This is a genomic window from Vibrio sp. Vb0304 (assembly GCF_033338995.1).
Taxonomy (GTDB): domain Bacteria; phylum Pseudomonadota; class Gammaproteobacteria; order Enterobacterales; family Vibrionaceae; genus Vibrio; species Vibrio alginolyticus.
The window spans coordinates 1-115,343 of sequence record NZ_JAWOTT010000005.1 but is presented as its reverse complement, the minus strand read 5'-3'; the positions used below and the strand labels follow the sequence as shown (position 1 = coordinate 115,343).

The 115,343-nt window shown below is 43.8% G+C and carries 86 protein-coding genes; 43 read left to right on the top strand and 43 right to left on the bottom strand.

Annotation, left to right across the window (positions count from 1 at the left end; genetic code table 11):
* Window positions 1–14 precede the first annotated feature (14 nt).
* Together R7P35_RS09680 and R7P35_RS09675 are read right to left on the bottom strand one after the other, a co-directional pair.
* Window positions 15–713, bottom strand: coding sequence for an ABC transporter permease (locus tag R7P35_RS09680; RefSeq protein ID WP_042522953.1), 699 nt, complete (start codon window positions 711–713; stop codon window positions 15–17).
* Between the two features lie 6 nt (window positions 714–719).
* Entirely contained in the window at window positions 720–1,538 is an 819-nt protein-coding gene (locus R7P35_RS09675) for a substrate-binding domain-containing protein (RefSeq protein WP_213904925.1), read from the bottom strand.
* A 336-nt stretch (window positions 1,539–1,874) separates the two neighbouring features.
* Here R7P35_RS09675 and R7P35_RS09670 point away from each other — a divergent pair, with 336 nt between their 5' ends.
* The 3 genes from R7P35_RS09670 to R7P35_RS09660 all read left to right on the top strand — a co-directional run bounded on the left by R7P35_RS09670 (window position 1,875) and on the right by R7P35_RS09660 (window position 7,164).
* Entirely contained in the window at window positions 1,875–3,326 is a 1,452-nt protein-coding gene (locus R7P35_RS09670; protein WP_213904924.1) for a sigma-54-dependent transcriptional regulator, read from the top strand.
* On the top strand, window positions 3,316–5,355 hold the full coding sequence (locus R7P35_RS09665) for a cache domain-containing protein (RefSeq protein WP_213904923.1): 2,040 nt from the start codon (window positions 3,316–3,318) through the stop codon (window positions 5,353–5,355). The genes R7P35_RS09670 and R7P35_RS09665 overlap by 11 nt, the downstream gene beginning before the upstream one ends.
* 216 nt (window positions 5,356–5,571) lie before the next feature.
* Entirely contained in the window at window positions 5,572–7,164 is a 1,593-nt protein-coding gene (locus R7P35_RS09660) for an ABC-F family ATPase (RefSeq protein ID WP_025766654.1), read from the top strand.
* A gap of 240 nt (window positions 7,165–7,404) precedes the next feature.
* Here R7P35_RS09660 and R7P35_RS09655 read toward each other — a convergent pair whose 3' ends face one another.
* Window positions 7,405–8,229, bottom strand: coding sequence for a formate dehydrogenase accessory sulfurtransferase FdhD (locus tag R7P35_RS09655; protein ID WP_005377552.1), 825 nt, complete (start codon window positions 8,227–8,229; stop codon window positions 7,405–7,407).
* Between the two features lie 323 nt (window positions 8,230–8,552).
* Between R7P35_RS09655 and R7P35_RS09650 the strand changes: the two genes are divergently transcribed.
* The 13 genes from R7P35_RS09650 to R7P35_RS09590 all read left to right on the top strand — a co-directional run bounded on the left by R7P35_RS09650 (window position 8,553) and on the right by R7P35_RS09590 (window position 24,298).
* On the top strand, window positions 8,553–9,017 hold the full coding sequence (locus tag R7P35_RS09650) for a DUF3305 domain-containing protein (protein WP_005389514.1): 465 nt from the start codon (window positions 8,553–8,555) through the stop codon (window positions 9,015–9,017).
* Window positions 9,007–9,636, top strand: a complete 630-nt coding sequence (locus R7P35_RS09645) for a DUF3306 domain-containing protein (protein ID WP_238959007.1) — start codon at window positions 9,007–9,009, stop codon at window positions 9,634–9,636. Before R7P35_RS09650 ends, R7P35_RS09645 begins: the two co-directional genes overlap by 11 nt.
* A 308-nt stretch (window positions 9,637–9,944) precedes the next feature.
* A complete protein-coding gene (locus R7P35_RS09640; RefSeq protein ID WP_238959006.1) occupies window positions 9,945–11,606 on the top strand; it encodes a 4Fe-4S dicluster domain-containing protein in 1,662 nt (553 codons plus the stop codon).
* Between the two features lie 9 nt (window positions 11,607–11,615).
* On the top strand, window positions 11,616–12,242 hold the full coding sequence (locus tag R7P35_RS09635; RefSeq protein ID WP_158156463.1) for a molecular chaperone: 627 nt from the start codon (window positions 11,616–11,618) through the stop codon (window positions 12,240–12,242).
* Between the two features lie 73 nt (window positions 12,243–12,315).
* Window positions 12,316–12,516 carry a twin-arginine translocation signal domain-containing protein gene (locus R7P35_RS09630; protein WP_005377542.1) on the top strand — a complete coding sequence of 67 codons (201 nt, stop codon included), beginning with the start codon at window positions 12,316–12,318 and terminating at the stop codon, window positions 12,514–12,516.
* Window positions 12,517–12,526: 10 nt separating this feature from the next.
* Window positions 12,527–15,382, top strand: coding sequence for a formate dehydrogenase subunit alpha (locus tag R7P35_RS09625; protein WP_172563266.1), 2,856 nt, complete (start codon window positions 12,527–12,529; stop codon window positions 15,380–15,382).
* Window positions 15,383–15,393: 11 nt separating this feature from the next.
* Window positions 15,394–16,002, top strand: a complete 609-nt coding sequence (gene fdh3B, locus R7P35_RS09620; RefSeq protein ID WP_005377536.1) for a formate dehydrogenase FDH3 subunit beta — start codon at window positions 15,394–15,396, stop codon at window positions 16,000–16,002.
* Between the two features lie 14 nt (window positions 16,003–16,016).
* Window positions 16,017–17,069: a formate dehydrogenase subunit gamma gene (locus tag R7P35_RS09615; protein ID WP_005377534.1), complete on the top strand. Its 1,053-nt coding sequence runs from the start codon at window positions 16,017–16,019 to the stop codon at window positions 17,067–17,069.
* Complete coding sequence (locus tag R7P35_RS09610) at window positions 17,053–17,469, top strand: membrane protein (RefSeq protein ID WP_005377532.1); 417 nt, start codon at window positions 17,053–17,055, stop codon at window positions 17,467–17,469. Before R7P35_RS09615 ends, R7P35_RS09610 begins: the two co-directional genes overlap by 17 nt.
* 423 nt (window positions 17,470–17,892) lie before the next feature.
* Window positions 17,893–22,065, top strand: coding sequence for an RHS repeat-associated core domain-containing protein (locus R7P35_RS09605; protein ID WP_238959005.1), 4,173 nt, complete (start codon window positions 17,893–17,895; stop codon window positions 22,063–22,065).
* A gap of 11 nt (window positions 22,066–22,076) precedes the next feature.
* Complete coding sequence (locus R7P35_RS09600) at window positions 22,077–22,499, top strand: SMI1/KNR4 family protein (protein ID WP_053303068.1); 423 nt, start codon at window positions 22,077–22,079, stop codon at window positions 22,497–22,499.
* A gap of 117 nt (window positions 22,500–22,616) precedes the next feature.
* A complete protein-coding gene (locus tag R7P35_RS09595; protein WP_318092052.1) occupies window positions 22,617–22,745 on the top strand; it encodes a hypothetical protein in 129 nt (42 codons plus the stop codon).
* Window positions 22,746–23,077: 332 nt separating this feature from the next.
* Window positions 23,078–24,298, top strand: a complete 1,221-nt coding sequence (locus R7P35_RS09590) for an ammonium transporter (protein ID WP_238959004.1) — start codon at window positions 23,078–23,080, stop codon at window positions 24,296–24,298.
* Between the two features lie 32 nt (window positions 24,299–24,330).
* On the opposite strand, the gene R7P35_RS09585 is transcribed toward R7P35_RS09590, so the two are convergent.
* Window positions 24,331–24,504: a hypothetical protein gene (locus tag R7P35_RS09585; RefSeq protein WP_165401620.1), complete on the bottom strand. Its 174-nt coding sequence runs from the start codon at window positions 24,502–24,504 to the stop codon at window positions 24,331–24,333.
* 118 nt (window positions 24,505–24,622) lie between these two features.
* On the opposite strand from R7P35_RS09585, the gene cobB reads away from it, so the two are divergent.
* Window positions 24,623–25,354, top strand: coding sequence for a Sir2 family NAD+-dependent deacetylase (gene cobB, locus R7P35_RS09580; RefSeq protein WP_005377522.1), 732 nt, complete (start codon window positions 24,623–24,625; stop codon window positions 25,352–25,354).
* Window positions 25,355–25,442: 88 nt separating this feature from the next.
* Here cobB and R7P35_RS09575 read toward each other — a convergent pair whose 3' ends face one another.
* The 5 genes from R7P35_RS09575 to potA form a co-directional block, all read right to left on the bottom strand.
* A complete protein-coding gene (locus tag R7P35_RS09575; protein ID WP_025766646.1) occupies window positions 25,443–26,480 on the bottom strand; it encodes an extracellular solute-binding protein in 1,038 nt (345 codons plus the stop codon).
* Between the two features lie 249 nt (window positions 26,481–26,729).
* Window positions 26,730–27,761: an extracellular solute-binding protein gene (locus tag R7P35_RS09570; RefSeq protein WP_256895764.1), complete on the bottom strand. Its 1,032-nt coding sequence runs from the start codon at window positions 27,759–27,761 to the stop codon at window positions 26,730–26,732.
* A gap of 102 nt (window positions 27,762–27,863) precedes the next feature.
* Complete coding sequence (gene potC, locus R7P35_RS09565) at window positions 27,864–28,634, bottom strand: spermidine/putrescine ABC transporter permease PotC (protein ID WP_005389180.1); 771 nt, start codon at window positions 28,632–28,634, stop codon at window positions 27,864–27,866.
* Window positions 28,634–29,494: a spermidine/putrescine ABC transporter permease PotB gene (gene potB, locus R7P35_RS09560; RefSeq protein WP_005377512.1), complete on the bottom strand. Its 861-nt coding sequence runs from the start codon at window positions 29,492–29,494 to the stop codon at window positions 28,634–28,636. The genes potC and potB overlap by 1 nt, the downstream gene beginning before the upstream one ends.
* Window positions 29,475–30,590, bottom strand: a complete 1,116-nt coding sequence (gene potA / locus R7P35_RS09555; protein ID WP_017634901.1) for a spermidine/putrescine ABC transporter ATP-binding protein PotA — start codon at window positions 30,588–30,590, stop codon at window positions 29,475–29,477. The genes potB and potA overlap by 20 nt, the downstream gene beginning before the upstream one ends.
* A 400-nt stretch (window positions 30,591–30,990) precedes the next feature.
* Between potA and R7P35_RS09550 the strand changes: the two genes are divergently transcribed.
* From R7P35_RS09550 to ttcA, 4 genes are all read left to right on the top strand, one after another.
* On the top strand, window positions 30,991–31,788 hold the full coding sequence (locus tag R7P35_RS09550) for a hypothetical protein (RefSeq protein WP_005389175.1): 798 nt from the start codon (window positions 30,991–30,993) through the stop codon (window positions 31,786–31,788).
* A complete protein-coding gene (locus R7P35_RS09545) occupies window positions 31,781–32,617 on the top strand; it encodes a glucosaminidase domain-containing protein (RefSeq protein ID WP_042522974.1) in 837 nt (278 codons plus the stop codon). The genes R7P35_RS09550 and R7P35_RS09545 overlap by 8 nt, the downstream gene beginning before the upstream one ends.
* A gap of 13 nt (window positions 32,618–32,630) precedes the next feature.
* Complete coding sequence (locus R7P35_RS09540) at window positions 32,631–33,293, top strand: DUF2987 domain-containing protein (RefSeq protein WP_042522976.1); 663 nt, start codon at window positions 32,631–32,633, stop codon at window positions 33,291–33,293.
* A 198-nt stretch (window positions 33,294–33,491) separates the two neighbouring features.
* Window positions 33,492–34,385, top strand: a complete 894-nt coding sequence (ttcA, locus tag R7P35_RS09535) for a tRNA 2-thiocytidine(32) synthetase TtcA (protein ID WP_213904919.1) — start codon at window positions 33,492–33,494, stop codon at window positions 34,383–34,385.
* Window positions 34,386–34,525: 140 nt separating this feature from the next.
* On the opposite strand, the gene uspE is transcribed toward ttcA, so the two are convergent.
* The 10 genes from uspE to ccoN all read right to left on the bottom strand — a co-directional run bounded on the left by uspE (window position 34,526) and on the right by ccoN (window position 43,527).
* A complete protein-coding gene (uspE, locus tag R7P35_RS09530) occupies window positions 34,526–35,473 on the bottom strand; it encodes a universal stress protein UspE (RefSeq protein WP_005377500.1) in 948 nt (315 codons plus the stop codon).
* 180 nt (window positions 35,474–35,653) lie between these two features.
* Entirely contained in the window at window positions 35,654–36,400 is a 747-nt protein-coding gene (locus R7P35_RS09525; protein ID WP_005377497.1) for an FNR family transcription factor, read from the bottom strand.
* Window positions 36,401–36,490: 90 nt separating this feature from the next.
* A complete protein-coding gene (locus R7P35_RS09520; RefSeq protein ID WP_017634899.1) occupies window positions 36,491–37,171 on the bottom strand; it encodes a sulfite exporter TauE/SafE family protein in 681 nt (226 codons plus the stop codon).
* 8 nt (window positions 37,172–37,179) lie between these two features.
* Window positions 37,180–37,344 carry a cbb3-type cytochrome oxidase assembly protein CcoS gene (gene ccoS / locus R7P35_RS09515; protein ID WP_005377493.1) on the bottom strand — a complete coding sequence of 55 codons (165 nt, stop codon included), beginning with the start codon at window positions 37,342–37,344 and terminating at the stop codon, window positions 37,180–37,182.
* Window positions 37,345–37,359: 15 nt separating this feature from the next.
* Window positions 37,360–39,723 carry a heavy metal translocating P-type ATPase gene (locus R7P35_RS09510; RefSeq protein ID WP_042522977.1) on the bottom strand — a complete coding sequence of 788 codons (2,364 nt, stop codon included), beginning with the start codon at window positions 39,721–39,723 and terminating at the stop codon, window positions 37,360–37,362.
* A 4-nt stretch (window positions 39,724–39,727) separates the two neighbouring features.
* Window positions 39,728–40,204, bottom strand: a complete 477-nt coding sequence (locus R7P35_RS09505) for a FixH family protein (RefSeq protein ID WP_005377489.1) — start codon at window positions 40,202–40,204, stop codon at window positions 39,728–39,730.
* Between the two features lie 105 nt (window positions 40,205–40,309).
* Window positions 40,310–41,284, bottom strand: a complete 975-nt coding sequence (gene ccoP, locus R7P35_RS09500; RefSeq protein WP_005377487.1) for a cytochrome-c oxidase, cbb3-type subunit III — start codon at window positions 41,282–41,284, stop codon at window positions 40,310–40,312.
* Complete coding sequence (locus tag R7P35_RS09495; protein WP_005377485.1) at window positions 41,284–41,457, bottom strand: cbb3-type cytochrome oxidase subunit 3; 174 nt, start codon at window positions 41,455–41,457, stop codon at window positions 41,284–41,286. The genes ccoP and R7P35_RS09495 overlap by 1 nt, the downstream gene beginning before the upstream one ends.
* Before the next feature lie 9 nt (window positions 41,458–41,466).
* Complete coding sequence (gene ccoO, locus R7P35_RS09490) at window positions 41,467–42,087, bottom strand: cytochrome-c oxidase, cbb3-type subunit II (protein ID WP_005377475.1); 621 nt, start codon at window positions 42,085–42,087, stop codon at window positions 41,467–41,469.
* 12 nt (window positions 42,088–42,099) lie between these two features.
* Window positions 42,100–43,527, bottom strand: coding sequence for a cytochrome-c oxidase, cbb3-type subunit I (gene ccoN, locus R7P35_RS09485; protein WP_005396488.1), 1,428 nt, complete (start codon window positions 43,525–43,527; stop codon window positions 42,100–42,102).
* Between the two features lie 257 nt (window positions 43,528–43,784).
* Between ccoN and R7P35_RS09480 the strand changes: the two genes are divergently transcribed.
* The 3 genes from R7P35_RS09480 to R7P35_RS09470 all read left to right on the top strand — a co-directional run bounded on the left by R7P35_RS09480 (window position 43,785) and on the right by R7P35_RS09470 (window position 47,147).
* A complete protein-coding gene (locus tag R7P35_RS09480) occupies window positions 43,785–44,141 on the top strand; it encodes a hypothetical protein (RefSeq protein WP_005377473.1) in 357 nt (118 codons plus the stop codon).
* A gap of 113 nt (window positions 44,142–44,254) precedes the next feature.
* Window positions 44,255–45,436 carry an FIST signal transduction protein gene (locus R7P35_RS09475; RefSeq protein ID WP_025766636.1) on the top strand — a complete coding sequence of 394 codons (1,182 nt, stop codon included), beginning with the start codon at window positions 44,255–44,257 and terminating at the stop codon, window positions 45,434–45,436.
* The gene (locus tag R7P35_RS09470) at window positions 45,426–47,147 is read left to right on the top strand and encodes an ATP-binding protein (protein WP_025766635.1); all 1,722 of its coding nucleotides are present in this window, start codon (window positions 45,426–45,428) and stop codon (window positions 47,145–47,147) included. The genes R7P35_RS09475 and R7P35_RS09470 overlap by 11 nt, the downstream gene beginning before the upstream one ends.
* 620 nt (window positions 47,148–47,767) lie before the next feature.
* On the opposite strand, the gene R7P35_RS09465 is transcribed toward R7P35_RS09470, so the two are convergent.
* The 3 genes from R7P35_RS09465 to matP form a co-directional block, all read right to left on the bottom strand.
* Window positions 47,768–48,091, bottom strand: coding sequence for a hypothetical protein (locus tag R7P35_RS09465; protein ID WP_025766620.1), 324 nt, complete (start codon window positions 48,089–48,091; stop codon window positions 47,768–47,770).
* A 114-nt stretch (window positions 48,092–48,205) separates the two neighbouring features.
* The gene (locus tag R7P35_RS09460) at window positions 48,206–48,517 is read right to left on the bottom strand and encodes a DUF3634 family protein (RefSeq protein WP_005377468.1); all 312 of its coding nucleotides are present in this window, start codon (window positions 48,515–48,517) and stop codon (window positions 48,206–48,208) included.
* 15 nt (window positions 48,518–48,532) lie between these two features.
* Window positions 48,533–48,982 carry a macrodomain Ter protein MatP gene (gene matP, locus R7P35_RS09455; RefSeq protein ID WP_005396497.1) on the bottom strand — a complete coding sequence of 150 codons (450 nt, stop codon included), beginning with the start codon at window positions 48,980–48,982 and terminating at the stop codon, window positions 48,533–48,535.
* Between the two features lie 210 nt (window positions 48,983–49,192).
* Here matP and R7P35_RS09450 point away from each other — a divergent pair, with 210 nt between their 5' ends.
* Window positions 49,193–50,833, top strand: a complete 1,641-nt coding sequence (locus R7P35_RS09450; protein WP_005377458.1) for an AAA family ATPase — start codon at window positions 49,193–49,195, stop codon at window positions 50,831–50,833.
* A gap of 70 nt (window positions 50,834–50,903) precedes the next feature.
* Entirely contained in the window at window positions 50,904–51,422 is a 519-nt protein-coding gene (gene fabA, locus R7P35_RS09445) for a bifunctional 3-hydroxydecanoyl-ACP dehydratase/trans-2-decenoyl-ACP isomerase (protein ID WP_005390081.1), read from the top strand.
* Window positions 51,423–51,562: 140 nt separating this feature from the next.
* Here the strand turns inward: fabA and rmf are convergent, their stop codons facing one another.
* From rmf to R7P35_RS09375, 14 genes are all read right to left on the bottom strand, one after another.
* Window positions 51,563–51,736 (bottom strand): ribosome modulation factor, encoded by a 174-nt coding sequence (gene rmf / locus R7P35_RS09440; RefSeq protein WP_005377453.1) that lies wholly within the window; start codon window positions 51,734–51,736, stop codon window positions 51,563–51,565.
* A 181-nt stretch (window positions 51,737–51,917) separates the two neighbouring features.
* A complete protein-coding gene (locus R7P35_RS09435; protein ID WP_025766617.1) occupies window positions 51,918–53,651 on the bottom strand; it encodes a DUF3466 family protein in 1,734 nt (577 codons plus the stop codon).
* Window positions 53,652–53,658: 7 nt separating this feature from the next.
* Window positions 53,659–55,578 carry an ABC transporter ATP-binding protein gene (locus tag R7P35_RS09430; protein ID WP_005377449.1) on the bottom strand — a complete coding sequence of 640 codons (1,920 nt, stop codon included), beginning with the start codon at window positions 55,576–55,578 and terminating at the stop codon, window positions 53,659–53,661.
* Window positions 55,556–55,798 (bottom strand): glutaredoxin family protein, encoded by a 243-nt coding sequence (locus R7P35_RS09425; RefSeq protein WP_080276907.1) that lies wholly within the window; start codon window positions 55,796–55,798, stop codon window positions 55,556–55,558. The genes R7P35_RS09430 and R7P35_RS09425 overlap by 23 nt, the downstream gene beginning before the upstream one ends.
* Window positions 55,799–55,819: 21 nt before the next feature.
* Window positions 55,820–57,940: a bifunctional 23S rRNA (guanine(2069)-N(7))-methyltransferase RlmK/23S rRNA (guanine(2445)-N(2))-methyltransferase RlmL gene (rlmKL, locus tag R7P35_RS09420; RefSeq protein WP_025766615.1), complete on the bottom strand. Its 2,121-nt coding sequence runs from the start codon at window positions 57,938–57,940 to the stop codon at window positions 55,820–55,822.
* Between the two features lie 486 nt (window positions 57,941–58,426).
* Window positions 58,427–58,969 (bottom strand): cell division protein ZapC, encoded by a 543-nt coding sequence (locus tag R7P35_RS09415; RefSeq protein WP_005377444.1) that lies wholly within the window; start codon window positions 58,967–58,969, stop codon window positions 58,427–58,429.
* 168 nt (window positions 58,970–59,137) lie between these two features.
* Window positions 59,138–60,148: a quinone-dependent dihydroorotate dehydrogenase gene (pyrD, locus tag R7P35_RS09410; RefSeq protein WP_017634281.1), complete on the bottom strand. Its 1,011-nt coding sequence runs from the start codon at window positions 60,146–60,148 to the stop codon at window positions 59,138–59,140.
* A gap of 311 nt (window positions 60,149–60,459) precedes the next feature.
* Window positions 60,460–65,301 (bottom strand): NAD-glutamate dehydrogenase, encoded by a 4,842-nt coding sequence (locus R7P35_RS09405; RefSeq protein ID WP_025766614.1) that lies wholly within the window; start codon window positions 65,299–65,301, stop codon window positions 60,460–60,462.
* A gap of 201 nt (window positions 65,302–65,502) precedes the next feature.
* Window positions 65,503–65,721, bottom strand: a complete 219-nt coding sequence (locus R7P35_RS09400; protein ID WP_005377440.1) for a DUF2835 domain-containing protein — start codon at window positions 65,719–65,721, stop codon at window positions 65,503–65,505.
* 65 nt (window positions 65,722–65,786) lie between these two features.
* Entirely contained in the window at window positions 65,787–68,393 is a 2,607-nt protein-coding gene (gene pepN, locus R7P35_RS09395) for an aminopeptidase N (RefSeq protein ID WP_025766613.1), read from the bottom strand.
* A 226-nt stretch (window positions 68,394–68,619) separates the two neighbouring features.
* Window positions 68,620–69,285 (bottom strand): hypothetical protein, encoded by a 666-nt coding sequence (locus tag R7P35_RS09390; RefSeq protein WP_005377438.1) that lies wholly within the window; start codon window positions 69,283–69,285, stop codon window positions 68,620–68,622.
* Between the two features lie 194 nt (window positions 69,286–69,479).
* Window positions 69,480–71,486: a carboxy terminal-processing peptidase gene (gene prc / locus R7P35_RS09385; protein WP_025766612.1), complete on the bottom strand. Its 2,007-nt coding sequence runs from the start codon at window positions 71,484–71,486 to the stop codon at window positions 69,480–69,482.
* Window positions 71,487–71,503: 17 nt separating this feature from the next.
* The gene (gene proQ, locus R7P35_RS09380) at window positions 71,504–72,130 is read right to left on the bottom strand and encodes an RNA chaperone ProQ (protein WP_005377435.1); all 627 of its coding nucleotides are present in this window, start codon (window positions 72,128–72,130) and stop codon (window positions 71,504–71,506) included.
* Window positions 72,131–72,227: 97 nt separating this feature from the next.
* Window positions 72,228–72,701 carry a GAF domain-containing protein gene (locus R7P35_RS09375; protein ID WP_005377433.1) on the bottom strand — a complete coding sequence of 158 codons (474 nt, stop codon included), beginning with the start codon at window positions 72,699–72,701 and terminating at the stop codon, window positions 72,228–72,230.
* 92 nt (window positions 72,702–72,793) lie between these two features.
* On the opposite strand from R7P35_RS09375, the gene R7P35_RS09370 reads away from it, so the two are divergent.
* The 4 genes from R7P35_RS09370 (at window position 72,794) to rsmF (ending at window position 80,093) form a co-directional block, all read left to right on the top strand.
* Window positions 72,794–74,590: an ABC transporter ATP-binding protein gene (locus R7P35_RS09370; RefSeq protein ID WP_005377431.1), complete on the top strand. Its 1,797-nt coding sequence runs from the start codon at window positions 72,794–72,796 to the stop codon at window positions 74,588–74,590.
* Window positions 74,591–74,614: 24 nt separating this feature from the next.
* The gene (locus R7P35_RS09365; protein WP_025766611.1) at window positions 74,615–75,865 is read left to right on the top strand and encodes a paraquat-inducible protein A; all 1,251 of its coding nucleotides are present in this window, start codon (window positions 74,615–74,617) and stop codon (window positions 75,863–75,865) included.
* Window positions 75,858–78,506: an MlaD family protein gene (locus tag R7P35_RS09360; protein ID WP_017634276.1), complete on the top strand. Its 2,649-nt coding sequence runs from the start codon at window positions 75,858–75,860 to the stop codon at window positions 78,504–78,506. The genes R7P35_RS09365 and R7P35_RS09360 overlap by 8 nt, the downstream gene beginning before the upstream one ends.
* A gap of 150 nt (window positions 78,507–78,656) precedes the next feature.
* Window positions 78,657–80,093: a 16S rRNA (cytosine(1407)-C(5))-methyltransferase RsmF gene (gene rsmF / locus R7P35_RS09355; RefSeq protein WP_213904916.1), complete on the top strand. Its 1,437-nt coding sequence runs from the start codon at window positions 78,657–78,659 to the stop codon at window positions 80,091–80,093.
* A gap of 283 nt (window positions 80,094–80,376) precedes the next feature.
* Here the strand turns inward: rsmF and R7P35_RS09350 are convergent, their stop codons facing one another.
* Window positions 80,377–81,210: a S1 RNA-binding domain-containing protein gene (locus R7P35_RS09350; RefSeq protein ID WP_017633794.1), complete on the bottom strand. Its 834-nt coding sequence runs from the start codon at window positions 81,208–81,210 to the stop codon at window positions 80,377–80,379.
* Window positions 81,211–81,402: 192 nt separating this feature from the next.
* Between R7P35_RS09350 and R7P35_RS09345 the strand changes: the two genes are divergently transcribed.
* A complete protein-coding gene (locus R7P35_RS09345; protein WP_005377421.1) occupies window positions 81,403–82,755 on the top strand; it encodes a hypothetical protein in 1,353 nt (450 codons plus the stop codon).
* Between the two features lie 33 nt (window positions 82,756–82,788).
* Here the strand turns inward: R7P35_RS09345 and R7P35_RS09340 are convergent, their stop codons facing one another.
* A complete protein-coding gene (locus R7P35_RS09340; protein WP_005377418.1) occupies window positions 82,789–83,286 on the bottom strand; it encodes a DUF4442 domain-containing protein in 498 nt (165 codons plus the stop codon).
* 372 nt (window positions 83,287–83,658) lie between these two features.
* Here R7P35_RS09340 and R7P35_RS09335 point away from each other — a divergent pair, with 372 nt between their 5' ends.
* Window positions 83,659–84,717 carry a 3-deoxy-7-phosphoheptulonate synthase gene (locus R7P35_RS09335; protein WP_064368433.1) on the top strand — a complete coding sequence of 353 codons (1,059 nt, stop codon included), beginning with the start codon at window positions 83,659–83,661 and terminating at the stop codon, window positions 84,715–84,717.
* Window positions 84,718–84,738: 21 nt separating this feature from the next.
* The gene (locus tag R7P35_RS09330) at window positions 84,739–85,221 is read left to right on the top strand and encodes a YajQ family cyclic di-GMP-binding protein (RefSeq protein ID WP_213904915.1); all 483 of its coding nucleotides are present in this window, start codon (window positions 84,739–84,741) and stop codon (window positions 85,219–85,221) included.
* A gap of 102 nt (window positions 85,222–85,323) precedes the next feature.
* Here R7P35_RS09330 and R7P35_RS09325 read toward each other — a convergent pair whose 3' ends face one another.
* Window positions 85,324–86,244, bottom strand: coding sequence for a bifunctional precorrin-2 dehydrogenase/sirohydrochlorin ferrochelatase (locus R7P35_RS09325; protein WP_005390199.1), 921 nt, complete (start codon window positions 86,242–86,244; stop codon window positions 85,324–85,326).
* A 460-nt stretch (window positions 86,245–86,704) separates the two neighbouring features.
* Between R7P35_RS09325 and R7P35_RS09320 the strand changes: the two genes are divergently transcribed.
* The 5 genes from R7P35_RS09320 (at window position 86,705) to R7P35_RS09300 (ending at window position 91,941) form a co-directional block, all read left to right on the top strand.
* Window positions 86,705–87,733 (top strand): amino acid ABC transporter substrate-binding protein, encoded by a 1,029-nt coding sequence (locus R7P35_RS09320; protein WP_005377403.1) that lies wholly within the window; start codon window positions 86,705–86,707, stop codon window positions 87,731–87,733.
* A 218-nt stretch (window positions 87,734–87,951) separates the two neighbouring features.
* Window positions 87,952–89,157: an amino acid ABC transporter permease gene (locus R7P35_RS09315; RefSeq protein ID WP_169628961.1), complete on the top strand. Its 1,206-nt coding sequence runs from the start codon at window positions 87,952–87,954 to the stop codon at window positions 89,155–89,157.
* Window position 89,158: 1 nt separating this feature from the next.
* Entirely contained in the window at window positions 89,159–90,256 is a 1,098-nt protein-coding gene (locus R7P35_RS09310) for an amino acid ABC transporter permease (protein ID WP_138939226.1), read from the top strand.
* 23 nt (window positions 90,257–90,279) lie between these two features.
* Window positions 90,280–91,029: an amino acid ABC transporter ATP-binding protein gene (locus R7P35_RS09305; protein WP_005377400.1), complete on the top strand. Its 750-nt coding sequence runs from the start codon at window positions 90,280–90,282 to the stop codon at window positions 91,027–91,029.
* 249 nt (window positions 91,030–91,278) lie between these two features.
* Window positions 91,279–91,941 (top strand): Bax inhibitor-1/YccA family protein, encoded by a 663-nt coding sequence (locus R7P35_RS09300; protein ID WP_025766607.1) that lies wholly within the window; start codon window positions 91,279–91,281, stop codon window positions 91,939–91,941.
* A gap of 76 nt (window positions 91,942–92,017) precedes the next feature.
* Here the strand turns inward: R7P35_RS09300 and R7P35_RS09295 are convergent, their stop codons facing one another.
* Window positions 92,018–92,392 (bottom strand): chromosome partitioning protein ParB, encoded by a 375-nt coding sequence (locus R7P35_RS09295; protein WP_005377398.1) that lies wholly within the window; start codon window positions 92,390–92,392, stop codon window positions 92,018–92,020.
* A gap of 408 nt (window positions 92,393–92,800) precedes the next feature.
* Between R7P35_RS09295 and R7P35_RS09290 the strand changes: the two genes are divergently transcribed.
* Window positions 92,801–93,130: a TusE/DsrC/DsvC family sulfur relay protein gene (locus R7P35_RS09290; protein WP_005377396.1), complete on the top strand. Its 330-nt coding sequence runs from the start codon at window positions 92,801–92,803 to the stop codon at window positions 93,128–93,130.
* 2 nt (window positions 93,131–93,132) lie between these two features.
* Here R7P35_RS09290 and yccX read toward each other — a convergent pair whose 3' ends face one another.
* The gene (yccX, locus tag R7P35_RS09285; RefSeq protein WP_017634611.1) at window positions 93,133–93,405 is read right to left on the bottom strand and encodes an acylphosphatase; all 273 of its coding nucleotides are present in this window, start codon (window positions 93,403–93,405) and stop codon (window positions 93,133–93,135) included.
* 90 nt (window positions 93,406–93,495) lie between these two features.
* Here yccX and R7P35_RS09280 point away from each other — a divergent pair, with 90 nt between their 5' ends.
* Together R7P35_RS09280 and R7P35_RS09275 are read left to right on the top strand one after the other, a co-directional pair.
* Window positions 93,496–94,899: a methyl-accepting chemotaxis protein gene (locus R7P35_RS09280; protein WP_025766604.1), complete on the top strand. Its 1,404-nt coding sequence runs from the start codon at window positions 93,496–93,498 to the stop codon at window positions 94,897–94,899.
* Window positions 94,900–95,059: 160 nt separating this feature from the next.
* A complete protein-coding gene (locus R7P35_RS09275; RefSeq protein WP_042523010.1) occupies window positions 95,060–96,253 on the top strand; it encodes a class I SAM-dependent methyltransferase in 1,194 nt (397 codons plus the stop codon).
* A 53-nt stretch (window positions 96,254–96,306) separates the two neighbouring features.
* On the opposite strand, the gene R7P35_RS09270 is transcribed toward R7P35_RS09275, so the two are convergent.
* Window positions 96,307–102,291, bottom strand: a complete 5,985-nt coding sequence (locus tag R7P35_RS09270) for a Calx-beta domain-containing protein (RefSeq protein WP_318092004.1) — start codon at window positions 102,289–102,291, stop codon at window positions 96,307–96,309.
* A 389-nt stretch (window positions 102,292–102,680) separates the two neighbouring features.
* Here R7P35_RS09270 and R7P35_RS09265 point away from each other — a divergent pair, with 389 nt between their 5' ends.
* Both R7P35_RS09265 and R7P35_RS09260 read left to right on the top strand, forming a co-directional pair.
* A complete protein-coding gene (locus R7P35_RS09265) occupies window positions 102,681–103,994 on the top strand; it encodes a TolC family outer membrane protein (protein ID WP_021707835.1) in 1,314 nt (437 codons plus the stop codon).
* A 2-nt stretch (window positions 103,995–103,996) separates the two neighbouring features.
* Window positions 103,997–104,611 (top strand): OmpA family protein, encoded by a 615-nt coding sequence (locus R7P35_RS09260; RefSeq protein WP_005377363.1) that lies wholly within the window; start codon window positions 103,997–103,999, stop codon window positions 104,609–104,611.
* Between the two features lie 87 nt (window positions 104,612–104,698).
* Here R7P35_RS09260 and R7P35_RS09255 read toward each other — a convergent pair whose 3' ends face one another.
* Complete coding sequence (locus tag R7P35_RS09255; protein WP_318092002.1) at window positions 104,699–115,330, bottom strand: tandem-95 repeat protein; 10,632 nt, start codon at window positions 115,328–115,330, stop codon at window positions 104,699–104,701.
* Window positions 115,331–115,343: the final 13 nt, after the last annotated feature.

The window sequence follows — 115,343 nt, the reverse complement described above, 5'->3', positions numbered from 1 at the left end:
GTTTGCTTCATGTTTTATGTTCTGAGGTAGCCTTTGCCTCTCATGCTTGATAAGAAGAAGTTTAGTGCCAACGCTAAAGATAGTAATACAATTCCTAATGCAACTCCTTGCGCAAAAGCACCTTTGCTGCTTTCCATTGCGATAGCGGTCGGAATATTGCGCGTCACGCCCATAATGTTTCCGCCTACCATCATTGAGCAGCCCACCTCGGTTACGATACGTGAGAACCCGGCAATGATAGCTGCAAGTAGAGGAAAGCGGGTTTCCCAAATCATCGTAGCGGCCACGCGCGAAATGGAGACGCCTAGGGTGATGGCGGTTTCCACTGCACGACGGTCGCTAGATTGCAATGCACCATGCATCATCGATACCAAAACAGGGAAGCAGATCACCATTTGGCCGAAGATCATCGCCTTCTGAGTGAACAGCATTTGCCAGTCTCCCCAAGGGCCAGCGCGTGATAGCAACATATACAGCAAAAGGCCAATCACGACGGTAGGAACCGCTTGCAGCGTATTCACGATCGACAGCAAGAACCATTTGCCGCGAAAGTCGGTATACGCCAGTACAAAGGACATTAAAATAGCCGGCAATACCACTAAGGATATTGCCGTGATAGAAACACTAAAGGAGACCGCGACGATCTCCCATAGGTCTGCATCAAAATTCACCAATAAGCGAAGCGCTTCCAGTGTTGTATCAGCAAGATTCATATTGCGTTATTTGATCTCAGCATTCGCAACAAACAGTTGTTTACCGTTTAGGCGGAAACCATTGATAAGTTCCTGTCCGCGAGGGTTTACCAACCAATCACTGAATGCCTTCGCACCTTGGTAGTTAATCGTTGGGTAACGCTCAGGGTTAACAAGAATAACTTGGTACGGGTTAAACAGTTTTTCATCGCCTTGGAACAGAATTTCTAGATCCAATTTGTTTTGGTAAGCCAGCCATGTGCCGCGATCCGTCATGGTGTAGCCTTGCATTTCAGACGCCATGTTTAGAGTTGGGCCCATACCTTGACCTACGCTACGGTAGCCACCAAAGTTCGGTTCGATTTTAGTTTGAGCCCAAAAGCCCATTTCTTTTTTGTGCGTACCAGAATCATCGCCGCGAGAGATGAACGTTGCGTTTTTGTTTGCGATCTCTTTGAATACATCTAACACGCCTTCGTCATTTTTGATTGTTGCTGGGTCAGCTTTCGGGCCTACAATCACAAAGTCGTTGTACATCAGCTTGCGAGGCAAGACGCCGTAGCCTTTCTCAACAAATGCGCCTTCAGCTTTTGGTGCATGTGTCATCACCAAATCTACGTCACCGTTTTCGCCCATTTTTAAGGCTTTACCAGTACCTGCAGCAATAACATCGACTTTGTAGCCCGTGTCTTTTTCAAATTGTGGAAGCAGGTAATCAAGTAAACCTGAATGGTAAGTACTGGTTGTGGTTGCAAGGCGAACGTGTTCTCCGTCTTGAGCAGAAAACGCTGAGTAACTTACAAGCGTGATTGACGTTGCAGCCAGAGTTAGCGCAATTTTTTTCATTTTTATGTGTTCCTTTCCAATGATTCTTTGGAATCTCTCCAGGTTTTAGGGAGAAGCCTTTTTGGACGAGAGCGATTAGCGTAATACGCAAGTTGTCTTAGGGTGTTGGAATAAGCAAACATCAACATCCTGAGATCACTTAAAATGCGCCCCGTATCCACCCTTATAGCAAACAAGATGCCAACCTTTTACAAGCTTAAAGTGCTTGGTTTATGCACTAAATCATGGGGTTATTTGCATAAAAGTTTGCGTTGGTACAAAATGTCGCACTTTTTGTAGGGTATCTCTGTTTAAACTTGGTACACTCTGTCCCATCGAAATCCATCTGGGGTAAATATGTCTACTCAATCCCATCTTAGTACAAATCAACAATATAGCGCCTTTTCCGTACTGGTCGTCGATGATGAATTAGGCATGCAAGCCATCTTGAAAAAGGCATTGAGTAAGCTTTTTTCACATGTCGATACAGCTGGTAGCATCGAAGAAGCAGAACAACTGCGTAATTCTCGACATTATGATCTGATCTTACTGGATATTAATCTGCCAGGGCGTTCTGGAATTGAGTGGGAAGAAGCGTTTGAAGATGATGACAAACGTGCCGATGTGATTTTTATGACGGGTTATGCGGATTTAGAAATTGCCATTCGAGCGCTACAGCTCGGTGCTTCCGACTTTATCCTCAAACCATTCAACCTTGAGCAGATGTTAAAAGCGGTCAGTCGCTGTATGGATCGCCGTTTGAACGAACGCATGCAGTACGCCATGACACGCGATTACCAACGTCACAATACCTCAGAGATCATCGGCGGCTCAGAAAAAACGCGTCTGCTTAAGCAACTTATTAACCAATTTGCACCATCACGCGCTTCTGTTTTGGTGGAAGGTGAGTCGGGTACGGGTAAAGAACTAGTTGCACGAGGTATCCACCAGGCGAGTGGGCGAACGGGCCCGTTTGTGCCAATCAACTGCGGCGCGATTGCACCAGAGCTTTTAGAAAGTGAGTTGTTTGGTCATACATCGGGCGCGTTTACCGGTGCAAAAAAATCGCGTGAAGGTTTGTTCCGTGTTGCGAACGGTGGCACCTTATTTCTTGACGAAATCGGGGAGATGCCACTTGCAATGCAGGCATCATTATTACGTGTGTTAGAGCAGCGTACGATTCGCCCTGTCGGTTCAGAAAGAGAGATCAGTATTGATGTCCGTATCGTAGCGGCAACCAACCGAAACCTGCAAGAAGAGGTCAATCAAGGTAATTTCCGCAGTGACCTCTATTACCGTTTAAACGTTCTGAAAATTGAAGTGTGTCCGCTGCGAGAGCGCAAAACCGACTTATTTGAGTTGGTGCCATTTTTCAGCAATATGCTGACGCGCGAGCTCGGTATGCCTGCGCCAAAATGGGCGCACGAGGACATGGAAGCCATGAGTGAGTACGATTGGCCGGGAAACATTCGTGAGCTGAAAAACTTGATTGAGCGTTGTATCTTGCTTGGTAAACCACCTGCACACTATTGGCGAGAGCTGAATGGCGGACATTCACTGCCTAATGTATCGATTACTGTTTCTCACTCTACTGAGTTACCAACCTTTAGAGAAGGCAAAGAATTTACTGGCGAAGGCTATCCAAACAGCTGGACGTTAAAAGAAGTCGAGAAAGCACATATTAAACAAGTCGTTAATTTGCATGAAGGCAATAAGTCTGCCGCTGCTCGCGACTTGGGCGTAGCTCGCAAGACCTTAGAACGTAAATACAAAGAATGGGATTCTGAGGATGAGGAATATGCCGACTAACGGCCCACAGTACAAAGGATTGTCAAAATGGACGCACCGTTTTAAAACCATGGTGCGTTATCGCTTGTTATTCTTAACCTCTGCGCCGATTTTCCTCACATTGTTAGCTCTGATCGGCATTACCATTTATTGGTCTATTCATTACACGTGGCAAAATGCGCTGCTTGATGTCTCGGAACGTCTTGGTGTTGCAAATAACAGTGTAACGTTGTTACAGCAAAAGCAAGCCAATTACGTGCGGGCGTTTGCCGATTCGTACGATTTCCGTATTCGCATTAATAAAGGACTGCCACAAGGTGACCTGCAAAAGTGGGTCACAGAGCAGAAGAAAAGATATGCTTTAGATTTTCTCTCTTTCCAACGCGTTAATTCCATGGAAAACAAATTCCGCTTTATGGATCTCACCAAGCGCGAATCGTTTTTTGATGTACTCAATAAAGAAGAACTCGAACGCCTCGATCCTGAACTCGCCAAACGAGCAGAAGTGCCTATTCTTGCTGATGGTGACAGGGAGGCGCGTGGGTTAGTCAGTCGAACCGTGATTCCGGTATACAGCCAAGCGAACGATTTGATCGGCTTTCTTGATGGTGGTTTGCTCCTTAACAACAGCACAGTGCTGGTGGATCAAATCCGCGATCTCATTTACTTAAGTGATAATGACCGCCTTCGCCCTGTGGGTACGTTGACGGTATTTCTCGATGATTTGCGTGTGAGCACCAACGTTCCTCTAGACAGCGATCATAGACTAGGGCGCGCCATAGGCACTCGCGTGAGCGCAGAAGTGTATAACCAAGTACTTTCGAAGGGTGAACAGTGGGTTGACCGAGCATATGTGTATGACGCTTGGTATATTACGGCGTATCAACCGATCAAAGACCAATACGACAACGTCATTGGTATGCTTTATACCGGTTACCTAATGTGGCCATTCGTTAAAGCCTACATGACCAACATTGCCGAAATAAGCTTGATTACGGTTATGTTATTGCTGGTTTCTGGCGTGATGGTATATCGCGGTTCTTATGATCTGTTTCGACCGATCGAACGCATTCACAAAGTGGTGAAGCAGGTCCAACAAGGTAAAGAAAAACGGATTGGCCCGTTAGGATTAGATGCCGATCATGAACTTGCGCAGTTAGCCAGACAGTTTGATGATATGTTAGACGCGCTAGAAGAGCGCAAAATTGAACTGAAAAACTCCGCAGCTCAACTTGAATGCAAAGTTCAAGAGCGTACGGCAAGCCTGAGAGAAAAAACCCAAGATCTTGAGCTGCATATTCAATTGCTTAACCAAACTCGCGACAAACTCGTTGTTCATGAAAAACTGGCAGCATTGGGAGAACTCACCGCGGGGATTGCTCACGAAATTAATAACCCAACCGCCGTGATTCTTGGCAACGTAGAATTGATCCATTTTGAATTGGGTGACGATGCAAGTCGAGTACAAGAAGAGATTGATGCGATTCACGCGCAAATTGATCGTATCCGCAATATCACACGCAGTTTATTGCAATACAGTCGCCAAGGCGGTGTTCAAGATGAAATCACTTGGCAACATGTCAATCCTATCATTGATGAAAGCATCACCTTGGTTAAAACTGGCACCAAGAAACGCGACGTTGAGTTTGTGACTGACCTACAAGCGCATACGTCCGTTGAGATAAACCGTCACCACTTGCTACAAATCTTAGTTAATTTGCAAATGAACGCCATTCACGCAATGAGCGGTAAAGGCATGTTAACAGTAGTCAGTGAAGACTGGATTGACGAGGGCGAAGTGAAAGGAGCCGCGATTCATGTTATCGATGAGGGCTGCGGTATTAAACCAGAAAACTTGAGTCGAATCTTCTCGCCATTTTACACAACGAAACGAGAAGGCACAGGGTTAGGGCTATCGGTCTCCCAAAGTATTCTCAGCCAAACGGGTGGTGAGTTAAAAGCAGAGTCTGAATGGGGAAAAGGCAGTAAATTCAGTATTTATTTACCTAAAAAAGCCGAACTGATCCTAGAGGTGACGAACATCGCTTAGTCACTTTTTTGAAGTATTAATGGAAAAAGAGCCACTGACGATAGTGGCTCTTTTTTGTATTTAATGACGCATTTATGTTTACGCTTTTGCTTCTTAGAAACCTTACAATGATTTCACTTGGAGTGAATTAATAAAAACAACACTTGCAGTATGTAGCATGAACAAGTACCGTTGCCCGGTTTTTCTAAATACACCCCAATTGCTAAGGTAAAGGTTTTGATCTCCACAGCGAATATTACTCAACAATTCGGCGCTAAGCCGCTATTCGAAAACATTTCAGTTAAGTTCGGCGAAGGCAATCGCTATGGCTTAATTGGAGCTAACGGTTGTGGTAAATCAACCTTTATGAAGATCCTCAGCGGCGAGCTTGAGCAAACCAGTGGTAACGTAAGCTACGATCCAAACGAGCGCGTTGCAAAACTGAACCAGGACCAGTTCGCTTACGAAGAATTTACGGTAATCGATACCGTTATCATGGGTCATAAAGAGCTATGGGAAGTGAAGAAAGAGCGTGACCGCATCTACTCACTTGCTGAAATGAGCGAAGAAGACGGCATGAAAGTGGCTGACCTAGAAGTTCAGTTCGCGGAAATGGACGGTTACATGGCAGAAGCGAAAGCGGGTGAGCTTCTTCTTGCTGTAGGTATTCCAATGGAACAACACTTCGGTCTAATGAGTGAAGTTGCACCGGGTTGGAAACTTCGTGTGCTTCTAGCTCAGGTTCTATTCGCAGACCCAGATGTGATGCTTCTTGACGAACCAACCAACAACTTGGATATGGACACTATCCGTTGGTTGGAAGACACGCTAAACGCACGTAACTGCACAATGATCATCATCTCGCACGACCGTCACTTCCTAAACTCAGTATGTACGCACATGGCTGATTTGGATTACGGTGAGCTACGTGTTTACCCAGGTAACTACGATGAGTACATGACTGCGGCTTCTCAAGCTCGCGAACGTCTACTAAACGACAACGCGAAGAAGAAAGCACAAATCGCTGAGCTACAAACGTTCGTTGCGCGTTTCTCTGCAAACGCATCGAAAGCAAAACAAGCGACATCTCGTGCGAAGCAAATCGACAAGATCAAATTGGACGAAGTGAAAGCGTCTAGTCGTCAAAACCCATTCATTCGTTTTGAACAGTCTAAAGAGCTGTTCCGTAACGCTCTGATTGTAGAAAACCTGAGCCAAGGTTTTGAAGAGGACTTGTTCTCAGACTTCAATGCAATTTTTGAAGTGGGAGAGCGCGTTGCGATCATCGGTGAAAATGGTGTGGGTAAAACAACACTTCTAAACACGCTTGCTGGTGTACTTGAACCGCGTGCTGGTGAGTTCAAATGGTCTGAAAATGCAAACATCGGTTACTACGCGCAAGACCACGCGCATGACTTTGCAGAAGATATGAATCTAACGGATTGGATGGGTCAATGGCGTCAAGAAGGTGATGACGAGCAAGTCGTTCGTGGTTTCCTTGGTCGTATGCTGTTTGGTCAAGATGACATTAAGAAGTCAGTAAAAGTACTGTCTGGTGGTGAGCAAGGTCGTATGCTGCTTGGTAAGTTAATGATGCACAAGCCAAACATGCTGCTAATGGACGAACCAACCAACCACATGGACATGGAATCAATTGAATCTTTGAACACGGCGCTTGAGCAATACAAAGGCACGTTGTTCTTCGTCTCTCACGACCGTGTATTCGTAGACTCGCTAGCAACGCGTATTATCGAAATCCGCGATGGTAAAATCACAGACTTTAAAGGCACTTACTCTGAGTTCCTAAAATCTCGTGGCGTTGACGCGTAATTACTCGCAAAGCGTTTAAAAAGCAAAAGCCTCGCTATTTAGCGAGGCTTTTTTAATATTTGGCCTTAATCCTTAAACTGACCTGTTATATACGCATAGATTCCGACCACGCCAAAGGTAATAATCATAGAAAGCATGATACCGCTGGGCGTAAGCAGAAAATTCCACAATTGGTCATTATTCATAGTCCACATCCTCTGTGAATCCGCATTATTGGTTTTAGTTTACACTGAAAAGGTGTTATTGGTTGCCTTTTACATCAAATTCAACCTTGTCGGCTCCTGTAAACACTTGGAAGCGCAAACCTTTCGCACGCGCAATGGTCGTAATACCAAATTGCTTCGCTAGATCTAACCCCATTTGAGTAACGCCAGAGCGAGAAAGCAGAACAGGAATGCCCATTTGAGCCACTTTAATCACCATCTCTGATGTAAGGCGACCAGTTGTGTAGAAAATTTTATCTTCACCTGTTTCTTCTTTGAGCCACATCTCACCTGCAAGTGTATCCACTGCGTTGTGACGGCCGACATCTTCCACAAATGACAACACTTCATTACCTTTGCAAACCGCACAGCCGTGTACTGCGCCCGCTTTTTTGTAGGTGTCGTTGTAATGAGTTAACGCTTCCAGCGCAGAATAAATTTCTGACTGCTTAAGAGAAACTTGAGGCACTTGATAATTTTCAAGCTGCTTCATCACGTTGCCATACATGGTGCCTTGGCCACAACCTGAGGTGACGGTTTTCTTTTTCAGGGCGCCTTCTAAGTGTTCAGTGTTTTCTTTAGTAATCACCGCTGCGGAATGCGTTTCCCAGTCAATAATAACGGATTCGATCGCGGCTGGATCGGACAGGAAGCTTTGGTTTTTTAAATAACCGAGTACTAGTGCTTCTGGACGCGAACCTAGCGTCATGAGCGTGACCACTTCTTTCCAGTTCAGCATGACCGTAAGAGGACGCTCGCACGCGATTTGCTTTGTCAGTTTTTCGCCGTACTCGTCGTACACATCGACTTCAATGGTTTGCAGGGGATTTTCACTGGTTTTAATAATGTTTGGTTTCAGCACAGTCGTGTCCTAGTGATTAAGAGCGTTAGGTTGCTACGCATTTTAGCTTGTTAAGTGGCTAGCAAATCTCATTCCAAAATAGCGGTTCCCACAGAAATTGCGAGGTTTTATGTCAACAATGCATTAAAACTGCGAGTTCGCAGTAATGACACATCAATACATTTGAGTTTCGTCTAGTTTGGTACTTATAGCCTGAGGGAGTACATAGACTAAGTTATATCAGCTTGGCGCGTTTATTGCTTCGAAGACAATAAAAATGGTCGAAAACGGGGGCAAAATGTCCTGTGTGTTTTCAGACCAAAAATAGAAAGACTGGGTGAGTTATGTCGGATAAGAAAGATTTCGAAAAAAATTACGAAAAGACTGAGGATACATGGCCAATCGGCGTAGAGCTTGTTGAGCATGAGATCAGTACAGGGATTTGGGTGACAACCCAATGGCAGTTGACAGGATTTGCGCTGAATCCGACGGAAGAGACTCCAGATGTTTGTCTGTTGCAATTACATAAAGACGAGCGTACAGACTACCGCTTTAACTTAAGCTCTCAGCAACCTAAACTCTTTTTAGTGATGGATAACGTCGAGTCTGGTGAAAAACCAGCGATACAGTTACTGACGGCTTCACAATCTGTTGCGGCGCAATATATGGATGGTGATAACCTTGTACTATCTAACGATATGCCGTTAGCCGTTCAGGCTTGGATGGAAGCCTTTATTGGTCGTCACGGTGAGTTGTTAGAAGTAAGACGCAAGAAACGCAAAGGAGCAGGCAGAGCAAATGGCAACTAGTTTTTTAAGCCGTTGGTCGAAACGTAAACTAGAAGAATCTTCCCAACATGCTGAAGAGATCACGCCGATAGCAGAGACGGAACAATCCGAAGATAGTGTCACAGCGCTTTCAAACGCTGACGAAAGCTTAGATACTTTGAACGTCAATGAGGATAGTCAGGCTCCAGACATTACCGCGAGTGTAGAGACTGAAAAAACTGAAGAAATGTCTGTGGCGCAACTGCTGGTTTCTGAAGCTTCAGAAAGCGTTAAGAAAGCTGCGCTGCGCAAAATGTTCTTGTCCGAAGAATTTAACGTGCGTGACGGCCTAGACGATTACGATGATGATTACAGTAACTTAAAGTCACTTTCTCAAGACGTCGCTGAGACGCTGCGTGATTGGGTTAAAGACAAAGTGGAAGACGAACCAGACGCTGAAACTGCGAAAGGGTCTGAGCTTAACGCTAACGATATCGCATCTGAGGTAGTTGAAGACGCAGAGTCAAACACCGACAAAAGTGGCCAAATTACTCAAGATGAAAATGAACTGTATATAAATACAGTTCCTGGCGAAAGTGATACTTTTGCTGAAGAATCACAGCCTAACGAGGTGAGACAAAATATACCACACAAAGAATAGGTACATTTTGACTAAACACTCAATGAGCCGGTTGAGACAAAATGTCTCAACCGGTTTTTTTATCCCTACTACTTGTCAGTAAAATTGATAACCTATTGATTTTTAGTTGATATTTTATTGGCATGACACTTGCTATCTGTTGCTCAATACCAATCTGGTTGAAGTTAGTACGGACGCACTGCGTAGTATTCATCGCCTATAGATGGCGGAATAAGAATGCTCATTGATAAGTTAATCAGCAGAATCTCCGGCGCTAACTACACTAAGAGATGGAAAAGACTATCCATGTTCATAAATGGAATTGAGCAATGCTGAAACAATTATTAGAACAAGCAACTTCCAATAACGGTAAAGCGAGGCTGTACGCTTTCGAAAATACCGTAGAGTTGACCAATCTTATTCCACCAACCGTAAGCTATGAAAGCGGCGGTAATACTTTGATTGTGGGTCCAACGGTAATCATCGAAAGTGCGGCAGCGCAATTGTCGCAAATGAACAGCCTAACGCTGCTTTCTACCGATGGCGAAAAGGGAACAAATCCCGAGCTTTACTACGCCAATTCGGTTCAGGTTTCAGGGTTCTTAGGTACGTTTGAAGTTCTGATTGAAAATCATGGTTCGACCAACAATCTTGCCAAGGTCGCGATCAATAGCGATTGTTTCGATATCGTACTCGATCTTTGCCTAAACAGCTGCATGTCGGAAGAAGTACCAGTACCGGGCTACTACCCAGTTGGTCGTGGCTATCCGAAACTGGCTGAAGCGTTGGAAGAAATTCCAACCTTGATGGGGACGTTCGATAAACCGAAATTCTTCCGTTTAGATACCGATCTATGTGCACACAGCTCTCGTGGCGTAAAAGGTTGCGAACGTTGTGTGGATGCTTGTCCGGCAGGGGCACTATCGAGTGAAGGCAGCGACAAAACGGGCCATCGCATCGAGATCAACCCATACCTATGTCAAGGCGTGGGTACTTGTGCTACAGCGTGTCCGACAGAAGCTATTCATTACGCATTGCCAAACCCCGAAGATACGCAAAAGTTTATTGAACGTACGCTAGCCAACTATGAGCAAGCGGGTGGTTTAGATCCTATCGTATTGATTTGTAGTTCTCGCCACGAGAGCTACAACGTGATGGCACTAAAAGCATTGCCAGATAATGTGATTCCAATTGTGGTGGAAGAACTGCCTTCGGTTGGTATAGATACTTGGTTTGCCGCGCTTGTGAACGGTGCCACTCAGGTGCTGTTTGCTGCTTCGCGTTTTATGCCTCAAACCATTATTCGTGTGCTTAATAGCGAAGTAGGTATTGCTCAAGAGCTGCTCGACCAACTTGGTATCGCCAAAGAAACCATCGACATTCTGTATCTAGAGTCACTACGTGAAGGTGCTCCGACACTTTGTACCGAGTCTTTTGATTTGGCATTAGGTGATTTGCAAGGTAACAAACGTCAGCGTCTATTTACGGCGTTGGATGCGTTGTCAGCATCACGTATTCCAGTCGAGAACATTGTTGAGCTGCCAGCAAACGCGCCTTACGGCAATGTTTCTTGTGAGAGCAAAGATTGTACGTTGTGTATGAGCTGTGTGGCAGTTTGTCCTACACGTGCACTTCATACCGATGGTCAATCTCCGTCGCTTAAATTCGTCGAGCAAGACTGCATTCAATGTGGGCTGTGCGAGAAAGCGTGTCCAGAGAAAGTGCTGACGCTTACGCCTCGTATGAACTGGGTGAAAAAAGAGCGCCAAAAAGCGGTTGTGATTCACGAAGAGAAAGCAGCGGAATGTATTCGCTGTCATAAGCCATTCGCACCTCAGTCTATGATCGACATGCTACAAAACAAGTTACGCGGTCACTCTCATTTCTCTGATGAAGCGGCGATCAATCGTATCGCGATGTGTGAAGACTGCCGTGTGATCGACATGTTTGAGTCGATGGCAGAAGACCCAATGAAACAACTGAAATACTAGGAGCTCGCAGTGGACACACAACAAGAACAAACACTGAGAACAGACATTTATCTCGTTTTATCCGCACTTTTTCGTAGTGCGCCTAGTGATGAAATGCTGGCGTTCCTGAAATCGCTAGAAATTGAGCCGTCTGAGAGCGCGATGCAAAAAGCTTGGCTCGCACTGCAACAAGCCGCGAACGAAGCGCAGCGAGAAGCGTTAGAAGAAGAATATCAAGATCTGTTTATTGGCATTGGACGTGGTGAAGTTGTGCCATTCGGATCTTGGCATCGTACTGGCTCGATGATGGAAAAGCCGTTAGCGGAAATTCGTCGCGATTTGGATCTTTTAGGCATCGAACGAGAAGAGAACGTGAAAGAGCCTGAAGACCATATTTCTGCACTGTGCGAAGTGATGGCAATGCTGACAGGTGAAGAGGAAGAACTTCAACAAGCGGTGTTTAACAAACACATTGCCCCTTGGTTCCAATCTTTTACGCGCCAACTAGAGAGCGCCGAAAGCGTGAACTTCTACAAGCCAGCTGCACAGCTTTGCGATGCATTTTTAACGTTAGAGCAAGTCCGCTTTAGCGTGAACGCCAAAAGCAGTAAGAACAAATTAAAAATTGATGTGAAAAACGTCACTGATTACGAGTAATCGAGCAGTACTTGGTCATATCGATAGAGAGGCATGAGTCTCCAAAGATCTACCGTAAGGTAAGGAAGCAATGATGAAAGATAATAAAGAAATAAACACAAGCCGTAGGGATCTCCTAAAAGGCTTCACAACCGCTGCCGTTGCCGGTGCTGTTGTTGCGGGAACCACGAAAGTGGCCGTTGCTTCAGAAACGGTTGAGCCTTCTGAAAACGACGTGAAGAAGAAAGGGTATCGTGAAACTCAACACATTCGCGATTACTACGACACACTTTAGGAGATAACGGATGAAACTTGTCAAACGCTCCGACAGTGTGAGCAAAGAAACGAACCAGCTTGGCGTATCTCGTCGTGCATTCATGAAAAACACTTCGCTTGCCGCTGGTGGCGCAGTGGTTGGTGCTAGTCTATTTGCACCGGGAATGATGAAAAAAGCGCAAGCAAAATCTGTCGATCCAGAAGCGAAAACAGAAATAAAACGTACTATCTGTTCTCACTGTTCAGTGGGTTGTGGTATTTACGCAGAAGTTCAAAATGGTGTTTGGACGGGTCAAGAGCCTGCATTCGACCACCCATTTAACGCCGGTGGTCACTGTGCAAAAGGTGCAGCACTGCGTGAACATGGCCACGGTGAGCGCCGTCTTAAATACCCAATGAAGCTTGAAAACGGTAAGTGGAAAAAGCTTTCTTGGGATCAAGCGATCGAAGAAATCGGTAACAAGGTGATGGACATCCGTAAAGAGTCCGGCCCTGATTCGGTTTACTTCTTGGGAAGCGCAAAGCACAGCAACGAACAAGCGTACTTGTTCCGCAAAATGGCATCACTTTGGGGTACGAACAACGTTGACCACCAAGCGCGTATTTGTCACTCAACAACCGTGGCGGGTGTAGCGAACACTTGGGGTTACGGTGCGATGACCAACTCTTTCAATGACATGCACAACTGTAAGTCGATGCTATTCATTGGTTCAAACCCAGCTGAAGCACACCCAGTAGCGATGCAGCACATTCTGATCGCGAAAGAGAAGAACAACTGTAAGATCGTCGTAGCGGATCCTCGTCGTACACGTACGGCAGCAAAGTCGGATCACTATGTATCACTTCGTCCTGGTTCTGACGTAGCATTTATTTGGGGTGTGTTGTGGCACATCTTCGAAAACCAATGGGAAGATAAAGAGTTCATCCGTCAACGTGTATTCGGTATGGATGAAATCCGTGCTGAAGTAGCGAAATGGACGCCAGCAGAAGTTGAGCGCGTAACAGGCGTAAGCGAAGAAGACGTTTACCAAACAGCAAAACTGCTTTCTGAAAATCGCCCGGGCTGTATTGTTTGGTGTATGGGTGGTACTCAGCATACTACTGGTAACAACAACACACGCGCTTACTGTGTGCTTGAGCTAGCGCTTGGTAACATTGGTAAATCAGGCGGCGGTGCAAACATCTTCCGTGGTCACGATAACGTACAAGGCGCAACCGACCTTGGCGTACTTTCTGACACGCTACCTGGCTACTACGGCCTTTCTGAAGGCGCTTGGCGTCATTGGTCAAAAGTGTGGGAAATCGATTACGAATGGATCAAAGGTCGTTTCGATGACAACGCTTACAGCGGTCAGAAACCAATGCACAGTGCAGGTATTCCTGTATCTCGTTGGGTTGATGGTGTACTGGAGAACAAAGACAACATTCGTCAGCGCGAAAACATCCGTGCAATGTTCTACTGGGGACACGCAGTGAACTCTCAAACACGTGGTGTTGAGATGAAAAAAGCGATGCAGAAGTTGGACATGATGGTGATTGTGGACCCTTACCCAACGGTTGCTGCGGTAATGAACGACCGTACCGACGGCGTTTACCTGCTTCCTGCAACAACACAGTTTGAAACACACGGCAGCGTTACCGCATCTAACCGTTCTCTACAATGGCGTGAGCAGGTGATTGAACCTTTGTTTGAATCAAAACCAGACCACGAAATCATGTACCTGCTTTCGAAGAAACTGGGCTATTCCGATCTTCTGTTCAAAAACATCCGTGTTGAAAACAACCAGCCGGTGATTGAAGACCTAACGCGTGAATTCAACAAAGGCATGTGGACGATTGGTTACACAGGCCAAAGCCCAGAGCGTTTGAAAGCGCACCAACAAAACTGGCATACGTTCCACAAAACCACATTGGAAGCGGAAGGTGGCCCTGTCAACGGTGAAACCTACGGTCTACCTTGGCCATGTTGGGGTACACCAGAAATGAAACACCCAGGTACACACATTCTGTACGATACGTCTAAGACGGTTGCAGAAGGTGGCGGTAACTTCCGTACGCGCTTTGGTGTGGAATTTGAAGGCAAGAGCCTTCTTGCAGAAGACAGTTATTCGAAAGGCTGTGAAATCAAAGACGGTTACCCAGAGTTCACTGACAAGTTGTTGAAACAACTTGGTTGGTGGGACGACTTAACTGCTGAAGAGAAAGTGGCAGCAGAGGGTAAAAACTGGAAGACTGACCTTTCTGGCGGTATTCAGCGTGTCGCGATCAAGCACGGTTGTATTCCATTTGGTAACGCGAAAGCGCGTGCGATTGTTTGGACGTTCCCAGACCGTGTGCCACTGCATCGTGAACCACTTTACACACCACGTCGTGACCTTGTAACGGATTACCCAACTTGGGAAGACAAAGATGCAATCTTCCGTGTTCCTACGTTGTATAAATCCATTCAAGAGCAAGACAAATCGGGCGAGTACCCAATCGTTCTGACTTCTGGCCGTCTGGTTGAATACGAAGGTGGTGGTGAAGAGACGCGTTCAAACCCTTGGCTTGCCGAGCTTCAACAAGAAATGTTTGTTGAAGTGAACCCGAAAGACGCGAACGATCTTGGCTTTAGAGATGGTGATGATGTTTGGGTTGAAGGTGCAGAGAAAGGACGAATCAAGGTGAAAGCGATGGTAACACGTCGTGTGAAACCTGGTTTGGCGTTCATTCCGTTCCACTTTGGCGGTAAGTTCGAAGGTGAAGACCTACGCCCTAAATACCCAGAAGGTACACAACCTTACGTTGTTGGCGAATCGGCTAACACGGCAACCACTTACGGTTACGACCCGGTTACCTTGATGCAGGAAACCAAAGTAACCCTATGTAACATTCGTAAAGCGTAAGGAGTCTGACAATGGCACGAATGAAATTTCTATGTGACACCAAACGCTGTATCGAGTGTAACGGCTGTGTTACTGCATGTAAGAACGAAAACGACGATGCGCTTGAATGGGGCATTCAACGTCGCCGCGTGGTAACACTAAACGACGGTGAAGCTGGTGAAAACTCTATCTCTGTTGCTTGTATGCACTGTACCGATGCGCCTTGTATGGCAGTTTGTCCAGCTGATTGTTTCGAACATACCGAAGACGGCATCGTTCTTCACAATAAAGATCTGTGTATCGGTTGTGGTTACTGTTTGTTTGCTTGTCCGTTTGGCGCACCTCAATTTCCTAAACAAGAAGCGTTTGGTGAACGTGGCAAAATGGATAAATGTACTTTCTGCGCGGGCGGCCCAGAAACAGAGCCTGGCTCTGAGGAAGAACGTCAAAAATACGGTGCGAACCGTATCGCAGAAGGCAAGTTACCGATGTGTGCATCGCTTTGTTCAACTAAAGCGCTGCTTGCGGGTGACGCAGAGAAAGTCTCTGACATTTTCCGTCAACGTGTGGTAGAACGCGGCGCGAAAAACGCAGGTTGGACAGACGGAAACGATCTTTCTTACGATGCGACGAAAAGCTAAGTAAGGAGAGGCACATGTTAAACACGCTTAAACGTGCATCTTTAGCAATGCTGTCAATGATGACAGCATTGCTGCTGACTTTCGCAATGCCTGCTTCAGCAGAGGAACAATCTTCTAAAGTTATTCAACAGGAGATCACGCAACTCGCCGGGGCAGACTATTGGCGCGAAGTCAGAGAGGGGCAAGAAGGCTACACCACGTCTCAATCGCCAGAACATGGCGTATTGATCAGTAAACCTGGTGAGACTTGGTACATTCTAAAAGAGAAATGGATGTCTCCAGCGGGTGCTGTCGCGATTTTCGGCAGTATTGCAATGGTAATCATGGCTTACGTATTCGTTGGTCCTTTGATGCTTAGCAAGCCGCGTACTGGTAAAAAAATGAAGCGTTGGTCTCGTTTAGACCGCGCGCTTCACTGGAGTATGGCGTTTACATTCTTAACGCTGGCATTCAGTGGTTTGATGCTGGTTTACGGTAAGCACTTCTTAAAACCGTACGTTCCTACTGAGTTCTGGGGCTTTATCGTCATGTTGGCGAAGCAGTACCACAATTACATGGGACCATTGTTCTTCATTTTACTGATGCTCGTGCTCTTTAAATGGTGGCGCAAGTCGATTCCAAACATGACAGATGTTCGTTGGTTTATGAAAATGGGCGGCATGGTTGGTAAACACAAAGGCACACATCCGTCAGCTGGTTTCTCAAACGGTGGTGAGAAGGCAATCTATTGGTTGTTAATCTTCTTTGGTGCTATCGCGGCAGTGAGTGGCTTAGTTCTGGACTTTCCTATCTTTGGCCAAACTCGCCGTGACATGGAGCTTTCTAACTTAGTTCATGCGATTTCGGCGCTGATTCTAATCTGTGGTTTTATCTTCCACATCTATATTGGTCTATTCGGTATGGAAGGTGCGCTAGAAGGCATGGTGACAGGTGAAGTTGATGAAACATGGGCGAAAGAGCATCACGATCTTTGGTATGAGGAAGTGAAGTCCAAAGAAGCGATGGGTGAAACAGATACGGCACAAACGGAAGTAAAAGGAGCGAAAGCGAATGAACAAACCTCATAACGGGATTTGGGTTGCGTACATCCTGAGCTGTCTGACCCCGTTTACGTTTCTGATCTCAGGCGTTATCGCAATTATCTATGCGGGTTACCGATTAGATAAGGGAGAAGACAGCGACGTAGTGATTTCTCATTACTACGGTTTAATTCGCACCTTCTTTCTCTACCTGACGTTTTTTGTTGTGTTGATCGTCACCGTCGCGACTTCTAACGGTGTACTCGTTGGCGTGAGTGATTATTGGTTGCATAGTACTTTGCTTGAAACCATCGCTTACTTTATTCCTTGGGTAGGGATGGTGTTTGCTGCATTAGCCATCTTGGTGTGGTTTATGCGAATGTTTCAAGGGATGCAGCAACTGCTCAATAACCAACCACACAGACCATCGACAGGTCCAAACCTTTAATCAGTATTCTTTAAGCAAAACCGCCGTAATAGGCGGTTTTTTTGTTGCTGTTTTGTCTCAAATATGAAGCTCTTAGTCGCAGTGGTGATACTTGATGCAACTTATTGAGTGAATTTACGTAACTGGGCAGAAAATCATAGTTAAGTAAGAAACATGTAAAAAAATCGCGTCACGATGAGACATTAGTCTCACTCACGCTATTGTTCATTTACTCAGGATTCATCGTCCCGTTAAAGTACGCTGCGCTCAGAAATTCAAAGAGTTGCATACGTGAAAATTGCCATCAATACATTCAGTCTACGCATACAGAGGAATCTCTATCGGAGGATGTTTGATTAAGGCATCTTGCTCTCACAAATAAAAAGAGCGAAACGAGCATTAAATGATGCGGCAAGGTAAGAAAAGGACAAACACGTTACGGCTATGATCCCTCAATTCGTCATTCCTATCACGAATCGCTTTGGCGAAAGTTATCACTTCTCTGGTCAGTTACTTACTAGCGGCGAACCTAAAACATTCGTGACCAAACAAGAGGCAATAGAGTTTCTTGAGAGCTTTGGTGAGCTTGACCTTCGCTCTGTCGAGGACTTGTTCTATGCGATTGGTCAATTCAAGCCAAACATACCTGACGGTGAGCTTACTTCCCAACACTATAATTCAACGTTTGCCAATGCTTTGGTGAACGGTGATTTGCATGTCGCTCGAATTGTACCTACCGGCGAAAACTACGCACTCTCGTCAGCGGTTACGCCTCCACCGACTCAAAATACCGTCAATGCAAAACCATCGAAGGGAAAGGGGAAGTCGAATAAAAAGAGTGGCAGAAGTGCCGCATCCGCCAAGCCTCAGCAACAAAGCAGCGAAAAACATGAGAAAGCCGGTGATCCTGTATCACTTGTGACGGGTGAAGAAATTCTCGAACTCTATGATATCGAGCTACAACAAGGTACTACTTGGCAGCGTACTTACCGCTCTTCGCAGTCGGATGTAAATCATGGAATGGGCTTTGGTTGGCGACATGCATTTCAGTTTGAATTACGCGAAAAGACGGACGAGAAAGACAATGTTATCGCTTGGGAGTTTGTTGACGATAAGGCCGATATCACAGAATTTGAGCCAGTAGATATTGGAGCAACAAGTTACCAGATATACGCTGGTGCGAGCTGTTATTTCCTAAATTCAGCAACTCGGATCGTGACGCTCGCTAGTGGGCATCAATATCGATTTGAACAGAAAGATGATCGTTGGGTTGTTAAACAAGTCAGAAATGGCACGTTTTCAACGTTTCAACTGCAGTATTCTCGAAACCATCGATTGATCGAGATTGCATACAACAAGCGTCCGGTTCTTGAATGTCAATATGATAAGCAAGGACGCCTTGTAGAACTGCTAAATGCAAAGTCCCAAAAAGTTCTGACAACTTATACCTATGATGAGCACGATGATTTGGTCAGTGCAACTAATCATTTAGGCTTAAAGGAACAGTATCAATACCGCGGGCATTTAATTGTTAAACGTGTACGACCAACTGGCTTTACTCATTATTTTGAATGGGATGGCGAAGGTGCAAAAGCGAAATGCATCAGAAACGTTGGGGACGCAGGAATTTATGACTATCGCTTCCATTATCAAGGAAATCACTCTTCTTATTCTGACTCGTTAGATCATCAATGGTCTTTCTTGCATGACGAGCAGGGTAACTTACTCGAGAAAATAAGCCCCACAGGTAGAACTTGGCGATGGCAATATGATGAATTAGGACGAAAAGCACAAGCTATCTATCCTGATCAGTCAGCGGTCAATTATCAATATAATCAGCATGGTCAATTAGTTTCTAAGTTTCATTCCTCTGGCAAAGAAATTCAATATGGTTATGACGGCTTAGGTAAGTTAGTTAAAACGGTTTCACCTGACGGGGATATCGAGAAGGCTTACTACAATAGCCTCGGTCAAAGAGTTTGGGATACCGATCAGTTCGGCTGTGTCACGGAATATGATTACGATAAACACGGTCAAGTCGTCAAAAAAGAGTCTGAAGATGGTAAGAAAAGTCAGTGGTGGTGGGATGAACAACAAAGACTTATCGCGAATGAAATAGACGGTACATTACTTCGTTACAGCTACAACGAAGAAGATCTAGTGAATGGCGTCGCTTATCCCGATGGGTGCATTGCTCAACTCGCTTATGATCAATTTGGCAGGCGTACATCGGTTAGTTATTTTAACGACGAAGACAAAGTCGGTTATAGCGAAGAATATTCTTACGATGAGCACAGCCGTGTTGCTCAGATTCGAACTCCAGCAGGCATTACCTCGTATCAATGGGGAGCACTCGCGCAACAAGAAGCAGTCATCTTCCCCGATGGCAGTCATATATCTTATGAATACGATCAACAACGTAACCTGACTAAATTAGTTCGGAGTGACGGCTTAGAATTCGAATTTCTGTATGACGATGAAGGCCAGCTATCAGGAACTGTTGGGTTTGATAATCTACAAAGCCAATTTGATTATGACGATATGGGGCGGATCCATCGTAAGCAAGTCGCCGATAGGACTGTGCTGTACCGCTATGACGCTGCGGGTTATCTCAAGCACGTCAAAGCAGGAAATGGTAGCAGTATTGTAGAGAACCACTTCAATTATACGCTTGGTGGTCGACTTACTTTCGCATCCAATCGCCATCAAACATTGCAATACCAATACTCTTCATTCGGGCATTTAACAAAGCGCATTCAAGGTCAGTTTGAGATAGCGCAGGAGTTTAACAGAGTTGGCCAACGCGTATCTCAGGTACTGCCAGATAATACGGAGCTGAACTTCTCTTACGATCGATATGGGCGTTTTTCAGCGATTCGGTTTGGAAACCTAGATTTACCTCAAATCAAATTTCATTACGATGAAATGGGACGAGTTTCCCAAATTGAAACGGCACATTTTAATGAGCGCATCATTTATGATGGTGTTGGTCGTTTGGTCGAACAACATTGGCCTGATAGAGAGAAAAAGTACGTTTACAATGCGCAAAACCGTATTTCATCAATCATTGATAAAACGGCAGGAGCAACACACTATCAGTACGATGCCTTAGGGCAACTGAAACGAGTCAATGCTTCCGGAGAAGTGACTAAGTTTGAATACGATAGTTTTGGCAATCCTACTTTGCCATCTTCAGAGGTATTCGCTGATCGTATTGAAGTGCACGATAATGTCCGGTTCAAATATGACGCGCAAGGAAATCAGACAAAACGTGAGGGGCAAGGACACGTTCAGACTCGCGTATTTGATGCGTTAAATCAGCTCATTGAAGTTCACACCGACGATGGTATCAGTCAATATGAATATGATGCATTAGGGCGCAGGACGAAGAAAATTACACAACAAGGCGTTACGGAGTTCATGTGGGAAGGTGAACGTTTAATTGGTGAACGCTCTTCAGGTGCTTTCCGTTGGTACCTATATCAACCAGAAACCTACACGCCAGTGGCACTGCTAGAAAATGACGTTATTTATTGGTACCAGTGTGATCAAGTTGGTAAACCAGAGCGGCTGATCGATTGCGAAGGGAATGTTGTATGGAGTGCCAGCTACGATGCTCACGGCTTTGCTCATGTACATATTGAAAATGTCGCAAATCCATTGCGTTTTCAAGGGCAGTATTTCGATCAAGAAACCGACTTACACTACAACCTCGCTCGGTATTACGACCCTAAGCTAGGACGTTTTATCCAACAAGATCCGATATCTATTGCTGGTGGCATTAATCATTACCAATATGCAGTCAATCCTATCCAGTGGATTGACCCAACAGGCTTCTTGTGTGAAGAAGGGCTAAAACGCTTGCAACAAATGCTGGCTGAGTATCAGGCGCAAAACAACGTTCCCCAAGAGGTTTGTGATCAGATTTTAGAAGCTGCAAAAGAGTCATCCGTCGGAGAAGATGGCGTTCGCTCGCAAGTCAAAATCCGAAAACCCAATGGTAAAAACAATATTCGATATGAATACGATTTAGACCATATTGATTGTGAGAAGAGCGAGATTACTTTTTATCGTCATATTAACTATTCAGATGGTAGTAAACGAAAAATTCAGCATGTTGTTGGCCTTGAAGAATTTGTTAATTCCAGAGCTTTTCATGAAGTTAAAAAATATAATTTCCAAGTAAATGATGGGGAAAACTATATATTCTTTAACAAATCTCATAAAGACTCTTTACCTAAACCAAAGGGGAAGGGGCCAAATGGGGGGCGTTTAGAGTCTCATCATGGGTTGCAGCGGGCTTGGGCAAAAGAAAACTTATCTTCATATGGTTATGATGAAGAACTAGCCCCAAGCATCACAATCGAAACTGGAAAAACGAAATTTGGTTCATGTCACCCCCATACAATAATTAGTAATGAACAACGGGCTAGAAAAAATGCTAGAGTCAATAGTGGGGAAAGCAAATGGGGCTCTAACTTGCAAGAGGAGCTTCAGTTCATTATAGCTGATTTGGAAGTTGCAGGTTTTGACAAACAAACAATAAGTAAAGTTCTTGAACAACAGTATAAAATGCTAAATGCACTAAAAATACCATACGAAAGGTTGAATTATTAGAGGCTATATAGTTGGATATCATAGAAAATTTAGCGCTCAACTTTAGGCTTGATGCGCACGAGAATGCTGCAAGCGAAGATGAAATTAATGATTTGAAAAATTTTAGCAGTATTACTGTACCGGAAGAGTATCTTTGTATCGTTAGAAAAATGACGGAAGTAGAGATTTTAGTGCGTGGAGAAAAGTATATAAGGATATGGAGCCCGTCGGGTTGTATTGAGATGAATGAAGCTTATGAAATCCAAGATTGCATTCCTAACTCTTTGGCTATTGGGGATAATGAAGAAGGCGCAGCTTTGATATTAATGCAAGGAAAAAAAGGGCCAGGACTTTATTTAAGTGATTTTAGTGATCTAGATATCGACGATGCTAAATATATATCTGCTTCATTGGAGGATTTCCTAACAAAAGGGGTTGGGATGGAAGAGATATAGTTACCAAATTCTAATGTTGACGTAACAACATTCACAAAAGGAACTCGTAAGACGCAGCAGTTGCTCTGAGTTGACTGAATAGTGGTAGCTTCTCTCCCTAAAACTAAACCAGTTTTAATGATTGGCATATGGTACGACAAAGGTAACCGTTTATCTGTTGAGACTGGTTGGCTTCCTCCTTATCTCGTCGAGGGGCGTTGGCAGAAGATGTACAAGCAGGGAAGAACACTCGATAAACTCCTTTAGTTAGCAATTCAGTATATAAGCCACCTCTCATTAGGTGGCTTTTATGTTTATGGTGGGGAGTTTGCTGCTTGTTGAGCTATATGGTGCGCATTATGTTGGTGCACTAAAACCATATTGGTGCACTTATTAGCGTGTTAAGCGCCATTTTAAGAATGCCTAATTTTATTAAAGTTCATACAAAACAATAAATTAAATCGTAAGTGTTAGAAATGTAAATTATGGAATGAGAATTGCTCTGATAGACGCTCTATAAATTAAGTTCACCAAACTGGTGATGAGCCTAACTTTGATGCACAGGATAAGTGCGCTACAGATCAACGGAGACAATCATAATGAGTGTAACTGCCAATCAGGTACACGGCGCTGTACAAACTCTCACGCAAAGTTCCGACACACTTTTCTTACTACTTGGCGCAATCATGGTTTTTTTGATGCATGCTGGTTTTGCTTTTCTTGAAGTAGGAACCGTGCGCCAAAAGAACCAAGTTAATGCTTTAGTTAAAATCTTGGCCGATTTCGGTATTTCCGCCATTGCGTATTTTTTCATTGGATACTGGGTCGCTTATGGCTGCACCTTCTTTGCTGATGCAGAGACATTATCTCAAGGCAATGGTTACGAGTTGGTGAAGTTCTTTTTCTTGCTGACCTTCGCTGCAGCGATTCCTGCTATTGTTTCTGGTGGTATCGCAGAGCGAGCTCGTTTTTATCCGATTCTAATCGCAACATTTTTCACTGTCGGCATCGTATACCCGTTATTTGAGGGAATGATCTGGAACGGAAACTTTGGTGTTCAAGTTTGGTTTGAAAATAGCTTTGGTTATGGCTTCCACGATTTTGCAGGTTCAGTCGTTGTACATGGTGTTGGCGGCTGGATAGCGCTTGTTGCCGTCGTGTTTTTGGGCATGAGAAAAGGCAGAGTTCGAGCAGGAAAGCACACCAACTTTGCACCTTCGAATATTCCGTTTTTGGCTTTGGGAGCTTGGATCTTATGTGTGGGGTGGTTTGGCTTCAACGTCATGTCAGCTCAAACTGTGTCAGGCATAAGTGGCTTGGTGGCTATGAACTCATTGATGGCAATGGTCGGAGGCATTGTCGCGTCATTGTTGGCTGGTAAGAATGACCCTGGCTTTATTCATAACGGCCCACTGGCTGGCTTGGTTGCTGTATGTGCGGGCTCAGACTTAATGCATCCTATCGGTGCTTTAGTAACAGGTGCGATTGCTGGCGTGCTATTTGTTTATCTTTTTACCCACCTACAAAACAAAACCAAGATTGATGATGTGCTAGGTGTCTGGCCTTTACACGGTGTATGTGGCGCTTGGGGTGGTATTGCCGCTGGGATTTTTGGTCAAAGCGCATTGGGTGGGCTAGGTGGCGTGAGCATTATCGTTCAGCTTCTAGGAACGCTTTTGGGCATTTCCATCGCTGTGCTTGGGGCACTTGCAGTCTACGGCGCGATTAATACCAGTATGGGACTAAGGCTTTCAGAAGAAGACGAATTCAATGGCGCTGACCTAGCCATTCATAAAATATCTTCGACCAACGAGGATTGAGGCCAATATGGGAGCGGCATAAAGCCGCTCTTTTAGCAATTGCCTTTCTTGGCTTGGCCAGGGGGACAGAAATTACCATTACCTCGATGGTCATCATCATTGGTGCTGACTCTTACCTTTACATCATCGACTTCGCCTTCAACATTGGTAAGTTGACAGCCTGCCAAAGTCATAAGCAATATAAACGCTAGAGATACTTGTCTCATTGCTGTTCCTCTTAAATTGTAATTCTAATAGTGACCATTACGACTATGGTCTAATCCATATTACTACTGTTGCTATTCTTTCAGTGTTAAGCTAATGAAAAAACAGCAAGGATGAGTTATGAATTTCCCTTATAGAAATATTGTAGTACTTACTGGTGCAGGTATCTCGGCCGAATCTGGTATTCAAACATTTCGTGCGCAAGATGGCCTATGGGAGAATCACCGTATCGAAGATGTAGCAACGCCTGAAGGGTTTGCTCGCGATCCGGACCTTGTTCAAGATTTTTACAACCAACGCCGCAAGAAACTTCAAGATAATGCGATAAAGCCTAATGCAGCGCATGAAGCATTGGGGCGTTTAGAGGCTGAGTTAGAAGGTAAAGTGACGGTCATCACTCAAAATATAGACAACCTTCACGAAAGAGGCGGCAGTCAGAATGTGATTCACATGCATGGTGAGTTGCTCAAGGCGCGCTGTAGTGAATCTAACCAAGTAGTAGAGCACAATGAGGACATTAAGACAGGCGAACTTTGTCACTGTTGTCAGATCCCTTCACAAATGCGACCACATATTGTTTGGTTTGGTGAAATGCCACTGCGAATGGGTGATATCTACGCATCATTAGAAGAAGCAGATTTGTTTATTTCTATTGGGACTTCTGGCGTTGTGTATCCCGCAGCAGGTTTTGTTCATGATGCAAAAATGCACGGCGCACATACCATTGAAATTAACCTAGAACCTAGTGCGGTAGAAAGTGAATTTGAGGAAAAACGCTACGGAAAAGCAAGCGTTGAGGTTCCAAAATTAGTTGACGAGATACTGGCTCTAGAAGGAAAAGAAAGAGCGTAATAACTTCAACAGGAAGAGTTTTTGTCTTGTCATTAAGAACAAAAAAGCGGCTCATGAGCCGCTTTTTCATATCTTTAAAACTAACGAATTAGTTGTTCACTTTTAGCTTTTGGAAGTACTCATCGTACATTACGCTCGCTTCGCCAACTTCATCTTGCCAAGTACCGCTGTCCATCACTTCTTGTGGTGGGAAGATGCTTGGATCATTAGCAAATTCTTTCGGTAGCAGATCGTGTGCCGTTTTAACTGGCGTAGGATAACCAATCTCAAGTGCAATCTTAGCTGCGTTCTCAGGACGTAGTAGGAAATCGATCATCTTATGAGCTGCGTCAACGTTCTTCGCACCAGCTGGAATTGCTAGGCTGTCCATCCAGAAGATAGTGCCTTTTTCTGGCCAGATGATGTCGATGTTCGCACCTTCTTGACGAGCCATGTATGCAGAACCGTTCCAAAGCATGCCTAGTGAAACTTCACCCGCAAGGTAAGGGTTTGCAGGAAAGTCTGAGTTAAATACTAATACGTTTGGCATTAGCTTTTTCAGTTCTTCGTAAGCGGCTTTGATTTCTTCTGGGTTAGTCGTGTTTGGTGAGTAACCAAGCTTAGTCAATGCAATGTGGAATACTTCGCGAGAATCATCCATCAGCATTAGTTGACCTTCCCACTTACTATCCCAAAAATCATCCCACTTAGTAACCGATGATTTGTCTAGCATGTCAGCATTGATACCAATACCGGTCGCACCCCAAATGTATGGGATAGAGTAGTTGTTGTTCGGATCGAACGGTTTGTTTAGGAAGTTAGTATCAAGATCGGCAAAATGAGATAATTTCTCTTTGTCGATCTGTTGTAGCATGCCTTCTTTACGCATTTTAGAGACGAAATAGGTAGACGGTACTACCAAGTCGTAACCAGAACCTTGAGTTTTTAGTTTTGCGTACATACTCTCGTTAGATTCGTATGTAGAGTAAATAACTTTGATTCCGGTTTCTTTTGTAAAGTCTTCAAGAACTTCGTTTGGAATGTATTCCGACCAGTTGTAGAAATACAGTTCTTGATCAGCAGCCATTGCAGGGGTAGCGATGAGCGTCGCTGCACATAGAGCGCTTGCGTAGAATTTACTTTTCATTTGTTTTCCGTTTTGTTTCGCGATTGGACAAGTCAATACTAGCTGGAGTTATCAAGTTGAGCCAAATCGCAGTAAGCACAAATATGTTCATTTAGCTTGAATATCGTTGTCTCCTTGTTATGAGACGATAAATCTATGATACCAAGACAAATAAACCTAGCAACGCGCGATTATATCAGCCTAAGACAAAAATAGGCAGCGTATTGCTGCCTATTTTCCTATGGTTGATGACTTGTTACACAAGCTAGATTATTGTCCCGCTTTCAGCTTGAGGAAGTAATCTTCGTATTTAACGGTTAGATCACCAACCGCATCTTGCCATTCAACGCGGTCAAGGTCTTCTTGAGAAGGGAATAGTGGGGCAACGTCTTTAAACTTAGCATTCGATTCCTCCACCGCCGTTAGGTACCCAGTATCACGAGAGATTTGCTCTGCGATTTCTGGGCGCAGTAGGAAGTCGATCATCTTGTGAGCGGCTTCTACGTTCTTCGCACCGGAAGAGATAGCGAAGTTATCAACCCAGCCGATACCACCTTCTTTAGGAAAAACGAGTTTAAGGTTCAGGCCTTCACTTTGTGCCGCTGCGGCGCTACCGTTCCAAAGCATACCAACGCCCACTTCACCAGACATGTAAGGTGCGCCAGGGTTGTCAGAGTTGAAAACTAAAACGTTAGGCATCAACTTTTGTAGCTCAGCGTACGCTTCATCGATTTGCTTAGGGTCTTTTGAGTTACCTGAGTAGCCAAGTTTACGCAGAGCGATATGGAACACTTCACGAGTGTCGTCCATCAACATTACTTGACCTTCAAGCTCAGGCTTCCATAGGTCAGCCCAGCTTTGGAAGTCGTTTGGATCGTACATGTCTGCGTTAACCGCTAGGCCTGTAATCGCAACAACGTGTGGGATAGAGTAGTCGTTATTTGGATCGTAAGGCTTGTCTAGGTAGTTTTTATCTAGGTTGCCGAAGTTTTTCAGCTTAGTCTTATCGATCTTTTGTAGCATGCCCTCGTCACGCATCTTCGCCACGAAGTACGTTGAAGGTACTACTAGGTCATAACCTTGGTTATGAGTTTTTAGCTTTGCATACAAAGTTTCGTTCGACTCGTAAGTCGAGTAGATCACTTTGATGCCAGTTTCTTTAGTAAATTGCTCTAGGATATTACTGTTGATGTAAGGACCCCAGTTCATAAATACTAGTTCTTTATCATCCGCTGCCGCTGTACCAGAGAACAGAGAAAGCGCACATGCACTACCAGCTAATAGAGTAGCCCATTTTTTCATTGACGTTAGCTCCAAACCAAACGTTGTCCAATTTTGGACGATAGATAGAAAAACAGAATGGCATGTAACCATTCTGTTTCGTGATGTTAACAGGTGCGGATTCTACTTCACTTTTTCTCTTGCTAGCAACTGAGAAATTACTACCAAGACCAAAGAAACAATCAACATCACCGTTGCTAGGGCGTTCACTTCCGGTGAAATGCCCACCTTAACCATGGAGTAAATCTTCAATGGCAAGATTTCGTATGTTGGACCCGTTACAAACGAGCTGATGATCACATCGTCCAAAGACAGGGTAAAGCTCAATAACCAACCTGCGGCAACCGCTGGTTTAGCGAGAGGAAGGATGATCTGTTTCAAGATAACCCACTCGCTTGCACCAAGGTCTTTTGCTGCTTCCAACATTTTCACATCAAAGCCATTTAAGCGGCTGTATACAGTTACCACAACGAATGGTAGACAAAAGGTGATGTGAGCAATCAATAGAGTAAAGAAGCCTAGCTGTGCGCCCAATACAAGGAACAGAGCAAGTAATGAAATCGCCATTACGATATCTGGAGACATCATTACGACAAACAGCATGCCGTTTACCGCGCCTTTACCTTTGAACGAGTAACGGAATAAAGCAACAGCCGTCAAGCTACCAATAATGGTTGCAGCTGTCGCTGAAAATACCGCTACGTTCAATGAATGCCATGCAGCCTGCATTAGGCTGTCGTTATTTACTAAAGTTTCGTACCATTTCGTGGTGAAACCGCCCCATTTCATACCAAATTTATTGGCATTAAATGAGTTAACAATTAAGACGATGATTGGCAGATACAAAAATGCATATACCAGCGCCATAAAGCTAAATCTAACTGTGCGTCCCATTAGTCTAGCTCCACTTTCTTATTCAATAGTTTGCCTGCTCTGTAGTAAGCGTAAAGCATCACAGCCATTGCGAAGGTGAGGGCGATACTGGTCGCAGCACCAAATGGCCAGTCACGAGCGTTCAATACTTGGCTCTTAATAACGTTACCAATCAGTAGGTTCTTCGCACCACCAAGAAGGTCAGAGATGTAGAACATACCTAGTGCTGGTAGCAGAACCAACAAACAACCACCGATAATGCCAGGCATTGTCAGAGGTAGAATCACTTTCGTAATGGTTTGGAACTTGTTCGCACCAAGATCTTTCGCCGCCTCGATATAAGTGTTGTCCAACTTCTCGATTGCCGAGTAAAGCGGCAGAATCATAAATGGAAGCAGGATGTACACAAGACCAATCATTACTGCTGTTTCGGTGTACATAATACGTAATGGCTTATCGATGATTTCCATCGCCATTAATGATTTGTTCAAAATACCTTGTGTACCCAGAACAATCTTCAGGCCGTAAGTACGGATAAGAGAGTTTGTCCAAAAAGGTACGATAACTAAGAACAACATGAATGGGCGCCATTTCTCTGGCATTTTCGCTATGATGTAAGCAAATGGGTAACCAATTACTAAACACAACAACGTCGCCACGATCGCCATGTAGAACGAGTGCATCAGCACTTTCGCATACAAGGGGTCGAGTAGACGTAAGTAGTTGTCGAAAGTAAATGTCATTTCGATTAAGTTTGCTTCATCACGCGTTAAGAAACTCGTACCGATAATCATCACATTTGGTACCAACACGAAAAGTGTTAACCAACCGACGATTAAGGTAATGATCGCGTTTTGAAGATTAATCTTCTTGCTTATCATTGAGGACTACCTCCCAGCTCTCAACCCAAGTGATAGCGACTTTCTGGCCAAGTGAGTGGTCCACATCAGGATCATCTTCGTTAAAGAATTCGCTAACCATTACACGCATGCCCGAATCCAATTGGATAACTGAATCAAGCGTCATACCTTTATAGGTACGCTCTGTTACGTGACCTACGATGCCTTTTTCTTCAGACTCTTTGATCTCTTCGATACGTAAGTCTTCTGGGCGAAGTAGTACTTGCAGTTTTTCACCTGCTTGCGCTTCCTGATCGTAGTAAACAACAGATTCGACACCTTCGATTTCTGCACGGATACGTTTCTCGTCGATACGCTCTAGCATGGTTGCGTTGAATACGTTGATCTCACCGATAAAGCGAGCAACAAATAGGTTCTTCGGCTCTTCGTAAATCTCACGTGGAGAACCATCCTGCTCGATAACACCATCGCGCATTACAATAATGCGGTCAGACATCGATAGGGCTTCTTCCTGATCGTGCGTAACGAAGATAAAGGTAATACCAAGTTGACGCTGAAGCTGTTTAAGCTCGATTTGCATTTGCTTACGCAGTTTGTAATCAAGTGCCGATAGAGATTCATCTAGCAGCAGTACTTTTGGTTTGTTAACAACCGCACGCGCAATGGCGATACGTTGTTGCTGACCACCAGAAAGCTGATGAGGCTTACGCTGTGCCATTTTTTCTAGGCGCACCATGCGCAGTGCTTCCATTACTCGTGGTTCAATGTCCGCAGTAGGCGTTTTCTGCATACGAAGACCAAAAGCGACATTCTCATATACGGTCATGTGTGGAAACAATGCGTAACTTTGAAATACCGTGTTGACGTGCCTTTGCTCTGCAGGAACCTGTGTTACATCCTGGTCATCCAAAATAATTTGACCGTTATCTGCCGTTTCAAAACCTGCAATCATGCGTAAAACTGTTGTCTTACCACAACCAGAAGGCCCGAGAATCGTCAGAAATTCACCATGATTAACATCCAGATTTAAATTACCGATGATTTCCTTACCATCGAAACTTTTACTAATACCAGATAAACGAATAACTGGCTTTCCTGCTTGCGGTTTTGCGTTCAACGTCTGTATTTCCCCCACGTTCAAGCCGGGATTATCCCAGCTGATGTGACACTAACCATTCACTTTTGAGGCGCGCATCATAATCACCAAAAGTGTGAAATTAAAGCATTTTCTTATCTTGAAACAGAAATAATTTTGCAGGAAAAAGCCATCATTCCTTACCATACTGTTTTTATGAGATTAATTGGCATCTAGACACAGTTTGATAGCACTAAACTTTGTTCAACAATTGTTTCAATTTCATGACCTTGAAAGTGGTTAATTATCAACCATACAGTTGAGATTGCAAGGATTGTAGGTGAGTTGTGATGTTAGATGTGGAAAGATTTCTTTATAATGACGATTACATTAATTGACTGGAATTCCAGTCAAAATTTTACAAGTTAGTCTTGGATAAACTATGAACGACGATTTTGAGAAAGATTTCAATCTTGGGGGGAGTGTAGAGCGAGCTTTGTCTGGCAACTACGAGCTTAAAGCTGGCGCGGTTTTTAACGAAGCTTGGCGAGCAACCATCCAGCACTTTTTATCATTTTCTCCTGCCATTATTGTATTGCTTTTTGTCCAGTTAGGTATTTTCTATATTGCATTAAAACTGCAGTTGGGCGATTTGAGCGTTATTCTTGATGCATTTGAGAACCCAGAGTCGTTCACAAACGATATTGTGTCTTCTATTTATGTCGCGAATTTCAGTTATGAGGTGATTAGCGCACCAATTTATGCGGGGATCAGCTTGATGGCTATGAGCCATGTCGCCGGCCTGAAGACTAAGTTGCGCCATGTTGGAAAGGGGTTGCAGTTCACCATTCCTGTTATTCTAGCAACGCTCATGAGCTTAATGCTACAAGGTGTGGTTGGTATGATTTTTCCTTTACTGTCGCTGTATCTTTCCTTGGCATTTAGTCACTCTATTTTGTTGATTTGTGAGAAAAGGGTGCCACCAATGCAAGCGTTGCTGTTATCACTTCGCGCAATCAACAAGAAGATTTTTGTGGTCGCGGGGCTTTACTTAGGCGTGATGTTAATGTTTATTATTGCAGCAATGTTCTACGGTATTGGCTTGATTTTTGTGCTGCCATTCTTCTTCCATTTGAAAGGCATACTCTACCGCGAAATGTTTGGAATTAAGCTTAAGATCGTTACAACACAGAAAAACGATAATGATCACGATGGTAACTCACAGGTGTTTGATGCCTAATTCTTTGAAATCAATAAGTTTACGAGTGGCGGCAACCTGTATAGCCGCCACTTTTATTTCTATAGGCCCATATTTACACTACGAGAAACAGTTTAAATATGTGGAAAATCCTGACGTACTCTCTGGCAAGATTAAGCATGTCGATTTATCACACTTGCCATACATCGGTGATATCCCAGACTTCAATTCAATAAAAGATACGAAAGAGAAAAAAGCTGCTTTTTTTGATTTTTTAAGGCCTAAAATTGCTCTTGAGAATCAACGAATTCGTCATGAGCGGGCCTTTCTTACCTCTTTAAAGGTGGGACAAGTGACGCAAGAACAACAAGAGTATGCTCAGCGGTTATCATCTCTGTATTCGTTGCCCTCGAGTAACGATAAGATTGATCAAGCATGGCTAGACGAGATGCTTGTGCGAGTGAACGTCTTACCTGAAGCCTTGGTTCTAACTCAAGCGGCAAATGAATCTGCGTGGGGCACTTCTCGTTTTGCTACTCAAGCAAACAACTTGTTCGGCCAATGGTGTTATAAAAAGGGCTGTGGAATTGTTCCAGCGCAACGTGGCGCTAACAAAGTTCATGAAGTTGAAAAATTCGATTCTGTACAACAGTCTGTTCATGGCTACTTTATGAATGTTAATCGAAACCCAGCGTATGCAGACCTGCGTGAAATCAGAACATCTCTGGCTGAAAAGAACAAGGGCTTGTTAACGGTTGCAACCGCGTCAGAGTTAACGCATGGGTTGCTAGCCTATTCTGAACGTGGCATCGCCTATGTACACGATCTTCGCGCTATGATTCGTCATAACAACGCCTACTGGACGCAATAAAATAACGGATAAAATGAAAAAGTTAAGCCTAAGTCTATTGGGAAGTGCGGCGCTAATTCTTGTATCGCCGATAACCCAAGCTCAAGAGTACATGTTCACGTACTCAAAGTTATACACTCAACTAAAAAACAACAATAAAGAAGGGCATGACGATGTGAAAGTTGGTGTCTTTTTTGTGGACGCAAAAACTAAACAAATTTGTACGATAGAAAAAGCTTGGATGGAAAAAGAAGAGCACTATGAAGAGTTTGTTATCCCTGCTTCACAAGAGTTGCCTTTACCTGTTGATAAAAACTTAAAGTCAGCGAATCCGTTGGTTTTTATCGATACCCCAAAAGATACACGTTGCGATTACTCACTTGTCGTGATGACCAAAGAACCATTACAGGGTAACGTTTCTTACGAGCAACTTAAGCCTCTTCTACCTCAAATGCAGACGATGCTGGAAGATTTAGGCGGTATGTTTGCGGGTTGGTTTACACCGGAAGTTCAAGGTGTGACGATGGAGTTTGCAAATCAACTGAATGATAAAGTGATTTTCTCAAACGGAACCGAAAAGCCAATTGTCAATGGCAAGATACAAGTCGCACTAAGTGAAATAGGGCAAGGTGGCACAATGACACTACCAGAACCGACGATGCGAGTGTTACCTTATCTACCTAACGCAAAGAAATGAACACTGAACGTTTAGAAAGGGCTGCAATCGCAGCTCTTTTTTAATTTTGACCGTAACTAAAGTATCTTTCACACTCTTTTCTTAAAGACTCAATAAGACAAGCATTTAATCCTGCGTAAAAAGCTCGTATAATCCACGCCCCAAAGAAACCCATGTTAGGAAGTCCTAGTCGATTTATCGGCGATGTGAGAGCCCGCAATGAACCAAATAGATACAAGAAAAGAAACCCTAGAATTCAACAAGCTTCAGAAACGCCTAAGAAGACATGTTGGAAATGCCATTACTGATTACAACATGATCGAAGAAAGCGATGTTGTAATGGCATGTATTAGCGGTGGTAAAGATTCATTCGCGATGCTTGATATCCTGCTGAATCTTCAAAAAGCCGCACCGATCAAATTTGAAGTGGTTGCGGTAAACCTAGACCAAAAACAACCGGGCTTCCCTGAGCACATTCTGCCAGAGTATTTCGAAACACTGAATATCCCTTACTATATCGTCGATAAGGACACGTATTCCGTCGTAAAAGAGAAGGTACCAGAAGGCAAAACCACTTGTGGTCTGTGTTCACGCCTGCGACGTGGTACGCTGTATTCATTTGCAGAGAAGATTGGTGCAACTAAGCTTGCGCTAGGTCATCACATGGATGACATCGTCGAAACAATGTTCTTGAATATGTTCCACGGCTCTCGCCTTAAAGCGATGCCACCAAAGCTACGCTCTGATGATGGCCGTAACGTGGTCATTCGTCCATTGACTTACTGTCGTGAAAAAGATTTGATCAAATACGCTGAGCACAAGGATTTCCCAATAATTCCGTGTAACCTTTGTGGCTCTCAAGAGAACCTTCAGCGTCAATCTATAAAAGCAATGTTGATTGAATGGGATAAGAAGACGCCAGGGCGTGTGGAAGCAATTTTTAAATCAATTCAAAACGTAAGCCCAAGCCAACTAGCAGACCGCGAATTGTTCGACTTTGTTAACTTACCGCTAGATCGTGAAGGTAACCGCGAAGAGTATGAATTTAATGAGGCTGTCGTTTCTTCGACGAATATTGATGAATCGATGTTCATCGATGTTACGAACATCTAACTCGTAAAAAAGGAGGTTAATTAGACCTCCTTTTTTGTACCCAACGCTTTAACTGTTCCCAAACAAAAATCCCCCTGTATTCGGGGGATTTATTAGCGCTTATTTGAAAGCGCTCAATACATAGCAATACTAAAGAGAGATTAGGTTGCTGTATTTGGGTCGAGAGGGCTAATGTAGCCTTTTGGTTTTAGAGCCAACACGTCGCAATTTATTTTATCAATTACGTGCTCCGCTGTATTACCAATAAAGACAGCAGAAAGCCCTGTTCGCCCTGTGGTACCTAAAATAACCATTGCTGCGTTCAAGCGCTCTGCAGCTGCCGGAATGACATCTTCAGGTAAACCTTGCTCAACTATCGTTTGTTCTTCATCAAGACCATGTTTTTGGCGTAGTGCTTTCATAGCCGTTAAATGATGACCTCGCACTGCATCGGTATAAGTCGTTGGGTCAAATTCAGGAAGTTCAATCGTAATGTTCGCCGGTGTAACGGGGTAGGCGTTAACAAGATATGGCTTGGCCTCAAGCCGAGTGGTGATTTCTTTTAATCGCTCGACCATCGTATCGTTGAGATCAATATGAGTCGGGTTTTCTGAGCCCACATGTACTGAGGCAAGGATACTTGCTTGTTCCGGCCAAGCAGCATTCTTAATAAGAAGCACTGGAATAGGGCATTTTCGCAACAAGTGCCAATCTGTCGGTGTGAAAATGACAGACTCTAAAACATCATGCTTACGTGTGCCTTTGATGACTAGGTCATGATTGCCTGCATAGACTTCAGCAATAATCGCCTCATAAGGGCGGTTGTGCCAGACAACACAAACATCAAAGTCGAAGCCATCGTTTAGGTATGGTTGAGCAATTTTACGCATCCACTGCTCACGCTGATGAATGACACCTCGACGCATAGCATCTCTTTCATCCACTGATAGCATTGACGTCATGTCATACGAGAAATCGTAAATGGATAAAAAGAAAGTGATTCGGCTTCTAGATACACTTTTCTGAGCTAATTGAACAGCTCTTGCAAGTGCGGGCTGCTCATCATTATTGATGTCAGCTACAACAAGGATCTTACTGTATATACTCATAACTAAGCCCACTTCTATTGCAAAACCAGATACTGAATGTAAATTAAATCAGTATTTTGGAGTACTCACCGTACATTTTTACTGTAGCTTAGTTTGGAGAACTTTTTGAGGACTTTCGAAAGGAATTTATGAGAAATATGATGTAGCTCATTTTCGAGCTACATCAATAATTAGGGTGTATTATTCTTTAGTTACACCAGCAAGTTCCATCAATGCATCGTGGTCTAAGATAGTGATATATTTACCTTTTACGCTTAGGATCTCAGATTTCTGGAAACGACCTAACAAACGACTGATCGTTTCGACTGTAAGACCAAGGTAGTTGCCAATATCACCACGAGTCATAGTTAAACGAAACTCTCTAGGGCTGAAGCCACGCTGAGAAAAACGCGTTGATAGGTTGTAAAGGAAAGCAGCTAGTCGCTCTTCTGCGTTCTTTTTAGAAAGAAGCAAAATCATTTCCTGATCACCTTTAATTTCGTTACTCATCAAACGCATGATTTGCTGGCGAAGCTTAGGCATTTTACCCGATAGATCGTCTAAAATTTCGTATGGGATTTCACATACCATCGACGTTTCGAGTGCTTGAGCAAAGCTAGGGTGGGAGTCACCAGTGATAGCATCGAAACCGACTAAGTCTCCAGCTAAGTGAAACGCTGTGATTTGCTCATCACCTTGCTCTGTGATCGTATAGCTCTTGATGGTACCAGAGCGGATAGCGTATAGCGATTTTAGCTCATCACCGGCCTTAAAAAGCTCTTGTCCTTTTTGAATAGGCTTCTTACGTTCGATGATTTGGTCAAGCTGATCAAGTTCTGCCTCATTTAGAGTGAACGGGATACACAGTTGACTAATGCTACAATCTTGGCAATGAATGGCGCAACCGCCTGATTGGATACGCTTTGTTGCAGGTTTTTCAGAAATCATAACAACCTTTCACTATTTGATATACATCAATATTTTAGCATCGCTTAATCCTAAAGGGTAGCAAAAATGTCACCTCAATAGAGTTTAACGTTATATGAAACCGAGTAACGCTAAGGCTCCTACAGCGGTATACGTACCATAGCCAATAAGGATTAATGCTGAAATATTTCTAAATATTAATGATTTTTGTAATTTCTGAAAATGATTGGCACCGTATCCAATAATAAGCATTGCAGGTAGCGTTCCGAGCCCAAACGCAAGCATAATTAGGCCGCCGTTCATCGCACTACCAGAAACCGCCGACCAAGTAAGCGCTGAATAAACTAAGCCACATGGTAACCAACCCCAAATAAAGCCAAATGGCAACGCGTGAAGAGGATGCTTTAGTGGCAACAGATTCTTCCCTGCCGGCGAGATAAAGCGCCAGATATACTGCCCTAGCTTTTCTATTAAAAGTAAGCCTTGCCACCATTTAGCAATATACAGCGCGACCAGGATCATGAATAACGCAGCAATCAGCCTTAACCAAGCAAGAGAGTGCGTTAACCCACTAAGCTCAGATAAACCTGATATAGCACCACCCACTAATGCACCTATTAAGGTATAACTGATCAATCGTCCGAGGTTGTAGAAGAGGGGGATAAGAGGGGTAGTTTTATTTTTAGCAGAAGAGCCCATGGTAAGTAGAGACGCGATACCACCACACATACCCATACAATGACCGGCTCCTACTAAGCCGATCATCAACGCACCGATAAAATCAGGAGTCATAAAGGTCGCTACTTTTTATCACTATTAGATTGGTCTTCTTCGTCGAGAAGAATGTTGTGCCCTTGCCGTTCAAGATCTTCAAACTGATCGCTTCTTACCGCCCAAAGAAAAACGGCGACAGCAACACAAACGAGAACGATAGCGATGGGAATCAATATATAAAGACTTTCCATGTTTGCTTTCTCTACTTATTTCTCTTTGAGCAGGCGCAAAGAGTTAGATACAACGATAATTGAGCTTGCAGACATGCCAACTACTGCAATGTAGGGAGCCACTAAACCTGCGACCGCCAAAGGCAAAATTAACAGGTTGTAACCCAAAGACCAAGCCAAGTTTTCTCGAATAATCTTTCTTGTACGCAGTGCAAGCAAACGTGCTTCTAGTAGCTTTTCGAGATTATCCCCAAGTAACGTCATATCTGCAGAAGCTTTAGCGACATCTGTACCACCGCCCATTGCGACAGAAAGGTGAGCTCCGGCGAGAGTCGGCGCGTCATTGATTCCATCACCAACCATCATAGTGATACTGTTTTCGTCCAAGCTCTTAAGGTATGCAAGCTTATCTTCTGGCTTTGCTGACGCGACGATGTGATCGATACCAATTTCATTCGCCACTGGTTGGGCGTTTGAGAGAGAATCACCAGTTAGCAGGGTTGTCTTAATTCCAGCGTCAGCAAAACGTTGAATAAAGGCTTTGCTTTCTTTTCGGATAGGGTCGCGGTAGTAAAAGCTAGCGACATGCTTGCCATCAACCGACAGATAGACCGCCTGGCTTTCACCACTTTCTTTGCCTTGAACAAAAGCAGCACTACCTATCTTAACGATTTTGCCATTCCACATACCCTCAATCCCTGAACCAATCACGTTTTGCACGTCAGACACGATAAAGTCATCATTGGTGTAAGTTGCAAAAGAACGAGCGATAGGGTGGTTTGCATGAGCCTCTAAAGCTGCAGCTAGTGATAGACAATCTTTCTGTGGGAGATCACTAAGTATCTTTGTTTCACAGATCTCAATATCACCTTTCGTTAGAGTGCCTGTTTTATCTACAACTAAGTGGTTGATCTTACATAGTGTCTCAAACACATGGCCTTTACGAAGTAAAATGCCAAAATTACCCATTCTAGAGGTAGCACAAGTGAGTGCGGTCGGTGTGGCCAGAGATAGCGCACATGGACACGTAGCGACTAGCACAGACAGCATGATCCAAAACGCATCATCTGGTTTTGTTTGATGCCAGTAAAACCAAGTACCAGCAGAGATAATAAGAATCACACCAACAAAGTAACGGGCGACAATGTCTGCAATTTCCGCAATTTTAGGTTTGGAGTGTTGAGCTTCATCTTGTAAACGCACGATGTTAGAAATCATTGAATCGGCCTTTGAGCTTACTACCTCAAGTTCAAATGATTCGTCTCCGTTTAGCGTTCCCGCATAAACAATATCGCCTTCTCGTTTCACAACATGCACTGACTCACCCGTTAGCATGGATTCATCAATATGAATACGGCCTGAAATAACTTTACCGTCAGCGGGGATATGTTCACCAGGTAGAACGCGAATACGAACGCCAACTTTTAGCGTCTTCACGGGTATCTGATCACCGTCCAGCGTTGTAGCAATTGCCGGAATCAACTTAAGAAGGTTACCACTCGCTGCAGCAGCTTTGCGACGAGCGCGCATCTCTAAGAATCGACCTACTAACAAAAAGAAGGTAAACATCGAGATAGATTCAAAGAAGACTTCGCCTTGTTCAGTTACTGTTGCAACTAAACTTGCAACATAGGCAAAGATCAACGCAATAGAAACCGGGACATCCATACCAAGGGTTCGGCCTTTGATACTGCGCCATGCGTTTAAGTAAAATGGAAGAGCGGAATAAAGCAAAACAGGAGTAGCAAAAATCAAACTTACCCAACGAAAGTAACTTTTAAACTCTGGCTCTAAATCACCAAAGACTTCGAGATACAGTGCAACGGCGAGCATCATGACCTGCATGGTTGCTAAACCTGCAATACCTAGCCGATATAGATATTGCTTCATCATTCGATGGTAAGAGGCTTCTTGCTTATCTGCTTCAAAAGGTGCAGCTTTGTAACCAAGTTTATGAATAACGGAAAGGAGCTCGCTTAACCGTACCTGAGTTTTATCCCAGGCTAGTAACGCTCGATTGGTGGTTGTATTAACACGGATAGATACCAACCCGGCCGTATTAGAAACTTGCTTTTCGATTAACCACGCACAAGCGGCACATGAAACGCCTTCCAAAGAAAGGGTTACTTCAGAAACATTTTCGCGATTTCGTACGAATTCAGATTGTACATCCGCATTGTCATAATGAATTAAAGCTTGGAGTTGCTCTGGTACTAGATCTGCCTTTTCTGCAGGCGCAGTGCGGTATTGGTAATATGATACAAGACCACTATCGACAATAGTCTGCGCCACAGTTTCGCAGCCCGGACAACACATGTCGCGAATTTCACCCAATATTTCTACTTTGAAATCCGTGTTGGCTGGTACATCTTCACCGCAGTGATAACAGGATTTACACATATGCTTACTTCATTAACGGTGTTGAAGAGGCAGGAAACTCAACTTTACCTTGGATCATCCATTGCTTGTCGTGTGGTTGTAGTTCAACAAACCATGGTCCTTGAATAGATTCCTCAGCTTTTAGTCGGTAATTACCAGATGCATCCGCTGTTACAAGCTTTGTGAAGTCACGATCAGGAAGAGTACGATGAGTGAAAGTGGCCGTTAGAGCAGGGTAATGAGGTAGCTTCCCTTTAGCGAAAACAATCACAACATTGTTATTTTCAGAGGAAATCTCAGCGTTAAGACCTAGGTCACGAGCGACATTCATTTTACTAATGTCGATATTAATGCCTTTGCCTTTTTTATAGTAATCCTCGGCGACTAAAGAAACAGAGTTGTTCGAGAAAACGACCACAGTAATCACAGTCCAAACTACGACAGTAAGAGGAAGGATGATTAGGAACCACGGCCAAAATTGTTTATACCAAGGCTTTACCATAAAAAAGTTCTCAACAGCTAAATGAAAAAATGTAAGGCGTTAAATTTAAAGGAAAGACAGCCCCTATGAAAGGGGCTGTTATTGCTATGTTACGTAATATCTCAGTTACTTACTCTCTGAGTTACTTAAACTCCAGACATATGAGGCAACGAGCTGAACTTTATCTTCACCCAAAATGTCTTTCCACGCAGGCATTACGCCTGAGCGTCCGTTCATTACGGTTTCTGTTACAGCTGCACGAGAGTCACCAAATAACCAGTCTTGGTCTGTAAGGTCAGGCGCACCGACTGCAGGGTTACCCTTACCATCGGTACCATGACAAGCAGCACACACTACGAAGCGTGCTTTACCTGCCGCGGCTTCACGAGCATTTACTTTACGACCAGATAAACTAAGTGTGTAACTTACAACTTCTTGAACACCTTGCTCACCAAGGGCATCTTTCCATGCTGGCATTTGACCAATACGGCCGTGCATGATGGTTGTAACGATCGCTGCTGGCTCGCCACCATATAGCCATGCATCATCAGTCAGGTTAGGGAAGCCTTTCTGACCACGTGCATCAGAGCCATGGCATTGAGAACAGTTTTGCAAAAACAAACGCTGACCAACTTTTAATGCTTCAGGATCTTGCGCAATTTCAGGAATTGGGCGTAGACCACTGTCATTGTGCGCAAGTTTACGGAATGCTTCGCCGAAGTAAGCGTCGGCATCATCCAGTTCTTTTGCATATTGGTTTAGTTGCTTGTTCTCTTGTGCTGCAGCGATGGCTTCTTTTGACTCTTCTAGTGAGCGAACGGTTTGAGCCGAACTCTGCCAGTTTAAAAAGCCCTTGAAGCTACCTAGACCTGGGAATAGGGCAAGGTAAACTGCTGCGAACACAAATGTGCTTACAAACAGGTAAGTCCACCACTTTGGTAGAGGGTTGTTTAGCTCGCGAATACCATCGTACTCGTGGCCCATGTCTTCCCCTTCCTCGACGCCCATTTTATCTTTAGCGCACCAAGTCAGGAGAATCGCACAGCCTACTAGCGTACCGACAGTAATCACGATAATCCAGAGACTCCAGAATGTAGTCATTACTTCTTCACTCCTTGGTTATTAGGGGTCTTTTGTTCTTCGTCAGCAAACACCAAGTTGGCATCTTCTTCAAAGCGTGCTTTACGCTTTTTACTAAATGCCCACCATACGATGCCAATAAAACTAGCGAAGAGTACAACGGTATAAATACTATGAATTGTACCGAAATCCATATGATCCCCTTACTTCATTGCATGACCAAGAGACTGAAGGTAAGCGATGATTGCATCCATCTCTGTTTTACCTTCTACTTCTTTAGCCGAATTCGCGATCTCTTCATCAGTGTATGGAACGCCGAACTGATCACGAAATAGCTCAAGTTTCTTCTGAGTTAGCTTACCGTCTAAAACGTTTTCAGCTAGCCACGGGAAACCTGGCATGTTTGACTCAGGTACAAGCTCACGAGGATCTAACAGGTGAACACGGTGCCATTCGTCAGAATAACGACCACCAACACGAGCTAAATCCGGGCCTGTACGCTTAGAGCCCCAAAGGAATGGGTGTTCCCAAACACTCTCACCAGCAACAGAGTAGTGACCGTAACGTTCAGTCTCTGAGCGGAAAGGACGAACCATCTGGCTGTGACAGACGTTACAACCTTCACGGATGTAGATATCACGGCCTTCCATCTCCAAAGGAGTGTAAGCGCGCAGATTTTCTACAGGTTCAGTCGTTTGCTTTTGGAAAATCAGAGGAGTGATCTCTACAAGAGCACCCCAACTGATAGCAAACACGATAAAAATAGCCAACAAACCGACATTACGTTCTAAGATTTCATGGCGATTATTAGAATTATTACTCATTCTTAAATCTCCTTATGCCGGATGTGGGATAGCTTTTAGGCTTTCTTTAGGTGCACTTACCGTTTTGTACGTGTTGTATGCCATTAGGAACATACCAGATAGGAAGATAAATCCGCCTAGGAAACGTACAAAGTAGAACGGATAAGACGCTTCTACAGATTCAACAAAACTGTAAGTTAGCGTACCGTCAGAGTTAACCGCGCGCCACATAAGACCTTGCATTACACCAGAGATCCACATCGCAACGATGTAAAGAACGGTACCGATTGTTGCTAGCCAGAAATGCACATTAACTAGACCAACAGAGTACATACGCTCTTGGCCAAATAGGCGAGGTACCAAGTGATATACAGAGCCGATAGAAACCATCGCAACCCAACCTAACGCACCAGAGTGAACGTGACCAATGGTCCAGTCTGTGTAGTGAGAAAGTGCGTTAACCGTCTTAATCGACATCATCGGGCCTTCAAAGGTAGACATACCGTAGAACGACAGTGAAACGATTAGGAAACGTAGGATAGGGTCATAACGAAGCTTATGCCATGCACCAGATAACGTCATAATACCGTTGATCATACCACCCCAAGAAGGAGCAAATAGAACCAGCGACATAACCATACCTAGAGACTGAGTCCAGTCTGGTAGCGCTGTATAATGAAGGTGGTGAGGGCCTGCCCAAATATATAGAGAAATAAGTGCCCAGAAGTGAACGATAGATAGACGGTAAGAATAAACAGGACGTTCAGCTTGTTTAGGAACGAAGTAGTACATCATACCTAGGAAACCAGCGGTCAGTAGGAAACCTACCGCATTGTGTCCATACCACCACTGAACCATCGCATCTACTGCGCCCGAGTAAATCGAGTAAGATTTACCAAGTGACACAGGAATAGCCATGCTGTTCACGATGTGAAGTACTGCTACTGTGATAATAAAGGCACCGAAGAACCAGTTTGCCACATAAATATGTGACGTGTTTCGCTTCACTAGTGTGCCGAAGAACACCACCGCATATGATACCCATACTAGCGCAATTGCGATATCAATAGGCCATTCTAGCTCAGCATACTCTTTACCCGATGTTAAACCGAGAGGCAAAGTAATGGCTGCTGCCAGGATGATTGCTTGCCAACCCCAAAAGGTGAAGGCAACGAGTGGGCCACCAAAAAGACGTGTTTGACATGTGCGCTGTACAACATAATAAGACGTTGCGAACAGAGCACTGGTACCAAACGCAAAAATTACCGCATTAGTATGCAGTGGACGTAAGCGACTGTACGTCAACCACGGCGTATCAAAGTTTAGCTGTGGCCAAACTAATTGAGCGGCAATCAAAACACCAACAGCCATACCAACTATGCCCCATAAAATGGTCACAAGGGTAAATTGGCGAACGACTGTATAGTTGTAGTTTTGTTCAAGCTGCTTTACTTGGCTCATTTGCATGCTTCCAATTTCTAATTAACTACACTTTTACTTCCAACACGACTTGCGTCGTAACACCACCCAAGTAAACTCTAGAATTCAAGTGTTATCATCACCTTATTTCCATTGCTGACTTTAATAAAAAGTGGCATTTTCAGCGTGACACTATACTTGAATTAACAATTCAATGACAGGGTAGTAACCTTACTGGACCTCTGGAAATCATTTTTTATTTAAAAAGTTTGAAGTTTGTAACAAGGATATTAGTAATTATGCCTGCACAAAAGTTAACAAAGGCGCGACTTGCACAAATCTTAATCATGCTCAGTGTTTTAATAGGCGCATTTTTCTGGCGTACCTTTACACACGAGAGTGTTAATAGCGTTGACTGTTCACAAAAAGAACGATGCGATGTAACAATTGAAGGAGAAATAATCACGATTAATCGTGACTCAATGGGAATTTCGCTCGAAACGACAGAAAGTAGCACTCTAAAAATTGATCTAAATCAATCTGGTAATTTTATCAATCTCAACGAGAAGCATAAGTCAGTAGAATGGGACATCATGCCTGAATCGAAAAAAATCACCTTTAAAAAAGGTGAAAACATTGTTGTAGTTCAATTATAAATACGATCTATCACGAGATAATCGTAACTTATTAATGAAATTAACACCTTCTTACCTAGAGAAAATTGGTTGGAATGGTATAACAGCAGAGTGATATCCAATTATAAAATCGTATGCATTGCCAATCAGTTTTTACTCATATTAAAGATGAAGACTCAGCGATAAAAACGCTCAGGTCCGAATTGACACAACAGAGCTTGTCTTACGTGATGTGTTACTACACGGAAGAATACAATTTTGAGTTGATTCGAGAAGCGTTTCTTGCGCATTTTCCTGGTGTGCCTTTTCATGGCGCCAGTTCATGTCAAGCCGTAATGACAGATCAGGGCTTTCATACAGGCCCAGTAATTGCGGCACTTGCTGTTTATGATACAGGTCCTCATGCTTATGGTACTGGTATTTCTAATCACAACTCAGGTGACAGCGTCACCAAGGCTTTGGATATGGCCCTTGAGAACGCAAACCGTGTAGGAGAGGTACCAAACTTAATTCTACTTCATGCTACACCAGGGCAAGAGGAATCAATCATTGCGTCTATAGATGAAAGATTTGGAACTCTAATTCCAATTATTGGTGGTTCGGCCGCTGATAATAACATCGCTGGGAAATGGTCTGTGATAACCGCCCAAGGCTCTCAAACTTCAGGTTTAAGCTTAACTCTCTTTTACTCCTCTCAACCTGTTGATATCGCTTTTAGCGCTGGGCATACACCAACTAATATCAAAGGTGTTGCAACCAAGACCAACGATAGATGCTTACTTGAAATTGATAATGAACCTGCGCTCAATGTTTATAGAAGGTGGACAAATCACCAGGATAACCAAGTAGGTAAAGATAATATGCTGTTTACAAACTCGAGTGCTTATCCATTAGGGCGGATCGCAGGTCATCTCTATGATCGCCCATATTACAAGTTATCCCATCCGATCCGTGAGACGCCAGATGGTGGAATCGAGTTGTTTACACGAATAGAAGAGGGTGACGAGCTCACATTAATGAAAGGAAGTCGTGAGCATCTCGTTGCGCGCGCTGCAAAAGTCGTCAATGCCGCTTTTAACCAAAAATTAGAAGAGTCTCGAAAAATTGGAGTGATAAATATCTTTTGCGCAGGTCCCATGTTGCACTTAATGCAAGACATGAATAGCGTTTGTGAACAAATTAACCAAGAACTAGAACATTTGCCTTTTATTTGCCCTTTTACTTTCGGCGAGCAAGGTAGATTTATTGGTGGTGAGAATGGACATGGAAACCTGATGATTTCATCGGCTATATTCCATAAACCTTATGAAAGATAAATACTTAGACATATATCAACAGGAAGCGCTTCAAGAAGCGTTAGTTGAGCTAAAGCAGGCTAGACAAAGAGAACGACTACTCGCTGATGAAAACAAGGCCATTCTTTCCGCGATATCTGCGATGAGTGAGGCAAAGAATCGGCATGAGATATTTACGGGATTAAACAATGTCCTCAAAAAGTACATCAACTTCGATGATTTTATTGTACTGACTCGCGATGGTGAGCGATATCCCTTCAGGACATTGATATCAACTAATAGCGTATTTGACAATGTATCCTGGTTACACGGTAACACCTATCAAAGAGCTCTCAATGGTGAATGCATTCTACTGTTCGAGCCAGATAAACTCGCTGAGTTTGTTAACTTAAACAGCTTTATAAAAAGCCATGTAAACTCGGTCGTTTTAACTGGTATACGTTCAGAAGTAACGCAAACCGTAATCCTACTTATTGGAGCTCAGAAAGGGCACTTTAGCATAGAGAATAAGGAAACCTTGAGGCGGTTTCGTCCCTTAATTGAAAGGGCGGTCATTGATATCGAGACCAAAGAGAAGTTACAACGTATCGTTGAGGTAAGAACAACTCAGCTCGCTAAAGCAAGAGAAGAAGCAGAGCTTGCGAACCGCTCTAAGTCGGAGTTCTTAGCGATGATGAGCCATGAAATAAGAACCCCTTTAAATTCCGTTCTTGGAATGCTAGATATACTGAAGCAATCAACCTTGTCAGAAGAACAAATTGATGCGTTGAGCCAAATGGAGTGCTCTGCAGAGTTACTTCTCGCGATAATCAGTGACATTCTTGATCTCTCTAAAATCGAGTCTGGTCGCTTTCAGCTCAATGAACAATGGATTAATTTAAGAGACACTGTCACTTTTGTTATTTCTCAGCAAAAACAAATAGCTAAGAAGAAAAATCTCCAATTTAAACTCAACTGTACTGTCACTAATGACAAACAATTTTGGATTGACTCCACGCGGTTATCTCAAATCCTGTTTAATCTAATAGGGAATGCAATAAAGTTTACAGACGAAGGTGAAGTAAAAGTTTCTGTATCTGAGCAAGATGCTGAACTTGTGATCTCAATATCTGACACTGGAATTGGTATATCTAAAGCAAAGCAAGAGCACTTGTTTACGGCATTTCATCAAGGAGACCGTTCCATCACGAGACGCTTTGGTGGTACAGGACTGGGACTCGCAATAACCAAGCATTTAGTTGAAATGATGCGTGGCAAGATTGCCGTTAAAAGTGATGAGCATGTTGGTTCAACCTTTACGATTTCGATTCCAGTTTTGACTCGTTGTAATCAAAATCGTCCAGTTAGAATCGAAACCAATCAACCGACAAAAGCAATGGAACTTCTCGTCGTAGAAGATACCGAGTCGAATCAGTTCGTAATAAAGCTTATCTTAAATAAGCTTGGCCATAATGTTCATATCGCAAGCCATGGAGCAGAGGCATTAACATTTTTAGAAGAGAATGAGGATTTAATCGATTTGATTCTCATGGATGTCTCGATGCCAGTGATGGATGGAATTACCGCAACAAGACTTATTCGAGATAAAGGTCTCAGGACCCCAATTATAGCGTTAACTGCACATGCGCTAGAAAGCGATAGAGATAAATGCCTGGATGCCGGTATGGACGGATTCATTTCCAAGCCAGTTAGAAGACAAGATATCTTTGAAGCTATACAGTCATTTCAATAAGCAAAAAGGCGTTAATATAGATCTTAACAATCGATAGATTATTAAGATCTATATTAAGTATTTTATGGTAAATAACCATTATGTTTAATACTTACAGTAAGGCCCTTAAATTTAAAATCTGCAGGGGAATAGGAGCATACTCAGACAGCATTTAGCGTACGGCGATATGCAATTTAACATAACACATATAATGCGCATCAAGGAGTGAGATCTCAAAGCAATAATGTCCGGTTTTAGCTACTTTAAAATGTCCTCCTAAGATTAACAACATTGTTTGCTTTTGAGGCTTTAACCGAGGCTCCTGTGGACTTGCAATCGCTAGTTTGGTTTGTGGTTATGCTTACGAAGCAAATCAAATCTCTTATTGAAAATTGATGCGCGCTTAGTCCCCGACTTACTGGCGTGTCCTTCCGTAAGCACCTGAATCAATCTATGTATGGTGATGATGGCCAACTCACTGAATTTGCCATTCAATGGCATCACGATTACTAACTTAAGCGCTACCAAACAAAAAAGCCTTTCATACTCGCCTCGTACAACAGCAAAAATCAGCTAAACGCTCTAATCGCTCCGCAACGAAATCTGCCAAAAATCACGAGCTCAGTTGCGTTCTGAAACATTTATAAGCCTGTGGTTATATGGAGGCGAATGTACTTTTCGGGGTATTTGTAACGATAGCGTTTTCCTTTCTTCAAGTTGGACTTAACGTACCTACACACTTTTTGGTCACCACTGCTGGTTACTCTTTTTATTACTGCGTTTTTACTTTTGTGCTCCATTTCTATCATGACGTCACAATAACCTTGATAGCCATCAAACTTATTGTCTACTTTCTTTTGAAGCTTAGTCTTAATCTTTTTAGCCAACAGGTTCGTTTCTGAATCGTCAGCAAAAACTGAATTACTTGCAAAGATCAATACCATTAAAGTTACAACGTATCTCATCGTTTTGGTCCGTTTATGTTGTTGATTGTTCGATGATAAGTAATTTTTCTGTAGATACGAAAATGGGACGCCACATTGCGTCCCATTTAACATGATGAAGTAACTGATATGTAATTAAGCGCGCTTCTTGCCTTTGTTTGCTTTGAAGCCCTGGTGCGGAAAAACGTTACGAATCCTCTGTTGAACTTTTTTGGGAATGCCTTTGGAAAAGCTTAAGCGCATTCCTGTTCGTTGGCTATACACCTTCATTTCACCAGTAAACGGGTTATGCTCACTAATATCCTGTAAGTTGTGTTTGAAAGAAGGAGGTAGATGCCCTTTTACGTTACTAATATGGCCATTATCGAACTTTACTTTTAACACCGGCCTATCGACTGCGATCAACCAAAAGATCACGATGGCTGCAATTAAGATTACATATAACATTTGGCACTCCCTATCCTAGCTAGATAGCAATTTACTCAAATCCTCTTTAATTGAGGTAACTTTTTGACTCGCTTTTTCACTTCTCGACGCTTCGGAAAGCAAATATTCAATTGCGTCAGATAACGTACAACCAAGTTCATTCGCTCTACTAGAAAGCTTTTCCCAAACTCGGTAATCTAAATCAATGGATTTCTTCTTTGTATGGACTTGCTCTGCATTGAAGTGACGTTTCCGTTTCGCTCGGATAGCCTGCTTGAGTTTATTATCTAACTCTTCTGACATGTGGTTTTCTATCCAAGCTAAGACAAGTGTAGGCTCGTGTTCAAGGCGTTTTAGTTCTGCGACCGCTGCATCTGCTTCGCTTGTATCAATATGTCGGGTAATCGCTTCACCATCTTTCCATTTTTTGATGAGATACTTCCATTTCCACCCACATTCTAGATTCTCAAGCTGCTGATATTTCATTTGTTCCGACCCATAAACATAACCTAGTGACAGCGTAACCCAGATGGTTTACTTGGGCAAATAAAACTCTTAGAAGTATCGATGTTGATCACTCATTTGTCTAAGTATTGTTCATTGAGAGATGAATGCCGAGAGCAAACCAAATTGGTGCTAGGGTGTTATAGTCCGTTTCGTTATAATGTCGGCAAGATTGAATTACGATGAATTTTAATGAACCAACTTAATTGGCAAGACGTAACACCTTCACTTGAGCAGTACGAAGCACTTTTAAAGTCTGCACCTTCGTTACCAAAGAAGTCTTTTACTGATCTCCAACCGAGAATGTCGGCAACGATATCTCGTTTTTCAAAAATTTCCGGATTGACGCGAGTACTACTCATTAACTGCGTAGATAATTCTGTATATAGAGAGTTCATCAGTAAAGCTCTTCAGAGCCAGTCTAACGCTGCGATAGTTTTTTCGGAATCACTTGATGCCAAACGTTTATTTGACCGTTACAGTGTTGATGTAAGTGGTGATATTGCCTTCCAACCTGGTTTAATTTCACAGGCAGATAACGGTTACTTAATTGTACCGGCTAATCTAATTTTGGCTAACCCAGGGCTTTGGCCAAATATAAAGTCTGCAATTCAACAAAACCTTATCGAGCCACTGAACCTAAGCCCTACTCGTTTACCTACTTCAGTACCGCAAGCTAAAGCTTATGATGTAAAACTGATTGTAACAGGAGAAAGAAGTCAGTTAGCAGAGCTAGAATACATCGATGAAGACTTCTGTTCTGGCTTTGCCATGTATACGGAAGTTGAAGAAGATATTCATCTGTCAGAGCAGAATTTGACAGATTACTTTGGTTTAGTGAACTGGATATGTTCTCAATATCAGCTGCCTCACTTAACTGAATGTGGTTTTAGAAGATTGTTGCTAGCCGGTATGAGATTTACTGAAGATCAACATTATCTGCCTTTAGGAGTAATGTGGCACTCTCAACTTCTAACGCTTGCCAGCCAGTTCAGTGATGGTCACGCATTAGATTACAAGTCGTTAGATAAAGCGATTGACGACAAGTATTACCGAGAATCTTACCTTCCTCAGCGTGCCGTGTACGATATTTTAGATGGACAAGTCATCATTGAGACAACTGGGGAACAAGTTGGTCAAATCAATGGCCTAACCGTTATTGATATGGCTGGGCACCCTGTCAGCTATGGTGAGCCTGCACGAATATCTTGTGTAATTCATTTTGGTGATGGCGATGTTTCCGATGTTGAGCGCAAAGCTGAGCTTGGAGGCAATCTACATGCAAAAGGCATGATGATTATGCAAGCTTTCTTGAGCTCTGCTCTGAAACTGGATGAACCACTGCCTTACTCTGCCTCCATCGTATTTGAACAGTCTTATAGTGAAGTTGATGGTGACAGCGCATCTCTTGCAGAACTTTGTTGCTTGGTGAGTGCTTTATCTGAATCTCCAATTAATCAACAAGTTGCTGTTACAGGAGCTGTTGATCAGTTTGGTCGAGTGCAAGCCGTCGGTGGCTTGAACGAAAAAATTGAAGGCTTTTATCAGGTTTGTAAACATCAAGGTTTTACAGGAAATCAAGGTGTTGTGATGCCAAAATCAAACCTTAAACACCTTGCATTACATAAAGATGTAATAGAAAGCATTAAAAATGGTGAGTTCCATATTTGGTCCGTTTCTACCGTAGATGAAGCTATTCCGATTGTAATGAATAAACCTTTTAGAGGTGAAGACGATAGCATTATTGGCAAAATAGCGGAACGTATTGAAAACTTTGAAAGACATGAGCATCCAGAAGGAATTGTGCAGCGCATCAAAAACTGGTTTGTCTAGTACTGATCGGAGTTGTTTAGCGTACACGTGTTCACTAAGATGCAGCTATCAAAAATTGGAGTAATTGATAATGCAAAACAAACGTGATTCTTATAACCGTGACGATCTACTTGCTTCTAGCCAAGGCGAACTGTTTGGGCCTGGTTACCCTCAGCTTCCTGCGCCAAACATGCTAATGATGGATCGTGTTACTAAAATGTCTGAGACTGAAGGCGATTTTGGTAAAGGTTTGATCTTGGCGGAATTGGATATTACTCCAGATTTGTGGTTCTTTGACTGCCACTTCCCTGGCGACCCAGTAATGCCGGGTTGTCTTGGCCTTGATGCGATGTGGCAACTTGTTGGTTTCTTCCTTGGCTGGGTTGGTGGCAAAGGAAAAGGTCGTGCTCTGGGTGTTGGCGAAGTGAAGTTTACAGGTCAGATCCTGCCAACAGCGAAAAAAGTGACGTACGAAATCCACATGAAACGCGTTGTAAACCGTAAACTTGTGATGGGTTTGGCCGACGGTCGTGTATGTGTGGACGGCAAAGAAATCTACGTAGCAAAAGATTTGAAAGTTGGCTTGTTCCAAGACACTTCAAGCTTCTAATCACGATTTTAATCGATTTATTAAGGCTCCTATTTAGGAGCCTTTTTGTTGTCGAGTGTTAACCTACTTCCCTATGTCCCTATAATGTAGAAAAGGCTCCGTAGAGCCCTTTCGAATCCTTCTTTTTGTATGTGGAGAGTTTATTTGTAGAGACCAGATTGTCTTTCATCTCTGGCATCACGCCAACCACCTAACCAATACGACCGAGCATCAACTTGTTGATATGGGCAAGCCTCTTGAGACCTTCCATTCAACCCAGCTTTGTAGCCTTGAGATTGAGCTCGTTCTAGGCGATCACGCTTTTGTCTCTTCATAGTTAATTCCTCATACAGGTCCATTTACTAACGTACAGCTGTTATTGTGAAACTTTGATGGAGTTTTTATGACTCCACTTATAAGAATCGATCAAAGTAGGCAATTTCTCAAGGCATAAAAAAAGCAGAGACTCAAATGTGTGAGCATCTGCTTGATTTAAAAATTACTGACGATTTTTAACTATTTTCTACGGAACCCAAACAATCCAAGCATGGTCAAAGCTAACCAACCAAGGCCTGCACCTTGACGCTCTGTCGTCGTTGAGTCAATGCTTCGAGATACGATGTCGTCCTTAGTTGCGTCAGCAATAGGTACTAGTTTGACTGCTACAATTTGCTCTTCAGAGCTACATGTCGCATTGTTTGCTGTTGTGCTATAACCACCTGCACATTTCATAGCTGTACCAGAGATCACACCTGCATCATTGATATCAGTTGCGTCGATAATACGGAACTGATTGTTTTGTTCAGAGTAATCACCGCCATTAGTCAAACTGTCTAGGAACCAAGCTTTTCCATTAAACAATGTTGCAGCACGTTCACTAGTCTCGCCACCTAGGCTATATGGATAGATAAAACCGCGCTTACGACGTGGCTTGCCATCGTCTTCACGAGTCGTTTCTGCATCAAGTTGCCCGACGATTTCATTGTAAGAGTTGATACCGCCCATCTTACCGCCCGCACCGCTAAAGAAAATGCCAGTAGTTGGGTAAAAAGCGCTAATAGAATCCTTACGAACATCATCTACGATAAAGAGACGATTCGGAGCAGAGCCCGTTGGCATTAAGTATCCGCCCGAACGTTTTGCTTCACCAATAGCAACAAAATTAGAGTTAACGTCGGTTAATCGTGAGTTTGTATGAACCGTATCATCACCCTCGCGCTGTCTAGCTCCTACAACAACTTTGTTTTTCCAAGTTGCGTTTTCAACGCTACCTTCGGCTTCTAGAGTTCCGACAAAAACAGTCGCATTCAGGTAGTTATCATCACTGTAAGTGTTGTAACCTACGCCATAGACCGTAGTTCCATCAGTGACAAGGTCACGCATGCTCCCTTGAGCTAACCTTTCTCCATCTTTAGATGTGCCACTTGGCCAAGCCAATTCACTGACGGTTCCGCTTTGATCCCAAATCGCTGCTTTTGATGTGTGGTGAGATCCATTGGTATTGCTTGCTGTTCGAGAAACACTGCCAACAGTAAAATTGCCGTCTGTGCTCCAAGCATGGCTTTGCACAACACTTGCGTCACCATCGCCAGTAAGAATATTTGGCTCTACTGGTGCAACTACGGTATTTCGTGTTTCTAATGTAGAAGTATTTTCTGTGCTAACTTTACTCTGATTACCGACAGCTGCACCATCCTCGGTAAGCTGGTTGATAACATTGTTATATTCATTTTTATAAGCAGCAGAATCTTCTTCTATGAACGCTAACGCATTAGAAGTAAAGTCTTTACTACGTTCTTTATTCCACGGCGTCCAGTTTACTGAAGCCCATGAGTCACAGGTGGAATAGCGAAGCTGGTTGTAACAGTAACGCTCAAAGTCTTTGAGTTCTTGGATGTAATAAAAGCCAGCGTCTAATCCGAATGGGATTTCTTCACGATAGCTGTTCCCATCCACGGCTTGTGTCGCTGAAATCGGTGTAGTGCGAGTTTCCATTGCAAGTTTAAACTGCTCTGGCGTGCAGTTTGCTGCTGCATCAAAGCAGCCTAGAGCGAAAGGTGAACCTGTTGAAGGATCTGTACCTGCATTGCCCTGTTGAATTGCAACCCCGTAAGCCGTTTGGTAGTCACCGTTTGAACCATGATCCTGAGGTGAAACCTCAACAACTTGATACAATGCCGCCTGTGCGTTCATTGTGGTACCAACCATCATTGCAATGGCGGTCAATTTGAATTTATTACTACAATTCATTGAATTCTTAACTATCCTGTTGCATTGCTTCGAGTTCTTCCCATCTCTCGAATGCGATTTCCAACTCCTGCTCTAATGCAGCAAGCTGTTCCAATACCGGCTGAGTTTGCTCTACAGGTTTAGCAAAGAACTCTGGATCGTTCACTTGCTCCTGAAGGCTCTCGATATCCGACTCTAATTGTTCAAGTTTAGCTGGTAGAGCCTCTAATTCTCTTTGCAGCTTATACGATAACTTCTTCGAATTGTTCTTAGGTTGCGTAGTTTTGGGAGTTTCCTCAACCACTTTCTCTTTCTTTGTTGGTTTTTCAACCTGACTGCGCGAAGCAAGAACTTGGTCACGCTGCTGTTTAGCATCATGATAACCACCAACGAACTCTTCGATTATACCGTTACCCTCAAAAATCCAGCTGGTTGTTACTGTGTTGTCTACGAACTCACGGTCGTGACTCACTAACAATAATGTACCCTGATAATTGGCAAGCATTTCTTCTAAAAGTTCCAACGTTTCGATATCCAAATCGTTAGTTGGTTCATCAAGAATAAGTAAGTTGTTTGGTTTCAACAAGATACGGGCTAGCAATAATCGGTTTTTCTCACCACCAGAAAGTGCCTTAACCGGGGTTCTGGCGCGCTTAGGTGCAAATAAGAAGTCTTGAAGATAACTCAGCGCATGACGCTGACGTCCCCCAACCATTACTTCTTGTTTCCCATCCGCTAAGTTATCGATCACTGTCTTTTCTGGATCCAAAATCTCTCGGTACTGATCAAAGTACGCGACTTCTAATTTTGTTCCGCAGTGTAAACGACCAGACTGCGCTTCCAATTGCCCTAGTAGCAATTTAAGTACCGTACTCTTACCGCAGCCATTTGGTCCGATAAGTGCAATACGGTCACCACGCATGATGTTAAAGCTAAAGTCGTCGACAATTGTCTTGCCTTCGTAAGCAAAAGATACATTTTCTGCTTCAAATACAATCTTACCTGAACGAGAAGCATCATCGATGTTTAGGTTAACTTTACCTTGAACTTCACGACGGTCACGACGCTCTTCACGAAGTTTTTTAAGGGCTCGAACACGGCCTTCATTACGAGTACGACGTGCTTTAATGCCTTGACGAATCCACACTTCTTCCTGCGCTAGTTTCTTATCGAACTCAGCATTTTGCATTTCTTCGACGCGAAGCATTTCTTCTTTGTCATTCAAATACTGTTCGTAATTACCAGGGAAAGAAGCTAATTGACCGCGATCTAAGTCAACGATGCGTGTCGCCATCGACTTGATGAATGCACGGTCGTGAGAAATAAAGATGATCGAGCCTTTGAAGTCTTTTAAGAAGTTCTCTAACCATTCGATCGTTGTCACATCGAGATGGTTTGTTGGTTCATCAAGAAGCAATACATCAGGATCACAAACCAGCGCACGAGCTAAAGCAGCTTTACGTTGCCAGCCACCGGATAGATCGGTCAGTTTGGTTTCTGGGCTTAGTTTTAAAGCGCCAAGTACGTTCTTAACACGGTCATCAAAGCGCCAAGCGTTAGAATGATCAAGTTGCTCTTGAACTTTCGCCAAACGGTTAATGTTCTTCTCACTTGGGTCTTGAGCAACAAGATCGAGAAGATCGTGATAGATCTTCAATTGTTCGCCGATTTCAGCCAAACCGCCAGATACGTATTCGTAAACCGTACCCTCTTGATTGCGCGGTGGATCTTGTTCAAGCCGAGAAACTACTACGTCTTGAGTTATTTGAATCTTGCCATCATCCAACAAAATGTCGCCGGCAAGCACTTTCATTAACGTGGACTTACCTGCTCCGTTACGACCAACTAAACAAACGCGTTCGTTTTCTTGAAGAGCGAACTCCGCTTTGTCTAGCAATGGGTGGTCACCAAATGCAAGTTGTGCGTTATGAATGGTAAGTAATGCCATTATTATCCAACCAATGTGTGAGTTGTTCTAAGTCAAACGGCCAGTTCAACTCAGAATCTTGATATTTTAATACGGGTATTATGACGCCGTAACGAGAAAATAGTACATCATCGAACGCAATATCAATGATATCTGTTTGCTCGGCCAAACCGACTTGGTCTACTAGAGCAAATGCCATCTCACAAAGATGGCATCCCTCCGTGCTATACAATATCAGCACGTATTAATCCTTTTGTTTATACTACGCGTGCGTTACTAGCCAACAGTTATGAATCTGTTTATTACGCGAAAAATCTAATGGTAACGTTTGAGAAGAAATATTCTGAGCCTTCAAACCCAATTCAGCGAGTGATTCTTCATCCATCTTGAAGTGACGTTTGTTATTTGAAAATACGATTGTGCCTTCACTTCTCAGTAAACGTTTGAGGTTCTTCATTAGCTTAATGTGGTCACGTTGTACATCGAATGATGTTTCCATACGCTTAGAGTTAGAGAACGTAGGTGGGTCAATAAAGATCAAGTCGTACTCACCTTTTGCGTTTTCTAGCCATTGCAAACAGTCCGCTTGTTCATATTTATGTTGGCGCCCTACACAGCCATTAAGCTGCATATTGTCTTTCGCCCAGTTCAAGTAGGTGTTTGACATATCGACAGTTGTAGTGGAACGCGCACCACCAACTGCAGCGTGCACTGTTGCACTACCAGTGTAAGCAAACAAGTTAAGGAAATCTTTACCCTGTGCCATTTCGCCAAGACGACGACGAGTGATCTTATGATCCAAGAACAGGCCTGTGTCTAGGTAGTCATGAAGGTTCACGATCAGCTTCACACCGTACTCGTTTACTTCGAGCGTCTCTGATACCTGACCTAATTTTTGGTACTGGCTTCGACCTTTCTGCTTCTCACGAACTTTCAGTACAACTTTGTTCGCTTCAACACCGGTCACCTGAATCGTCGCACGGATAATGTCCGTTAGACGACGCTTGGCTTTTTCTTCAGGGATGTTCTTAGGTGCTGCGTACTCTTGAATCACAATTTGATCGCCGTACACGTCGATCGCTACGTTGTATTCTGGAAGGTCTGCATCGTAGATACGATAGCAGTCTAGTTTCTCTTTACGAGCCCACTTGCCAATCTTGCCAATGTTTTTCTTCAAACGGTTTGAGAAGTCTGGTGCGATTTGAACGTTAGTATCTGCACCTTTAACTTCATCAGCGCTGCGCTCGGCAATGCTGTAGTTCTTTTGGTGACACGGTAACGCACCGTTGTTCAATTTAAACTGTTTATCAGCGCGCATACGAAGGCAACTCAAGAGCTCGTCTGAGCTAGAGAAGATAGATGCTTTACATCCGCCAAACTCAGATTTTAGCTGTCCACCGAATGCGGTATAGAGCGCAATCAGCCCCGGCTCAGTTCCTAGACGCTCACCGTAAGGTGGGTTTGAAACGATAACACCGTGTTCAAATCCTGCGGGACGAGTAATAGTTGCAGCATCACCTTGCGCAAACTCAATCAACTCTTCAACACCTGCTCTGCGGGCGTTTTCTTGAGCGACTTTTAATACTTTGGGGTCGTTATCGAATCCAAAAAACTTAGCGTCAACTTTCTTGACACCCCGTCTAGCTTGAACATTAGCCTCTGATTTAATCTCAGCCCAGGTCTCCGGTTCAAAGTCTTCCAAAACTTCGAAGCCCCATTGTTTGCGCTTAACGCCAGGTGCCATGTTGGCTGCCATCATTGCCGCTTCAATAAGCAAAGTACCAGAACCACACATTGGATCGAGTAATGGTTGATGCCCATCCCAGCCACAACGCATGATAATCGCAGAAGCAAGCGTTTCACGTAATGGCGCACGACCCGATTCTGGTCGATAACCACGCTGATGAAGACCACTACCTACCATGTCTATCCCAAGCAACGCTTTATCTTTATGCAAACGAACGTGAATACGAATATCTGGGCGTTCTTTGCTGATATTAGGACGTGGCAAGCCTTTATTCTCAAAGCAATCTACGATGCCATCTTTGACCTTCATAGCTCCGTATTGGCTATTTCTAATCTCACGGTTTGTGCCGTTAAAGTCCACAACAAAGCGTTTAGAGCTATGAAATTGGTTAACCCAGTTAATAGTGGAAGTGGATAGATACAAGTCCATGTCGTTGTTACACGTGAACTCAGATAAAACACGTACAAATCGAGACGCTAAACGGCTCCACAAACAACAGCGATAAACCTGTTCGTTTGTCGCTTTAAATTTTACGCCTGCCTGTACTGGTTTCGCATTTTCAATGCCTAGTTTAGTCAGTTCTTCAACAAGCAAATTTTCCATGCCATTTGAAGTTACCGCGAGATATTGATTCATAGTGTTCTTTCGCTGATAAAAAATGGCTTCAATTATACCTGACTTTACGATCAATGCCTCGTTTTTAAAGGTATTTTCCCACCCGTTAGTTCAAATCATCACCACTCAAATGATCTAAAACTTTCAACATCTTTAGTTTGAATGTTTTTCATTCATGAACGTATTTTGTTTCCTTTAGAAGAAGTGAATACTTATTTACATGCATTTTGGTATATACCAGTCGTGATTGGTTGATGTAAATTACTTACAAATGCCCTTTATAGGGGAATAAATAGGGTTGTTTTAGGCGCTAGGTTGCCTAATTAAAGGAGTAATCAAATTGAAATAAGTAAAATAAAAGTGACCAGCTTCATGTTTGCATGCATAGAAAACAAACAGTTTCATGGTCTTTCGGATTGGAGTGTCAGAGGAAAGGACAAAAAAAATCGACCCAATAAGGTCGATTAAGGCAAACAAAGGAACGAAATAAAGAAAAATTAAACAGCTTTAACCCACCATTGCCATAGGGGTCATTGCAAAGAGGTGATTTGCACAAGCCATGCGATCATGCATTACTTTAATCGGCTGCCCAAATTGAAGCGCCTTATTGCCATCAAGAACAAAGGCTTCTTGGTTAACATAAGCACATAAGCTCGATGTTTCGCCTGGTTCTAGAACGATGAACATACCATCAGAATATTGATTTGTGAGAAAGACCATGTCCCCTTCTTGAGGTTCATAATCAGAGGACTGTGCATCGAAGAACCAGCTCTTAGGCTGTACAGGTTTATGAAAACGCTTTGCAGCAACACAATACAGTGTTAATTCAGCTTGGCGATATTCACTGATATCGAGACAGCGAATGCGCTCATTAAACGTTTGAAATGCGCTGGCGTCATCAACGGTAAATTCACTGTTTGAGAAGGCACAGTTAACCAACAATTTTCGGGATAGATTGGTTTGGAAAATCATTTCCTCCCCCAGATCCAGCATTAAGCAAGCTTTTTGCTCGTCAAAATACCAATTCCATTTGTCGCTGGGTTTAAGCATTATTCCGTTCTCTCTTGACTAGTTAAATCAGTGGTAAAGAGGTAAGACGCTTAATTACCTACTCGTGATTTTTAAATTCTACAAACGAACGGATAAAAAAAAAGAGGAAACAAAGTCCTCTTTTTTATGTAACAGGTACTGATTTTTCAGTAGTTTTTGATGTATATGTTAAAGATTCTTAACAATATCACGTACGAGACCTGGGCCGTGGTAAATAAAGCCAGTGTAGACTTGAACAAGCTTAGCGCCTGCCATGATCTTTTCTTTGGCTGCAACATAGGAATCTACACCACCAACACCGATAATTGGAAGTTTGTCTCCAAGCTCTTCATGAAGCTTACGTACGACCTCCGTAGAGCGTGATTGCACAGGGCGACCACTCAAGCCACCTGCCTCATTGGCGTGTTTCATCCCTTCTACGATCGTGCGATCCAAAGTTGTGTTAGTCGCGATCACACCATCTATATTGTTTTTCAATAAAGAATCGCAAATTTGGCAGATTTCATCGTCACTTAAATCTGGCGCAATCTTTAATGCTAACGGGACGTACTTGTTGTACTTCTCTGATAACTCCGCTTGTTTCGCCTTTAATTCGGAAAGCAGTTCATCAAGGGCTTCACCATATTGAAGTGAACGAAGGCCTGGAGTGTTTGGCGATGAGATGTTTACTGCAATATAGCCAGCATACTCATACACTTTTTCCATACAAATCAGGTAGTCCTCTGCCCCTTTCTCAATTGGCGTATCTTTATTTTTACCGATATTAATTCCGAGAACACAATTGAATTTTGCTCGTTTAACATTCTCGATCAAATTATCAACGCCTAGGTTATTAAAGCCCATGCGGTTGATGATCCCTTCTGCTTCCACTAAACGGAATAGGCGTGGTTTATCATTACCTGGTTGTGGTCGTGGCGTTACAGTGCCGACTTCGACAAAGCCAAAGCCCATGGCATCAAATGCTTCAATACATTCGCCGTTTTTATCTAAACCAGCCGCAAGACCAACAGGGTTACGGAATGTTAGACCCATACACTCAACTGGACGAGTTGGTAACTGTTGGCGGTAAAAGAGATCAAGTGGTGTGCCGTTAAAGCGTTGGAAGTTCTTGATTGCAAGATCATGTGCCTTCTCGGCATCGAGTTGGAAAAAGCCAGTTCTGGCTAGACGGTAAAGCATTGTGCCTCCGAAAGAAAAAAGCCCCGTATAAACGGGACAATATTATTTACCGTTTTTCATCGTAATTCAATGAAAATGAACGTAATAAGTAAAAACCTATATCTTTATAAGATTTTCAAATATAAAACAAACAATTACAATCAAGTTTCTGCGATAAAAATCGTAACTAACCGCTTAAAAGCAATCGATTTCACTCTGTTTTAATTTCAACTCAATGTGACAATGTAACTATTTTCGTTCCAAATGTGAATAATAGATAATAAAAAGCCCCGTTAAATAACGAGGCTTTTACTTATGACTTGATTATTCAACTACTCTTTCGATGAGCAGTTGAGGTTTAAAAGTACTAGCTCTCGAAGTGCTACAGAGAACTTAGCAAATTCGTGTACTGAGCCAACTTTGAACTCGTTTAAGATACTCTCCCAGCGGTGCAACGATTGCTCGTTAGTTTCAATCCAATCTTCTAACGCAGCCATCACGTCAAGCTCTTCGGTTGAGCAGCCACAAGTCAGTACCTGAGCGGTAAGTTGACGTTGTTGCCAGTCCAGATCTTCACGGAATGCCGCTCTTGCAAGTGCTTGCCAGTTGTTATCAACGGCTTGGCTATTAATTTGCTTCAAGAACCAATGCAACGATAAACGGTCACCCAAGTTAAAGTAGAGTTTCGATGCTTGCTCAACCGTTTTACCTGTTTCACTTGCTACTGATGAAATATCCAGTGCAGATTGTAAGCTTGATAAGCGGGCAACTTGGTGAGCGAGTTTCTCTTCAACCCCTTTCTCTATCCAACCTTGAGCCAACTCATTGTGTTCTTCAACTTCAGACTCAACTAACATAGTGTCTAGGGTTTCAGTGATAACATTGACATCTTGCTTGTAGATAGCAATCAACTCACCGACCGTGCATTTGCCGCTACGGTTACGAAGCAACCAGCGTGCAATTCGACGCAGTGCTCGGCGCACGTAAAACATAATTTCGTATTGAGCTTGCGCTGTCGCAACGTTATCAAGTTTGCGAGTTTGCTTGAGGATTTCTTCTAAATCAAAGATTTCTCTAGCCGCACTGTAAGCGTTGGCAATATCGACAACACTTGCACCAGTTTCTTCTTGCAAACGAGTAACGAAGTTACAGCCCATTTCATTAACCATCTGGTTAGCCAATGCTGTAGCGATAATTTCAGCTCGCAGTGGGTGATTAACCATTTGATCTTTATAGTTACGTCGTAACGCACTTGGGAAATATTCAACAAGTTGTTTTGCATGGAATTCATCATTTGCGATTTCATCCGTAACAAGTTGCTGTTTAAGTACCATTTTACCGTAGGCAACTAACACTGATAGCTCAGGGCGAGTCAGACCTAGTCCCTGTTTTTCACGCTCGATTAGCGTTTCATCATCAGGAATGTATTCGAGAGCACGGTCCAAGTACCCTGCTTTCTCCATAGTGTGGATGAATCGAATTTGCTCCTTAACAATGCCAACACCTTGCTGTTCAGTAACAGAGATCGACTCCGACTGACGGTAAGCATCATCCAAGACAATTTCACCCACTTCGTCTTCCATAGACTCTAGAATTTGGTTACGTTGCTTAACCGTAAGATCGCCATTTGAAACCAGTCCATTGAGGAAGATCTTGATGTTGACTTCATTATCCGAACAGTCAACGCCACCTACGTTATCAACGAAGTCCGTGTTCACTCGACCGCCAGTTAGTGCGTATTCGATACGACCAAGCTGAGTCATACCCAAGTTACCACCTTCGCCAACCACTTTGGCTCTTAAGTCACGGCCGTCAATGCGCAGCATGTCGTTAGCACGGTCACCAACATCTGTATGAGTTTCTGTCGATGATTTAACGTAAGTGCCGATACCACCGTTCCAAAGAAGATCGACTTTCATTTTCAAGATCATCTTTATCAGATCGTTAGGCGCTAAAGATGCTTTCTTCGTACCTAACATTTTCTGAATTTCTGGCGTCAACTGGATCGATTTTGATCGACGAGAGAAGATGCCACCACCTTGAGAGATCAAGTCTTTGTTGTAATCTTCCCAGCTTGATCTTGGCAAATTAAACAAGCGGTTACGCTCTTCCCAGCTGCTGGCTGAATCTGGATTTGGATCAATAAAGATGTGCATGTGGTTAAACGCAGCTTGCAATCGAATATGCTTCGATAACAGCATACCGTTACCGAACACGTCACCTGCCATATCACCTACACCGATTGCAGTAAAATCAGTGGTCTGACAGTTGATGCCCATTTCACGGAAGTGACGTTTAACAGATTCCCAACCACCTTTTGCGGTGATTCCCATTGCTTTGTGATCGTAACCGTTTGAACCACCTGAAGCGAATGCGTCACCTAGCCAGAAGTTGTATTCTGCAGAAACAGAGTTTGCCAAATCTGAGAAGGTTGCTGTGCCTTTATCGGCAGCCACTACTAGATATGGGTCATCTTCATCGTGACGAACAACGTTTTGTGGTGGTACCACCTCTCCTTCAATGATGTTATCTGACACATCAAGCAGTGCACGGATAAAGCGTTTGTAACAACGCTGACCTTCCGCAAAAATTTCATCACGACTGGTGAGAGATGGCTGGCGTTTACAAACGAAGCCGCCTTTTGCACCCACTGGTACAATTACAGTGTTCTTAACCTGTTGCGCTTTCACTAAGCCAAGAATCTCCGTACGGAAGTCTTCTTGACGATCTGACCAACGCAAACCACCACGAGCCACTTTTCCACCACGAAGGTGAACACCTTCAATATCTGGTGCGTAAACAAAGATCTCGAATGCAGGTACAGGCTGCGGAATCTCAGGAATATCGCTTGGCTTCATTTTCAAAGATAACCAAGGCTTAGGCTGCTTATTCTCGTCTACTTGGTAGTAGTTGGTACGAAGCGTCGCCATGATCATTTCGATATAACGACGAATAATACGATCATCATCCAAGCTCTCTACACGATCCAACTGCTCTGTTAGCTTTTTAATTAGATCGTTTTGGCCTTTGTCGCTGCCTTTGTGTTTCGGATCAAATCGCTTGGTGAACAGCTTGACTAGACCTGTCGCTAAGTCTGGGTAGTGGCTTAGCGTGTCTTCGATGTACTGCTGACTGAATGGGAAGCCGACTTGGCGCATGTATCGTGCGTAAGCGCGAAGAATGGAAATCTCACGGCCAGATAAAGACGCACCTAATAACAATCGGTTGAAACCATCACTTTCAAGATTACCCGCCCAAATGGCAGCAAATGCTTGTTGGAAACGATCACGAGCTTCACGAAGGTCAACGGTTTTCTCGCTCTTATGCAGCATAGAGAAGTCAAGGATCCAGAAGGTCTGACCGTTGTTTTTCTCGATCTCATATGGCGATTCGCCAATCACACGCAAACCAAGGTTTTCCAACATCGGCATTACGTCAGAAAGGTGAATTGGTTCATCGCGATGATATAACTTTAAGCGGACAGCTTTGGAATCTGCTCCCTCTTCTTGAGGTCGGTAGAACAACATACCAAGTTTATTATCATCACTTAACGCTTCTAAGCGCTCGATATCTGCAACCGCAGAACCTGGCATCATGTCCTCTTTGTATGAGCGAGGGAACGCACTCATATATTCTTTTGAAAGAGGAAGGCCTTTACTTTCACCAAAGTTAGCAATGATGGATTCTTTTAGTCTGTCATCCCAAGAGGTAGAAACTTCCATTAGATTTTGCTCGATCTTTTTCACGTCTACGTCAATGTTGTTATTGTCTACACGAACAATGTAATGTGTTCTCGCTAGTGGGCTTTCTGAGAAGTACGTTGTAAATTCAACCTCTTGCTCGCAACCAAAGTACTGCTTAAGAATGCGTTGAGTTTGACGACGCAATTCTGTGTTGTAACGATCTTTAGTGACATAAACCATGCAACTGAAGAAACGACCAAATGGGTCTTTACGAACAAACAAACGCAGCAAGTCACGATCTTGCATTTGTACAACACCCATTCCCACCTCAAGCAGCTCTTCTTCATTAGCTTGAAGCAACTCGTCGCGTGGGTAGTTTTCTAAGATATTGTGCAATGCTTTGTATGAGTATGATCCGTGGCGGTATCCACTTGCTTCAAGGATACGGTCAACTTTTTCACGGATCAGAGGAATACTTTGTACCGCTTGGTTGTAAACGGCGGAGGTATATAAACCAGTAAAGCGATGCTCACCTATTACTTTACCGTTTTCATCAAACTTTTTAATACCGATGTAATCAGTATAAGCCGGACGGTGGATACGAGATGCTTTGTTACCTTTGGTGATGATCAGAGCGTATGGTTTTTTCGCTTCTAATCGCGCTGAATCTGATAATTCAGAGAGCTTGACGCTACGCACGCGCTTGTCATCAGCAAACAGACCTAGTCCTTTTTCTTTAGCAGGAACAAGTTCGGTATCACCATTGACCTCTTTTAAGTCATAATCTTTATAACCCATAAAGGTAAAGTTATGATCTTCTAGCCAACGAAGAAATGCGATCGTTTCATCCATACGATCAGTTTGGATAGAAACACGATCTTTATTTTTCTCAAGTTCATCAGTAACAAACTTAAGCTTATCAACCATCTGCTTCCAGTCATCAACGACTAAGCGAGTATCAGATAGAATTCTTAACAGCTCTTCTTTAAGCGCTTGCATCTCGTCTTTACTAGTAAGGCGGTCTACCTCTATGTGGAAAAGTGATTGAAGAACACCACCCTCACCGTTTACGTCTGTAACTTGGCCTTTTTTATCACGCTGAATCTGTGTTGGGTTATTCAACATTAGGTGACAAACAAGATCCAAACGTGCTAAAGCCATTTTGACTGAGTCCACTAAGAATGGACTATCTGGAACAACAATTTCTACGATTGTGTGTGTGGATTGCCAGCCTTGACGACTTACGGTCGGGTTAAACACTCGAACCGAAATCTCTTCTGGTTTTTTTTCATTGATATGGTGCCAAAGGCTAACGACAGCACCATAAAGGTCGGATTCGTTTCGCTGAATTAGATCATCATCAGCAATGTTACTGAATAAGTGTTGAGCAAGTTTAGTTACAAGCGTTTGGTGAGAAAGCTCGAGTTTGTCTTGAATCAGTTGGTAAACCTTTTCAAGCAGAACCGGCACTACATTTTCACGCGCGGTCATATTCACACTCCACATTAGAATTGTTGTTTTGTAGGGGGACTTAGTAGCTAGGTTGTTACCTTAGAAACTAAGCATAGGTAATGCATGTGCCCATTGTAAAAGCATAATTACAAATGTTTAACAACTAATCGTAGTGGTAAGAGGTGAAATGTCCGATTCTGTGACTAAGATTCCTATTTAACTCTCTGCAAATACAATACATCACAGAGTTTCTAACTTAAGAAACTTATTATTTTGGTCAGTTGTTAGTCTAAACTGGCCTCTAACGCCCAATTGACTAAGAAATGGTCTAAATCTCGCGGCGGGTAACTGCAAACGCAAACCGTTGTGTGTGACAACTTGAACAACACTTGCCGCACCAGAATAATGAGATAAAAACGTTTGATATGAAATGTTGAGATTGAAGTAGTAATAGTTCATGAAGTGAAAACTAAGTGACATAAACAAATAAGGTGGTCTTAATGACCACCCTATTGTGTTGTTTACTATTCGTCTAGTGCTTTAGTCACTTTTTCGAATAGATCTTTAGCAAGATTATCCATTGCTTTGAGCTTTTCAAGTTCTGCACGAATCATTGCTTGGCGAGCTTCATCGTATTTACGGAACTTAAGCAAAGGATCAATCATTCGAGAAGCTACTTGTGGGTTCGAATCATTTAGTTGGCGAAGAATTTCACCGGCAAATTGGTAACCTACACCGGATTTATCATGGAAACGTACAGGGTTCGCACTTAAGAACGAGCCAATTAAGCTGCGCGTACGGTTCGGATTTTTCAAACTAAATGCTTCGTGGTTCATGGTTGCTTTTACTTTTTCAAGAGCATCCTCTGCAGGATTGCTACCTTGCAGTGCAAACCACTTATCCATAACCAAACCATCGTGCTTCCATTTATCGCTATAATCAGCCATAAGTGCTTCACGACACTCGAGCTGAGCGTTATTTGCGGCACTCATCGCAGCAATCGTATCTGTCATGTTATTTGCAGATGCGTACTGCGCGTTGACTAAATCATTACCTTTTTCCGTATATGCTAGGTACTGAAGGCAACGGTTACGTAAAGCACGCTTGCCAATAGCAGCATGGTCGATCGTATACTCTGTTTGCTTAAGCGTGTGATAAGTCGCACTTAGCTCATCTTCTAATTCCTTAGAAAGTGACACTGTAATGCTGTTTAGCACTTTGTCTACGGCATCGATATCAATTTGCTGGTACCAACCAGTAATCTCATTGATTGAAGGCATAGAGAAAACTTGAGCAATGAAAGCAGGCTCAAGCGTTTCATCCAACAGCACACCGCGGAAAGCATCTATCACACCTTCAGAAAGCGATACTTCTTGTCCCGCTTGAACGTTTTTCACATTCTGACGAATGTATTTAGCCAATAGCATTTGGCTAGCGTCCCATCGAGCAAAATCGTTCGTTGCGTGCTTCATCAAGAAGACTAACTCGTCATCGCTGTAATCGTATTCTAATTTGACTGGTGCCGAGAATTCACGCAACAAAGATGGCACTGGCTGTTCTTCGACATTTTCAAATACGAACGTTTGCTTATCTTGTTTAATATCCAGCACGTTATTAACTGATTCACCGTTAATCACCAGTGGGATAACTCGACCTTTCGAATCATACAACTCGATATCGAACGGAATATGCAGCGCTTGTTTTTCTGCTTGGTCTTGCGTCGGCTCCGTAAATTGCTCTACCGTTAGTGCGTAAGTTTTTGCATCAGCGTTGTATTCGCTATTTACGCGCAGCGTTGGTGTACCCGATTGGCTGTACCACAGACGGAACTGTTTTAAATCAACACCGGTGGCATCTTCCATTGCAGAAACAAAGTCTTCACACGTCGCGGCGGTACCATCGTGACGTTCAAAATAAAGTTTCATTCCTTTTTGGAAGCCCTCTTCGCCAAGGAGTGTATGGTACATACGAATAACTTCGCTGCCCTTTTCATACACCGTTAGCGTGTAGAAGTTATTCATCTCAATGACTTTGTCAGGACGAATCGGGTGAGACATTGGGCTTGCATCTTCCGCAAATTGAGGACCACGAATAATACGTACGTTATCAATACGGTTATCAGCACGAGAGCCTAAGTCAGAAGAGAATTCTTGGTCTCGGAATACGGTTAAGCCTTCTTTTAGACTTAGTTGGAACCAGTCACGACAAGTGACACGGTTGCCAGTCCAGTTGTGGAAGTACTCATGACCGATCACAGCTTCGATGCCTAAATAATCACGATCTGTCGCAGTTTGATCGTTCGCCAGCACATATTTTGAGTTAAAAATGTTCAAGCCTTTGTTTTCCATTGCACCCATGTTGAAGAAATCAACAGCAACGATCATGTAAATATCCAGATCGTATTCTAGGCCAAAGCGTTCCTCATCCCACTTCATCGAGTTGATCAGCGATGTCATCGCATGGCCTGCACGATCTAAGTTACCTTTATCAACAAAGATTTCTAAATCAACACTGCGACCTGACATCGTTGTATATTTGTCACGCAATACATCAAAGTCGCCTGCAACAAGGGCGAACAAGTAAGCTGGTTTTGGATGCGGATCCTGCCATTGAACCCAGTGACGACCGTTCTCTGCATCGCCTTCTGCAATTCGGTTACCATTGCTCAGCAAATATGGATAAACCGCTTTATCTGCGATCACTTTTGTTGTGTATTTTGCTAGAACATCCGGACGGTCTAGATAGTACGTGATACGGCGGAAGCCCTCAGCCTCACACTGAGTACAAAATGCGCCGCCTGATTTGTACAAACCTTCGAGTGCTGTATTCGCTTCAGGATCAATTTTGGTGACGATTTCAAGTTCAAACTCGGATGGAAGATCGGTCAGTACCAGCGATGACTCCTTCACCTCGTGATGAGCCCAATCCTCACCATTTACTTTTACAGCGCGTAGCTCAAGCCCTTCGCCATCGAGTTCTAGCGTTGTTGTATCGCCTTTTTGAGCAACTTTTGATACCGCCGTAACGATTGTGTCATTGTCATATAGATCAAAAGTAAGATCGATATCAGTAATCGCATGAGATGGCTCTTTATAATCTTTACGATATTTGGCCAGGGGAGCTTGAGACATGAGCATAAATCCTTGTATGTCGAACAACAAAAATACCAGACTGCATGATCAAAAATGCAGTTCTGGTATCACTATATAAGCTATTTGTAGGGGTTGTGGTATCAGAATACAAGTCTTTCCATCAAAAAACGGAGCTTTTAGTGCTCTAGCTCCGTTTTTTGATTAACATTTAAACAACATTAATGACTTACCGTACGCACGCGTAATTTGGCGCATGTTAAAGGCATCATGGCGTAACTCTATTGAGTACGGCGTACATATCACCATTGGAATCTTCGATCGTTAGCTCATTCTTGTTGAGCTTATACGTGGTTCCATGCTCGCCATTTTCATACAACAGAACCAAAAACTCATCTTCTGTGTAAAACACACCTTGTTTGATGGACTCATCCCCTTCTTCGTTCGAAACCCTAAACATGAACACGAAATCAGGTTGAAGTATCAAATCCATCTGATTAATGTTGTTGGCCACAAGACCGTCGCCAGATACGTGAGAGCTAGACCAAATACCTGCAAGTGAATTGGATAATCCCTTAGTGAATGTTACACCATTAAGATCAAGCGTATTATGGTTGTTGCGATAGGCATAAATTTGAGGCTCGTCGGTGTTTAAACCAAGAACGATGGTGTCTTCATTTGCGTTATACAGCCCCTCCCAATGGTCAACGGAATAGTCTTTCTTTTGAATATCAATAGAAAAGCTGTAGTCAGAACCTAATGAGAGTTTGATCGCACGAAAGTTTTCAGCCGACTCTTCGGGGTTTGGGTTCATCAAATACCAGTCTCCGATGAGAAACGGCGTGTCAAAGTGACTTAATTCATCTTCTCTGGTGTTTTCTCCACCAAACACACTAAAGCAGCAAAAGCTAAGTAAAATAAAGAACCACTTCATATCGGCATCCTTATCGTTTTCTTTTAGCTTAGCCAGTAGTCCTCACTTTCGCGAAATTTTAGATGTAGATCACGTAAATTATTGGGGGAAAATAAGCGAATATCTTGCTCGATATCGAGACAGCGGAAGACAAAAAGGCATAAAAAAAGAGTGAATCTGAAAGACTCACTCTTTTTATTCTAAATTGCCAGTTATTATGACTGATTTTCCTGCTTAAGTAGATCGACCATAATCGCGACAGACTCATCTAAATAAACATCAGGAGCCTCGTAGTCTTTTGGTATGTCATCCAATGTTTTGAATGCTTTTTTACCCAAAGCAGCTTGACGTTCATTTATGCGTTGTAATCGAAGGGCTTCCGCTTTATCCGATTCAGCTTTACGAACTTTCTCGTTCAAAGACAAAGTATTATCGTCTTTTTCTTTACGATATTTCTCGATGTCTTCATTGATAAAGCGGAACTCTATCTCATCAGAAATACGCTTGTTATGAAGAGCAGTAAGTTTTTCAACTAAGGCGTCGTTACTTGGAAACGTTTGATATTGTGCTTTATCAATCTGATCCCAAGGTAAAGCATTGTCTTCAACACTTTCACCAGTTTCAGAAGCCTCAATTGGCGTTGGGTACGAAATATCTGGTGCAACACCACGATTTTGCGTACTTCCACCGTCAATACGATAAAATTTCTGAATCGTGTACTGAACATAACCTAGCTCTTTATCGAAAAGATCGTAAATATGATTCAGTGAACGATGTTGCTGAACTGTACCTTTACCGAAAGAGTTTTCACCTAAGATGATTGCACGATTATAATCTTGCATTGCCGCTGCAAAAATTTCAGATGCTGAAGCACTGTAGCGGTTAATCAATACCGTCAATGGGCCATCATAACTCACTTTTCCATCGGTATCGGCATTCACCTTGATGCGGCCATAGCTGTCACGGACTTGAACTACAGGGCCTTCTTTAATGAATAGACCTGTCAATGCCGTTGCTTCTGTTAGCGCACCACCGCCATTGTTGCGTAGATCAACGATTACGCCGTCAACGTTTTTGGTTTTCAACTCAGCTAGTAATTTATCGGTGTCTTTCGATAAGCCGACGTAGAAACTTGGTACTTCTAAAATACCAATCTTCTTACCGTCTTTTTCGATGATTTCTGACTTAACCGCACGATCTTCTAAGCGAACTTTGTCACGAACAATTGTGACAATGTAACTCTTCGCATCGTTACCTTCTGGCAAGATCTGTAGATTAACCTTTGTGCCTTTAGGGCCTTTGATTAACTGAACAACATCATCCAGACGCCAACCGATCACGTCGACAATTTCTTCACCGTCTTGTCCAACACCAGTGATTCGGTCCCCTTCACCAAGTTGCTTACTCTTTGATGCCGGACCGCCAACAACAAGTGAACGAATTACTGTGTAATCGTCTGTCATTTGCAAAACGGCGCCGATGCCTTCTAGAGAAAGGTTCATTTCCGATTGGAATTGCTCGGCATTACGTGGAGAAAGGTAGCTTGTATGAGGGTCAACCTGTCGCGCGAAGGCATTCATATACAACTGAAATGCGTCTTCATTGTTGGTCTGTGTGATGCGCTTCATCGCGTTGTTATAACGCTTCTCTAAAACTTCTTTAATCTCTGGCCACTCTTTGCCAGTCAGTTTCAGATTTAACGCGTCATATTTCACACGCTTGCGCCACAACTCGTTGAGCTCTGCTTCGTCTTTTGGCCATGCTGCCTCAGAGCGGTCTAACTCTATCTCGTCATCGGTATCAAACTTGATCTCTTCATCGAGTAGAGTTAACGCATAAGCAAAACGATCGAAACGCTTCTGCATTGAGAGGTTGTAAACATCAAAAGCAATTTGGTTGTTGCCCGATTTAAGCTGATCATCAAGCTCGACTGACCAATTTTTAAATGAATCGATGTCTGCTTGAGTGAAAATATTTCTATTGTAATCAAGCAACTCTACATAGCGTTCAAATATCGCTTTAGAGAAATCATCATTGAGGCTGAAGTGCTTATAATGAGAGCGGGTAAATCGCGAGGTGACTCGTTTGCTAGCTGTTTCATGCTGAACTTCAGGAGAAAGAACCGGCAGGTCATCTTTATGTAGTTTGGCTTCAAGAGCCTGAGCTGATGCTGCTAGCCATAAGCTAGCAGCAATCAGGGTCACTTTTGAACGGCAATTCATGCGTAGGAGTATCTCCTTTATGCGCGCAAGTGCTCCGCTTTCACAACCATTTGTAGGCCGTTAGCAAGTTGAACACGTACATCATCCTTATTGATTTCAACAATGGTCGCTGCCATGTTTCCTTTGCCCATGTTCACGTTAACTGCGTTACCTACTGTGATTTCATCAGCATTTAGAGCGCGCGTTTCTACAGGCTTAGTTGGTTTTTGTACTTTTGGTTTATTAGTACGACGAGGCTGTTGAGGCTTTTTAGCCGCAGGTTTCGCTTTCGCCTTACCCTCTTCACGAGCTTTTTGTGCTTGTTCTTTACGACGAGCCTGAACTTTCGCCTTGCTTTCTGCAAGTGTCGCTTTCGCGTGTTCAACGTGCTCTTCTTCTAGCTCACCACAAGGGTTGCCATCTAGGTCTACACGTACTGCACCTGGTTTTACACCGTGTAGGTAACGCCATGATGAAGTGTACTGTCTTAACGCTGCACGAAGCTGTGTTTTGCTTACTTTTTCGTCTTCATTTAGACGTTCCGCAAGATCTTGAAAAATACCAATTTTCAGAGGTTTTGCTTCACCTTCTAAAGTAAAGCACTTAGGGAAACATTCAGCAATATATGCAATAACTTCTTTGCTGTTTTTTAACTTTTCAGTCATGAGGGGTCCTGATTTGAGCGGATTTCCGCGAGCATTAAGAAAAAATATTCTCGTATTATAGTGACATGCCAAGGAAAAACCACACTCGAAGGCTAATTTATGCGTCGTTCGCGTGTGAATTAAGCAGCTTTTCTACTTCAACCATGAAATGAGTGAGACCTTCTTCGTCTGTTTCATTAAATCGGCCAATACTTGGACTATCAATATCAAGTACACCAACCACCTTTCCATTAATAGAAAATGGAATCACAATTTCTGAATTGCTCGCTGCATCGCACGCAATATGCCCCTCAAATTCGTGAACGTCGTATACTCTTTGTATAGTATTAGTTTGTGCAGCAGTACCGCAGACGCCTCGACCCATTGGGATACGAACACAAGCTGGTTTTCCTTGGAACGGACCAAGAACAAGCTCTTCACCTTTCGTTAGGTAAAAGCCTGCCCAGTTAAGATCGTCAAGTTCCATGAAAAGCAATGAGCTCAAGTTTGCTAGGTTCGCAATAAAGTCTGGTTCAGACTCAATTAGAGCAACAGCTTGTTTGGTTAGTCTTTGGTATTGTTCTAAGTTCATATTAACTTCCTACTTACTATAAAAGCTTCCATTCTCAATGTATGGCGCTAAAATGCAGCCCTACTTTATAATAGGACTTATTCTCAATTACAATGCTTCTGAAAAATGACACTATTAGCCGTTCTTGGTTGATAACACAAGTAAAAAAGCACAAGTCCAAGCTGATCATAGCGAACTTGATAGCGGTGCTTGCAACCTTGATTAGTGTTCCAATTCCCCTCCTCATGCCTTTGATGGTTGATGAGGTCTTATTGGACCAACCTGCAAAAGGCTTAGATGCCATGAATGCCATTCTCCCTGAAGCGTGGCACACTCCGACAGGCTATATTTTCTTCACCCTGTTCTTGGTTGTTCTTATGCGAGCTGCGAGCCAAGGATTAAATATCCTTCAAAGCCGACAATTTACGCTTGTTTCAAAAACCATCACGTTTGAGATGCGCAGTAAAATGATCGACAAACTCGGCCGTATCAGCATCCGACAATACGAAACCAAAGGTAGCGGAGGAATCAACGCACACCTTATCACTGACATTGAGACCATTGATAAATTTATTGGTTCTACGTTAGCAAAATTCGTTATCAGTTTTCTGACTGTTATTGGTACTGCTATCGTTCTACTTTGGCTCGATTGGCGACTTGGTCTGTTTATCCTGTTAGTTAACCCTATTGTCATTTACTTCTCACGTAAACTAGGCAGTATGGTTAAACATCTGAAACGGAAGGAAAATCATTCTTTTGAAATTTTCCAAAACCGCTTAGTTGAAACATTAGATGGAATCTACCAACTACGCGCGGCCAATAAAGAACGAGAATTCCTCCAACAACTCAAAGACAGTGCGAACCAAGTTCGCGTTGATGCAGACAAGTATGCTTGGCAATCTGAAGCGGCTGGTCGCGTATCTTTCCTTCTCTTTTTGATCGGCTTTGAATTATTCAGAGCTGTCGCAATGTTAATGGTCATGTTCAGTGACCTTACTATTGGCCAAATATTTGCCGTTTTTGGTTACCTATGGTTCATGCTGTCTCCTGTTCAAGAGTTGCTTGGGATTCAGTTTTCTTGGTATAGCGCTAAAGCGGCATTAAAACGCATCAACGACTTATTAGAGTTAGAAGAAGAGCAGAGACCGGTTCCTAAGGTAAATCCTTTCAAAGAAGGTAGAGAAGTTGATGTTAAAGTAGAAAACATTAATTTCTCTTACAATAATGAAAACAAAGTCCTAGATAATCTTTCTTTACATATGCCGGCAGGAAAGAAAGTGGCGTTGGTTGGTGCAAGCGGCGGTGGTAAGTCAACCTTGATACAATTACTTATTGGGGTTTACCGTCAAAACTCCGGTAGCATTCGCTTTAATGATGAATTAACAGAAGATATTGGTTTTGAAGTAATTCGCGACAAAATTGCCGTGGTATTACAGCAACCTATACTATTTAACGATACCTTGAGGCATAATCTAACGCTTGGTGGGAATTTTGACGAAATGTCACTTTGGCGTGCGCTTGAAGTGGCTCAGCTGCATGATGTAATTTCTCAACTTAACCACGGCTTGGATACTCAAGTTGGTCGTAATGGCATTCGTTTGTCAGGAGGTCAACGACAACGGCTTGCCATTGCTAGAATGGTGCTGAGTAATCCTCAATTTGTTATTTTAGACGAAGCCACGTCTGCGCTAGATACCGCTACTGAAGCGGCTTTACACAAAGCACTGACCGAGTTCTTACGTGGTAGAACAACATTAATCGTTGCGCACCGACTATCCGCTGTTAAACAAGCCGATTTGATCTACGTGCTTGAAGATGGGAAAGTGACGCAAACAGGTACTCATGGTGAGTTAGTTGAGCAAGAAGGCTTATATCAAACCTTATATGGGGGCATACAGTCCCACGCTTAAATCGTTCAAGCTAGAGAGGTCGTTATGACCTCTCTGTCTAAGCACGCCATGCAACCCAATAACGTACGTTTGTGCCAAGGTTGTGAATTGCCTGTCGACATCGTCGACTTACCCCATGGCAAAAATGCACACTGCCCTCGTTGTGGTACACAATTATATCGCGGAGGTAGCCCTAGCCTCTCTGGTAATCTAGCCGTCGCGATAACCTGCATCCTACTATTTATTCCATCGCACTTTTTTAACTTTATTAGCATCCGACTCTTTGGTGTGATGATTCCGGCAACCCTGCCTTCAGGGATGCTCACATTGATGGAAGAAGGATTTGTTCTTCTTTCATTGCTCATTCTATTTTGTAGCTCTCTAGCGCCACTGACGGTTTGTGTTTCAGTGGTAACGGCGCATATTTCTTTACATCAACGATGGTTCCGTGGGCTTCGTATCTCACTGTGGCTAATTCAACATTTGAAGCATTGGGTTATGTTAGATGTGTTCTTAGTGAGCATCGCCATTTCCTGTTTTAAACTCCAAGATTATTCCGACATTTTCGTCGGCCCAGGGTTAATTGGTCTGGTTCTTTTGCAGATATTTACCGTTTTGTTAGTTTCAAGAATCAGCGTGCGTCGTTATTGGGAAGCTTGGAAACCAGAAAGTTTATATGCTTTTGAGCATAAAGATGTGCATTGCCATGAATGCCACTTGTCCCAGCCTGAAGGCCACCATTGCCAACGTTGTCATCACGAGTTATATCATCGCAAGCCAAACTCCATTCAGAAAACATGGGCTTACCTCATCGCAGCAACGGTCGCCATCTTCCCCGCTAACCTGATCCCTATTTCCATCTTGCTTACCAATGGTAAGCGTTTGGAGGACACTATTTTTTCAGGCGTGGCTGGTTTGGTAAAAAGCGGCATGTATGGAATCGCTGCGATCATTTTTGTTGCCAGTATCGTTGTCCCGGTGATTAAAATACTTGGGCTCGCCTACATCATGCTTTGCATCCAATTCAAACGTTCGGTGTTTAAGAGACAACGAATGATGGTTTACTTTGTTGTTAAATGGATCGGTAAATGGTCTGTGATGGATTTGTTTGTTATTTCTATCATGATGACTTTAGTCGATCGTGGTCAGATACTGGATTTCACACCAGGATATGGCGCGGTAGCATTTGGTGTTGTCGTAGTGTTGACCATGCTTGCAGCAGAAAGTATTGATCCAAGGCTAATCTGGGACCAAACAAGCCCAAAACAATCAGAAAAAGAGTCAATGAATGAGTGATCAGAACAGTTCTCAAACGTCATACGTACCAGATGTAAAGCGGAGTAAAGGCATATCTCCTCTTTGGCTGTTGCCAATTTTGACCATGGTCTTAGCTGGCTGGCTTGTAGTGAAGTCAATACACGATGCAGGACAACGAGTGCAAATCTATTTTTCTGATGCCGCTGGTCTTGTCGCCGGCCGAACCACTATCCGTTACCAAGGATTAGAAGTCGGCATGGTAAGAGACATTAACCTCACCGAAGATCTCGGCAGTATTTATGTCGATGCTGATATCTATCCTGAAGCTGCAAAGTTACTGAACGATAAAACACGCTTTTGGTTAGTAAAACCAACAGCTAGCCTAACGGGAGTTTCCGGACTGGATGCGCTCGTCTCAGGTAACTACATCTCGATTCAACCCGGAGATGGTCAAGAGTTTGAGACAACATTCCATGCGTTAGACTCTGCTCCAACAGATTTACGCGTTTCTCAAGGTTTGAATATTAAGCTCAAAAGCCGTGATTTAGGTGGTGTATCGGTTGGCTCTCAAATTGTTTATAAGAAAATCCCAATCGGTGAAGTGTACAGTTACCAGCTAGATGAAGATGCAAAATCTATCACTATTCAGGCCAACATTCAGGATCAATACCGACATATCATTAACAACCGCAGTCGATTCTGGAACGTCAGTGGAATTGGTGCCAGCATCGGTTTTGAAGGTGTCGATGTAAGACTAGAAAGCATGAGTGCCTTACTAGGTGGCGCCATCGCCGTCGACTCTCCGGATGATGGTGAGCCTGTAGAAGAGAACACCGAGTTCCGTTTGTATAAAGATTTGAAAACTGCTGGTCGAGGCATCGCGGTTAAAATCGTCCTACCTGATGACAGCAAGATCAGCGGAGAAGGCGCTCCAATTATGTATCGCGGAATCGAAATTGGCCAAGTTACGGACTTGAGCCTTTCCGAAGGCCGAGAAGTGATATTGGCGTCAGCGGCAATTCAACCCGCTTTTAGTGACATGCTGACGACAGGTACTCGATTTGTCTTAGAAGAAGCAAAAGTGTCCCTCTCTGGTGTAGAAAACATTGCTAATTTAGTGCGAGGGAACTTCTTAACGATCGTGCCGGGCGCGGGTGAACGCTCTCGCCGCTTTACTGCCATTCGTAAAAACGTGTTTAACCAACAGCAAGAAAAGTCCATCGCGATTCGGTTGGTGTCCGACAATTCGTTTGGCCTAGATAGCGGTGCCAATGTACTTTATAAAGGCATCGTTGTTGGTTCAATCATCAAAGTGGGCCTAGTTAAGGAAGATAAAAAATCACAACACGAAGTATTTATGGATGTATTGATTGACCATGAATACAAACATCTGATCAAATCAAACAATCGTTTTTATGTAACCGGCAGTGCATCAGCAGAGTTAACTGAATCCGGGCTCAGCGTTACCGTTCCTCCAGCAAAGCAGTTGTTAACCGGGTCAATTAGTTTTGTGAGCGAAGGCAAGCAGGATATTCAAAAAGAGTATCAACTGTTCCAAAATGAATCATTGGCTGAATTGGCGCAGTACAATCAAAGTGGCTCTAGGGCTCTAACACTATTTGCTTCTGAATTGCCGCCGATTTCCAAAGGCAGCCCTCTACTCTATCGTAATCTTCCAGTTGGTAACGTCTCCGATTTCCAGCTAGTTGATGGCGGAGTACTAATTAAGGCTACTATCGAAAACCGCTTCGCTTATCTTGTAACGCCACAAACCGTTTTTTGGAATCGTTCAGGGATTGAGATAGATGCATCATTAGCCGGAGTCAGTGTGAAAGCGCACCCTTTAAAATCGTTAATCGAAGGTGGCATCGCTTTTGACTCCGTACCAGGCGTTGAAAACAAAATCGGAGAAAACTGGAAGCTGTATTCTGATCAAAAAACCGCTCGCAAGTTTGGGCGCGTCATTGCTTTAGAAACCGACGGTTCGCAAGAGATTGCTAAAGGAATGCCGATTGAATATCAAGGTGTTAAAGTTGGTGAAATCACTCTGGTTGTACCGAATTTTCGTCGTAACATGGTTGAAGTCACTGCAAGGATCCTACCTGAATACGTAGAAAACATTGCAGTTGAAGGCTCACATTTTTGGCTAACTGAACCAGAAATTGGTTTAGGTGGCGTTAAAAACCTCGGAGCGTTGGTGTCGAAATCCATCAGTGTTGAACCAGGTAAAGGTAAAGCCAAATTTGATTTTCAGTTAGAAAATAGTTCAGAACGCGTGCATGGAATCATGTTTACGTTACAAAGTGAACAAAGAGGCTCAGTACAAGTCGGTACACCTATTCTTTACCGCCAGATGGAAGTTGGCCAAGTGACCGACGTAAGCCTAGGAGAATTTGCTGATCGCATCGTCACGACTATCAAAATACAGCCTGAATATGCTTACCTCGTTCGTCAAAACAGTGTGTTCTGGAATGTTTCAGGAGTAGATGTTTCCATCGGGCTTACTGGCGCTAACATCAAAGCGGGAACCTTTGATAGTTTAGTTCGCGGAGGAATTGCGTTTTCAACGCCAGAGCAATCGACTATTCCACCAGCGGCAAAGAGTGGGCAATCTTTCTTTTTGTATCCACAAGCTGAAGAAGGTTGGACTCAATGGCGTACAGCGATTCCTAAGCCGTAGAATAAAGCTCAATTCACGTACAATTGAAGTTTGATCACTTTAAAAGAGCAGTAATTGCTGCTCTTTTTTATTGCTCGGCCCTTGTCACTATTCGTTTCTGCTTCTCTTTCGTATATTATTTGCCACAAATTCTGCAAACGAGATCCCACATTGCATCCTAATGTTTACATCCCAGACGCGTTTCTGGAAAAAATCCAAACGATCCTTCCTGCTCACCTCAATATGGAAGACTTTATCGCGTCTTGCCAAAAGCCACTGCGCAAAAGTATTCGAGTTAATACGTTGAAGATCAGCGTTGAAGCGTTTTTAGAACGAGCAGAAACAAAAGGCTGGAAGCTTTCTCCTGTGCCTTGGTGTGACACGGGGTTTTGGATTGAAGCGGACGAGTCAGTTGTACCATTAGGCAACACAGCAGAACACATGTCTGGCTTATTCTACATTCAAGAAGCCAGTTCGATGATGCCGGTATCTGCTCTGTTTATGAATGATGAATCTTACGATGCCGTGTTAGATACCGCAGCCGCTCCAGGCTCAAAAACCACTCAAATTGCAGCTTTAATGAACAACAAAGGTGTACTTGTGGCCAATGAATACGCCGCAAGTCGTGTAAAAGTACTGCACGCTAATGTAGAACGTTGTGGGGTACGTAACGCCGCACTAAGTAACTTCGATGGGCGCGTTTTTGGCGGTTGGCTACCAGAACAATTTGATGCGGTTTTGCTCGACGCGCCTTGCTCTGGAGAAGGCACCGTTCGCAAAGACGAAGATGCGATGAAAAACTGGACGCAAGCTTCCGTACTCGACATCGCTGACACACAGAAAGATCTTATTGAAAGCGCCTTCCATGCATTAAAGCCCGGTGGTGTGATGGTTTACTCAACATGTACGCTCAGTACAGAAGAAAACCAACAAGTTTGTCATCACTTGAAAGAAACCTTTGGGGATGCTGTAGAGTTTGAAAGCCTTGAGAACTTGTTTGAAAACGCAGATGCGGCTCTAACTGAAGAGGGCTTTTTGCATATTTTCCCGCAGGTCTACGACTGTGAAGGGTTCTTTGTTGCAAGAATTCGCAAACTGGCTGCTGTTGAGGCGCCAGAAGTCAAAAAGCGCATGGGTAAATTCCCCTTTGCCAAAACATCAAAAAAAGAATCGACAGAAATTGCTCAACAACTCCAAAGCGCGTTAGGTATTAAACTTCCAAATGACAGTTCTGTATGGCTTCGCGATAAAGATGTCTGGTTATTCCCTAATGCTTTAGAAGCGATGATCGGCGAATTACGCTTCTCCCGTATGGGTATAAAGATCGCGGAAGCCCATAAAAATGGCTACCGTTGGCAACACCAAGTCGCAACTGCCCTGGCGACAGGTTCTGAAAGCAACGCCATTGAACTCAGTATTGAAGAAGCGCGCGAATGGTACATGGGGCGTGATGTTCGCCCACAAACCATTCCTGAGGGAATGAAAACAGGTAAAGGCGAAGTGCTTGTCACCTATCAAGGCGCAGTTATTGGCCTTGGCAAGTGGGTAAGCAACCGAATAAAGAATGGTCTTCCTCGCGAATTAGTACGAGATAAGAACTTATTTTAAAAGACGTAACGAACCATAAATAAATGAAAAGCCATCGTATTTGCGATGGCTTTTTAATTCGTAAGTATGAAAGCAAGTGGGCTCGCTAGCGATCCGGACACGCTGTACTAAACTAGTTGTATCAAAGTAATGCTTTGATGTGGCATTTCTCTCTATGTTCACCAACAAAATTATTGTTGGACAAGTTTAGCGCAGGCTCTGCGGAGCCGTTTCCCCTAGGCCCAAAAAAAGGAAAAGTTTGGGCCGTTTTTTTGGCTGTAGATCCGCTATACGGGAGTTTGGACTACGCTAGACGAATACCGTCTTTCTCAATGACAATTTTACCCTGCTTGTATAAGCCACCGATGGTCTTTTTATAAGTCCCTTTACTTGTGCGGAAAGCATCAAAAATCGCTTCAGGAGACGACTTGTCATTCAAAGGCAAAAATCCGCCTTTCTTCTCTAGCAGGTCAAGGATCTTACTAGAAAGATCGTCCATTTTCGCCACACCTACTTTTTGTAGAGCAAGGTCGATTTTACCATCTTCACGAATGTGCTTAATAAAGCCTTTCAGCTTTTTACCGATGTAAAGCTTACCAAAAACATCCGATGGGAAAATCATGCCCCAATGCTTACCGTTAACGATAGCTTTATAACCAAGTTGACTACGCTCTGCGATGATCAAATCAACTTGTTCGTTAACTTCATAATTCGCTGGAGTTTTATCTAACCATTTATTGAACTTAGTCGTACCAACAATGCGACCTGACGCTTTGTCGGTATAAACATACACTAAAATGGTTTGTCCGGCAGAGAAGCGAGTGCGTTGCTCACTAAAAGGAATCAGTAAGTCCTTTTCTTTGATGCCCCAATTTACAAAAGCACCTGTCGCATTCACACCCTCAATCTTCATTAAACCCCATTCACCCACTTGGGCAATTGGTCTTTCAATGGTCGCAGCAAGTTGGCTTTCTGAATCGAAGTACAGAAATACGTCTACATGCTCACCAATTTCAGTACCCTCTGGTACATACTTACTAGGTAGTAGAACAGAACCGTAATCATCGCCATCCAGAAATACGCCAAAATCAGCCTTTTTAATGACTTCTAAGCTGTTAATTTGACCAATTTTAATCATTGATTTTGTCTCTTTTTAAATTTACGTGGAATTATACCTAAACTAACAAGAAAATCAGAGAGAAAAGCATAGTGCTCTGTTATGCTGTTGTCGTTCAGCTATATGCCCCAGTCACTCTTTTAGCACTCTTATACTTACCTGCTCAACGGAACGCATAAGTTAAGAATGCTTTAGCAAAGTCAGGAGCTTTCTTTGGTCACCGTCGATAAACAAGACTCAATAACATTAAAAATCAGTCATGCACTCGCAAAGAGCAAAAGTGTCGACCTAGATATTTACTTTTTTATACCTGGTGAGCTTGGTTTAAACGCCGATATCATCAGTGAATCCGAATTTTATTACACCTCAATCACACAGCAACGATCTTATTACAGTACTGAAATCCTTCTTCCGCTAGTACACAGTCGACTTGCCAAACGTGGACGCCTGTCGAATCAGCAATACCGAGTAAGTTTGAGTTTGTTCGCTTACCAATACGTTATCGCGCTAGACAAAGCGGTAGCAAGTTTAAACAAACATGAGAACAACTCCGTAACGGAAGATGAAGTGGACGAAGTTATCGAGCTCACGCTTGAGATTTTAAAGCGCTTGCGGCGTTCTATTCCTTATGAAGAGAACTTAAAACGCTACTACGTTAACATCGATAACTATCTGTCTTGGTATACCGAGCAAAAGTTCCTGTCACTGGTGGCTCATCTCCCACGTGAAGGCGACTATGGCACGATCAAGAAGCGTCTGATCACGCTATGTGAGAAAGAGCAAGCCCATCGTAAACTCAACAAATACAACTCATCAAGAGTCGTTGAAGACGTTACTCGCTTATCTAACAAAATGCGCTTGCTAAGGCGATTGATTGAACACCCTATCGTGCTTCGTGAAGAAACCATATCGATGGGTAACAACATCAAGCGTGCAATCAAAGGCATTGCAACCGGTTTAGTTATGGTTGTCGTGACCTCGACCGTGATTCTCGCTCGCGATTATCTGGGGGAAATTTCTGCCTCATTCATTATTGCGATGTCTTTTATTTACGCTTTACGAGAAATCTTTAAAGATGATTTACGCGATGCCATGTGGCGATGGATCCGTAAAGGCAAGCCAAAATGGCGTAAGAAGTATGTTGATCCAACGACGAAAAAAGTGGTTGGCAAAAAATTGGAGTGGCTCGATTATCGTACCTTAAGTAGCTTGCCGGATAAGATTCAAAGAATACGTAAAAAACGCGTCGTGCAACGTGAAGAGCAGATTCTTCATTATCACGAGAAAACCGAAATGGCGACCTCTCTTTTCTTGAGTGGTTACGAACAAACGAGAGAAACATTGAACATCAGTTTACGCCCTATCATCCGCTTGATGGATAAAAGCTCAAACCGAGTTTATCGTTTAAATGAAGGTCAAGTAACCAAAGAGTCAGTAGAGAAACGTCATTTGCTCAATGTGATTGTCAAAGAGGACAACCACACCGATGAGCCTGTTTATTACCGCTGGAAAGTGGTCTTAAATCGCTCCAAAATCGTCTCTATCGAGAAGATTGAACTCAATTAAGCCAACGCCTTTAAACAAACGAGCCACAAACCACTAAGCAGCCTCTTTTCTTTGTTGGGCTGCTTTTTTTATCGAAAGAGTAAGCGAGAATTCAGCCATTGGCTCGTCACCATGTAAGTTAGGACACAGCGCGACAATTTTTACGTCACGATTTACTCGTTCACCCGTTGCCAAGGTGTGCTCGAGCATCTCATCAATGACATGACCATCGTTACAAACAAAGTGCACATCGGCTTCCGGGCGCTTTAAAAACTCGGCTTTCACACCTTTAAATGCTAGCGAGATCGCTTCTCCCTTTTCTTGCGCTTTACTCATAGCAAGAAAACCACCAGCAACATCAGCGCCAACGGCTAAAGCGCCGAAATACATGCTATTCAGGTGGTTCTTCGTTCTTCTGCGCAATGGGATACGAACCTCAACATGCTTGCTATCTATCGCAATGATTTTAGGGTGGCAAAGCCAAATCAGCGGCACTTTCGAAAAGCCAAACAGATTTAGATACAAATTCGCACGACGTAGAGCTGATAACATTTTGGTCTCCTTACCAATCTAGTCAGACCAGTTAATCAACGAAAGAAATAGATGTCAAAGAAATGTTAACAAAAGCTCGATCTCACGAGTTATTTAACCCTCATAAAGTGACGGCGTCACCCGTAAGGTATGAAGTTTATCGCAGTTACTTAGATTACCTTACAACGAGATAGATAAAATGGTTATAAATTCAAATGTATATATATTGATTTAATGATCAAGTTTTGTCATTTATACATAAGTCATTTAAATGAATACCTACACCTTTGTATACAATTCGGTATTTCCTGGCGAAGATTCCCGTGAAACGGTTTATTCCTGCCTGTAATTCCGTTATCTTTACCCCTTCGCAATAGAGAATAAAGCTATAACATGCCTATAAAAACAGATGAATTGAGAACCCAACCTTTGGGTCCAATGCCTACCCCAGCAGAGCTAGGTAGTGTACATCCTATTACGGATGACGTTGCAGACCGTATCGCTCAATCTCGTCGTCAGATTGAAAACATTTTATCGGGTGAAGACGATCGCCTTCTTGCGATTGTAGGTCCGTGTTCTGTTCACGACACTGAAGCTGCCATTGATTACGCCACTCGCCTGAGTGAAATCCAAGACAAGTACAAAGACGAACTGTTTATCGTGATGCGTACTTACTTTGAAAAGCCTCGTACAGTAGTTGGTTGGAAAGGTTTGATTACGGACCCTAACCTAGATGGTTCTTACGCACTTGAAGCTGGTCTTCATAAAGCTCGTAAACTACTACTGGATATCAACAAGCTCGGTCTTGCGACTGCTACTGAGTTTCTTGATATGATCACCGGCCAATACATCGCGGATTTGATCACTTGGGGCGCGATTGGTGCTCGCACAACGGAATCACAAATTCACCGTGAAATGGCGTCGGCACTATCTTGCCCAGTTGGTTTCAAAAATGGCACAAATGGCAACGTAAAAATTGCAATTGATGCAATTCGCGCATCGAAAGCATCGCATTACTTCTACTCGCCAGATAAGAACGGTCGAATGACGGTTTACCGTACAAGTGGTAACCCTTACGGTCATATTATTCTGCGCGGTGGAGAAAAAGGCCCTAACTTTGATGAAGCATCAGTCAAACAAGCATGTAATGCTTTAGCTGAGTTTGGATTGCCACAACGTTTGGTTGTGGATTTCAGCCATGCAAACTGTCAGAAGCAACACAGAAAACAAATCGACGTAGCTCAGGACATTTGTAACCAAATTAAGTCAGGCAGCACTCGTATTGCGGGTATCATGGCAGAAAGCTTTATTCTTGAAGGCAATCAGCCAATGACTGACATCAATAACCTAACGTATGGTCAGTCTATTACAGATCCATGCCTAGGTTGGGAAGACACTGCTACAATGCTAGATATGCTGGCAAGCGCTGTTAAGTCCCGAAAGTCCCTATAACAAAATAATCAAGGAATCTTCATGCCATCGTTTGATATTGTTTCTGAAATCGATACGGTTGAACTACGTAACGCCGTTGATAACGCTAACCGTGAATTGTCTACTCGTTTCGATTTCCGCAACGTAAATGCGAGCTTTGAGCTAGTAGAAGAAAACGTAAAAATGTCTGCAGAAGGTGACTTCCAACTTAAGCAAATGCGCGACATTTTACGCGGCCACTTAGCGAAGCGTAACATTGACGCGAACGCAATGGATGCACAAGACCCAGACGTTACTGGTAAAAAGTGGCACCAAACTCTGCTTTTCCGCCAAGGTATTGATACTCCAACGGCGAAAAAAGTAGTGAAACTTATCAAAGACGCAAAGTTAAAAGTACAAGCTTCTATTCAAGGCGACAAAGTACGTGTTACCGGTAAGAAACGCGACGACCTGCAAGCGACAATGGCAGCGATTCGTGAAGCAGAGATGGGTATCCCATTCCAGTTTAACAACTTCCGTGATTAATCAATCTGAGAAGTAAATAAAAACGCCAGCGCATAATCCGCTGGCGTTTTTTATTGGCTTTAGTGTAACGAACTACGTATCTACTTTTAGCATTTGGCATTGCTAGATAACTAAGTCCTGCCCTTGCAGCAATACGAATTCGCTCGTTCCTTGTGGTATGAACACGCAAATTCGAAGCTTTTCAGCTTTAGCCTTGGCCAGCATATCCGAAAGCTCAGCAGCGCTCGAGAAAGCTTCTCTTTCTGCATCTCTTCGTATTAGTTCTAACACATTCGCTTCACATCGAGTTGAGTACAGAGCCAGCTCCGCTTGTTGCATATAGCGTACGGCTTTTATTGGCAACATCTCAACATCTTTCCCAACATGAACCCAAGTACAACTTCCCTTTTCATCTAAGGGTGTTGCCATGGTCGCTTGGTAAATTGCTTCTAACTCACGATTATCTCGCGCGTTTTCCACTTCGGGATTCGAGAAGAATTGCTCCCAAAACTTGCGGCGTAAATCGACACTAGGCAGCGCCTCTTTAATTGAGTTTCGCTTTGAGTTAGCAAAATCCGCCATCAACCCCATGTTTTGTGGCAGTATCGATTCAAGTTTTTCACGGATGTTTCGAATTAAAACTGGCGAAGCTCCACCACTAGAGATAGCGATTTGGATGCGGCCACGATTAATCATAGACGGCGTGATGAAATCACAATAAGGCTTATCATCCACAACGTTAACCAAGATGCCTAGCTCTTTGGCATCTTTGTACACTTGGTGATTTAGCTCAGGATTGTCTGTCGTCGCCCACACTTGAACAAAGCTTTTAGTGACAATGTCACTCGAATAGAAACGTTGTACCCAGCGCAGTTGATGCTCAGAAGCAAGCTTAGACAGAAAATCAACCAACGTCGGAGAAACGATAGTCACATCCGCCCCAGCCTTTAGCAACGCTTCCACCTTTCGGCTTGCCACCTCACCGCCACCCACGACGAGAACGGGTTTATTAATTAAATCTAAGAACAGAGGAAAATATCGCATTTCAATCCATGATTACTCTAATTAGCTGTTGTAGACCATGCTACCAAAAATAGGGCAAGCTCATCACCCTGTTTCGGTATCACAAATAATTTTTGTTTGAATTTTTACTGAACTTCACCTTGCTCAGCTAATGACAGTTTTAATAACAACTTTTTATTCTTTTGTATTGTTCACTCTTCTATTGATTGTTCTGATGCACCAAATTGTCCATGAATTGCACTATTTACAAACAATTAACATTTCGTCATTCTAAATCTCAAGGCACTTTGTAAGTTCTCTCAAAACTTCATTTAAATTATATATTTGAGAATTAACAGATCCTTTCCTACGCTTATAACTGGTTGATCTATCGAATGCCGTTTCTTCGAAAATCAATCACGTAGGACGATAACTCTAACGAATTGGACACGTTATTTCAGGTCACTCCTGATTAAACATGGATCATACAGGAAGGATACAAATGGCAAATAAACTCACAGTTCTTGCTTCCGTCGTAGCGGCTTCTACTGCGATGATGGCAACATCAGCTCAAGCAGCAGACACTACTCTGGACAAAGTCACAAAACAAGGCTTTCTTACTTGTGGCGTAAGTACCGGTCTACCTGGTTTCTCTAACCCTAACTCAAAAGGCGAATGGGAAGGTATCGACGTAGAATATTGCCAAGCACTGGCTGCAGCCGTTCTTGGGGATAAAACGAAAGTTAAATATGTACCCCTAACCGCAAAAGAACGTTTCACTGCGCTTCAATCTGGTGAGATTGATGTGCTTTCCCGTAACACGACCTGGACTCTCCACCGTGACACTGCACTGGGCCTAAACTTCGTAGGTGTGAACTACTACGACGGTCAAGGCTTTATGGTGAAGAAGGAACTTGGTATATCAAGTGCTAAAGAGCTTGATGGTGCGTCGGTATGTGTTCAATCAGGTACAACAACCGAGCTAAACCTTGCAGATTATTTCCGCAACCAAGGCATGGCGTACAAACCAGTGGTATTCGACACAGCGGCGCAAACTTCGAAAGGTTTTGATGCGGGACGCTGTGACGTATTAACAACTGACCAATCTGGCCTTTATGCACTACGTTTGAATTTGAAAGATCCGTCCTCTGCGGCCGTTCTTCCAGAAATCATCTCTAAAGAGCCACTAGGTCCAGTCGTTCGTCAAGGCGATGATCAATGGTTTAACATCGCTAAGTGGACATTGTCTGCGATGATTAACGCTGAAGAATACGGTATTAGTTCGAAGAATGCGGATGAAATGCTGAAGTCAACAGATCCAAACATCAAGCGTATCCTCGGTGTTGATGGCCCTAAAGGCAAAGGGTTGGGTATCCGCGACGATTGGGGCTACCAGGTTATCAAACAAGTTGGTAACTATGGTGAAAGCTTCGAACGTACAGTCGGTACTGGTTCGCCGTTAGAAATCTCTCGTGGCGTTAATGCGCTATGGAATGCAGGCGGCTTTATGTACGCGCCACCAATCCGATAGAAAGAGTTAATCAGGGCGGTTCATGCCGCCCTTTTTCTTGATTATATCTCACTGTATGAGTAAGGATCGCTCATTGGATGGCGAAAAGCGCTCGCTTTGTGGAACGGCTTTAAAGGTTCGTAAGCCACTAGACATGAGAGCGTTATTCTTTAGCCAGCAAGGACGAAACTTCGTTATACAGGCCGATATCTATAACTAAGGTTTGAGGTTATCGCTGTATGAAACCGACACAAGATGCATCGCCAAGTACGATGTCCAAACCAAGCGGAAGCAAGAGCCTGATTTATAATCCTGCCTTTCGTTCTGCTATTTTCCAGATCATTGCCATTGCTGCACTGGTATTTTTCTTTTACACGATTGTAAACAACGCTCTCAATAACTTAGATGCTCGTGGTATTGCAACGGGCTTCGGTTTTCTGAATCAAGAAGCCGGGTTTGGTATTGGGTTAACATTAATTGAATACGATGAAACGTACTCTTACGGTAGAACATTTATCATCGGCCTTCTTAATACGGCGTTAGTCTCCGTATTAGGTATTATTCTGGCTACTGTGATTGGCTTTACCATGGGGGTTGCCCGCCTTTCTTCTAACTGGTTAGTTAGTCGTTTAGCGGCAGTTTATATCGAAACTTTCCGAAATATCCCCCTTCTTCTGCAAATATTCTTCTGGTATTTCGCTGTTCTTCAAGCATTACCCTCACCACGCCAAAGCTTAAGTCTTGGTGAAGCTATTTTCCTGAACGTTCGTGGCTTATTTTTCCCTGCACCGACTATGGAACCTGGCAGTAGCTACGTTATTGCCGCGTTAATCTTCGGGGTAATCGCAAGCTTATTAATTAATGTATGGGCGAATAATAAGCAACGTCTCACTGGGCAACAAACCCCAATGGGAAGAATAGTTTTGGGTTTAGTTGTTGGCCTTCCATTAGTTGTGTACTTCCTTGCTGGTATGCCAATTTCACTGAATTATCCTGAACTAAAAGGGTTTAACTTCCGAGGTGGTATTAGCATTATTCCTGAATTGGCTGCGCTACTTTTGGCATTGAGTGTTTATACAGCTTCTTTCATTGCTGAGATTGTGCGCTCTGGTATTAATGCGGTTAGCCATGGTCAAACCGAAGCAGCGATGTCGCTAGGCTTACCACGCTCGAAAACTTTAAAGCTTGTTGTCATTCCTCAAGCGTTACGAATTATTATTCCACCTTTAACCAGTCAATATCTCAACCTCACCAAAAACTCATCGTTAGCGATGGCGATTGGTTACCCAGATCTTGTCTCTGTGTTTGCTGGTACTACCCTGAACCAAACGGGACAAGCGATTGAGATCATTGCGATGACGATGGGCGTGTACTTGACATTAAGTCTGATTACGTCTGCATTAATGAACTTGTATAACCGTAAAGTCGCGCTGGTGGAGAGATAATATGAGTACTCATCAATTTCAACCGGATCTCCCGCCACCCGCCAATACTGTAGGCTTCGTTGGTTGGATGCGGAAAAATCTATTTAATGGCCCTATCAATTCCATTGTTACTGTCATTCTTGCGTATATTGTCGTAACTGCAATATGGTATATCGTGGATTGGGCGTTTATTAACGCAGACTGGATTGGCTCAACGCGTGACGACTGTAGCCGAGATGGTGCTTGCTGGGTATTTATCAGCGTGCGCTGGGAGCAGTTCATGTATGGTTTTTATCCAGAGTCCGAACTATGGCGCCCTCGCCTGTTCTATGTCACATTAGCCATATTTACTGTTTTACTCGCGTATGAGAAGACACCGAAACGGATGTGGATTTGGCTTTTCTTCGTAAATATCTACCCATTCATCATCGCTGGACTTTTATACGGTGGTGTCTTTGGACTAGAAGTGGTAGATACACACAAGTGGGGTGGACTACTCGTTACGCTCATTATTGCGCTAGTTGGTATCGTAGTTTCATTGCCAATTGGTGTGGTGCTTGCGCTTGGTAGACGTTCAGAGATGCCGATCATTCGCAGCATTTGTACCGTCTACATTGAAGTTTGGCGTGGCGTTCCTCTGATTACGGTTTTGTTCATGGCTTCGGTTATGCTTCCATTGTTTATGTCTGAAGGCTCAGAGACAGATAAACTGATTCGCGCCCTTATAGGTGTGGTTATGTTTGCCTCCGCTTACATGGCAGAAGTGGTACGCGGTGGTCTACAAGCCATTCCGAAAGGTCAATATGAAGCCGCTGATGCGCTTGGGTTAAGTTACTGGAAAAAGACTGGGCTTATTATCTTGCCACAGGCGCTAAAGATTACTATTCCTTCTATCGTGAACACCTTCATCGGTTTGTTTAAAGACACCAGTTTAGTACTCATCATTGGCATGTTTGACGTACTCGGTATAGGGCAAGCAGCAAACACCGACCCTGAATGGTTAGGTTTTGCTACAGAAAGTTATGTATTTGTCGCGTTAGTGTTTTGGGTATTTTGTTTTGGCATGTCGCGCTATTCGATATGGCTTGAAAACAAACTTCATACCGGTCACAAACGATAACTCATCAAGATCAAGGACGTATTATGACGCAACAACAAGACTACATGATCCAATTGAAGGACATGAATAAATGGTATGGTGAGTTTCACGTACTAAAAAATATTAACCTCGACGTTAAGCGCGGCGAGAAAATCGTTATCTGTGGCCCATCTGGGTCGGGAAAATCAACGATGATTCGCTGTATTAACCGCCTTGAAGAACACCAAGCAGGCAGCATTTACGTCTCTGGTACGGAATTAACTGAAGACTTAAAGAACATTGAAGCAGTACGCCGAGAAGTGGGCATGTGCTTTCAACACTTTAATCTCTTCCCTCATTTAACCGTACTGGAAAACTGTACGCTCGCGCCTATCTGGGTGAAGAAGATGCCAAAAGATGAGGCAGAAGCAGTTGCGATGAAATATCTGGAACGTGTAAAAATTCCAGACCAAGCGGAGAAGTATCCCGGTCAGCTGTCTGGTGGCCAGCAACAACGTGTGGCGATTGCTCGCTCTTTGTGTATGAACCCTAAAGTCATGCTTTTTGATGAGCCAACATCTGCACTCGACCCGGAAATGGTTCGCGAAGTACTGGATGTAATGGTCGAACTCGCCGAGGAAGGCATGACTATGCTTTGTGTGACACATGAAATGGGCTTTGCTAAAGAGGTTGCCGATCGCGTGATATTCATGGACGCAGGAGAGATCATCGAAGAAAACAACCCGGTCGACTTCTTTGAGAATCCTCAATCGGATAGGACCCAAAACTTCCTAGCGCAAATCTTACACCACTAAGATTTAGCCGAATCGACATAAAAAAGCACTGGTTTCTATGAAGTCAGTGCTTTTTGTTACTAAATTCAAAAATCTGTGTAAGAATCAACATAGCTATGCTAGGCAGTAATATTGTGTTACAAGTTGCCAAATACATAACATCTTATTTCTATTATTATTTTATCTAAGTTACGTATGGTTAGGGCTTGATTTTTTGAACTTTCAATCCCATAAATGTACTTAAAAGAAAGTCTCTTATCGAGGAAGATTATGAACAGTCCAATGTTTACCCGCACTTCAACTCAAGAAAGTGCTCTACAAACGAACAAAGTATTGCGCAATACTTACGCTCTACTTTCAATGACACTTTTATGGTCGGCAGTCGTTGCTGGCGTTGCAATGGCATTTAACCTTCCACATCCAGGTATCATCCTAATGCTGGTTGGTTTCTACGGCCTATTATTCTTAACAGAAAAAAACCGTAACAACAGTCTTGGCCTTGTGTTTACGTTCCTATTTACTGGCTTCTTAGGTTACACCGTTGGCCCTATTCTAAACATGTACATCGGTGCCGGCATGGGCGATATCGTATTAACCGCACTCGGTGGTACGGCACTATCTTTCATGGCAGCATCGGCATACGCACTAACAACGAAACGTGACCTATCGATGATGGGTGGCTTAATGCTATCACTATTTGTTGTGCTGGTTGTGGGCATGATTGCAAGCTTCTTTATTCAATCAACACTTTTACACTTGGCGTTGAGCAGCTTGTTTATCATTTTCTCTACTATGGCGATCCTGATGACAACACAAAGCATTATTCGTGGCGGTGAAACAAACTATATCTCTGCGACAGTAACTTTGTATGTATCAATCTACAACATCTTCATCAGCCTACTAAGCATTCTAGGCATCATGAACGACGATTAATCGTTTCTCGTTAAGTAGAATCAAAAAGCCCGAAGGTAATTCCTTCGGGCTTTTTCTTTGTGTGCAATTCAGTGTATTACGCCTGCTCTACTGACAACTCGATAACTTCGTCAGCTTCTGGATTTTCTCTAAAGCGTCTCACTTTGATCGTTTCCTCTCCTAACATGATTTGCTTGGCGATTCGGTGCATACCATCAAAAACACGATAGTCACTGGTTAAGATTACCGGATACGACAAATCAGCATTGTTGATTCGTTGGCAATGTTTTGCAATTTCACGGCAGGTTGGCTGTGGCCCTTCATGACTAAACCAAGTCACTTCATTTGGGCCTTTGATATCATCAATCGAAATTTCTTCTACAGGTAAGGATTCTGCAAGTTGCCAAATACGCTCGATGGACCAAGTGGATTTTACATTGTCATTAATCTCAATGTAACGTTGTTTCGACATGACTAACTCCTTGTCATCATTGTTGTTTCTAACCTGAATACAGGCTTTCATTAATCCAATGAGAATATCGGTCTATGAAAACAAACACAACGTTTAAGCTATTCATTCACCCATAAAATCCCATAATCAGACAAGTAGCCAAGAAAAAACCAAAACAAAAACGAATAAGCCTGGGTATCCATGCAATTTCGTTGGTACTCACCCCGTAAAATTTCTAACAAACTGAATAGTTTCCTATTTATTTGAATAAAAGAGCATTTATATCAAAGTGCCTAGCTCTGTCAAAAAGCACTCACCATTTTGTACGCTTTTGATTCGCTCGATACGACTTCGAGATTCTTTTGTTGAGAACATTCTCGGCTGTCGCTAATCTATAAACATCCATGTTTACTTAACGGATAAAACGTTATGTTCGTTTACAACGGCAAAGAAATTGAAACGGATGCTCAAGGCTACTTATTGGATCATACTCAATGGGAAGAAGGTATGATTGAGCTTTTAGCAAAAGAAGAAGACATCGAGCTTACGGATGCTCATTTGGAAGTTGTGCATTTTGTGCGAGACTTTTATGAAGAGTTTAATACCTCCCCTGCAGTGCGTATGCTTGTGAAAGCGATGGAAAAAGCGCACGGCCCGGAAAAAGGTAACAGTAAGTATCTATTCAAGCTGTTTAAAAAGGGACCAGCCAAACAAGCAACCAAATTAGCCGGCCTACCAAAGCCAGCTAAATGCTTGTAGATTCATAAAATTTTAAAACCGCGTAACGGCTTATACGACGCAGGCTCCTGCATCACATGCTCTACTGTTGCCGTTCGCGGTCCTTCTTGTAACCATTCCGAAAACGCAACTATTTGCGCGTCTGTTCCACACGCCATCACTTCAACATCACCATTGTTTAGGTTCTTCGCATAACCTGTTAACCCTAGCTTCAATCCTTGATGGGAAGTATGGTAACGAAAGCCGACGCCTTGAACGTGACCTTTTACTATAAATCTCTCACACTTTACGTTCATCTTTGTACCGCTTCTTTTTACTGAGTGATATATTCTTTGCGTCTATTCACCCCACTAAGGATAGTGGGTTTTTGCACGGTTATTATAATTATGAAAGAAATTCCATTCCGCTGGATTGATAAGTATCTCATTCACTTAAAGATTCAAGAAAAGTTCTATTTGCTCTTCGTTCTCCCTCTTCTTGCTTTAGTCATTCTCACTCTCGTCCTTAATAGCGCGGCTAATACACTGATCTCAAGTATGTACCAAGAAGAGCTCATGCTTATGAAAGGTCTGATAGAGGCAGGCAACCTTTCTCAATCTCAAGTAGCAAGCCTCATCGCTGGTTCAGAAACCGTTTCTATTGGCTCTGGTTCGCAATCCGTGTCTGTTTTAAATGGTACGTACAGTTTGGTTGCGAACCATGAACTTTCTTTATGGGCTGCCCTATCAACGACTCAAGTAAGCATTATCTGTGTGAGCTTGTTTATTCTCGCTCTTGGCGTTTACTACATCATGACGTTTATTGGCGGCGCGATGTTCACGATGAACAAAGCATTAAACACCCTTGCGGGTGGCGACTTAACTGCGAGAATGAACTTCTTCCCTGTTCGCGACGAGTTTAGTGAAATTGCTATTACGATAGACAAAGTTGCAGAACGAGAGCAACAAATGGTGCTGTCGATTCAAGAGTCTGTGGCGTTAATGCAACAAATTAGCTCAGACCTGAATCAATCGATTCATCACAGTTCAGATATTTCAGCGACTCAGCAGGAACACCTCAACTCTCTTGCGAGTGCAACGGAACAAATGGCATCAACGATTCGAGAAGTCGCGACACTAGCTCACGATTCAAGCACGCAAACCGATGATGCGCGAAACGTGGCTCAGTCTGGACAAGTGAAAGTTGAGAATACGCTTCACTCGATTTCGAACCTCTCTAATGAGATTCAATCTGCGTCTCAAGCCGTTGCCGAGTTAGATGCCAATGCAGCACAAATTGATGAAGTAGTGACAACAATCAATGGGATCTCCGAGCAAACCAACCTACTTGCTCTGAACGCGGCTATTGAAGCTGCACGTGCTGGAGAACAAGGTCGTGGATTTGCGGTCGTTGCGGATGAGGTTCGCGCTCTTGCGGGACGCACTCAGCAAGCGACAGTGGAAATCCAAACGATGATTGAATCGTTACAGCGTAACAGTCAGTCACTTACTAAGCTGATGGAAGTGACAGTTAATAACGCAAATGAGGGACAAAACCTCATGACGGAAGTGAATCACGAAATCGGCTCTTTGGCAGATAAAAATCAAACTATCTCCGACAGTAGCATTCAAATTGCAACAGCAGCTGAAGAGCAAGGTGTAGTCGCGGACAATATCGCCTCAAGCGTTGAAGAAATTCGAGTTCAAGCAGATAACGTGTGCAATATGATAAGCACGACTTCACAAAACGTAGATCAACTGCGTAAGCAAAGCGACACAATGGAAGCACTACTTACTGGACTTAAAGCATAGCAACGGAATCTATTACAGCAAATTCAATAAAAGGGTCACTTTAGTGACCTTTTTTGTATTTAAAAGTCACTACAATGTACTGGATTGCCGAGGGATATTGCTTTTACCATTTACATCCCGGACAATACGCCCCTTTCAAAATTCAACAAGAGCTAATGAAATGACAGCTGCTATCTATTTGGTTAAAGGTCGTGAGAAATCGGTCAAGCGCAAGCACCCTTGGATCTTCTCTCGAGGCATCAACAAAGTTGAGGGCGAACCTGCTCTTGGCGAAACGGTTGATGTATTCACTCACGACGGTAAATGGCTAGCTAAGGCGGCATATTCGCCAGCTTCACAAATTCGTGCTCGTATTTGGAGTTTTGATAAAGAAGAAATCGACACCGCGTTTTTCGTTAAACGACTTAAAGACGCACAACTTCTTCGTGAAGACATTATCAAACGTGATGGCCTTACGGGTTATCGCCTTATCGCAGCAGAGTCTGACGGCTTACCTGGCGTTACGATCGACCGTTACCAAAATTTCTTTGTGTGCCAACTTCTCAGTGCTGGCGCAGAACACAATAAGCAGGCTATTGTTGACGCTCTGGTTGAGTGCTTCCCTGATTGTAATGTGTACGAGCGCTCTGACGTGGCCGTTCGTAAAAAAGAAGGTTTAAAAGAGATCACGGGCGTCTTGCACGGCGAAGAGCCACCTAAATCAGTCGTCATCGAAGAAAATGGCGTAAAGATTAGTGTAGATATCGTTGGCGGACACAAAACAGGTTTCTACCTAGATCAACGTGATAGTCGCCAGCAAGCGATGAAATATATGAAAGGCAAAGAAGTTCTTAACTGCTTCTCTTACACAGGTGGCTTCGGACTTTACGCTCTAAAAGGTGATGCAAAGCGTGTGATTAACGCTGACGTGTCGCAACCTGCTTTAGATACCGCAAAATTCAACGCAGAACTAAACGAGTTTGATATTTCGAAGAAGCGTGCCGTGTTCCTAAATGCAGACGTGTTTAAGCTACTTCGTGAGTATCGTGATCAAGGAACTCAGTTCGATGTGGTTATTATGGACCCACCGAAGTTCGCAGAGAGCAAAGCACAACTAAACGGCGCATGTCGTGGTTACAAAGACATCAACATGCTTGCAATGCAAATTCTAAAACCGGGCGGCACGCTACTGACCTACTCGTGCTCTGGCTTGATGGATCAAGTTCTGTTCCAGAAAATCATCGCTGATGCAGCCGTAGACGCTAACCGCCAAGTAAAGTTTGTGGAGCGCTTTGAACAAGCCGCTGACCACCCAACCGATACAGCATATCCAGAAGGTTTCTACTTAAAAGGTTTTGCATGTAAAGTGCTTTAGGCTACGAATAAGTAAGACAAAGCAGAAGAAAAGGGCCTACTGGCCCTTTTTCATTATGGCTCTAAGTTAACCTTAGTTAGTGCGGATAACACATCTCTCTCAAAGTCCGCATTTCCCACGATTAAATCACTAAACTCTGTCGCCCCGTTTTCTATTACGATAGTTTGAATTGAGTTTCCATCGTTATGGGTTATTTCTAGAGATAAGTCATCGCCATCAATGTTCAAGTCAATACTATTGAGAAGTTCTTCTATCGTATTGTGCCCTGCATCTTCAACGACTTCACTCAGATCTAAGGTGTCCAAATCTCTCTCAAAACCTCTAATTAGATCTGTTCCTGTATCCAAGGAGTCGTTGACCCATTTAAAGACATCTGCCTCGTTATCATTACCGATCAAGATGTCATGACTTACGTCCACTTCAGCTTCAATAATATTTGCAGAGCCATTACTTGAAGCATTTACTCCTCCGTTTTCATCAATAACGAATTGCAGGGTGTTCTCACTTTGATCACCATCGTTATCCGTCAATACATAATCGAAGTCTAACGTTTCAACTGTATCACCCACCGCACCATAAAATGCATACGCACCATCGTTTAAGTCGATTTCCAGAGTATGTTTGCTGTCGATATAGATAGTAAGCTGCATCGTTGTGTCGTCAAATGCATGCGAAATACCATCGTTATTGTCAGTTACTATTAGGTCTGTACCATCAAACGAATAAGTGACACCGTCATGTTCTATTTCGCTAATATAACCACCATCTGCCCCAATACCTGTATCTGGAGAAGTGGTATACATCAAGTTCCCCCCAACAGGTTGAATCACTGACTGCAACATAACCGGAGGTAATTGAGTTACGTCAGGAACCACAACACCATCAAGGTCTTGATTCAAAAAGCCATCATATGCTACGCGATCTAATTGCTCCGGCATAAGATTAACGCCCATACCATACGCTAGGGCTGTTATCTGATTATCAGGATCGGTTAGGTGATCAATCCAACTCTGCTCGCGAGCGTCGTTTATAAATGATGACGCAGGGTTTGGCTGACCATCTGACAAGAAGTAACTAACATTCGACGCACTGGTTAACTTACCTACATCATCCCATGACTGTTTTGCTTCATTTAGCGCGTTGTTATAGTTAGTCGCGCCACCCGCAGTTAGCGTCTCAATATACGCTTTGGCCTCCTCGACCGTCAGCCACGTCGCAGCACCTATAGCGTAAGTGGATGCTGTACTGCTATAAGTAATAATTTGAACTCGCGTTTGACCGATAGACTCATATTGATTCAATAACTGAGTTGCCGAATCTTTCATTATCTGCAAGCGATTATCCGTTCGCATAGAACCCGAGACATCCATTATGAGCTGAACGTTGGCACTTTCTTTAGTTTCTGCAACTACATCGTGAATAATAGATGCAGAATCTGGTGAGTCATCTTCCACAATAACGTTGACCGTTGTTGAGTTAGTGAGACCACGAGCATTCGAGACAAGCACAGGCACCTCAATATTTAAGGTGTCTTCTCCAGATGGGTTGGAGTGATCAATCGGACCAAGAAGCTCCGTAGATACCACTCCAGTATCATTGACTGATATTTTGATAACCTCTTCACCGTTCGCTGAACCGATAAGCATTTGGTCGTTATTTGATAACGTCCACGTTACAGAGATCCCGTTACTAGTAAGAGCTGTAGATGGTTCACTGAGCGTAACAGAATCAACGGTTTGACCCAGCGTCAATTGTTCTACATCAGTACTCGAGTCAGTTGTGTCATCAAAGCCGTTTAGAGCAGAGTCATCAGCAATGGCGTTGCTTAAGCCTTCCTCAGAAACGTTTAGTGTTACACCTTCTACAATTGGTGGGGCGTAAGGGTTGACAGAAAAGTACCCCGTTTTACTGTCACCATCATTATCAGTAATCGTGTAGTTAAAATCGATATCCCCATCGCCATAAGGTGAGGTCAGGGGCAAGTATTGGAAGAACTCCCACTTTCCAGTGCTAGGTGTAAGTTGAACTTCGAATGCAAGCTCTCCATCAGCCTCTGCAATCAGCCTATTAGAGTTTTGTGGATCGACGTATATCAACACGTCTTTACCATCTAGAGTCTCTAAACCAGCCTCACCTCCATTTAAGACTATAGAACCAGGGCCATCAGCTCCATATACAGCACCGAGGTTCCCATCCGCACTAGCAATTGGCACGCCAGAGTACGCACCTGTAAAGGTTATTGATTTAACGGTAAAGTCACTGTTGTCTTCAGTATCCGGGTCATTGCCATTACTGGTTGCCTCGAGGATGATTTTATCAAAGCCTCCCTGTTGAACATTGAAATTTGCCGCGTAATCACCACTGCTTGCGTCAGAGCTGAACGATTGCTGAGCAATTAATACACCATCTCTATAAAAAGATGCGATTCCTTTCTCAAGTTCACCACCAAACATTTTCTCAAATTCTATTTCTGCTCCGTAAGCAACTTTATTGCCTAAGTCTATGATTAACTGCTCTGATACACCCTCATTACCCGCGAATCGATAATCGACTTCGTTTTCTAATTGGAAGCCGTTGTTACCAGAACTTTTAACGCCAATCCCTTCTGATGATTGATTGATTTCAGCTGTTCCCAGCATCACAGATTCGTCAGACACAAAACCGTTTGCAGTCACAACAACGTCCCCAAATGTTCGACTGGTTGCATCTGCCTCACTTCCTGCAAAATCTATGCGCCCTGTCAGAACGTTAGGTGCACCAGTAAGCGACACGTCGACGGGTTGAACAACCACAGGCACGTATGGGCAATCATCTTCAACGGCCACATTTAAGCTTTGAGATGTTGTTGTTTGTCCATCACTTACAGAAATCTGTAAATCAAAGTTGATGATGTCTTCCACATCATTAACAGGATGATCAAGTGGCTCAAACAGAGTAATAGTATAGTCCCAAGAGCCTTGACCTGAAGCTGAAGGCTCGCTCAGCACAACAGTAGCAACAACGCTCAGGTGAGCTGTTTTCGCAGTCAGCGTTTGAGTACTGTTGTCCCACGTCCACGATATAGGCTCCCCTCCTGATGTTAGGTTGTTAGGGCCTGCCAATACCACTGAAACATTCGCCGTGTCTGGATCGGCAACTGTGAATGTTCCTGAGAAACTTGCGGAGTTAGTAGTGTCTGAAGGTGATCCAGTATTATCAGGGATACCATTAGCTAAACCTTCTTCCGAAACAACTGCATTCACAACATTTGAAATAGAAGGAGGAGCATCATTATCAATAATCGTTGCCGTACCGGTATCGCTGCCTTGCACCGCCCCAATGCCGGTCACCGTCACACTGAAATCTTCAGGGCCTTCATAAACGGCGTCATCAATGGAAGCGATACGCACATCAAACTCAGTTTGCCCAGCAGGAACGGTCACAATGCCATCGTTTGTCACTGTCACCCAACCACTTCCGGTGTTGTATTCTAAGGTACCTAAGTCTCCAACTTCGGTGTCACCCAAGTTGAGGCCTAGCTCGACTTGTACTGTAGACTCGGAGGCATTCGATAGCGTCACTTTGAAGTTCGCAGTCTCACCCTCATTAATGGTGCCAGCATCTGAGATAGTCACGCTTGGACGGTCATCATCCGGATCAGGGCCCGGACCCGTGCCGTCGTCCACGATCGTCGCCGTACCCGTATCGCTGCCTTGCACCGCCCCAATGCCAGTCACCGTCACGCTGAAATCTTCAGGGCCTTCATAAACAGCGTCATCAATGGAAGCGATGCGCACATCAAACTCAGTTTGCCCTGCTGGCACCGTCACCACGCCATCGTTTGGCACTGCAACCCAACCGGAGCCTGTGTTGTATTCTAAGGTGCCTAAGTCACCGACTTCGGTATCGCCGAGATTAAGACCCAACTCTACTTGCGTTTCCGCTTCAGAGGCGTTCGATAGCGTCACTTTGAAGTTCGCTGTGTCACCCTCATTAATGGTGCCAGCATCTGAAATAGTCACGCTTGGACGGTCATCATCCGGATCAGGTCCTGGACCCGTGCCGTCATCCACTATCGTTGCCGTACCGGTATCGCTACCTTGCACCGCCCCAATGCCAGTCACCGTCACGCTGAAATCTTCTGGGCCTTCGTACACCGCGTCATCAATGGAAGCAATACGCACATCAAACTCAGTTTGCCCCGCTGGCACCGTTACTACGCCATCGTTTGGCACTGCAACCCAACCGCTTCCCGTGTTGTATTCTAGGGTGCCCAAATCTCCAACTTCGGTATCGCCAAGATTAAGACCCAATTCCACTTGCGTTTCCGCTTCAGACGCGTTCGATAGCGTCACTTTGAAGTTCGCTGTGTCACCCTCATTGATGGTGCCAGCGTCAGTGATGGTCACATTCGGACGGTCATCATCCGGATCAGAGCCTGGACCCGTGCCGTCGTCCACTATCGTTGCCGTTCCCGTATCGCTACCTTGCACTGCGCCAATGCCAGTCACCGTCACGCTGAAATCTTCAGGGCCTTCATAAACAGCATCATCAATGGAAGCGATACGCACATCAAACTCGGTTTGCCCCGCTGGCACCGTTACTACGCCATCGTTTGGCACTGCAACCCAACCGGAGCCTGTGTTGTATTCCAAGGTACCTAAGTCACCGGCTTCGGTATCGCCCAAGTTCAGGCCTAGCTCGACTTGAACAGTGGACTCGGAGGCATTCGACAGCGTCACTTTGAAGTTCGCTGCCTCACCCTCATTGATGGTGCCAGCGTCTGAAATAGTCACATTCGGGCGGTCATCATCCGGATCAGGACCTGGACCACTGCCGTCATCCACAATCGTCGCCGTACCGGTATCGCTACCTTGTACTGCCCCAATGCCAGTCACCGTGACACTGAAATCTTCAGGGCCTTCGTAAACGGCGTCATCAACAGAAGCGATGCGCACATCAAACTCAGTTTGCCCTGCTGGCACCGTTACTACGCCATCGTTTGGCACTGCAACCCAACCACTTCCCGTGTTGTATTCTAGGGTGCCTAAGTCTCCAACTTCGGTGTCACCTAAGTTCAGGCCTAGCTCGACTTGAACAGTGGACTCGGAGGCATTCGACAGCGTCACTTTGAAGTTCGCTGTCTCACCCTCATTAACCGTACCTGCATCACTCATCGTTACCGCTGGGCGATCATCATCAGGATTTGAGCCAGGTCCACTACCATCATCTAAAATAGTGGCAGTCCCAGTAACAGGTGTGCTTTGTTCTTCTGTCGTGCCAGAGAGCGTAAACGTTTCTGGGCCTTCAAATACAGAGTCGTCAATAGAGTCTATAGAGACCGTAAAGTCACTTTCACCCGGTGGGATCGAAATGGTAAAGGTTCCGCTTTCACCGACTGAAACTTCTTCTGTTGTACCATCAGAAAATGTTATGAGGACACGCTCATTGACGTAGTCACTCCCGTTCTCGTCAGCTGAGCCGCCTGTTGCGGTTCCATCAAGGAGAGAAAGAATGACATCAGTATTGTCTTCAGTTGTTTGACTTAGAGTAATATCGAATACAACTTGGTCACCTTCGTTGATAGTCGGACTAGATATTTCTTGAACTAAGATAGTCGGTGGTACAGGGCCATTAATTACTCTGAAAAGATCCAACAAAGATAGTGCTTGAGTTGTAGATAGTCCGATTCCATCAATACCGACGGTCTCAAAATTCGTACTAGCCAACAATTCAGCGCCAGTACGATCTATTGCACCAGTATTTTGGGGGCTAGAACCACTTTCCTCACCAGCAGCTGGCTCAAAATCCTCACCAAGAGCAGCCGGGTCTTCTCCACTAGCGATAGCCTCGATTAGCGCAGTGACATCATCAGTAACGTTAATTGAACTACCTTGCGGTGTTACCTGTTGTACAATTAATTCTGATGTATCAGAAACTTCCTCAATAATTAATTCACCAGGCTGAGGTAGCTGACCACTTTCAAGACTTCTCAGGTTCCCATCAAGCCCTATAACCACGACATTGCTCATCAATGAACTTAACGCTACTCGATCCATGCTCTTCATCCTTGTATTAGTTTAATTAAAGGCTTGTTACTGCACTAAACACGTCTATAGTTTAGACAAAATATGAATTTTTCGTTTTATTCCAAGAGGATTTAGTTTTTTGAGAGTAATAAGGAAAATAACCGAAGAATTTGCCTTCATTTAAACCAGTTTCCGCTATGCTCTTAAGATAAAAAGGTTTTCTACGAAAAAATCGACCACTTACCAAGCAAGCTTTGCCTCGTATGCTAGAGTTTAGAGAGTAAGATTGTTGTTTTTTATTGAATTAAACATTTAAACATCAACAAGTTGATAATACGCACTAAGAAAATTCATTGTTTGTAACTTCTCGTCTCAAATATGAAACAGAATAAGAGCGACATGATTTTAGGAGAACTAACGTGAGATGGAATCGAGTACATATAGCCTGCTGTTGCTTAATAGTGTCTTCACCAGTTTTCGGTCAAACTCTAGAGCAAGCGGTTGCACAGACGCTACAAAATAACCCCGATATTAAAAGTGCATTTAACGAGTTTATGAGCCAGAAGTACATAAATGAAGCTTCATCAGGTGCTTACCTCCCCTCTGTTGATCTAGATGCTGGAATTGGATATGAAGGATTAGACCCGTCAGATGAAGTTGGTCGAGGAGACACGGATTACACTCGAAAGGAAGCTTCAGTGACACTGACCCAACTAATATGGGATGGTAGCGCTACGTTAAATGATATTGATCGAACCGCAGCTGATGCTGAATCTGTTAGATTTCAACTCTTAGCAGATGCTTCAGATAAGGCACTTGAAGTGACTAAAGTGTACTTGGACGCTGTTAAAGCGTATGAAGTCCTAAAGCTTTCAGAAAACAACCTTGCTGTTCATAAAGATATTTACGATGACATTAAAAAACGAGTCAACTCGGGTATCGGCTCTACTGCTGACTTGACGCAGGTAGAAGCACGTTTGGCAAAAGCACACGGAAACTTAGCTGCTGCTCAAAATAACCTGTATGACTCTCACACGATGTTCACTCGTTTAGTCGGTCAAACACCACAAGGGTTAATCTTTCCGAGAGCGGACCAAAACTTTATCCCGTACACGGTTGATGAAGCGGTAGGCTTGGCATTTGAACTTCATCCCGTTATTCAAGTGGCGCTCGCAGACGTAGACTCGGCTAAGTTTCAATACAAACAGTCTAAAGGTGTTAATTACCCAACCATTTCAATTGAAGCTTCGCAAACATGGCGTGACGACGCTGATGGTTTAAAAGGTCGAAGTGATGAGACACTTGCCATGCTGCGTCTACGCTACAACCTATTCAATGGTGGCAGTGATGCAGCGAACTCAGAAAACTTTGCCTACCAGCTAAATAAAGCAAAAGACTTGCGTGAAGGTGCCTATCGCAATGTTGAAGAAGGGTTAAGGCTTTCTTGGAGTGCGCTTGATTTAACATTACAACAAAAAGAGTTTCTATCAGATCATGTAGACTCTGCGTCTGAAACCGTAATTGCTTACGAGAAGCAATATCGCATCGGTAAACGAACACTGCTTGATCTATTGAACACTGAAAACGAGCTCTTTGAGGCGCGTAAAGACTACTTAGATTCTAAATACGCAGAGCAGTACGCCAAATATCGAGTGATGAACGCAACTGGGCAACTGTTGAGTGCATTAAGGGTTGAAATGCCTAAAGAATGGCTAGAAGAAGTGGAGTATTAATTATGAAACACATAGCTTTTATTACACTCTCATTAATGCTCTCCGCATGCAGTTCATCAGATCGTGGTGATGAATATGATTACATAGATACCCCAATTGCCGATCAGTGGGCTGATCATATAGATGATGACTCTGACGGAGTCATTAACGAGCGAGATTTGTGCCCGGGTACACCTTTGGGTGCCGAAATAGACAACGACGGTTGTGGTTCGTACGTTGACTCCTCACAAGAAATGCAAATTCGAGTACTATTTGCGAACGATTCCGATGTGATCAACCCTATCTTTACGCAACAAATTCTTGAACTATCCGACTTTTTGAAAGAGTACCCGAACACGTCTATAGAGATTCAAGGTTATGCTAGTCGCACTGGTACTGCAGAACATAATCTTGACTTATCTAAGCGCCGCGCTGAAAACGTTAGAAAAGAGCTCATGAAGAACGGCATTAGTGGAGATAGAGTTACCATTGTCGGCTATGGAGACACAGTACTTGCGACACAAGGTACAGACCAAGTTAGTCACGCATTGAACCGTCGAGTAACCGCAACAGTGATTGGCCACAAGGGTGAAGTGAAGAAAGAATGGACCGTTTTCACAACACTTCCAAAAAGCTAGCACAACAATAAACAGACCGTAAAAATAAAAGGTCTAGCAAATTGCTAGACCTTTTTTGATTTTAAATTTGACTACAGTTTAGCGCTACTACATGTCTTTGTACTGAGCTTCTAAACTCGCAATTAAGCTTTGAGTCACATCATCAACACTTGCACCGTCAAAATGGATGTCCAATGTCGAGCTCCCTTTTGTAATACTCAGGTTTGCCTCAGATCCCCCGTCTGGTGCCACTTCTACATGATACTCTCCGACATCACCAGTATGATCACCTGATTGAAGATCATTAAGAAGCTCTCCAATTTCATCTTTAGATAAGTCGTCAAACAGATCTGAGAAGTCTAGAGCGTCTTCATTTTTATTGAAGTCAGTGACAGTATCAACATCGTTAGTGACTTCACTCCACTTAAAGATGTCCGCCCCTTCTGACCCTGTTAAAGTATCACTACCTAAACCACCAATCAGAATATCATCCCCTTCACCGCCAACGAGTATGTCGTTGCCACCGTGACCAAATAGTAAGTCATCACCAGCGCCGCCATATAAATTATCCGATTTATCTCCTTGGTGACTTTGGTTGAATTCTTCCAAGTTATTTCTAACGTACTCATGTATATCTTCGCCGTCAACGGTAGACACATCCTGACCCGTTTGCTGCGCCACATGTGATTGAATCGCACTTAAGCCTTGTTCATTACCACCAAACTCAATTAAGTCACCTAACAAGATATCGTTACCTTCACCTCCTTGAATAGTGTCTGAACCTTGTTTGAGAGGTACATCTTGACCCAATATCGTTTCAGCAAGCTTAGTAACATCAATATCTGACTCTACCACACCATCAGTGTCATACTGCTTGAGTGTATGTTCATCAACGCCACTCCCAAGACCTATCGCTTCTATAGAGGACAATGCCGCTAGTACTTGATACATGTGTTGAGCTTGTGTCGAGCTATTCCCTTCATCGTAATAACGGATAGAGCCATAATATCTGTCGATATCGCCAAGGATTCTTCCTGTTAGCGGTGAATAAACCTTACCGTAACTATCTATAACGACATCACCTTTGTAGGTAACGGTTTGTCCGTATGAGTAATTGTTTTTACTCGCAATATCTTGCAGGGTAACAAGCTTGCCAGAATTATCGACGTCCAAAATCACTTTCGAGAATTCACTCGGTGCTACACCATAGAGGTATGTTGCTCTATTTGGTTGACCATCCGTAACAAAGTACGTGATATTTTGGCCATTAGGGTTAGGTTGACTGCTGAACCATTCAACGGCCGACTGTAAGCCCGCCTCATAGTTTGTGCCGCCAGAACCCTCATCATCAATTACACGATTCAACTCTTCTACAAACTCTTTTCTTGCTGTAAGAGAACTCAAGTCAACAGAAATCACCGCTGATGCACTTGAAGCAAATTCACTAAGGTGAATATTCACTGTCCCTGGCTTCTCTCCTTGATTTACCGCACTTAACAGCTCATCAAACACATCTAGCACTTCTTGCTTCGCAGTTCCTACCCAGTTACCCATGCTCCCTGAAGTGTCCAGAACAAATGCGATGTTGTAGTCCTGACCTGCAATGATCTCCAATCCTTGAACATCACCAACAATAATATCGTGATCGTCACTACCCGTTATCTGATCATTCCCATGCGATCCCGACTCCAACACATAGTCACGAGCTGTAAGCTCAACGGATTCAGTTGTTGAAGCTGCGTCATTATTTGATCCTTCAACAGACGTAGCAGTAACGCTTAGCGGGAACTCTAAGCTGCCTTCATAATCGAATGGCACTCTGATATCCAGGGAAAGCTTACCATCTGTACCAAGAGTGACAGGGTAATCTCCATTTGAATCTTGCTTAATTGCGACCCCATCAACATACACGTCAACACCGTCTGGTAGATCTTGTACAAGAGCAGTCTGCGCTAAATCCTCACTTCCATCGACATCAACTAGATCAACATCCACATCGACCGAAATCCAGCGATCTTGAAGCACTTCATAAGTGCCATCAGGTTTCAAATCAACAATTTTGTCTGCAAAAACAACGCGTTCAATTTCATATAAATGATCACCTCGGTCATCACTACCTGTATGATCGTTTACCGAATCGATAGAACGACTATCTAATAAAATCCAATATGGAACTTTACCTCCATGATCGTCTTTGAAGGTCATTTTGTAGTCATCAAAGTTCCCTGTTAAGTAGACTGTATCTTTACCATCATGCAGAGTAAGACTGGTCGCGTCATCACCATAAAACGTATCATTGTTACCACCGCCAACAAATACGTCATCGCCACCGCCACCATAGAATACATCGTTGAAATCTGTCCCAACAAACAAGCTGTCGGTGTCACTTAAGTCAGTATTGACTCCCAACACAACACCAGCGTGTGTATTAATTTTAGGTACTGCATTATCCAACCCAAGGTTGGCTGCGACAGCCTCATTTTCGGTATTGGTATTATTTATTGCCGATGTAGCTAAGTGATGGTTTGGATCAATAGCATCTCGTTTAACTAAGTCGCCAACATTGATCGTGATCGTAGGTGCATCTGCGATAGCAACAACATTGATATCAAGTGTATTTGTTACGCCAGTATTTGTGGTATAGCTAATTAATGGAACGTCACCTGACCAATGCTCAGCAGGTTCAAATATGTAACTACCATCTCGGTTTACTAGTAACGTACCACTAGTCAAAGAAACACTTTCGCCTACCTCGTAATCAGCACCATCGATAGTAAGATGATCTACCATCAGAATATTGTCGCCGTCAGAGTCATTAAGCAATACATTCCCTTGTAGAGTATTGTCTTCTATGGTTTCGCCCAAATCACTTTCCGTTTCCGTCGGTAAGTTCTCATGTACTACAACATTGATCGCCAAGTTAGATTCTGCTGAATCACCATTCGAGCTTTCTGTACTCGTTGCAGTCAAATTGATAGTGAAGTCATCATGGGAGCCCGCAGGTGGAGTCACAGTAAGTGCATCTAATGCCCAACTTGTCACGTCCAGTTCTTCATCAATAGTTGCGACAGTAATAGAACTATTTCCATCTGAAAGGATCGCACCTACAGGTAAGCCAGTTAGCGTGACTTTAAGTGATTCAGAGCCATCTGTATCATTTAAGCTTGCTTTAATTTCAGAGAGCGGTATCGCTGTATCTTGTAACCCTTCGTTCAGCTGGTATGTTTCGTAAAACGCAACACCATTAACTTCTTGTAGTTCAGACGTTCTGATATCAGTTGCTTCTAGTGCACTTTCATCACTAACTACGTAAAGACTACTATTGCTCAGATTGACAGGCGCTTGTCCATTAATGGATACATCCACATTAAAGTTACCCGGACCACTTTGGTTATGGTGATAGATTTCAATTGGATAAAAGCCAGATACCGAAGGGGTAAAGCTAGCACCCTTAATATCACCACTGTCGCTCCCCCAACGAGCTTGATCAAGTAACGTACCACCCAACTTGATAGCAAGGCTATCATCTGCTTGCCCAACAAAGTCGTAACTCGAGCCAGCTTCGAGATAAACAAGAGATGTGACTAGAACGGCCTCATTTGCCAAGGTTGCATGAGTCCCTAAATCTTCCACATTTGCCCAACTCAATCGAGTACCATCGGCTTCATTAAGAGCGTTGATCGCTGAGATTAGAGTCTCTCCATTGACCCCCATACCATCACTAGAACCAACTTGAACATTACTCCATGTCGTAACGTTAAACTCTTGTTGAGGCAATGAGTTTAATGGCGTCACTGCGATTAAGTTCGGTTTATCAGCGATAGGGTTTACGTCTATTGTCAGTGTTGACTCTTGACCGGTACTCTGTCCATCTGTTGGTTTAAAGCCAATTTGAGCGTAACTAGACTCCTGGTCTCCGACTTGATTTCCGCCGAAGCTGTCACTGCCAGACTCATTTAATTCAGGTACAAAACGAACACTGTTTTCATCAAAGAGCGGCTTATCAAGCACTTGATCGATTTGGACAGACTGCCAATCGCCTTGCGAATCTCTGTACTCTAACGATCCATCGCCAGGAAGCGTTGTAATTTGGACGGAGAGATCTGATACATCAGAGTCCACATCGCTAATACCGAATGATGACCAATCAAGCATCACTTGAGAATCTTCATTCATCTCAACCACTGAAGGCGAAGATTCAGGAGCATCATTCACATTTACCAGAGATACATTTACCTCGGCAGTATCAATCCCGCCAGTTCCATCGATAACCTCAACCTGAAGCGTATAATCGCCCAAGTCAACATCATCGATTGTCTTGTTCAATGAAATCTCTCCGCTTGTCGGGTCGATATCAAAAATACCATTAGTGCTCGAGCCATCTGCAAAGCGGTATACAAGCACGTCATTATCGTGATCTTCAGCAACGACCGTGCCGATAACGGCCCCACTCACCGTGTTTTCGTTAACTGACCCGAAGTCGTAAACATCATCATTTGGTTTGTCACCAGCACTATCGCCGCCAGAAATAAACTCTGGAGCGTGCTGAGCATCTATAATAGAGACTGTTGCTTCATTCGAGTCACTTGCAAGCGTCGAATCTGCACCAACCGTATCAATTAGAGTCACGGTTAGGTTTTCAAGATCTTCGTAAATACCATCATCGAGAGTTTTTATATCAATCGGCGCCGACGTTTTACCCGCTGGAATCGTGACTGTGTACGTACTTGGAGCAATATAATCTTTGTCATCAACATTCCCTCCGATTGTAAATGTTACCAGTACATCTTCATCTGCTTTTTGGTCAATGTTGACGATAAATTTTGCATCACTACCTTCATCAACTGAGGATTGATCTGAGCTAATAGTCACTTTCGGCGCACTTTGGGCATCAACGATCACAACACTTGCGCTGTTATTTGAAGCAATGCTCGCATCAGCGCCATCAACCTCTTTAATGGTTACTGTGAAAGATTCTGCGCCCTCATAAATACCATCGGTGACCGTCAGTAAGTCAAGAGCAGCTGAAGATTGACCCGCAGGAACTTCAACACTCAGAACGCCAACAAAATCTTTTCCATCTTGGGCCACGCCACTATATTCGACATGAACCGTAACACTCTCATCTGCAACTTTATCAAGTGTCAGCGTAAAGCCTGCCGTTTCACCTTCATTTACGCTATTTTGATCGGCACTAATACTAACTAAAGGTGCAGGATCAGAATCCACAATATTTGCGTTACCAGTTGCAATACCATTACTGGTGACACTACCGATTTCCGTAACCGTCAGACCAAAGCTCTCATCACCTTCATGGACATTATCTAGTTTGGTCGGGACTGCGACTTTAATTTCAGCGACACCTGGAGGTATAGTAACGTCTCCATTAGGCGCTATATCTAATGTTTGAGTTTGACCATGAGTATCCACATAGGTCACTACCATAGTGCCTAGATCAACATCTTCCGCAGTATAGCTATCATTTGTTGTTGACTTCAGATTGACGACAACAGTCTCTTGAACAGGGTTAGAGAGTAAAACGGTAAATATTGCGTCAGTTCCTTCAATTACATCGCCAGCATCTATTACGCTAAGTTCTGTACTATCATTATCAAGAACTGTTGCCGTCCCCGTTTCACCTCCGAGCTCAAGAACGACCGTTTCGCTGCTTTCCACAACCAAGTCATCAATAGTCGGAATCGATATTTCGAAGCTACTTATACCTGCTGGAACAATCAAGTAACCACCTAAGAAAACAACACCATTTGTGTAGGTTGCATTCGATAGATTTATGTCATTCTTATCAACTGAAGAACCTTGAGCAAGCATATCAACTTGGTACTTAACAGCAGTGCTGGTGACTTCATCTAAAACAACCGAGAACGTGATATTGTCACCCTCGGTCACACTATCACCGACCACAGACAGACTTGGCCCGTTTTCCGCAACATTACCATCTAACATTTCGTTAACGATATTGACTGTAGATGGATCGCTAACGCCATTTTCAGAGTCGACTGCCACATATCCAAAGCTGTCTTCGGCAGGAACACCTTCTACATAACGTAACTCCCAGTTACCTTCATTTTTCGTAGAAAAATCTAACTGAGTAATGACCGAACCTTCAGGAAGAGCTAGATCTTTCCCATAACCAACGCTTGTTTCTTGGAATAGCATGAAGTTGCCTTCAGGCTTCAAAAACTCGAACGTTTGAGTCTGTTGGACATTATTTGAATCTAAGTATGTAACCGTAATAAGTGCTGCGTTGTCATCACCGTAATCAAACAATCCACCTAATCCATCTAAGCCAAGGTTTACGCTGCCCACAGGATTATTAGACAAATCGATCGTAATCGATTCACCTTTCTCAATACCCTGCCCATCATTGTCAGCGATACCATTGCCGATGTGTGACACCTGGCGGTTGTACTGCGCAAGCTCACCGCTATCAGAAGAAATGGTGATAGAAGCTCCATTTGCTAAATGCTCAGTACGGGAATGTGATGAACCACCATCCTCACTTAATCCCCAGTTATTGAAATCTGTTGTAGATTCCGAGCCATTAGGCGTATTTGGACGATCTTTGATACCTAATAAGAAGCCAACATTATCAGCTTCATAGTAAAGGCTGTCTTTGTCATAAAGCGTATCGCTTACTTCTTTAATTTCGTGCAACTCACCATCACTATCTTTAAAGAACAACGTACCTGAGGTTGGCAGTTCAGTAATTCGGACATGTAGATCGTTGCCTTTTAAGTCGTCTTCAACATCCGCGATATGATCTTGAGAGTCGCCATCACCTAAAGGTTTCGTATCAGTATCAAATACAACTTGCGTCACAGGCTTGTCAGTCACATGCGTAAAGTCCTCACTGTCAGGCTTGTCATTGACTGGCGTCACATCGACGTTCACCGTGGTGAATTCCGATACCCCACCGGAGGTAACGATGTAGGTAAAGCTGTCTGTCCCGTGGTAGTTGTCGTTTGGCGTGTAGGTTACACTGCCATCCGGGTTGACCGAGACCGTGCCGTTAGCTGGTCCGTTATTGGTATCCAGCGACACCACTTTGTCGTCGCCTTCGAACGTGTCGTTATCTAAGACCTTAATGATGGTTGGCGTATCTTCCACAACCGTCGCGTTGTCTGCCACGATGTCTGCCACAGGCGCTACTGTGAAGTTCACCGTTTGACTGACGCTCTCGCCGCTTGGGTCTTTAGCTGTGAACGTAATTGTCTCTTTGCCATTCCAATCCGCAGTCGGAGTGATGGTGGCAACGCCATTCACAATAGAAATTTGGATGTTGTTATTGCCAGAGACGCTAAACGTTAACTCGCCATCCACGTTATCCACATCACTGAAGGCCGTATTCAGATCGATGCTGTATGGCGTAAAGTCTTCCGCCAAGGTTTGGTCTGCGATGCTGCTTTCAACCACAGGCGTGTCGTTCACCGCATTCACGGTGACGTTGACCGTTGCTTGGTCAGTCAGTACACCATCGGTGACGGTGTAAGTGATTTCGGCGTCACCATGGAAGTTCTCAGCCGGTGTGAACACCAGTTTTCCATCAATAATTTCGACTGTACCTTGTGTTTCAGGTACGGACGCCGATTGGATAGACAGCGTATCACCATCAATATCGGTGTCGTTTGGCAGGACATCAATCGTGACAGCGGTATCTTCTTGTGTTGTGGCCGCGTCATCGTTTGCCACTGGCGCGTCATTGACTGGCGTCACATCGACGTTCACCGTGGTGGACTCCGATACCCCACCGGAGGTGACGATGTAGGTGAAGCTATCTGTACCGTGGAAGTTGTCGTTTGGCGTGTAAGTGACGCTGCCATCCGGGTTGACCGAGACCGTGCCGTTGGCTGGGGCGTTATTGGTATCCAGCGACACCACTTTGTCGTCGCCTTCAAACGTGTCGTTACCTAAGACCTTGATGATGGTCGGCGTGTCTTCCACAACCGTCGCGTTGTCTGCCACGATGTCCGCCACAGGCGATACTATGAAGTTCACCGTTTGGCTAACGCTTTCGCCGCTTGGATCGGTCGCCGTAAAGGTCAACGCTTCAGAGCCGTTCCAGTCTGCCGTTGGGCTAATGGTCGCGATGCCATTTTCAATCGACACCAACACGTTGCTGTTGCCAGAGACGCTAAACGTTAACTCGCCATCCACGTTATCCACATCGCTGAAAGCGGTATTTAGATCGATGCTGTATGGCGTAAAGTCTTCCGCCAAGGCTTGGTCTGCAATGCTGCTTTCAACCACAGGCGTGTCGTTCACCGCATTCACGGTGACGTTGACCGTTGCTTGGTCAGTCAGTGCACCATCGGTGACGGTGTAAGTAATTTCGGCGTCACCATGGAAGTTCTCAGCCGGTGTGAACACCAGTTTTCCATCAATAATTTCGACTGTACCTTGTGTTTCAGGTACGGACGCTGATTGGATAGACAGCGTATCACCATCAATATCGGTGTCGTTTGGCAGGACATCAATCGTCACTGGCGTGTCTTCATCAGTAACAGCGGTATCATCTTTTGCCACTGGCGCATCGTTGACTGGCGTGACATCGACGTTCACCGTGGTGGACTCCGATACCCCACCCGACGTGACGATGTACGTGAAGCTGTCTGTACCGTGGTAGTTGTCGTTTGGCGTGTAAGTGACGCTGCCGTCCGGGTTGACCGAGACCGTGCCGTTGGCTGGACCGTTATTGGTATCCAGCGACACCACTTTGTCGCTGCCTTCAAACGTGTCGTTACCTAGGACGTTAATGATGGTCGGCGTGTCTTCCACAACCGTCGCGTTGTCTGCCACGATGTCCGCCACAGGCGCAACTGTGAAGTTCACCGTTTGGCTGACGCTTTCACCGCTTGGATCAGTAGCCGTAAAGGTTAACGCTTCTGAGCCGTTCCAGTCTGCCGTTGGGCTAATGGTCGCGATGCCATTTTCTATTGAGACATTGACATTACTGTTGCCTGAGACGCTAAACGTTAACTCACTATCAACGTTATCCACATCACTGAAGGCCGTATTCAGATCGATGCTGTATGGCGTAAAGTCCTCCGCCAAGGTTTGGTCTGTAATGCTGCTTTCAAACACAGGCGTGTCGTTCACCGCATTCACGGTGACGTTGACCGTCGCTTGGTCAGTCAGTGAACCATCGGTCACGGTGTAAGTGATTTCGGCGTCACCATTGAAGTTCTCAGCCGGTGTGAACACCAGTTTGCCGTCAACAATCTCGACTGTCCCTTGCTCACTCGGCACAGATGCCGAGTCAATCGACAGCTTATCGCCATCAATATCGGTGTCGTTTGGCAGGACATCAATCGTCACTGGCGTGTCTTCATCAGTAACAGCGGTATCATCTTTTGCCACTGGCGCATCATTCACTGGCGTCACATCGACGTTCACCGTGGTGGACTCCGATACCCCACCGGAGGTGACGATGTAGGTAAAGCTGTCTGCCCCGTGGTAGTTGTCGTTTGGCGTGTAAGTGACGCTGCCGTCCGAGTTGACCGAGACCGTGCCGTTAGCTGGACCGTTATTGGTATCCAGCGACACCACTTTGTCGTCGCCTTCGAACGTGTCGTTATCTAAGACCTTAATGATGGTTGGCGTATCTTCCACAACCGTCGCTTTATCTGCCACGATATCCGCCACTGGCGCTACTGTGAAGTTCACCGTTTGGCTAACGCTCTCGCCGCTTGGATCGGTAGCCGTAAACGTCAGCGCTTCTGAGCCGTTCCAGTCTGCCGTTGGAGTGAACGTAGCAATGCCATTGACGATCGCCACTTGAATGTTGCTGTTGCCAGAGACACTAAACGTTAACTCACCATCGGCGTTATCCACATCACTGAATGCGGAATTTAGATCGATGCTGTATAGCGTAAAGTCTTCTGCCAAGGTTTGGTCTGCGATGTTGCTCTCAACCACAGGCGTGTCGTTCACCGCATTCACGGTGACGTTGACCGTCGCTTGGTCAGTCAGTGCACCATCGGTGATGGTGTAAGTGATTTCAGCGTCACCATGGAAGTTCTCAGCCGGCGTGAAGACCAGTTTGCCGTCAACAATCTCGACTGTCCCTTGCTCACTCGGCACAGACGCCGATTGGATAGACAGCTTATCGCCATCCACATCGGTGTCGTTTGGCAGAACATCAATCGTCACTGGCGTGTCTTCGTCAGTGACAGCGGTATCATCTTTTGCCACTGGCGCGTCATTCACTGGCGTCACATCGACGTTCACCGTGGTGAATTCCGATACCCCACCGGAGGTAACGATGTACGTGAAGCTGTCTGTACCGTGGAAGTTGTCGTTTGGCGTGTAAGTGACGCTGCCGTCCGGGTTGCCCGAGACCGTGCCGTTGGCTGGACCGTTATTGCTATCGAGCGACACCACTTTGTCGTCGCCTTCAAACGTGTCGTTACCTAGGACGTTAATGATGGTCGGCGTGTCTTCCACAACCGTCGCGCGGTCAGATTCAATATCTGCCACAGGCGCAACCATAAAGTTTACCGTTTGGCTGACGCTTTCACCGCTTGGATCAGTAGCCGTAAAGGTTAACGCTTCTGAGCCGTTCCAGTCTGCCGTTGGGCTAATGGTCGCGATGCCATTTTCTATTGAGACATTGACATTACTGTTACCTGAGACGCTAAACGTTAACTCACCATCGGCGTTATCCACATCGCTGAAAGCGGTATTCAGATTGATGCTGTATGGCGTGAAATCTTCCGCCAAGGTTTGGTCTGCA

What these genes read in the sequence shown, in the direction of transcription:
- R7P35_RS09435 (WP_025766617.1), bottom strand. Translation starts at nt 53,651, where the DNA reads ATGAATTGTAGTAATAAATTCAAATTGACCGCCATTGCAATGATGGTT.
- R7P35_RS09450 (WP_005377458.1), top strand. Translation starts at nt 49,193, where the DNA reads ATGAACCAACTTAATTGGCAAGACGTAACACCTTCACTTGAGCAGTAC.
- R7P35_RS09670 (WP_213904924.1), top strand. Translation starts at nt 1,875, where the DNA reads ATGTCTACTCAATCCCATCTTAGTACAAATCAACAATATAGCGCCTTT.
- R7P35_RS09625 (WP_172563266.1), top strand. Translation starts at nt 12,527, where the DNA reads ATGAAACTTGTCAAACGCTCCGACAGTGTGAGCAAAGAAACGAACCAG.
- R7P35_RS09650 (WP_005389514.1), top strand. Translation starts at nt 8,553, where the DNA reads ATGTCGGATAAGAAAGATTTCGAAAAAAATTACGAAAAGACTGAGGAT.
- matP (WP_005396497.1), bottom strand. Translation starts at nt 48,982, where the DNA reads ATGAAATATCAGCAGCTTGAGAATCTAGAATGTGGGTGGAAATGGAAG.
- R7P35_RS09390 (WP_005377438.1), bottom strand. Translation starts at nt 69,285, where the DNA reads ATGAAGTGGTTCTTTATTTTACTTAGCTTTTGCTGCTTTAGTGTGTTT.
- R7P35_RS09280 (WP_025766604.1), top strand. Translation starts at nt 93,496, where the DNA reads ATGAAAGAAATTCCATTCCGCTGGATTGATAAGTATCTCATTCACTTA.
- ccoS (WP_005377493.1), bottom strand. Translation starts at nt 37,344, where the DNA reads ATGGAAAGTCTTTATATATTGATTCCCATCGCTATCGTTCTCGTTTGT.
- ccoP (WP_005377487.1), bottom strand. Translation starts at nt 41,284, where the DNA reads ATGACTACATTCTGGAGTCTCTGGATTATCGTGATTACTGTCGGTACG.
- R7P35_RS09665 (WP_213904923.1), top strand. Translation starts at nt 3,316, where the DNA reads ATGCCGACTAACGGCCCACAGTACAAAGGATTGTCAAAATGGACGCAC.
- fabA (WP_005390081.1), top strand. Translation starts at nt 50,904, where the DNA reads ATGCAAAACAAACGTGATTCTTATAACCGTGACGATCTACTTGCTTCT.
- R7P35_RS09470 (WP_025766635.1), top strand. Translation starts at nt 45,426, where the DNA reads ATGAAAGATAAATACTTAGACATATATCAACAGGAAGCGCTTCAAGAA.
- R7P35_RS09405 (WP_025766614.1), bottom strand. Translation starts at nt 65,301, where the DNA reads ATGACCGCGCGTGAAAATGTAGTGCCGGTTCTGCTTGAAAAGGTTTAC.
- R7P35_RS09645 (WP_238959007.1), top strand. Translation starts at nt 9,007, where the DNA reads ATGGCAACTAGTTTTTTAAGCCGTTGGTCGAAACGTAAACTAGAAGAA.
- R7P35_RS09640 (WP_238959006.1), top strand. Translation starts at nt 9,945, where the DNA reads ATGCTGAAACAATTATTAGAACAAGCAACTTCCAATAACGGTAAAGCG.
- R7P35_RS09340 (WP_005377418.1), bottom strand. Translation starts at nt 83,286, where the DNA reads ATGTTATCAGCTCTACGTCGTGCGAATTTGTATCTAAATCTGTTTGGC.
- ttcA (WP_213904919.1), top strand. Translation starts at nt 33,492, where the DNA reads ATGAACCAAATAGATACAAGAAAAGAAACCCTAGAATTCAACAAGCTT.
- R7P35_RS09260 (WP_005377363.1), top strand. Translation starts at nt 103,997, where the DNA reads ATGAAACACATAGCTTTTATTACACTCTCATTAATGCTCTCCGCATGC.
- rmf (WP_005377453.1), bottom strand. Translation starts at nt 51,736, where the DNA reads ATGAAGAGACAAAAGCGTGATCGCCTAGAACGAGCTCAATCTCAAGGC.
- R7P35_RS09330 (WP_213904915.1), top strand. Translation starts at nt 84,739, where the DNA reads ATGCCATCGTTTGATATTGTTTCTGAAATCGATACGGTTGAACTACGT.
- R7P35_RS09320 (WP_005377403.1), top strand. Translation starts at nt 86,705, where the DNA reads ATGGCAAATAAACTCACAGTTCTTGCTTCCGTCGTAGCGGCTTCTACT.
- R7P35_RS09680 (WP_042522953.1), bottom strand. Translation starts at nt 713, where the DNA reads ATGAATCTTGCTGATACAACACTGGAAGCGCTTCGCTTATTGGTGAAT.
- uspE (WP_005377500.1), bottom strand. Translation starts at nt 35,473, where the DNA reads ATGAGTATATACAGTAAGATCCTTGTTGTAGCTGACATCAATAATGAT.
- R7P35_RS09270 (WP_318092004.1), bottom strand. Translation starts at nt 102,291, where the DNA reads ATGGATCGAGTAGCGTTAAGTTCATTGATGAGCAATGTCGTGGTTATA.
- R7P35_RS09360 (WP_017634276.1), top strand. Translation starts at nt 75,858, where the DNA reads ATGAGTGATCAGAACAGTTCTCAAACGTCATACGTACCAGATGTAAAG.
- R7P35_RS09335 (WP_064368433.1), top strand. Translation starts at nt 83,659, where the DNA reads ATGCCTATAAAAACAGATGAATTGAGAACCCAACCTTTGGGTCCAATG.
- rlmKL (WP_025766615.1), bottom strand. Translation starts at nt 57,940, where the DNA reads ATGAATCAATATCTCGCGGTAACTTCAAATGGCATGGAAAATTTGCTT.
- potC (WP_005389180.1), bottom strand. Translation starts at nt 28,634, where the DNA reads ATGGGACGCACAGTTAGATTTAGCTTTATGGCGCTGGTATATGCATTT.
- R7P35_RS09605 (WP_238959005.1), top strand. Translation starts at nt 17,893, where the DNA reads ATGATCCCTCAATTCGTCATTCCTATCACGAATCGCTTTGGCGAAAGT.
- R7P35_RS09540 (WP_042522976.1), top strand. Translation starts at nt 32,631, where the DNA reads ATGAAAAAGTTAAGCCTAAGTCTATTGGGAAGTGCGGCGCTAATTCTT.
- R7P35_RS09575 (WP_025766646.1), bottom strand. Translation starts at nt 26,480, where the DNA reads ATGAAAAGTAAATTCTACGCAAGCGCTCTATGTGCAGCGACGCTCATC.
- R7P35_RS09430 (WP_005377449.1), bottom strand. Translation starts at nt 55,578, where the DNA reads ATGGCATTACTTACCATTCATAACGCACAACTTGCATTTGGTGACCAC.
- R7P35_RS09375 (WP_005377433.1), bottom strand. Translation starts at nt 72,701, where the DNA reads ATGAACTTAGAACAATACCAAAGACTAACCAAACAAGCTGTTGCTCTA.
- R7P35_RS09465 (WP_025766620.1), bottom strand. Translation starts at nt 48,091, where the DNA reads ATGAGATACGTTGTAACTTTAATGGTATTGATCTTTGCAAGTAATTCA.
- R7P35_RS09475 (WP_025766636.1), top strand. Translation starts at nt 44,255, where the DNA reads ATGCATTGCCAATCAGTTTTTACTCATATTAAAGATGAAGACTCAGCG.
- R7P35_RS09675 (WP_213904925.1), bottom strand. Translation starts at nt 1,538, where the DNA reads ATGAAAAAAATTGCGCTAACTCTGGCTGCAACGTCAATCACGCTTGTA.
- R7P35_RS09300 (WP_025766607.1), top strand. Translation starts at nt 91,279, where the DNA reads ATGAACAGTCCAATGTTTACCCGCACTTCAACTCAAGAAAGTGCTCTA.
- R7P35_RS09590 (WP_238959004.1), top strand. Translation starts at nt 23,078, where the DNA reads ATGAGTGTAACTGCCAATCAGGTACACGGCGCTGTACAAACTCTCACG.
- R7P35_RS09545 (WP_042522974.1), top strand. Translation starts at nt 31,781, where the DNA reads ATGCCTAATTCTTTGAAATCAATAAGTTTACGAGTGGCGGCAACCTGT.
- R7P35_RS09615 (WP_005377534.1), top strand. Translation starts at nt 16,017, where the DNA reads ATGTTAAACACGCTTAAACGTGCATCTTTAGCAATGCTGTCAATGATG.
- R7P35_RS09520 (WP_017634899.1), bottom strand. Translation starts at nt 37,171, where the DNA reads ATGACTCCTGATTTTATCGGTGCGTTGATGATCGGCTTAGTAGGAGCC.
- R7P35_RS09525 (WP_005377497.1), bottom strand. Translation starts at nt 36,400, where the DNA reads ATGATTTCTGAAAAACCTGCAACAAAGCGTATCCAATCAGGCGGTTGC.
- R7P35_RS09570 (WP_256895764.1), bottom strand. Translation starts at nt 27,761, where the DNA reads ATGAAAAAATGGGCTACTCTATTAGCTGGTAGTGCATGTGCGCTTTCT.
- R7P35_RS09305 (WP_005377400.1), top strand. Translation starts at nt 90,280, where the DNA reads ATGACGCAACAACAAGACTACATGATCCAATTGAAGGACATGAATAAA.
- R7P35_RS09365 (WP_025766611.1), top strand. Translation starts at nt 74,615, where the DNA reads ATGACCTCTCTGTCTAAGCACGCCATGCAACCCAATAACGTACGTTTG.
- yccX (WP_017634611.1), bottom strand. Translation starts at nt 93,405, where the DNA reads ATGAACGTAAAGTGTGAGAGATTTATAGTAAAAGGTCACGTTCAAGGC.
- R7P35_RS09400 (WP_005377440.1), bottom strand. Translation starts at nt 65,721, where the DNA reads ATGAACTATTACTACTTCAATCTCAACATTTCATATCAAACGTTTTTA.
- R7P35_RS09350 (WP_017633794.1), bottom strand. Translation starts at nt 81,210, where the DNA reads ATGATTAAAATTGGTCAAATTAACAGCTTAGAAGTCATTAAAAAGGCT.
- R7P35_RS09550 (WP_005389175.1), top strand. Translation starts at nt 30,991, where the DNA reads ATGAACGACGATTTTGAGAAAGATTTCAATCTTGGGGGGAGTGTAGAG.
- R7P35_RS09460 (WP_005377468.1), bottom strand. Translation starts at nt 48,517, where the DNA reads ATGTTATATGTAATCTTAATTGCAGCCATCGTGATCTTTTGGTTGATC.
- prc (WP_025766612.1), bottom strand. Translation starts at nt 71,486, where the DNA reads ATGAATTGCCGTTCAAAAGTGACCCTGATTGCTGCTAGCTTATGGCTA.
- ccoO (WP_005377475.1), bottom strand. Translation starts at nt 42,087, where the DNA reads ATGAGTAATAATTCTAATAATCGCCATGAAATCTTAGAACGTAATGTC.
- pyrD (WP_017634281.1), bottom strand. Translation starts at nt 60,148, where the DNA reads ATGCTTTACCGTCTAGCCAGAACTGGCTTTTTCCAACTCGATGCCGAG.
- R7P35_RS09325 (WP_005390199.1), bottom strand. Translation starts at nt 86,244, where the DNA reads ATGCGATATTTTCCTCTGTTCTTAGATTTAATTAATAAACCCGTTCTC.
- potB (WP_005377512.1), bottom strand. Translation starts at nt 29,494, where the DNA reads ATGATAAGCAAGAAGATTAATCTTCAAAACGCGATCATTACCTTAATC.
- R7P35_RS09415 (WP_005377444.1), bottom strand. Translation starts at nt 58,969, where the DNA reads ATGCTTAAACCCAGCGACAAATGGAATTGGTATTTTGACGAGCAAAAA.
- R7P35_RS09510 (WP_042522977.1), bottom strand. Translation starts at nt 39,723, where the DNA reads ATGTGTAAATCCTGTTATCACTGCGGTGAAGATGTACCAGCCAACACG.
- ccoN (WP_005396488.1), bottom strand. Translation starts at nt 43,527, where the DNA reads ATGAGCCAAGTAAAGCAGCTTGAACAAAACTACAACTATACAGTCGTT.
- R7P35_RS09315 (WP_169628961.1), top strand. Translation starts at nt 87,952, where the DNA reads ATGAAACCGACACAAGATGCATCGCCAAGTACGATGTCCAAACCAAGC.
- cobB (WP_005377522.1), top strand. Translation starts at nt 24,623, where the DNA reads ATGAATTTCCCTTATAGAAATATTGTAGTACTTACTGGTGCAGGTATC.
- R7P35_RS09290 (WP_005377396.1), top strand. Translation starts at nt 92,801, where the DNA reads ATGTTCGTTTACAACGGCAAAGAAATTGAAACGGATGCTCAAGGCTAC.
- R7P35_RS09495 (WP_005377485.1), bottom strand. Translation starts at nt 41,457, where the DNA reads ATGGATTTCGGTACAATTCATAGTATTTATACCGTTGTACTCTTCGCT.
- R7P35_RS09480 (WP_005377473.1), top strand. Translation starts at nt 43,785, where the DNA reads ATGCCTGCACAAAAGTTAACAAAGGCGCGACTTGCACAAATCTTAATC.
- R7P35_RS09610 (WP_005377532.1), top strand. Translation starts at nt 17,053, where the DNA reads ATGAACAAACCTCATAACGGGATTTGGGTTGCGTACATCCTGAGCTGT.
- R7P35_RS09505 (WP_005377489.1), bottom strand. Translation starts at nt 40,204, where the DNA reads ATGGTAAAGCCTTGGTATAAACAATTTTGGCCGTGGTTCCTAATCATC.
- R7P35_RS09275 (WP_042523010.1), top strand. Translation starts at nt 95,060, where the DNA reads ATGACAGCTGCTATCTATTTGGTTAAAGGTCGTGAGAAATCGGTCAAG.
- proQ (WP_005377435.1), bottom strand. Translation starts at nt 72,130, where the DNA reads ATGACTGAAAAGTTAAAAAACAGCAAAGAAGTTATTGCATATATTGCT.
- R7P35_RS09370 (WP_005377431.1), top strand. Translation starts at nt 72,794, where the DNA reads ATGCTTCTGAAAAATGACACTATTAGCCGTTCTTGGTTGATAACACAA.
- R7P35_RS09585 (WP_165401620.1), bottom strand. Translation starts at nt 24,504, where the DNA reads ATGAGACAAGTATCTCTAGCGTTTATATTGCTTATGACTTTGGCAGGC.
- R7P35_RS09595 (WP_318092052.1), top strand. Translation starts at nt 22,617, where the DNA reads ATGATTGGCATATGGTACGACAAAGGTAACCGTTTATCTGTTGAGACT.
- R7P35_RS09630 (WP_005377542.1), top strand. Translation starts at nt 12,316, where the DNA reads ATGAAAGATAATAAAGAAATAAACACAAGCCGTAGGGATCTCCTAAAA.
- R7P35_RS09310 (WP_138939226.1), top strand. Translation starts at nt 89,159, where the DNA reads ATGAGTACTCATCAATTTCAACCGGATCTCCCGCCACCCGCCAATACT.
- R7P35_RS09295 (WP_005377398.1), bottom strand. Translation starts at nt 92,392, where the DNA reads ATGTCGAAACAACGTTACATTGAGATTAATGACAATGTAAAATCCACT.
- pepN (WP_025766613.1), bottom strand. Translation starts at nt 68,393, where the DNA reads ATGTCTCAAGCTCCCCTGGCCAAATATCGTAAAGATTATAAAGAGCCA.
- fdh3B (WP_005377536.1), top strand. Translation starts at nt 15,394, where the DNA reads ATGGCACGAATGAAATTTCTATGTGACACCAAACGCTGTATCGAGTGT.